Origin of the sequence: Marinobacter nauticus (assembly GCF_003634635.1) — a bacterium.
In the GTDB taxonomy this organism is placed as follows: domain Bacteria; phylum Pseudomonadota; class Gammaproteobacteria; order Pseudomonadales; family Oleiphilaceae; genus Marinobacter; species Marinobacter nauticus.
This window is the reverse complement of sequence record NZ_RBJB01000005.1, coordinates 1-115,343: the sequence shown is the minus strand read 5'-3', so window position 1 is coordinate 115,343 and position 115,343 is coordinate 1. Positions and strand designations below refer to the sequence as shown.

The following is a 115,343-nucleotide window of genomic DNA, read 5'->3' as shown; positions in this document are numbered from 1 at the left end:
CGCGACTCGCCGGATATCCTCAGAAAGCCGATGCAGTGCTTCTCGCCCTTTCTCACCACGCACGCGACCTTCCACGCCTTGCTCTTTGGCTGACCGCGCAGCAGATTGGGCTTCTTCTGCGCTTCTGGCCACGTCATTGGAAGCCGCGCTCATCTGATTCATCGCTGTTGCGACCTGGTCAGTCTGATCAGACTGGGATTCAATATTTCGCTCAACACTTGAGTTTATTGAAGAAAGCTCTTCTGAAGCCGTCGCCACCTCGTCAGACACCGCGGAGAGGCGACTGATGACCTGGTCGAACTCATTTAACATATGGTTCAGAGAGTGCCCCAGTTGGGCAAGTTCGTCTTTGCCGTCAACGTGGAGGCGCTGGGAGAGATCTGATTGTTCTGCAACGGATCGCATCAGGTTTCTCATCGCATTGATGGGACCAGTGACCGACAAGATGATCAAAATGCTTGCACCAATTGAAAGCACAGCCGCAACGACAGCGGTCGATGGATAGAGCACCTGACTCTGAGCGTAGAGTTCCCCAACCGATTGTCGTTCCTGAGCCGCAACATCGAGTTGTAGCTCGATGAGTTCGCCAATTTTCTGAGTCACAGGGTCAATAAGCTCGTAGAGGGGACCGTCAATTCGATTCAATTGGCCTTGAGCATTGGAAGGAGCGCTACGAAGGACCGCCTTTGCTTCTTGGATCCCCCGGCTCGCTCCGTCAAAAAGCGAATCCGCCTCCCTAACCAGCTCTTTTTCACGCGGAGTAAGGGACGTCTGGGTGTATCGCTCCCAATTGGTTTCGATGCTGGACTCAGCCTCTTCAATCTGACGGAGCGCCTCACGAGGTGATATCTGTCCTGCATTTGCCTTGTTGATTGCATCAACGACGAGAACAGCATAATCATCGGAGATAAGCTTGAGATCCTTGAGCGGTACAACTCGATCATTGTAGATACTTGAAACGCCACGATTAATGTCAGTAAACACCACGAGAGCGTATATGGAAAGGCCTGCGATAGCAGCCAGGGGAATGGATACCAAGAAAACCAATCGCAACTTGAGTGACAAAGTACTAAGGAGGTTCATTATTCTTTCCTATGCGCCGACCTCCCTTTCGCAATGAATTTCCAGTACTGAAATCATACACTAGCTCATTACATTCGGATTAAGTGTTTGTAATTTATTTATTTGATACCCAAGCTCACCGAAGTCGAATAGGCGAAGCTCTGCACTTTTCGACATAATACTGGCGCCACACTGGAAGATTACCAACGATACCGTGATGCGAACTGGCTAGAACCCCAGATACCGGTGCAGCAGCAGCTCCTGATATTGATCAATGTGTTTGCTGTTGATTTCAACGATCCGGCCTTTCGCACTGAGGCGATCAAAGCATTCGTCAAACTGACTGGCAAGCTCCTCACTTCGGAAAACCACTTTGTAAGGAGTAGGGTTGAAAACCGGATAGAATACAAAATCGTCCAGCTCTTTTGGCCAACTCTCCCCAAAACGACGGTCTGAACGGATCCGCCTGTCCAGAGTAGCCACCACAAGACCGTCGGCAAGAATGACATCAACGCGGCCCATTAACTGCATCCGGGCGTGGATCGTCTGGTCAGTCACCTCCAGCAACAGCTCAAACTCATCCACGCGATCAGATAGTCTGAGTATGTCGATGCCATTCTGAAACGTAACCGCCCTTAACCCTGCCAGATCATCAATTGTCGTTATGGGACCAGCCACCGACGCGTTATAGAAGGCGCCGTTGTGGTACCAGATATAAGCAGACGTGGAGAACCCCGGTATGTCCAAAGATAGCGGGACCGTCATAACGGCATCGGCGGCAGTCAGGTCGCGAAAAGTGCGGATGTGGCGACCGAAGGGCTGGTAGACAAATTCGGCTTCCCAGCCGCAGGCCTCCAGCACAGCATTCACCAATTCTACATCTCGGCCACTTTCTCCTGGCTCCGACATCCCGGGTATGTCGGGCGCCATGACGATGAGGGGAGCCAATGGAAACGTATCTGATTTCACTGCACCAGGGATCAACAGCAGGACATAAAAGAAAAAACGGTACAGAGAGTCTGGTATCAAGGGATAGGCCACCGGTAACAGTTTATGCCGCTACCAAATACAGTACCTCTTTTTGAACGATTGCTCCACAAAAAAGGATAGAATCCGGGTCAGCCATTACTCGCGGTCATCATAGGATTCGCAATCACGAATAGCTCTACGGAACTCCGGTGCCAATCGCCTCGCACCGAAGCGGTGTGACACATACAACGAAAGATCTACCCACGCCGCGGTTCGCACGTAGAATGGCTTTTCATACCCCGCCATCAAATGGTCGATAAGAACCGCCGGTAAAACCACGACATCGGCACGGCCAAGCTTCACCATATCAACGGCCTGCTTCCATTCAGCCACCATGACCGCACTGGCGTTGTCTCCCTGAAGGAACTGGTTGCCTATGAACCGACGCACAAAGGCATAACGCAGGCCGGACACCTGGCGCAAAGGCGGATATTGCTCCAAAAACAGATACACGTATTCGGTCTGGAACAGCCTGCCACCAAAATCGGCATATTGGTCGCGGTCTGCCGTCTGCACAAGAGGCAACCCAATCGCCAATTCTCCCTTCTCCAACTGAAAAAGAATTCTCGCCAGCGGCATCTCAATAAACTGGAAGTTCCCTTCCACCCGATCAAAGACGCAGCGGTAAATGTCGGCAAAGCGGCCAACCAGCGAGCCGTTCTCAACGCCAATTTCCCGCGGGATCCCCTCAAAAACACCGACGGGATAGACGGTCTTGTCAGTTACGGCACCCGATAATGAAGGTATAGTGAGAAAGTAGATTAAAACCGGCGCAAGCCAGTGCGGTATCCTGCCCATGTCAGCTGCTCCCTGCCCGTGCAACTCGAACGGTGGTTTCAGGGTAGTACAGAAATGCCCAGTCTGCTGGCAACACGCTGATGGAACCAACCTCTTCAATACCTGTGCACAGTGACTATGCCAAAACGGAATACCGGAAAATTCGAACCAATCGCTTCTTTCTTTGACACTCATTACCTTCAGCCGGGGAAGCTTCCTGGAATGGTTACCCTGGTAGCCCGGCATGGCGAGATTCTGTGGTGTCACGCCCAGGGCCTGCGGGATGTTGAGAGAAACTTACCGATGAACCGGGACACCCTGTTCCGCGTGTACTCCATGACCAAACCCGTCACCAGCATTGCCATGATGCAGCTGTACGAGCAGGGCAAGTTCCTGCTCAACGACCCGGTCCACAAATACATTCCAGGCTGGCGCAATCTACGCGTCTACAAGGGAGGCCGTTATCCGGATTTCGAGACCGAACCCGCGGCCTCGTTCATGACCATCCGGGATCTGATGGCCCACACCTCCGGGCTGACCTATGGCTTCACCGAGCGAACCGAGGTAGATGCCGCCTACCGCAAGCTGAAACTGGATGGCAGTACCATTCTGACTCTGGACAAGCTGGTCGACCGGCTGGCCGAGTTACCTCTGGAGTTCTCTCCCGGCACTGCGTGGAACTATTCTGTGTCCACCGATGTCGTGGGCTACCTGGTTGAGCTGCTCTCCGGCCAATCTCTGGACAGCTACTTTCAGGAGCACATCTTTGCCCCCCTGGGCATGACCGATACCGGATTTCATGTGCGACCAGACCAGCAGGAACGCTTTGCCGCCTGCTATCTGTACCAATCCGGTAATACCATGAAACTCCAGGATGATCCGGAGCGGTCACGCTATCTGAAGGAACCAAAGTTCCTGTCGGGTGGCGGCGGGCTGGTGTCCACCATAGATGATTATTTCCGCTTCGCCCAGGCCCTGTGCCAGGGTGGCGAATATCAGGGCCAGCGCATCATCGGCCGCAAAACCCTGGAGTTTATGCGCCTGAACCACCTACCGGGCGGCCAGGATCTCCCTGCCCTGTCTATTGGCGGCTTCACTGAAACACCTTATGCCGGCAGCGGCTTCGGATTAGGGTTCTCGGTCAAAACCGATATCGCCAAATCCGCCACGATTGGTTCGCCGGGAGAATTCGGCTGGGGCGGCCTGGCTAGCACCAGCTTCTTTATCGACCCGGTGGAAGATCTGGTGGTGATTTTCATGACCCAGCTGATGCCGTCTTCGTCCTACCCCATCCGACAGCAGCTCAGAGCTCTGGTATACGGTGTCCTGGACTGACTCCGCGTTCCACCTTATATCGGTATAACCGCTGGAACTGTGCCGAAGCCCGAATGCCTGTGGCATACTCGGCTCCTTAAACCAATAACGAACAATCCACCAGCAAGGAATGTTGTGATGAAACCAGCTACTCTCGCGTTGCACGCCGGCTTCAAGAGCGACCCGACCACCAAGGCCGCCACCACGCCCATTTACCAGACCACGTCTTACACCTTCGACGACACCCAGCATGGTGCCGATCTGTTTGACCTGAAGGTACAGGGCAACATCTATACCCGCATCATGAACCCCACCAACGCGGTTCTGGAAGAGCGTATGGCAGCGCTGGAAGGTGGTATTGGCGCACTGGCAGTAGCGTCCGGCATGGCGGCCATTACCTATGCCCTGCAAACCATCTGCAAGGTGGGCAACAACATTGTCAGCACCAGCCAGCTGTACGGCGGCACCTACAACCTGTTCGCCCACTCGCTGCCGAACCAGGGCATCGAATGCAAGATGGTGCCCCACGATGATTTTGCAGCGGTAGAGAACGCCATCGACGACCAGACCCGGGCGCTGTTCTGTGAATCTATCGGCAACCCGGCCGGTAATGTGGTGGATATCCAGAAGTGGGCCGAGATTGCCCACAAGCACGGCATTCCGCTGATTGTCGATAACACTGTCGCCACGCCGTTTCTGTGCCGCCCGTTCGAGCATGGCGCAGATATCGTGATTCACTCCCTGACCAAGTACATCGGCGGCCACGGCACCACGGTGGCGGGGATTGTGGTGGACTCCGGCAAGTTCGACTGGAAAGCCAGCGCCGACAAGTTCCCGATGATGAACCAGCCCGACCCCTCCTACCACGGCGTGGTTTACACCGAAGCCCTGGGCGAAGCCGCTTTTATCGGCCGCTGTCGGGTGGTACCGCTTCGCAACACCGGCTCCGCCCTGTCGCCGTTCAATTCGTTCCTGATCATGCAGGGGCTGGAAACGCTGGCCCTGCGCATGGAACGCCACTGCGACAACGCCCAGAAGGTTGCCCAGTTCCTACAGGATCATCCCGCCGTGGAATGGGTCAACTACGCCGGCCTCGCGAACAGCCCTTACAAGGCTACCTGCGACAAGATCTGTGACGGCAAGGCCTCCGGCATTCTCAGTTTCGGCATTAAAGGTGGCCGCGAAGCCGGCGCCAAATTCATCGATGCCCTGGATCTGATCCTGCGACTGGTGAACATTGGTGATGCCAAGTCTCTGGCTTGCCATCCGGCCACCACTACCCACCGCCAGCTCAATGCTGACGAGCTGAAAAGTGCGGGGGTCAGCGAAGACCTTGTACGGCTGTCGATCGGCATTGAAGATGCCGACGATATCATCGCCGATATCACTCAGGCCCTGGAAAAATCCCAGGCTTGATATCCCTCAACCGGGTACGACCAAAGTCGTGCCCGGTAACCCCGTGATTGCCCCTACCTGCCTTGTAACTGCCCTGCCTGCCGATTACTCTTAAAGGTTCACCACACCCTTATCCGAGAGTTCCTGGCCAATGAGCGAAAGCGCAAAGCCCCGCATTACCAGTGGTTCCAAATTCCGTAACGAACACGGCTTCTCCGCCATCAAGGACGGCGTCAAGCGTTCATCATCAAACACGGAAGGCAAATCTCTGGAGCGCAAGCCGAAATGGCTGAGGGCGCGCATGCCGGGCGGCGAGCGCTACGATGCCGTGCGCCGGAACGTGACCGAGCACCGCCTGAGCACCGTCTGCCAGGAATCACATTGCCCCAACATTGGCGAATGCTGGACCAACGGCACCGCCACCATCATGGTGATGGGCTCTGTGTGCACCCGGGCCTGCAAATTCTGCGCAGTCGACACCGGCAACCCGAAAGGCTGGCTTGACCCGGAAGAGCCTGAAAACACCGCCAAGTCTGTGGAACTGATGGGCCTGCGCTACATCGTGCTGACGTCGGTAGACCGTGACGACTTGCCCGACGGCGGCGCCGCGCACTACGCGGCCTGTGTCTCGGCCATCAAACAGCGTACCCCGGAGGTGGCGGTAGAAGCCCTGACCCCGGACTTTGATGCAGTAATGAGCGACGTGGAAAAAGTGGTGGATTCCGGACTGGACGTTTTCGCCCAGAACGTGGAAACCGTCAAGCGCCTGACCAGTCGTGTGCGAGACCCCCGTGCCGGTTACGAAAAAACCCTGAGCGTACTGGCCCACGCCAAGAAACATCGGCCAGATGTGCTCACCAAAACCAGCCTGATGCTGGGTCTGGGTGAAACCGAAGAGGAAATCCTTGAAACCATGGACGATCTGCGCGCCATTGGTGTGGATATTCTCACCCTGGGCCAGTACCTGCGCCCCACGCCGAACCACCTGCCGGTGGAGCGCTACGTCACCCCGGAAGAATTCAACCGTTACCGCGACATTGGTCTGGAAAAAGGTTTCATGGAAGTGCCGTCCGGTCCCATGGTTCGCTCCAGCTACCGGGCCGACCGGGTATTCGACAAGAACAATCTGGGCCTGAGCGTGCCGGAGGTTCCCGTGCCCGACAAGGCGATGCAGATTCCGGTCAAGGCCGTTGACTGAGAGCCGCCAATGCTGACCCTGTTGCGAAATATCCGGCTGAAGTACAAATTCTGGTTGCTGAATATTCTCGTGTTTGCGGTGCTGTGTCTGCTGGTGCTTTATGCCATGCAGGTGATCGCGGGCCAGACCGAATCCAACTTCAGCCAGGTATTTGCAGAGACCGCGCCGGGCTTTGCCCTGATCGTGGCAGTGCTTATGGCACTGGAGATGGCCGGCTCCCAGCTGCTGATTTCCTTTATCGAACGCCATGTTAACCGGCTCAAGGACACCATGGTTGCGGTGCAGACCAGCGGCGACCTGAGCCGTCGGGCCGACGTCGACTCCCGGGATGAAATTGGCGAAATGGCCGCTGCCTTCAATGCGATGCAGGATCGTACATCTGATGTCGTTCGCAGCATGAAAACGGCCACCGAGCACCTGCACCAGGAGGTCGAATCTCTCACCCAGCGGGCCGCCGCACGCAGGGACAGCCTCACGCGGCAACAGGAAGGCGCCAACCGCTCAGCCGAATCCGTTGAGGCCATGCTGCAAAGCTTTGTCGGCATTGCCGAACAGGCAGGCATTGCCAAAACCCTGTCAACAGAAGCCCGGGAAACTGCGGTAAATGGCAGCCAACGGGTCAGCCAGAGCGCCGACAGCATTCGCAGGCTGGCGAGTGTGGTTCGCCAGTCTGCTGGCAGCGTACAGTCACTGGCCGAAAACAGCCATGAGATTGGCCAGACCATTACCGAAATCAAGGGCATTGCCGAGCAAACCAACCTGCTGGCCCTCAATGCCGCCATAGAAGCCGCCCGCGCGGGCGAACAGGGCCGGGGCTTTGCGGTGGTTGCCGAAGAAGTCCGTAACCTGGCGCGCCGGGTTCAGGACTCCACTGACCAGATCCAGACCACCCTGGATCGCCTGTTGGCCTCCATGAATACCGCTGTCGAACAGATGACGGGGAGCTCAGACGACGCCGAGCGATGCGTGGAAGAATCCGAAAAGGGGCGCCAGGCCCTGGAAGCCATTAACGAGGTGGTCGGTCGTATCGACCGGACCAATCAGGAAATCGCGGATATGTCTGCCGAACAGACCGCCGATACCGATCAGGTTCTGACCAATGTTCAGGACATCCGGGAAACCACTCGGAACATGGTTGTCCAGCTCTCGGAAAGCGCAGATATGACGCAACGTCTGGAGCAACTGATCCGTTCACTGGAAGAAGCCTCGGCAAAGGTCACAGTTCGCTGAGGTTTGTGGCACACTCTGCACTCGTTTTTGACTGCAGAGTTGTAACCCATGAATCGCCTTGGCGCCTTCTACGACCGTTTTATCCTGCCCCACCCCTGGATTGTCCTGGCCCTGTTTGCCCTGCTGCTGGCAGTGACCGCGCTGCGTTTTGATCAGTTCCGGCTGGATGCCTCGGCAGAATCCCTGGTGCTGGAAAACGATCGTTCGCTGGAGCAGTACCGACAGGTAAACCAGACCTTCACCACCTCTGACGATTTCCTGGTGGTCACCTACACCCCCAACGAGCCCCTGTTTACCACCGAAGGCTTGGCGCGGTTAAGGGCTCTTCGCGACGAGCTACAAGCCCTTAAAGCCGTCGGTTCCACCAACAGCATTCTGAATGTGCCGCTGCTGCACAGCCCGGACCTTACTCTGGACACCGTCGACAGCGAGATCAAAACGCTGGATGAACACGATGTGGCTCCGGCGACCGGCCGACAGGCGTTGCTGGACAACCCTATGTACCCCAACCTGCTCATCAGCGAGGACGGCAAGACCACGGCCATCCAGGTCAACCTGCCAACCCCGGACCGCTATTTTGACTTACTCAACCAGCGCAACGAACTCCGGGAAAAGGTGAATCGGGGCGAGGCCAGCGAGGCCGAGCGGACGCAACTTGAGGAGACAAGCGACGAATTTATCCGCTACACCGAGCAACTGGGTGAAGAGCGTGATGCCACCATCAATCAGGTTCGCGCCATACTGGAGCAATACCGCGACCACGCCAGCATCCACCTGGGCGGCGTGCCCATGATTGTCGCCGACATGATACGGTTTATCGAAAACGATCTCTCCACCTTTGGCTTCGGGGTATTGGCTTTCCTGCTGCTCACCCTGGCGATTATTTTCCGGCAATGGCGTTGGGTCGTGGTGCCGCTGTTGTGCTGCGGTTTCACGGTCTGGCTGATGGTCGGATTTCTGGGCTGGGCCCAATGGCCGGTGACGGTGATTTCGTCCAACTTCATTTCGCTGTTACTGATCATGACCCTGTCGCTCACCATCCACCTGATCGTGCGCTACCGGGAATTCCAGCATGACGAGCCCGAAGCTGCACCGAATACCACCCTGCGCAACACCCTGATGACCATGATCCGACCGTGCTTCTATATGGCGATCACCACCATTGTTGCCTTCGGCTCTCTCACCTTCAGCGGCATCCGGCCAGTCATCGATTTTGGCTGGATGATGACCCTGGGGCTGACCGTGGCTTTTCTCATTACCTTCTTGATCTTCCCGGCCCTGTTGAGCCTGCTGCCACCCCCGATCGACCAGCGCGTGAGCTCAGACAAGGTGCCCTTCACCGATGCCTTCGCCCGCTTCACCGAGCGCTTCAGCGGGACGGTTCTGGTCAGTTCCGGGGTCATTGCCGTGCTCTGCGTGATTGGCCTGAACCGGCTGACGGTGGAGAACAGCTTTATCGACTACTTCAAGTCCTCCACCGAAATCCATCAGGGCATGGTTACCATAGACGACCGCCTGGGGGGCACCACGCCGCTGGATGTGGTCATCACCGACCAGCCCGCCCCGGCGAATGCCAACACAGACCCCTTCGCCAGTGACTGCGACCCGTTTGTGGAAGACTGCGGTGACGAGGAATACCGGGATACCTGGTACACCTATCAGAAAATGCGCCAGCTGGGCGAAGTGCATGATTACCTGCACAGCCTGCCGGAGACCGGCAAAGTCCTGTCCATACAGACCACGCTCGAGCTGCTGGCCCAGGTGAACGGCGGTGAGCCCCTGGACGCCCTGGAGCTGGCCTTCGTGCCCGCCGCCGTGCCGGACGACCTTCAGGACATTCTGCTGACCCCTTACATTTCTGAGGAGCAGGACAAGGCGCGATTCAGCATCCGCATACTGGAAACCATGCCGGACCTGCGTCGACAGGAGCTGCTGGATGACATTCGCCACCACCTGAGCACCGAACTCGGTTACGACCGGGATCGCATACTGCTCTCAGGCATGACAGTGATGTACAACAACATGCTCCAGAGCCTGTTCGATTCCCAGATCAAAACCATCGGCGTGGTGTTTGGCGCTATCCTGGTCATGTTTCTGATCCTGTTCCGTTCCGTGAAGCTGGCGCTGGTGGGTATGGCTCCCAACCTGATTGCCGCAGGCTCAGTACTGGGGCTGATGGGCTGGCTGGGCATTCCTCTGGATATGATGACCATTACCGTGGCGGCCATCACCGTCGGGATTGCGGTAGATGACACCATCCACTACATCCATCGCTTCAAAACCGAGTTCGCCAAAGACGGCGACTACCTGGCCACCATGCACCGTTGTCATCGCAGCATTGGCCAGGCCATGTTCTACACCTCGCTAACTATCATTGCCGGTTTCTCCATACTGGTGCTGTCGAACTTCATTCCCACCATTTACTTTGGCCTGTTCACCGGTTTTGCCATGTTCATGGCCTTGCTGGGTGCACTCACCTTGCTGCCCAGGCTGATCATTCTGGTTCGCCCGTTTAACGCCCGATAACAAAAAACCCCGCCGGGGCCAGGCTCCGGCGGGGTTTCTCTCAAATACACCGACTCAGCGAATTACTGCTGGCCCTGAGGTTGCATCATCTGACGCTGCTGTTGCATCTGCTGCTGCATCTGTTTCATGCGGCGATCCAGCTCATCACGCTGCTCCTGGGTGAACACCGCATCCACCTTCGCCTGCATCAGGGCAGAAAGCGCTGCAATTTCACCGGTCACATCACCGAGTTTGGCGGCATTGTCACGAATGGCAGACTCGTCGTAATCCGGCTTGATCTGCTCTTGCAGGTCTTCCTGCAGCGAGCGGGCATCCTGGCGCAGTTCGCCGATTTCGCCCTGCATGTCGTCGATGATGCCGCGAATCTCGGTTTGCTGTTCTTCAGACAGCCCCACCATCTGCGCGAGCTGGGCCACCTGATCCGGCTGACCACCCGGCGACTGCTGTGCGATCGCCGGCGCTGAGATAGTCAGGGCGACAAGTGCGGAACCGATGAATTTTGCGAGCTTCATACTGTTCTCCATCATTGAGGCGGCCTGTCGGGTACCACCACGGATTGGCTTTAATCGTTTGAAGTGACACCCTAAAGCATTCACCTACTTCATTTCACCCCGATATCCCTTCAATTTGTACAGGTTCTCAGTTTGATTCGCTCTGAGGGCGCTGCACTGGCGGGATTTGATGAATGTGAAAATTTAGTCATTCCCCTGCATAATGGCGCCCTCAATCAATCAGCGGAGTAAACACCATGGCCATTAACTGGTTTCCCGGGCATATGCACAAGGCCCGAAAGGAGATCAAGAAAGTCATGCCCCAGATGGACCTCATCATCGAGGTGGTGGACGCCCGGATTCCCTTCAGCAGTGAGAATCCGCTGGTGCCTTCGCTGCGTGGCGATACCCCGCTGATCAAGGTGCTCAACAAGCGCGACCTGGCCGACCCGGTCATCACCGAGCAGTGGCTGGCCTGGCTGGAGCGGGAACGGGGTGTACGTGCGGTCACGCTCACACACAATCAACGCCAGGAAGCCCTGGGCATCCTCAAGCTGGCGGAAGAGATGACGCCCGGGCATGATCGACAGAAAAGCGCCTTGAGGGTGATGATCCTGGGCATCCCGAACGTCGGCAAATCCACACTGATCAATACCCTGGCTGGCCGGCCCGCCGCCAAGACTGGCAACGAGCCGGCGGTTACCCGGGCACAACAGGCCATCAAACTGCCGGATAACGTTCTGCTCTACGATACCCCTGGCTTCCTCTGGCCCAAGCTGTCGCCGGTGCAATGCGGCTATCGCCTGGCAGTAACCGGCGCAATCCGCAGTGCCGTGCTGGATTTCGAGGATGTTGCGCTGTTCGAGGCGGATTATCTGATTGCTAACTACCCGGAACTCGTCGTCAACCGCTACGGACTGGACGAGACACCGGCGGACGGGCTGGCACTGATGGACGCCATCGCCGTAAAACGCCGCTTCCTGGGCCGCGGCGGCGTACCGGATCTGCACAAGGTTTCCGAAGTGCTGCTGAATGAATTCCGGGCCGGAACACTGGGCCGGATCTCGCTGGAAACACCGGAGATGGTGGAACAGGAGCTCATTGAAACCCGGGCCCGGGAACAGGCCGAGGCAGAAGAAAAAGCCAGGAAAGATGAGCAGCGCAAGAAGCGAAGAGGCTAGACGGAAAAGGCGAACGAGCAAAGACTAAAGTTTGGGCATAAGACTAGCCTTTTTTGCTATACTTGATTTAAATCAAGGTGACTGAAACCAGATGTTTCAGCATTGGCACCCATGGGAATCCGCCGCATGCCCAGGTATCCGGATCGCCCAGGGTGTCCGCCCCGAACGCAGGCAAAAGCCTTACCTGTTGGGGCTGAGGACGCACCGCACACGCTTCGGTGCGGTTTTGAATGGATCAACCCGGATGGTTCGTCAACTATGGCCCAGGCAATTCGACTTCACCAAGTATCCCCTCTCAAGGCCTCCTGTCACCAGTGCAGCCTGAGCAACCTGTGTCTACCTCTGGCCATTGAAGAGAACGATCTTGATCGCCTTGAGGACATTGTCCAGCAGGGGAAAATCTATAACCGCGGCGAGCATATTTTCGATCAGAGTACCCCGGTTCGCTCCTGCTTTGCGGTCAAGAGCGGCTCCATCAAAACATCCATTATTACCGAAGGCGGTGAAGAACAGGTAACCGGTTTCTTCATGCCTGGTGAACTGGTGGGGCTGGACAGCATGAGCAGCGAGAACTATGCCTGCACGGCCAAAGCGCTGGAACGTACCAGCGTATGTGAATTCCCGGTCGACAGGCTTGAGGAACTCACCGGCAAGCTGCCGGAACTGCAGCACCACATGTATCACCTGATGAGCCAGGAAATTCAGAACAGCCATCAGCTGGCGATGCTGCTCAGCAAGAATACCGCCGAAGAGCGCATTGCGGCGCTTTTGCTCTCTCTGTCCAGCCGCTTCCGCCGTCGTCGTATGTCGGCTACCAATTTCAGCCTGCCCATGGCCAGGAACGACATTGCCAACTTCCTGGGCCTGGCAGTTGAAACCGTGAGCCGGGTTTTCACCCGCTTCCAGAATCAGGGCATCATCCGCGCTCGCGGGCGGGAAGTGGAACTGCTGGATGTGGAAGCGCTGCAAATGGTAACGCGGGATTTCGCCCGTCAGGGCCAGTAAGCACCAACCAGTCACACACCCTGAGCGGGTTCAGAAATTTGCCGGAACCCGCTCAGCGCTGTTCGATTCCTTCAACATCGCCACCTCTTCAGACAACCAGGTGCGCCACGGCATCTGTTTTATGCCGAAGGTATTGCGGATCTTGGTACAGACCATAGTGGTGTTTACCGGTTCGATGTGACCCCAGTCGGGCACCTCGTCCACCACCTTGATTCCTTCAGGAATGCCAGGCATGCCGGCTATCGCCAACCCCAGTTCATACAGACTGATCTCTTCTGCCCCGGCATACTGGTAGGTACCCCAGACTTCAGCACCACAATCGATCTGGAGCGCCACTGCCACGATCACCCTCGCCAGATCCTTCACCGCCACAGGCTGCCCCTGACAGCGGCCGGGCAAAGACAGGCCACCTTGCGCCGTACTTCGCTGAACCTTGCCGATAAACCGGGCCAGGCTCCAGCCGGTACGCAGAATAATGTGCCGCGGGAGCTGCGTTCTCAGGGCCTGCTCACATTCCCATTGCCAGCGACCCAGCTCGTTAACAGGCTGCCCTGGATTCGACGCAATGTAGGCACCCTGTTTACGGCCATCAAACACATAACATGAAGAAAGCTGCAGTAAAGCCATGTTGCGCTCACGGGCATGCTCGGCCAGCGCCAACGGCAATGAAAACGCCGCTTCGTGAGTCGCCTCCCGGTTTTTCTCCGCCTTTTCCGGATCCGCGAGCCACAACGCATTGATAATCAGCGCGGTGTCTTCAGGAATCCAGTTATCCAGGGCATGCAGGTCGACATTGGCAGGATCACTGACCAGCAAGGGACTGATCCGCAGATGCGTTTCCCGCAGGCGCTCCAACAGCACCTTGCCAAGCGGGCCATAGTCGTGAACAACAAGTACATGCACGGGGAAACAACGCCTCCGGAATATCACTGATGTGACGGATGTCAGGAAACACTCGGGCCAATGGCTCGGAACACTACTTTACTGCAGTATCATGCAGCCTGAAACGTCAGCCTTACGGGGAGCCGGTGAACGCTCCCGGATCGACAAGCATACAACAACGGGAATCCCAATGCTGAAACAACAGAGCCATATAGTGGCCCCTATCCCCGATGAACTAAGAACCCGGGCTCTTTATACCGTCAGTGAGCTCAAAGACCGCGGCAAAGCCGACAAGCAGGCCATCGACCAGCTGTATGAACTCATCGTTGAACTGACCGAATCCGGGCTGGATTTCTTTTTCCTTGAGCCACTACGCCGCCTGAATGCCGGCAGCATGATGATGGGAATGGCCAAAATGGGCATCAGTAGCATGCTCAAGGGCAGCAAAATGGTGATTCACAAAGTCCTCAAGAAACTGGACGACCGAAGCCTGGCGGCGATTCTCGATTTCATCGAAGAAATCATTCATGAACCCGAGGCACCCGCGACGTAACGCCGGTGAGCAACTCATAGCCAATGGTACCGGCGTAACCGGCCACCTCGTCGACACTCACGGTTTTGCCCCAGAGTTCCACCAGGTCGCCCTCGCGGGCTTCAGGGACAGCACTCAGGTCTACCGCCAGCATGTCCATGGAGACCCGCCCCAACAAACGGATTCGCTGGCCGCGCACAGCGGCTGGCGTTCCGGTACCCGCGTGACGCGGGTAGCCATCGGCATAACCAATGGCCACCATGCCCATTCGGGTATCCTGACTGGCCGTCCAGGAAGCGCCATACCCTATCGACTCCCCGGCACGGACCACGCGTGTGGTAATCAGAGGCGCCTGCAAGGTCATCGCGGGGCAAAGCCCCAGCTCCGCACCGGTTTTACCCTCCATGGGCGACGCCCCGTAGAGCATGATCCCCGGGCGGCTCCACTCGTACAGCGGCTGATTCGGGCGAAAGTGAGCCGCGGAATTACCCACGCTACGCATCAAATCCGGCCAGGGAGCTACCGCCCGCTCAAAAATCCGGGTCTGGAGCCCGGTCATCTCGCTGTCCGGATCATCGGCACAAGCAAAATGAGTGACAAAACCAATCGCAAGATGCTTCAGACCCGTTTCCTCAAGCCCGGCCATCACCTCCGGCAGCTCTTCGGGCCGGAAGCCCAGACGGTTCATACCAGTATTGACCTTGATCCAGAATCTGGGAGAACGCCCCGCACCGAGCCACGATAACTGTTGCTGACAGTGGAGCACGGGCTCAAAACCCGACTGCTCACATTCGGCCAGGTCATCCTTTTGATGGGTGCCCTGCAGCAGCACCACGCTGTGCCGATGGCCGGCACCGCGAATCGCTATGGCTTCCTCGATACAGGCCACCGCAAACCGGCTGGTCTCCGGAGCCAGAGCATCAGCAACCGAGCCAATGCCATGGCCATAGCCATCGGCTTTGACCACCGCCATGGCGTAGGCGGTTCCAGCCAGTTCCCGGGCCCGTCGAAAATTGTGTTTCAGGGCGTCAAGATCTATGCGGGCAACGGTGGGGCGTGGCATTAATAATCCCCACCGTAATCGCTGTAATCGCCGTGCGCCAGGTCTTCGAATTTGGTGTATTTACCAATGAACGCGAGACGGATGGTACCGATCGGGCCATTCCTCTGCTTACCAATAATGATCTCGGCAATGCCCTTATCCGGCGTATCCTCGTTGTAGACCTCGTCCCGGTATACGAACATGATCACGTCGGCATCCTGCTCGATCGCACCGGATTCCCGCAGGTCCGAGTTGACCGGGCGTTTGTTGGGTCGCTGCTCCAGACTCCGGTTCAACTGGGACAGCGCCACAACCGGGCAGCCCAGTTCTTTGGCAATACCCTTGAGTGAGCGTGAGATTTCGGAAATCTCCGCAGTCCGGCCTTCGGTGTTACCCGGCACCCGCATCAACTGCAGGTAGTCGACCATGATCAGGCCAATCTTGCCGCCGTTCTCGCGGGCCACCCGACGGGCCCTGGAGCGCATTTCTGTCGGGCTCAGCCCAGGAGTGTCATCGATATAAAGCGGCTTATCCTTCAACAGACTGACGGCAGAGGTAAGCCGGGGCCAGTCATCCTCTTCCAGCTTGCCGCCCCGCACTTTGGTCTGATCAATGCGACCAAGCGACGACAGCATACGCATGGCCAGCGCATCTGCGGGCATCTCCATACTGAACACCAGTATCGGGGTGCCGGTGCTGATCAGGGCGTTCTCAACAATGTTCATGGCAAAAGTGGTCTTACCCATAGAGGGCCGCCCCGCCACAATGATCAAGTCGGCTGGCTGCATACCGGAGGTCTGGTCGTCCAGGTCCCGGAAACCAGTAGTCAAACCGGTCGTCTGCTCGCCGGATTCAAACAGCTCTTCAATCCGGCTGAGTGTGGTAGCCAGGATGGGGTTGATGGCCTTGGGACCGGAACCTTCTTTAGTACGTGCCTCGGCGATCTGGAACACACTGCGTTCTGCTTCGTCCAGGATATCGTTACTTTTTCGCCCCTGCGGGTTGAAGGCTGAATCGGAGATCTTGCCGGACACCTCCACCAGCTGCCGCAGAATGGAGCGTTCGCGAACAATGTCAGCGTAGGCCCTGATATTGGCGGCACCGGGTGTTTTCTCGGCCAGTTCCGCCAGATAAGACAGACCACCGGCATCCTCGATATCGCCGGCCCGTTCGAGAAACTCGGCCAGGGTAACCACATCCAGCGGCTCGCTCTCGCTGGCGAGGCGCTCCACGGCGCCGAAAATCAGGCGATGGTCCTGCCGGTAAAAATCAGCCGCTGAAATAATTTCGGCGATCTCGTCAAACCGACGGTTGTCCAGCATCAGGCCGCCGAGCACCGCCTGTTCAGCCTCGACCGAATGCGGCGGGACCTTGATGCGACTGGTTTCCGGATCAATAGAAGCAGGTTTCAGAGTGGGATTGGCCATAGACACCGACATCAGGGAAATGAACAAACGAGGTTACAAGAATACCAGAAAGCAACGGGCCCGAAACCGTCTCCGGCTCGGGCCCGTTTTTCAGCACGGAAACCTGTGGCTTCAGTGCTGGTTGAATCGACCTGTCACTGGGCTACCGATTACTCGGCAACAACCGCCAGCTTGATGGTCACTTCAACGTCTGTGTGCAGCTGCAGCTCGATGTCGTACTCGCCAGTCACCCGGATCGGGCCTTCCGGCAGACGAACTTCGCTCTTCTCGACTTCAGTACCACCGGTAGACACTGCGTCGGCAATGTCACGAACACCGATAGAACCGAACAGCTTACCTTCTTCACCAGCCTTGGAGGTGATGGTGAAGGAAGCGCCTTCCAGAGCTTCGGCACGGGCCTTGGCAGCAGCCAGCTTTTCAGCAGCAGCTTTTTCCAGCTCAGCGCGACGCTCTTCAAACGCCTTTACGTTTGCTTCCGTAGCAGGAACGGCCTTGCCGTACGGCAGCAGGAAATTACGACCGTAACCGGCCTTAACCTTTACCTTGTCACCCAGGGAGCCAAGGTTTGCGACTTTCTCGAGCAGAATAACTTCCATCTCGTTAACCTCTTCGTGCTTTATTCAGCCGGACCGGCGGGTATACGCCCCCGGATATCCAGCCAGCTATCCACAAAAGCCAGAACCACTAACAGCATCAACAGATTGGGACCCAGCAGAACCAGAGCAACGTAAAACATTGCCAGCCAGTTTCCGCTCCACTGCTTTCGAGCAAACACACCGTGCACCAGAGCCAACCCGGCCAGAACCAGCGGGGTGCCCGCAGCCCAGGCCAGCAGGATGGCATTCAGCCCAAGAATCGGGCCGACCACCATGGTGATGGCGCACACTACGGCTACCGCCGGCGATAACCTGAGGCCATGGAATTCCTTGCGGAATCCACCGGGGTTATACAACCCCGCCTGCCACGACCTTGCCAGCATCGTCATACCGATGGCGGTGGCAAAGTAGGTACCGGCCATGCTGGCGTTCATGGTGTCCCGGATAACCTGTTCCAGTTCACCACCCAGCGCACGGGCCATTTCAGTGTTGTACTGCTCGTAAACCTCGACACCAGCCTGAACCAGATCGTTCAGCAGCGCCGGATACATCACAGGCAACATCAGCCCGGTCAGTATCGCCAGAAAGGCACCGGACAACAGCGCTCTTTCCCAGGACAGCGTCGTCCGGATAATGGATGCCATCAGCATCACCTGCAGCAGCACCGCCAGCGCCGTGGGATCCTGGCCGTAAACGGCCCACCCGATCGCCGGAATCAAAGCCCAGAGGCCAATATTGAGCCCCTGGCGAATGCCCAGTCGAAGAACGACCAGGCCAGTTACCGCTGCGCCAATCCAGAACAGTAAGGGTACTGCGGTGGTAACCGCTGCAACCCCGCCAGCCTGCAGGGGACCGCGCATTACATACTGTGCCAGTGCACGCATGGTCCCGGGTCCTGTCCGTTAAAACTTAGTGGTCGTGACCGTCCGTATACGGCAGCAGTGCCAGGTAGCGGGCACGCTTGATAGCGGTAGCCAGCTGACGCTGATAACGTGCTTTGGTGCCGGTGATGCGGCTGGGCACGATTTTGCCGGTTTCAGTGATGTAGCCTTTCAGGGTGTCCAGATCCTTGTAATCGATCTCTTTAACACCTTCTGCCGTGAAGCGGCAGAACTTACGACGTCTGAAAAAACGAGCCATAACGTAACTCCTAACTCCGGTTAATTACTCTTCTTCGTCCTGGGATGCGCTCTGACGCTCTTCAGAGTCAGCTGAACGACGTGGACGATCGTCTCCGCCGGAACGACGGTCCTCGCGGGACTCAGCGGCTTTCATCGGAGACAGGTCGGTAACGGCCTCGTCGCGACGCAGAATCAGGTCACGGATGATGGCGTCGTTGAACCGGAAGTTGTGAGTCAGCTCGTCCATCGCGGCCTGTGAACATTCGATGTTCATCAGCACGTAGTGAGCCTTGTGGATCTTGTTGATCGGGTAAGCCAGGTGACGACGGCCCCAATCTTCCAGGCGATGTACCTTGCCGCCATCTTCAGTGATGACGCTGGTATAACGCTCGATCATCGCGGGCACCTGCTCGCTCTGATCCGGATGTACCATGAAAACGATTTCGTAGTGACGCATGAGTTCTCCCTACGGTTTAAACAGCTTCCTTCTCCCGGTGGCCATACCAGTGGTTGTGGCCGGAGCATGAAAGCAAGGAGGTGACAGCAAGTGCTGCCGGTTTCTTTTTTGCTTTATCAATAAGGCTTTACAAGAAAGGCTTGATCAAAAGCGAAGCTCATTATTGCCATGTAACAGGCAATAAAAAACCACCCCTTGAAAAAGGGGTGACGTATTCTAGGCCCGCAGGCCTGTTTGTGCAAGGTTTAACCGAGGCGCTGGCGCAGTGCCTCGTACAGACAGACACCGGTCGCCACCGACACATTCAGACTGTCGACGTGGCCGAGCATCGGAATGTTGATCAACTGGTCACAATGTTCACGGGTCAGACGGCGCATGCCTTTACCTTCGGCACCCATAACCAGAGCAACCGGCCCCTTGAAATCAGCCTGATACAAGGTGGCATCCGCCTCACCTGCCGTACCAATCAACCACACGCCCTGGTCCTTCAACTCCCTAAGGAAACGGGCGAGATTGGTCACCCGGACAAACGGTACCGTTTCTGCCGCCCCACAGGCGACCTTTCGGGCAACCGGTGTCAACGAGGCAGATTTATCCTTGGGCACAATCACGGCCTGCACTCCCGCCGCATCGGCGGTACGCATGCACGCACCCAGATTATGGGGATCCGTCACGCCATCCAGCACCAGAAGGAATGGCGGCTTGTCGCTGGCGGCCAACTGGGCAAGAAGATCATCCTCGGTCCACTCCCGGCTTTTCGCAACGGCAGCAACAACACCCTGGTGGACACCGGACACCCGCTCATCCAACTCTTTCCGGTGCACCACTTTCCAGGGCACCCCCAGACCGTCAAGGGCATCGGTAACCGACTTCACCCGCTTGTCCTGACGACCGGTCTGAATCCAGACCCTTTGCAACCGCTCCGGCTCTCTTTTCAGCACGGCATCTACGGCATGCCAGCCGAATACATATTCCTGAGACACTGACAATCAATTCCTGCGTAACGTGTTATTTGCGACTCTTGCGCTTACGGCCCGAGCCTGACGGTTTACCTTTGGCAGATTTGGACCGGGCCTCCCGGGCAGCCTCTGCGGCCAGCTTTTCCTTGGCGCTGGCCGGCTTACCGGTTTTTCGCCCTTTACCGGAGCGATCACCCTTGCCTTTGCCCCGCGGCTCGCGCTTGGACACTTCCAGCGCATCGCGGTCTGCCTTCCGGCGCCTGGGGGTACTTACCAGCTCAAGATCGATTTTGCGGTCTTCCAGATCGACACGCACCACGCGGACTCGCACTTCGTCACCCAGACGGAAGCTGACGGCCGTGCGCTCACCAATCAGACGATGCTTGACGGCATCGTGATGGAAGTAGTCACCACTGAGCGTGGACACGTGTACCAGACCTTCGATGTAGATATCGGACAACTCAACAAAGAAGCCAAACGGCACCACCGCGCCGATAATGCCATTGTACTCCTCGCCCACGTGATCGCGCAGGAACTCGCACTTGAGCCAGGCCATGACATCCCGTGTAGCATCGTCGGCCCGGCGTTCGGTCATGGAGCAATGCTCACCCAGCTGCTCCATGCGGGCGTAATCGTAGGGATACTCTGCCAATTCGGGATCGTGCACTTTCGGAGACACCAGATCTTTGGTCGCCTCGGGATTATGGATCCGGGACTTGATGGCCCGATGCACAATCAGGTCCGGGTAACGTCGAATTGGCGAGGTGAAGTGGGTATAACTGGCAAAGCCAAGACCAAAATGCCCGGCTTCTTCAGGACTGTACACCGCCTGGCTCAGAGAGCGCAGCATCACCATCTGGATGACATTGGCATCCGGGCGGTCGGCCACCTGACCCAGCAAGGCCTGGTAATCTGCCGATGATGGCTTATCGCCGCCGCCCAGCTGCAATCCCAGCTCACCCAGGAACAGGCGGAGATTGCTCAGACGCTCTTCCGAAGGCCCGTCGTGCACCCGGTAAAGCGCCGGAATCTTGTGCTTCTTGAGGAAGCGGGCCGTCGCCACGTTCGCGCACAGCATGCACTCTTCCACAATCTTGTGGGCATCGTTCCGGTGCACCGGAACAATTTCCTCAATCTTGCGCTGCGCATCGAAAACAATCTTGGTTTCCGTGGTCTCGAAATCAATGGCCCCACGCTCGGTGCGAGCCTTTCGCAACAACTTGTAGAGGTCATACAGGTTGTGCAGATGCGGCAGCAGATCCGCATAGTGGGCGCTGAGTTTGTAGCCCTGTTCTGTATCCGGATGCTCCAGCATGGCACTGACCTTGTTGTAGGTCAGCCGGGCATGGCTGCGCATTACGGCCTGATAGAAAGTGTAGCCGCTGATGTTACCGGCGGCACTGATGGTCATGTCGGCCACCATGCACAGGCGGTCGACATCCGGGTTCAGGGAACACAGGCCATTAGAGAGTTTCTCCGGCAACATGGGCACCACGTGGTCCGGAAAATACACCGAGTTACCGCGCTGAATGGCCTCTTCATCCAGTGGCGACCCCGGGCGGACGTAATGGGATACATCAGCGATGGCCACCACCAACCGGTAGCCACCACGGGGACGAGGCTCGCAGTAAATGGCATCATCGAAGTCACGAGCGCTCTCGTCGTCGATGGTCACCAGGCGCATGTTGCGGATATCCACCCGGTTTGCCTTGTCTTTCTCTGCCACTTCCGCCGGAATCGAGGCTGCTTGCTCACCTACGGCGGGCGGCCAGCTATGGGGGATTTCGTAGGAACGAATGGCAACATCTATTTCCATTCCCGGCGCCATGTGCTCGCCCAGAATCTCAATGACCTGGCCGGTAGGCTGGGTTCGAATCGTCGGCTGACGAATAATCTCCACCACCACATACTGGCCGTGAACCGCCTTACCCGCCTGCTCATCCGGAACCAGTATCTCGTGATTGATCCGGGCGTTCTCCGGCACCACAAAAGCGATGCCGCTTTCTTTAAAGAACCGACCGACAATCTGGGAAGTACGATGCTCCAGCACTTCCACAATCTTGCCTTCCCGGCGCCCACGATCATCCACCTGATCCACCCGGGCGGCCACCCGGTCACCGTGGAACACCTGGCGCATCTGCCGGGCGGTCAGAAACAGATCGGAGCCACCATCATCGGGGATCAGAAACCCGAAACCATCACGATGTCCAACCACACGCCCGGTGACCAGATCCGCTTCTTCTATCGGCAGAAACGCATCACGGCGGTTACAGATCAACTGTCCATCACGGCACATCGCAATCAGACGACGGCGCAACGCTTCAATCCCTTCCGCGGACGTCTGCCCGAGTTCCTGACACAGGGTCTCGTGCGTGGCCGGCGCGCCCCGCTCTTTCAGATGCTGGAGAATGTACTCCCGGCTCTGGATGGGGTTGTCATATTTCTGGGCCTCACGCTGGGCATGAGGGTCACTTTGTTTGTTCTTCCTGGAAACCATTCGGATCCTTTCTGTCTCACCGCAAACCGTGCGGCATCATTCGTGTTTGATGCAGTATAACGTTGGGATGGGAATGCTGCCTAACAAGGGCGCCAATATAGGCACAAATACCCTGAAATCGTCAGACTCTGCCGCCGAAACTTTTTTAAAAAAATGTTTGACAGCACCTAAACGAATCATTAAAGTACGCGCCATCGGTTGAGGGGCAACTCCTCACCACTGGCAGAAACGCTAGGTTTTCAATAAACTATACGCGAATCTGCAAATCACCTGCCGAGGTGGTGAAATTGGTAGACACGCTAGCTTCAGGTGCTAGTGGGGGCAACCCCGTGGAGGTTCAAGTCCTCTCCTCGGCACCATCCTTTTCCTCTATTGGATGGTCGAATCAATACCTTACAGACTTCAGATATACAGGTGTTTGGGTTAGAAAAGCCCGACTTTAACACACCTGATTAAACCATTTCTATTTCCCTACTCTGCCCTGATAGTTCAGCCACCTTGGGCTGCCCCGTATACGCACTTTCTATTTCTTCCTTTATTGACCTAACGACGCTGTTTGTCGCCTTCATTCAATACCCTACTCTCCTGCAGCATTGCCCGTGTGCGCCCCCGCCGCTACACTCAAAGGCATTTTGACCCGCATGGGCACCACACGCCCCATGCTCATTGCAGTAGATGGAATCCATTGAATGAGCCACAACATCACCCTTCAGCAACTTGAATCCTTTCTATGGGAAGCCGCCGACATTCTGCGCGGCAATATGGACGCATCCGAATACAAGGATTACATCTTCGGGATGATGTTTCTGAAGCGTCTGTCGGATGCCTTTGAAGAAGCACAGGAAGGCGTTGTCCGGTACTACATGGACAAAGGCAAGACCGAAGACCAAGCCCGCGAGCTGGCGGACGATGAAGACGAATACGACAAGACCTTCTACATACCAGCCATTGCGCGTTGGGGTGCTATCAAAGACCTGAAGCACGACATTGGCTCTGAACTGAACACTGCCACGGAAGCCATCGAAGAATACAACCCCGTTCTGGAAGGGGTGCTGGTTTCCATCGACTTCAACATCAAGAACAAGCTGTCTGACAAAAAGCTGCGCGACCTATTGAGCCACTTCAGCCGCTACCGTTTGCGCAACGAAGACTTCGAGCGCCCTGACCTGCTGGGTACTGCATACGAATACCTGATCAAGATGTTCGCCGACAGCGCCGGTAAGAAAGGCGGGGAATTCTACACGCCGTCTGAGGTAGTCCAGCTGCTGGTTGCCCTGCTCAAGCCCCATGCCGGTATGCGCATCTACGACCCCACTGCTGGTTCTGGCGGCATGCTGGTACAGACCCGGAACCATCTTGCAGCCAATGGTGAAAACCCGTCTAACCTGTCCCTGTTCGGTCAGGAGATGAACCTGAACACCTGGGCAATCTGCAAGATGAACATGTTTCTGCATGGGGTCTACAGTGCGGACATTCGCAAGGGGGACACCCTGCGCGATCCGCAACACACCCAGCAGGGGGAACTGATGACCTTTGACCGGGTGATTGCCAACCCGCCCTTCAGCCTGAAGAAGTGGGGGAAGGAAGAAGCGGACAGTGATTCCTATGGTCGCTTCCCCTACGGCACACCGCCCAAGGATGCCGGAGACCTGGCGTTCGTCCAGCACATGATCGCCAGCCTGAACGCCGAAGGCATGATGGGGGTGGTGATGCCCCACGGTGTGCTGTTCCGGGGTGCCAGCGAGAAAGTCATTCGTCAGGGCATCCTGAACGATGACCTGCTGGAAGCCGTGGTTGGCTTACCGGCTGCCCTGTTTTACGGCACCGGCATTCCCGCCTGCCTGTTGATCATCAACAAGAACAAACCGGCAGAGCGCAAAGGCAAGGTGCTATTCATCAACAGTGAACTCGAATACGAAGAAGGCAAGAACCAGAACAAGCTCCGCCAGCAGGACATAGAAAAAATCGTCCAGAGCTTCGACAACTACGCCGAAATCAAACGCTATTCGAAGGTGGTGACCCTCGCTGAGATCGCCGAAAACGATTACAACCTGAACATCCGCCGTTACGCCGACACCAGCCCGCCCCCGGAAATCTTCGACGTGCGCGCCATCCTGCACGGCGGCATTCCCGTTCGGGAAGTAGAAAGCGAGTACATCCGGGAAGAAATTTTGGAAGACTTCGACGTGTCCACGGTGTTTGTGAAGCGGGATTCTGACTACTACGACTTCAAGCCGGAGATCGACGCCAAAGAAGCTATCCGGGAAGCCGTTGGCGATGAAGATGCCAAAGTGATCACCCAGCTAGAGCGGTGGTGGGACAAGTACCGGGTGTCATTGCACGAGCTGGATGAGCAGTTGACTGAGGCAGAGAGCTTGATGAAGGGCTATCTGAAGGAGCTGGGGTATGAGTAATACTGTTCCTGATGACTGGTCTGTCGGCACTCTCACTGACTTCAGTGACATTAACCCCAGATTGGCACAACGATCAGAGATGAATACAGATACTCCCGTCTCATTCATCAAAATGGAAGACGTATCGAATAATGCTGTTGTGAGGAATATTCGTACTGCATCTTACGGGCAGGTTTCAAAAGGATTTACCAGCTTCCAAAATGGAGACGTCTTAGTCGCCAAGATCACTCCTTGCTTTGAAAACGGGAAAGGCGGTTTTGTCCAAGGCTTGAGGAATGGCGTGGGCTTCGGCAGCACGGAGTTCCATGTATTGCGAGCAAGAAAAAACTCTAGCGCGAAATTTCTTTACCAATTCACCAATTCCGAAGACTTTCGTCTCAAAGGTGCAGTAAATATGACCGGCTCGGCTGGTCAACGGCGAGTTCCCACGGAATACCTGAAAACGCTAGATGTAGCTTTCCCCCCTCTCTTCGAACAACAAAAAATCGCAGCCATCCTGTTCTCCGTCGATGACGTGATCGAAAAAACACGCGCACAGATCGACAAGCTGAAAGACCTGAAAACCGGCATGATGCAGGAGCTGTTGACTAAAGGGATTGGGCACACGGAGTTTAAGGATTCGCCAGTGGGGCGGATTCCCAAGCAGTGGACCGTGGTTAGGATTGGAGACCTCACTGTTGAGCACAAGCAGGGATATTACTCGAAGGAAAAATATAGCGAACGTGGCACCTATGTTGTTCGCATAACCGATATGTCTAACCCAAAAATATCATTCGCGGATATGCCAAGGATGGAAATATCTGACGCAGACAAAGAAGCGTACAAGATCAGTAAAGGAGACTTTCTTTTTGCAAGAAGCGGGGCTATCGGGCGATATGGAATATATGAATCAGGAGATGAGGCTGTTTTTGCATCTTACATAATTCGCTTCCGGTTCAGTACCGAACTTTGTACCAACCGCTTCATTGGATACTGCTACGAATCGGACATTTGCCAAGATCAGCTGTCATCGATTACTCAAGGTAGCTCGAACATCAATATCAATGCACAGAATATTAAAGATATTCTTGTTCCGCGCCCTTCAGTGCAAGAGCAAAAAGAAATAGCTACCCGAATCGAGTCAATAGACAACAATATAGAAGTACTCAATAGCAGATATCAAAAATTCAAGTGCATCAAAGCAGCCCTCATGCAAGACCTTTTAACCGGCAAAGTCAGGGTCAAAATTGATCAAAAGGAGTCAGCGGTTGCCTAACCCGGCACCTGCCCCGATATGTTTCAGGATGAAATCGAAAAAGTCGAACTGCCCGCCATTGAACAACTGACCCGCCTTGGATGGACCCACTTGCCCGGTGCAGACCTCGCACCGGTTCTGCCTGTGGATGGCTCACCTGCAGGCGAACGAGGCTACTACCGGGACGTGGTGCTGTCCAAGCGCCTGAAAGCTGCCGTGGTCCGGTTGAACCCCTGGATCAGTGACGAAAACCTAAGGAAAGTCATCCGCGAATTCACCCACCCGAATCACGCGGGTTTGATGGAGTACAACCAGTCTATCTACGACCTGCTGGTGAACTACCTGTCCGTTGAACAGGACCTGGGTGCCGGTCGCAAGGGGCAGACGGTCAAGGTCATCGACTTCGACACCCCTGAGAACAACGAATTTGTATGCACCAACCAGTTCAAGGTTGAAGGCATCAACCAGAACATCATCCCGGATGTTGTCTGCTTCGTGAACGGCTTGCCGCTGGCGGTGATTGAGTGTAAATCGCCTTATATTGCCGATGCTGTAGCCGAAGGTATCAACCAGCTGCGCCGTTACGCCAACCTGCGCAACCCGGAAGACGATGAAGGTGCCCAGAAACTGTTCTGGTACAACCAACTGATGGTGTCTACCTGTCGGGATCAGGCGAAGGTGGGCACCATCAGTTCCAGTGCGCAGCATTATGGCGACTGGAAGGATGCTTACCCGTACACCGATGCCGACATTCGGGCGATGGCTCATCAACCCGACTTTATCTCGACCGGGACTGCCTCAAGCAGCCACAAGGCAGGTGATGTGCCCTCACCGGAGTATCTGGTTGCCGCCAAGCAGGTGGCTGCCGGTGTCGATTCAGCTGCTTCCGGTAGTTCCAGCGAGGTCACACCGCAACAACGTCTGCTTGCTGGCATGTTCACCCCCGCCAGCTTTCTGGACCTGATGCAGAACTTCACCCTGTTTGAACCGGTGGATGGTCGCCTAATCAAGAAGGTAGCCCGGTATCAGCAATACCGGGCGGTGAACAAGGTCATAGAACGCCTCAAGACTGGCACCACGCGCAAAGAAAAGTCCGGGGTAGTCTGGCATACCCAAGGGTCCGGAAAGTCCCTGACAATGGTCATGCTGGCAGTAAAGATGCGCCGTGACCCGGAGCTAAAGCAGTACAAACTGGTGTTCGTCACCGACCGCACCCAGCTGGATGGTCAACTTTCCAAGACCTTCCGGGATGCCCAGAATGAAACCATCCACAACGCCAGATCGGTTGCCGACCTGAAGGACCTGTTATCAAAGGATTCTTCCGACATTGTGACCGCCATGGTGCAGAAGTTTCAGGAAGCAGAACAGGAAGGCGACTTCACCGACCTGAACCCCAGTGAAAAGATCATCGTGCTGGCGGACGAAGCCCACCGCACCCAGTTTGGCGGGCTGGCAATGACCATCAACGCCGCCCTGCCCAACGCACCCAAGATCGGCTTTACCGGTACGCCCCTGCTGAAGTCCCAGAAGATGGACAAAGCCTTTGGCGGTTACATCGACAAGTACAAGATCAACGAAGCCGTGGATGACGGTGCCACCGTGCGCATCATCTACGAAGGTCGCCAGGTCCAGAGCGATGTGGTGGGCGATTCGCTGGACGCGCTGTTTGAAGAATACTTCAAAGACAAAAGCGACGACGAAAAGCGGGAAATCAAGAAGAAGTACGGTGTGGAGCGCGCAGTAAGGGAAGCCCCTGCCCGCATTCGCTGGGTATGCATCGACCTGCTGAAGCATTACCGGGAGAAGATTCAGCCCAACGGCTTCAAAGCCATGATTGTGGTGGGCAGTCGCCATGCCGCCACGGTGTTCAAGAAGACCCTGGACGACCTGGAAGCGCCCCCTTCGGAAGTGATCATCTCCGGCACCCACAACGACCCGGCATACCTCAGCAAGTACACCGACAGCGCGCACCAGAAACAGGTGATCAGGAACTTCACCAAACCCATGGATGAAGACCCCACCAGTTTCCTGATTGTGAAGGATATGCTGCTGACTGGCTTCGATGCGCCCATTGCACAGGTGATGTATATCGACCGGAGCCTGAAGGATCATACGTTGATGCAGTCAATCGCACGGGTGAACCGGACCTATAAGGGCAAAGCCTGCGGTTACGTGGTGGATTACTACGGGCTGTCCGACTACCTGACCGATGCCCTGAAGCAGTTCAGTAGTGAGGACGTGGAAGGCACCTACCACACCCTGAAGGACGAGATACCGCGCCTGAAAGCGGCTCACACCCGTGTGGCTGCTATTTTTTCCGATGTTAAAGGCACAGGTGTAGATGATTACGTGCTGTACCTCAAGGATGAAGACACCCGCCAGCAGTTCGAACTGGCGTTCAGGAAGTTCGCCAAGCAGATGGAAGTGATTTTGCCGGACACCGCCGCCAAGCCGTTCATTCCAGACCTGAAGCTATGGGGCAAGGTTCAGAACGCCGCCCGCAACCGCTACCGTGATCCCGGGCTGAACATCAGCGATGCCGGGGCGAAAGTCCGCCAGCTGGTGGACGAACACATCATCAGCACCGGGGTAGACCCGAAGATTCCGCCCGTGGACCTGATGGCAGCAAACTTCAAGGAAACGGTGGAGCAAATCAAATCCCCCGAATCCCGCGCATCCGAAATCGAAAGCGCCATCAAGCACCACATCACGGTGAATCTGGACGAAGACCCGGAATACTACAAATCCCTGAGTCTTCGCCTGCGGGACATAATCGAAAAGACGGCGGGCAAGTGGGATCAACAACTGGACATGTTGCTTCAGATGGTCGATAGCATGGAGTCCGAGCACAAGCAGGCGGCAGATGATCTGGGGCTGAGTGAAACCGAATTCGCATTCTACAACATCCTGATGGCAGAAGTGACCAGCCATGCCGGTGAAGATGCCATCAGCGAAGCCGTACACGACGAGATCAAGGCAACCAGTCAGGACCTTGTCAGCATGTTCGACGAAGCCACCCAGATTGTGGATTTCTTCAGCAAGCCGGACGAAGTGAAGCGGATGAAGAAAGAAATCAAACGTGCCGTTCTGGACTGTTCCTTCGGTGAGAAAGCACTGGTTAACGTGGTTCAGGACCGATTCATGGAACTAGCAAAGAACAAGTTCAAATGATGGCAGCTGCACAGAAACCGGAATACCGGGACGCAAACGGCTTCATTGCCGAAGTCATCCGAACCAACCGCCGCAAGTCTGCGGATATTCGCGTGGAAGACGGTGCCGTGTCTGTGGTGGTGCCCGTAAACACCCCTGCCGAAAAGATTGACCAGCTACTGGCAGCCAAACGCCGCTGGATCAAAGAAAAGATCACCCTGCACCGGGAAATGACACCTGCCAGCAGCAAACGCTATGTGTCTGGAGAAGCCTTCAATTATCTGGGGCGTAACTACCGGCTGAAGGTAGAAACGGGAAACTTCGCACCTGTGAAGCTGCTGAATGGACGTTTGGTGGTCACCGTACCCAACGGCACCGAACAACCCCACATGATCCGCAATGCCCTTGTGCGCTGGTACAAACGGCAAGCTGAACAGAAGCTGACGGAGAAAGTGAACCGCTTCGCGCCCATGGTTGGCGTGGAGCCTGCCGGAGTTGGCATCCGCACCTTCAAATCCCGCTGGGGCAGCTGCACCGCCAAAGGAAAGCTGGAATTCAACTGGCAAATCATGATGGCACCGAACCGGATGGTGGATTACGTGGTGATTCACGAACTCTGCCACCTGATCCGCCATGACCATTCACCGGAGTTCTGGCGGGAAGTGGCGCGGGTGTTGCCGGAGTATCAGCGGTGCCGGGAGTGGTTGCGGGAATATGCACTTAAGCTGAGTATTTGAAGTATGTATCGGATTAATAAATCAGCAAACAGCATTCAACGACTTGAGCAAAAAACCTTTTCTTCGCTGGGTTTTCGTGAGCGGGACCATCTTCAAGAATGGATCGCCAAACAACCAGACGTTTTGGGAGAAGACCTGTTAATCATTCAGAAAGAGTTTTCTGGATTTGATGCCACGCACGAACGTCTAGATCTTCTTGCGCTGGATAAACAGGGCGCTTTAGTCATCATTGAAAACAAGCTGGATGACTCTGGTCGTGATGTGACATGGCAGGCGCTCAAGTATGCGTCCTATTGCTCCGGGCTATCTAAATCCAACATTGTGAAAATCTTTCAAAAGTATCTGGATATAGCTGAACCCGGAGTGAACGCTGAAGATCGAATCTGTGAATTTCTGGAGAATCAGGATTTTACAGAAGTTACCCTGAACAAAGGGGTAACCCAACGGATCATGTTAATCGCCGCGAATTTCCGCAAGGAAGTTACCAGCACAGTGCTGTGGTTGATGAATTTCAAATTAAGGCTGCAATGCTTTCGCGCCACGCCGTATGCCATGGGGGAAGAACTGTTTCTAAACGTCGAACAGATCATCCCTACTCAAGACACGGAAGAATACATGATCGGCATGGCGGAAAAGGCGCAAGACGATATTGAAGATCAGGTTGAACAGAAGCACCGGCATGTTGTTCGTCGCGAGTTCTGGGGCAGGCTGATTGATTCGATGAATGCCTCACCATCCAACCTTTATCAGAGCATTAGTCCCGGTGTTTATAGTTGGATCGGTGCGGGTTCCGGGGTGGGCGGAATTAGCTTCAACTTCGTTGCAACCAAGCAGTATGGAAGGGCTGAATTGTATATTGACCGTGGCAACAAAACCGAGAATGAACTGGTTTTCGAAGCCTTGGCGGCGCGCAAAAACGAAATCCAGACCGCATTTGGCGGGGAACTTGAGTGGGAGCGCCTAGACGAAAAACGGGCTTGTCGCATCAAGGCTGAAACCGTCGGAAATGTTTATGACCGAGAGCAGTGGGACGAAATGATTAACTTTATGGTAGACGCAATGTGCCGCTTGGAAGCGTCTTTAAAAGGTCCAGTGCGCGAAGTATGGGAGCAGGTGAAAGCCCGGTCACCAATTAACCCCGAATCCATGAACTCGATTTGATTCGCAGCCTAGTTTGGGTGGGCATTTAACGGCTGCTGTACTTCTGGGTCTGACAGCAATGTGGGAACATCCACCCTCAACTGAACAGCAATTGCCTCAACGACCCCGAGGTCACATTCCGCCCGCGACATTCAATCAAGCTGATTAACGTCCGGTGCATCCCCGCAGGACGTTCTTGACGCGTAAAGACTGAACGTTATCTTGACGCCGAGCATTTTGTGCTGCCTGAAAGGGCGACAAACCAACCATCTATCACCCTTCCCGCTAACCGTCTTACTCCGACAGCTTGTCCAACAGATAGTCCGAGAGGGTCTGGTACTCGTACTCCACTGTGGCATACGCCCGGCCCGGCCGGTCGAGAGGGCCGTCGCCGCACTCAGATGTCGCCAGGAAATCGACCAGATATGCCGTCTTGAGCAGGTTCGGACGCTGAGGATCCAGGCCATCGCCGTTCAGTGCGTCGTAAAACAGCTGCCACTGGAACGCCCCGTTCGCGGAATCCACTTCTGGCAGATTTGCGGTCGCCATATCCAGGAACGGGAACCGGAGCAAGCGGGCAACAGAGACGCCATTGCGATCATCAATATCGTATTCATAGGCGCCTGCCCCGAAAAGATCGGAAGCGGCAACGTCACTGGTAAATGAGAAGGGAAACAGCCGGGTCGCATACTGGCCGTTGCGCTCGGTATCGTTAGGCGCAACACCCTGCGGCGCGCAGGAGGCGCCGCCACCGGAAAACTGAACGCCTGCTTCCAGGCCACCGCCCTCGGTCAGCTGATACCCACTGACCAGATCCAGGGGCGGCTGTTCGCCATCCAGGACTTCCGCTGGCGAATTGGCCGACTCAACCTTCAGTTCGCGGTCAGCCCTGTTGGGCACAGACTCCACCAGGGTTCCCGCCTGATCGTCCCAAACCCAGCTGATATCACTAATGCCATCCAGCTCGGTTCCCCCTGGCGTTACCCCGAGCGTCTGCTCGTGGCATGTAGTGACCGTATCAAGACTGGCCGTGCCATTCTCCCAGGCAAACTCCAGGCGCTCGTGCACGCCCTCCTCGTCGTACCAGACGGCACTTTGAGGTGAAAGGGAGGACGATGGCAGCCACTGGGTCTTCAGATTGGTCATATAGCCATCAGCCTGAAACAACCGGGCCATCTCAGGCAGCGAAATACCCATGCAGCCCCGGCTGGACACAGCCAGCAGCCTGCCACCTTCACTGTATTCAAACGACAATTCTGCCGAGGCGCCCAGATCCGAGGTATTGGTGGGCAGCGTGTCTGATCGGGTTGGCCGTGCCGAAATCCGCTGGCTGACCAGCAGCCTGGGATTGCTGACCTCCACATCAACATCCGGCAGTATCAGCGTATCGGTATCCACATTGCCGTAGTTGCCACCGGATACTCTGGCATCGACAATCGCAATAACCTCATCAGCATTCTGAACCAGGGAATAGCCAAGCAGATATACACCGTCACGCGGTAACAGGCTGGCCTCGCTGCCGTCACTGCCGTTCCCGGCCAGGTAATCGTTGTAGCCATCAGGGATCTGGCTGGCCATGAACCGCGCCAACGCCCGGGCATAGGCGTGAGCGCGGTCGTCATTGGCAAGGATATAGTCCTTCCACAGATTGATACCGTCCAGATCAGCGAACCGATTATCCGGAATCGGGTTTTCAGTATTCCACTGTCCGGCCAGGCTCCGGAAGCGGGCCAACGTAGTCAGTGGGGTAATATTGGTGACGCCGGGGCTGGCCGACATCAAAAACGCCCGAGTGACCGGCTCATCACCGTAGCTACGCTCCTCCAGGGTCTGCCCGGGGATGGCAAGGGCATAAAGCGGATAATCCCTTGGGTCCAGGTTTGCCCCGATGGATGACGGAACATCCAGTGCGGATACATCCATGGAGAACCGCCCGCCGGGACCACTCATCACGGTTGGCTCGCCATTCTCCAGAACGTGGGTATTACCGCTGTCCAGCTCAATCTCAACAGGGCCTGCGGTGTACTGGCCATTGTCGTCAAGATCCAGCCAGACCCGGGCATCGTTGAGGTAACCGTCGATTACCCGCCCCTGGTAGGGCGCTCGCTCACTGTAGGTAACACCATCGAACTCCCGGCCATCAACCGGCAGGTCATCGGATTCATCACCACAGCCGGCGATCGCAAGTGACAGCAGAGGAACGGTAACACTGATCAGACGTTTCATCGCGGCAACCATTTATCCTTGTTAGAGGTTGTGCCGCTACTTTAGGAGATGTGCCGCCGGGAGACCTTGACAGGCTTGGCAAATTGTAAAGTTTGGTAACGAGCAGGCCCCGGAATGTGCCGGGGCCTGCAAATCGGGACAATTCGTCAGAACGACCGCGCCACGATTTCTTTCATGATTTCGTTGGTGCCGGCGTAGATCCGCTGCACGCGCGAATCGGCCCACGCCCGGGCAATCGGATACTCCCACATGTAGCCGTAGCCACCGTGCAGCTGAACGCATTCGTCCATCACCTTGCATTGAAGGTCGGTAGTGTGCTGCTTGAGCATGGCCGCCGTCGGGATATCCAGTTTCTTGTCGAGGTGCAGCTCCAGGCAACGGTCAGTGAACACACGGGCGGCCGTGATTTCGGCCTTCAGTTCAGCCAGCTTGAAGCGGGTGTTCTGGAAAGCGATGACGGGTTTACCGAAGGCTTTGCGTTCTTTCACGTAATCCAGGGTCCACTGCCAGGCCGCCTCGGCGGCGGCTACGGCGGTCAGGGCCACCTGCAGACGCTCGGCCGGCAACTCCTGCATCAACTGGAAAAAGCCCTGCCCTTCCATGCTGCCCAGCAGGTTGTCTGCCGGTACTTTCACATCCTGGAAGAACAGCTCGGAGGTGTCCTGGGCTTTCATCCCCACCTTGTTCAGGTTCTGGCCTTTTTCAAAGCCCTCCCAGGCGGTTTCGACCAGCAACAAGCTGGTACCCTTGGCACCTTCTTTGGGGTCGGTCTTGGCAACGACAATCACCAGATCCGCCAACTGGCCGTTGGTGATAAAGGTTTTCGAGCCATTCAGAATGTAGTGGTCACCCTGGCGAATCGCCGTGGTTTTTACGCCTTGCAGGTCGGAACCCGCGCCCGGTTCAGTCATGGCGATGGCAGTAATCATTTCACCTGAAGCCATTTTCGGCAGATACTTCTGTTTCTGCTCTTCTGAGCCGTAGTTCAGGATATAAGGCGCCACGATATCGGAGTGCAGCCCCCAGCCAATGCCAGACAATCCGGCCCGGGAGATCTCTTCCATAATCACTGCGGAGTAACGGAAATCGGCCCCCACACCGCCGTACTCTTCCGGCAGCATCGGGCACAGGAAGCCCAGCTCACCTGCTTTCTGCCAGAGCTCGCGGCTGACCTGACCATCTTTTTCCCATTGGTCATGATACGGAGCCGCTTCCTGCTCCAGAAACTTGCGAACGGAATCGCGGAAGCCTTCAAGATCGGCGTCGAAAAGAGTACGTGGAATCATTGCTGAACCTCGGTAAACGGGTTGGTTTATCATTGTGTTCAGCAAGTCTGTGGCGGGGCGGGGTTTCGCTCAATGGTGAAAACCATCAATCGCTTTGGCAAAAACCATCGCCCCGGAACGGATCAGTCGGCTTTCTTTTCTCCCCAGCGAGGTACCAGGGTTTGCGGAAGATCCAGATGGTCGAGAATCCGGGCCACCATAAAATCGACCAGATCATCCACCGACTGCGGGTTGTGATAGAACCCGGGGCTCGCCGGCATCATTACCGCACCCATGCGGGTGAGCTTGAGCATGTTTTCCAGGTGCACTTCGGAATACGGCGTCTCCCGTAACACCAGAATCAGCTTGCGGCGCTCTTTCAGGGCCACGTCGCCGGCGCGCTCGATCAGATTGTTGCTGGCGCCGGTCGCCAGTGCCGAGAGCGTGCCGGTGCTGCAGGGGCAAATTACCAGCGGCGCCTTCTCGCCGGAACCGGAAGCCGGTGGAGAAAACCACTCCTCCCGGCCAAAGACCTGTACCTGACCGGGCTGCGCACCGGCGAAGTCCGACAAGGCCTCTGCCATGGCAGGCGTGGAACCCGGCAGCCGAAAATCGGTTTCAGTCGCGATCACCACCTGGGCCGCCTTACTGATCATCACGTTCACACGGCAACCGTTGGCTACCAGGCACTGCAACAGACGAAGCCCATACTGGGCTCCGGACGCGCCGGTAAACGCCAGATTAACAACCGGTGATTGTTCAGCCACGACGCTTCTCCAGTTCGGCCACCAGTTTCCGATGAATGCCGCCAAAACCGCCATTACTCATGATCACGATATGACAGGTCTCTGGCAGTCCCTCCAGCGCCTTCTCAATCAGTTCCTCCACCGACGCCTCCACCCTGTGATGATCCAGCTCACCGTGTTCCGCCTGCCAGCTCCCCACCAGTTCCGGCAACCAGTCCATATCACTGAGATTACCCCAAAGCACCCGATCTGCCAGTGCGGCACTCGGGATCAGCGTCTGCTTGTGCACACCCTGCTTCATGGTATTGGAGCGGGGTTCGATAATGGCCAGGATGGGCTCATCTCCCACCCGGTTGCGCAATCCCTGCAGGGTAGACGCAATCGCGGTTGGATGATGGGCAAAGTCGTCGTATACGCGCACACCGCCGATTTCGCCCACCAGCTCCATTCTGCGCTTCACTCCAGAGAACCGGCACAACGCCGCCACCGCATGGTCAGGCGTTACGCCCACATGACGGGCAGCGGCAATCGCCGACAGGGCATTACGCACATTGTGCAAACCGGTCAGCCCCCATTTCAGCGTCGCAACCGGCTGCTCATGGTGGATGACCATGAAGCGGCTGCCATCCTCAGCCAGAAGCTCAGCCCGCCAGTCCGCCGTGCGGCTGATCTCGCTGCCGATAGCCGTATCCTGCACCGGGCTCCAGCACCCCATCTCCAGGGCATTATCCAGGTGGCTGTCCAGGGCAGGTCGAATGATCAGGCCCTGAGACGGTACGGTACGCACAAGGTGGTGGAACTGACGCTCAATGGCTTCCACGTTTTCGAAAATGTCGGCGTGGTCGAATTCCAGGTTATTCAGAATCAGGGTACTCGGGCGGTAGTGGATAAACTTGGAGCGCTTGTCAAAGAACGCGCTGTCGTACTCATCCGCCTCGATCACAAAGAAATCACTGCTGCCCAACCTGGCAGACACCGGAAAGTCCTGGGGCACACCGCCTACCAGGTAACCGGCATCAAAGCCGGCCTGGTCGAGAATCCACAGCAGCATGGCCGTTGTGGTGGTTTTGCCATGGGTACCGGCTACGGCCATCACCCACCGGTGGCGCAGGACTTCCCGGGCGAGCCATTCGGGGCCAGACATATAATCAATGCGCCGGTTGAGCACCGCTTCCACTTCCGGATTACCCCGGGACATGGCATTCCCGATCAGCACCAGATCCGGTTTCGGCTCCAGGTTCTCGGGCCGGTAACCTTCTGTCAACGCAATGCCCTGGGCCTCCAGCTGAGTACTCATGGGAGGGTAAACGCCCTGGTCTGAACCGGTCACCTTATGCCCCAGCTCCCGGGCGATCACCGCCAGACTGCCCATGAACGTGCCGCAAATGCCCAGAATATGTATATGCATTAAGGTTGTGCCTCCGGTTTGAAACCTGCCAAGCCTCTACCATACTTTCTGCGCGGTCAAGAGCCGGCATATGCTCATGAAAAACCGCGGTGTTTGGCGTATCATCTGCGCCATCGTTGAACCAGCAGGAGGCTTCAGCCCGAGATGGCTATCAAGAACGCATTTTATGCCCAGTCTGGCGGGGTCACCGCCGTTATCAATGCCAGTGCTTGCGGTGTTATCCAGACCGCACGCAAACATCCGGACCAGATCGGCAAGGTCTATGCCGGCCGCAACGGCATCATCGGTGCTTTGAAAGAAGAGCTGATTGATACCAGTCTGGAATCTGACGACGCCATCCAGGCCCTCATCCACACGCCAGGCGGGGCTTTTGGTTCCTGCCGCTACAAGCTCAAGAACATTTCCGAGAACCAGCGCGAATACGAGCGCCTGATTGAAGTGTTCCGGGCCCACGACATCGGTTACTTCTTCTACAACGGCGGCGGCGATTCCCAGGATACCGCCTATAAGGTCTCCCAACTGGCCGATCGTATGGGTTACCCGATCACCTGCATTGGCGTGCCCAAAACGGTCGACAACGACCTTCCCTTCACCGACTGCTGTCCCGGCTTTGGTTCCGTGGCCAAGTACATTGCCACATCCACCCTCGAAGCCAGCCTGGATATCAAATCCATGTGTGAAACCTCCACCAAGGTCTTCATTCTGGAAGTGATGGGTCGCCACGCCGGCTGGATTGCTGCCGCTGGCGGACTGGCCGGACAGAGCGAAGGCGAGCCGCCTCACGTCATCCTGTTCCCGGAGATTCCCTTCAACCGGGAGAAATTCCTGGAGCGAGTGGATCAGTGCGTGAGGGATTACGGTTACTGCGTGGTGGTGGCGTCTGAAGGCGCCCAATACGAAGACGGCCGCTTCGTTGCCGATGCCGGCGCCAAGGATGCCTTCGGCCACACCCAGCTTGGTGGTGTTGCCCCGGCCCTGGCCAATATGGTGAAACAGGCCCTGGGCCACAAATACCACTGGGCAGTGGCAGACTATCTGCAGCGTGCAGCCAGGCACATTGCCTCGGCCACTGATGTGGAGCAGGCTTACGCGGTTGGCAAGGCTGCGGTGGAAATGGCCCTGGCAGGCAAACAGGCTCTGATGCCCACCATCGTGCGGGATCAGGCCAAGCCTTATCGCTGGTCAATCGGCGAGGCCAACCTCAGCGAGGTCGCCAACCAGGAAAAGAAAATGCCGATCCATTACATCACAGACAACGGCTTTGGCATCACTCAGGATTGCCGGGATTACCTGCAGCCGCTGATCGCCGGCGAAAGCTTCCCGCCGTTTGACGACGGTCTGCCCAGGGTTGCCAAGCTGAAGAACCAGCTGGTGGAGAAGAAACTGAGGACCGAGTTCGAACTCTGATCCTGCCCTGCAGCCCTACAAAAAAGCCCGGCCAAAATTGCCGGGCTTTTTTTTACGCTACAAACGGCTGCGACCTAACTGGCCGTTTGCGCCTCATGGCGGCGCACATACGCTGAGAAATCGTCGAAACCACCCACATACTCGGAACCCACCAGAATCTGGGGCACCGTGTAGACTGGATGGCCGATACGGTCGGCAATGTCCTGTTTGCTCATGCCTTTTTCGATCATGTCCACCCACACGTAGGGGATGTTTCTGGATTCACACAGGTCCCTTGCCCGAACGCAAAAACCACAACTTGAACGGCCATAAATCGTGACCTGCTCCATACATACCTCCTGACTCAAAGGGTTGCGAGTGGCTGGCACTCAGCGCATTTATAATGTCGCAATAATGGCATGGCGAGCACCAATTGAAAATTGATCCTCGCCATGATCGTGATAGTAGCTGACGATACCGATATCGCCCGAGGAAGGGCCAGCCTCAGGTTTTCAGGCGGCCCAGTTCGCGATCCAGCACCTGAACCTGGCCATCGAGCGCTTCGCCACTCTGGCGGACCCGCTGCGCCAACTCCCTCAGATCGTTGGCTGCGTCGCCGATGTGGGTCAGGTTCCGGTTAATTTCCTCGCTCACCGAACTCTGCTCCTCAGCGGCGGTGGCCACCTGGGTGACATGCTCAACAATCGTGGCGATACGCTCAACCACTGTGGCCAGCGAGTGACTGGCTTCCCGGGTACCCTCTACCGCGCTGGTGGCTCGCTCCACCCCGGTTCCAATGACCGTTACCGCACCGTCCACGTCGCCTTTCAGACGCTCAATCATGCCACTGATTTCATCCGTGGATTCGCGGGTTCGGGACGCCAGCGTGCGCACTTCATCGGCTACCACCGCAAAGCCACGCCCCTGCTCTCCGGCCCGTGCAGCCTCGATAGCGGCATTCAGTGCCAGCAGATTGGTCTGCTCAGCAATGCCACGGATTACTTCCAGAATCCGGTTGATTTCCTCACTGCGCTGGGCCACGTGACCAATAGCCGAGCTGGCCTGATCCATATCGCCGGCCAGTGCATCCACGCCCCGCAACGCCGTACCCAGAGTATCCTGGGTAAATTTAATGCCATCCCGCGCAGCCCGGGCATTATCCGCTGCCTCGCCAGCAAAGCCGGCCACTTCCCCCGCCGCCGCCGACATTTCATTCATGGCGGTCACCACACTGTCGATATCCTGATGCTGGCGGGCTGTCTGTTCATCGGTATCCCGTGCAATGGCGCCCACATCCGAAGCCTGCCCCCGCACCTGGGCATTCACATCTTTGAGGTCGTTGATCATTTCCCTCAGGCGGGCCAGGAAGGCATTAAAGCCGCCAGCAAGGTCAATCAGCTCGGCATGAGTGTCAATATCCAGTTCACGGGTAAGATCGCCCTCGGCACTGGCCAGATTGCGCATGCGCTTCCGGATTTCGTCCAGCGGCCGGGTAACCGAACGCACCAGCAACACCAATACGGCAATCGCAAGCACGACCACCACAATGCCCACCACGGTTTGGCGGGTGGCCGTGCTGGTTACTTCGTCTGACAGCAACGCCGTTATTTCATTCACACTGGCCAGGGCGATATCGCGCGGCAATTCAATCAACAGCGACCATTCAGCGCCAGGTAACGCGACCTTGACGGGATACGACACGGCGAGAATCTCACCGTTGTCGAAGCTGCCTCCGTTGCGGTGCAACGCCGTAAATTCGCCAGCCAGATCCGGCAGTGCTTCCCGCAGTGGCCGGCCCAGATGCTCCTGATAATGACTCGAAGCAGCAATCAGGCCTTTCTCGCTCAGCAATGTGACCCGTGACTGGCCGCCAAAGAGTTCCTCGCTGACGCGGGCAATGGTCGACTGCAGTGTCGACAGGTTGATGTCGGAACCGACCACCCCGGCAAACTCGCCGTCACTGATCACCGGCACCACCAGGCTGGTCATCAGCTCGGAGTAGCCCTCTTCAATCTCATACTCATAGGGCTCCATCAGGCAGGGCTTCAGAGAATCGCGGGAACACAGGTACCATTCGGCTTCACGGATCCCGAACTCATTGCGGTTATCCAGGTATTTGGTGGCAGGGTCTTCGGTTCTGCTGAACAACACATTGCCGGCCGGGTCCCGATAGTAGTAGATCTCAAGGGTGCCCTCATCACTGCTGTGTTCTTCCACGCCGCCGGTAAAGTAAATGTCCTGGCCGTCGTAACCATCCGGCTCAAACTGGGCGTAAATCGAACTCAGATGCTTCTGTTCCTCGAGCACAGCCCCAATGTTTTCCTGAAGGTCGCGCCGGCTGATCCTTCCGGAACTGTCCGCTTCTATATTGCGGGTAATCAGGCTGCGAACCACTTCAGGCGTCTGGTAGGCGGTTTCGAATACCCCGGTCACCAGCTCACCGTATTTCCCTGCGGTCGCACTAAGCTGATCCATTACAATACGTTGCACCGTGCCCCGGGTTTCCCGGGTCAGCCGTTCCTCCATGGAACCGAGGGAGAGCTGGGCGGTGATAACAATACTCACACCCATGGTTAGCAGCAGTGCAATCACCAGGGCGTAGAGTTTTACGCGCAGAGAGAGTTGTTTCATGTACATCGAAACCTTTTTCTGTGAGGCTTAACCAACATCCTAGAGCATGGAGGCGTTTTTGGCCTACCTGACCCTGTTCCTGACATCTTTTGCCGCGGCAACGCTGCTGCCCGCGTATTCGGAAATACTGCTCGGCACCCTGGTCAGCCAGAATTATCCCCTGTTCTGGTTGTGGTTCTGGGCAACCATGGGAAATACTCTGGGGTCAGTGGTTAATGGGCTTATCGGCCGGCAAGTGGATCGCTTTAAGCACAAACGCTGGTTTCCCGTCAGTGAACTTCAACTACACAAGGCACGAAACCGGTTCAATCGATATGGTCAGTGGTCGCTCCTGCTGGGCTGGTTGCCCATTGGCGGCGATGCACTGACCCTGGTGGGCGGCATTATGCGAGTCCCCTGGCTGAATTTTATTGTTCTGGTGGGGATTGGTAAGGGACTGCGCTATGCCTTCGTCATCTGGGTGGTGCTGACCGCGTCTGGCTAGGCAGCACCGCTCCCATAGAGGTATTTTCTCAACAAGTTCTCGCCGTTGAACTCGGAGTGCAACACCGCAATGAAGGTGTAAACCCCGATTAGTTTTCGATTGAGGAACACGAATTCCTTGGGGGGTACACGAAAATAGCGGCTGATGGCAGACCTGGCGGCCTGCTTGGCCACTCTCGAGGGCAAATCGCTCTGTTTCCAGCGGTACTGGCCATGGCTGTTGACGGCATAATCCGGCCACTGACTGCGATCCTTCGCCAGGGGTTCCAGTACTGACATACAGACCTTGCCAAACTTGTCCAGCACCTCCGCCGGCCAGTCCCGGCTCATGAATCTGAGCTTGATTCCGCCCTCAACAACCTGCTCCAGATCTTCCTCATAGGAAGCCCTGATCATCTGGATGACCGGCTTCAGAAAGCCAGACGAGTAACTCTGCACGGCGCCAAAATCCAGCAGGACAATCCGGTCAGTTTCCGAATCACCACCCTGTTCGCCCGCAATACGAATCCGGTAGTTGCCGAAATTCGGGTCGGTCTGGATCTCACCCCATTCAAATAGTTCCCGGAAAAATAATTCCAGGGCTGCCTGGCCCAGGGCACTGCGTCGCTCCAGTGGCAATTCACGAACCGCCACTGAACTGACCGAATGGCCGTGCTCATAGGTCGAGGCAATAATATGATCCGTTGAAAATTCTGCCAGCACTCTTGGCACCACAAAGCGTGGATCATGGCTAAGCATCTGGCGGAACTTTTCGGTGGTACGGGCCTCCAGCCGGTAATCCACCTCCCGGTGCATCATTTCCCGGACTTCTTCCAGCCAGTCGTTGAATTCAGGGCCGAAGCTGACCAGCCGCGCCACTTTCAGCAGATGAGCCACAGCGTTCAGATCACTGTCGACGGCATCGGCAACACCCGGGTATTGCACTTTGAGCACAAGCTCCAACCCGTCGCTACGGCGTACCGCACGATGAACCTGGCCAAGTGAGGCAGCTCCTATAGGCTCCGGGTCAATATCGAGTTCAGAAAGCCGGCTCTCCCCCAGTTCGGCTTTGAGCACCCGCTCAATGGCCGGCCACTCCAGAGAGGTGGTCTGGTCTTCCAGAGTGTGCAGCGCCTCAGTCACTTCTTCGGGGAGAAAATGCTCGCCGTACAGCGCCATGACCTGGCCGATCTTGACCACACTGCCCTTGAGCCGGCCAAGTTCGTCCACCAGAAACCGGGCCTGACTGGAGAGCATTGCCCGATGCCGCTGCTCCCGGGTTTCCTTGTTGCTGAACCAGTTAGTCGCCATATGGGACGCCATGCGCGTGCCTGCGAACAGTCCGGCTCTGGTCAGCGACAACCTGCGCTCAAAGCTGCCGGTCTTGATACGGGAGACGGATTTTCCGGGTCGGCTGGAAGACATGAAAGACCTGTTTCTGTCAGGAAATGTGAATGCCTGCAATATATCTGACCATTATACGGATCTGGGCGCGCGACTACCTAACCCAGTCGTCGCGCCGGCACTGCCCCTGCAGCCAATGTGTATAAACTTCGACCAATTTAAAAGAGTTCGTGACATCGGTTACGTTTTGACACAGTCACAGATCACAAAGCGGTCTAGTATTGGTTGACAGGGTTTCTGTGATATTTATCAACTACAACAACACCACCCACACATGAATCAGCCCGCTTCAAGAACGCCAGACGCTGAGCTGTCGCAGTTTCGCGTTAAAGGCGAGATACCGGTACCGGCCCTGATCAACGGCCTCACCTGTGCGGCAGTGCCGTTGCTTGTGTTTTTCGCCTGGCGCTCGTCCGGCCACGGCGACCCGTTAACTTCACGGCTGCTGCTGGCCTTCGCCGCCCTTCTGGCCATTAATGCGATCGTCTTTCTGAGCCTGGGCCACAAAACCCTCCAGCGCCGGGCATTCATTACCCTGATTATCGCTCTGTTTACCTACCTGGCCATTCAGGCGGTTGAAGACGGCTCGGCCATCATCTGGCTGTTCGCCTATCCCCCCATAATCTTCTACATCAGTGAAGCCAGAGTCGGCATACTGGCCTGTGTGGGCGGATGGCTGGCCGTATTATTCCTGTTCAGTCCGTTGGGGGATATGGTTTTTGACTCGCCCTACAGTACCAGCTTCCGGCTTTCCATGATCATCGTGCTGGCTTTCGAAATGGCCACTTGCTACATCCTCGATCAGAGCCGGCGGCGGAGCAAGCTAGGCTTGATCCGGCTGGCCGCAGAATTCGAGTACGCCGCCAAACACGACGCACTCACCAGCCTGGCCAATCGCCGCGAAGGTTTGGAACAACTGGAAACAGAGTATCAGCGCTACCTGCGTAACGGTCGCAGCTTCTCGGTTCTGCTGATGGATATCGACCTGTTCAAGAATGTGAACGACAGCTACGGTCACCAGGCGGGCGACGACATGATCGTGTTGGTTGCCCGCACCGTGACCGGCCAGAGCCGCAAGGTGGACACCATCGCCCGCTGGGGCGGAGAAGAGTTTCTGGTACTACTCCCCGAAACCGCCCTGACCGAAGCCGCCGCCACGGCAGGGCGAATCCGTTCAGCCGTGGCGAGCCAGGGCATTGACTGCGCGGGCAAGCGAGTGACCGCCACAATCAGCATCGGCGTGGCATGTATACAGGGATCGGAGTCGATCGATCGCCTGCTGCAACGGGCCGATGAGGCGCTATATCAAGCCAAGACGCTGGGGAGAAATCGCGTGTGTCAGGCTACTGAGGCGCTTCACCAGCCCTGACGTTGCTCCACCTGACTGTGGCCCAGGCCGTCGACCAGCTCGCTCACCAGCCGGCGCTCCAGGTCATAGACCGAGGCTCCGGCCTCAAAATCACTGACTTGGCACATGGACATGCCCGCGTAGCCACAAGGGTTGATTCGGGAAAAGGGTTCCATGTCCATGTTCACATTCAGAGCCAGGCCATGGAAGGAGCAGCCCCGGCGGACCCTCAAACCCAAGGACGCAATCTTGGCGCCGTTCACATAGACACCCGGCGCATCTGACCGCGGTGCTGCTTCAATGCCGCCTTGGGCCAGGGTACGGACAATCGCCTGTTCAATAGCACTGACCAGGTTACGCACCCCGAGTTTACGCCGGGTCAGATCAATCAGCAGGTAGATCACTAGCTGCCCGGGGCCGTGGTAGGTCACCTGGCCACCTCGATCAACCTGAATCACCGGAATGTCTCCTGGCAGAAGGATATGCTCGGCTTTGCCCGCCTGCCCCTGGGTAAACACCCGGGGATGCTCCAGGCACCAGAGCTCATCCACGGTGGCCTCGTCCCGGTTGGCGGTGAACGATTTCATCGCTTCCCAGGTTTCCATGTAGGGCTGTTGCCCCAGTGACCGCACGATGAGGTCAGCCACGCTTACAGCACCATGTGAACGCGGCCACTGGCCTTGAGCTCTTCAAACAATGCTTTGAGCTGATCTTCACCGGTCGCCACAATTTTCAGCTGAACCGAAGAAAACCGGCCCTTGCTGCTGTCGGTCACCGAGATGTCCGCTTCAGACAGTCCCGGGGCATGCTGCTCAACCACTTCCACCACAAATTCGGTGAAATCGGGCGCGGCGTTGCCAATCACCTTGATGACATAGTCACAGGGAAACTCGATTTTTGGTGCTTTCGGCTCAGTCATGCCGCACATTACTCCCGGCTAAGGCAAACAGCGCCTCAACCTCAGTTAAACAGTTGAACAAAAAACAGCTTGATGGCATCCCAGATGCGCTTGAACAAACCGCCTTCCGGCACTTCTGTGAGCGCCAGCACAGGCTCATCCACCAGGGTTTCACCGTCCAGAACCACACGAACACGGCCCAGCTCATCTCCCACCTTAATGGGCGCTTTTATCACGGAATCAAGGTCGACCACCGATTCCAGTTTCTCGCGGGAGCCACGGGGAATGGTGACATAGATATCCTCCGGCATGCCTACCGACACCTCATCCGCCTGACCGCCCCACACTCTGGACGCCATCAGCTCCTGACCGGCACGGAACAGCCGCTCGGTTTCAAAGTAGCGGAAGCCGTAGTTGAGCATTTTCTGCACTTCCTGGGCCCGGGCCTCAGAGCTGCTGGTTCCCATAACCGTAGCAATCAGCCGGGTCTCACCCCGCTTGGCCGATGCCACCAGGCAATAACCGGCCTCTTCCGTGTGCCCGGTTTTCAAACCATCAACGCTGTCATCCCGCCACAGCAAGCTGTTTCGGTTGGGTTGACGAATATTGTTGTAGGTGAAGTGCTTCTGCGCATACAGCGGGTAGTTTTCCGGGTAGTCCTGGATAATATGCCGTGCCAGGACCGCAAGATCGTAGGCGGTTGAGAAATGGTCTGCGGAGGGCAGGCCGGTGGCGTTTTCGAAGTGGGTATCTTTCATGCCCAGCAGTTGCGCCTGCTGGTTCATGATGTCCACGAAAGCCCCTTCACTGCCGGCCACAAACTCGGCCAACGCCACAGACGCATCGTTGCCAGACTGGATAATCACACCCTTGAGCAGATCCTCAACGGACACCAAGGTGCCCTCCTGCACGAAGGTTCGGGACCCCTCTGTGCGCCAGGCCTTGACACTGATAGGTACCATATCCGACATGGAGATACGGCCTTCATCCAGCTCGCGCTCGACAATATAGGCCGTCATCATTTTGGTCAGACTCGCCGGTGGCAAACGCTCATTGCTATTGTGCTCCATGATCACACGACCACTGAGCGGATCCATCAACACCCAGGAGCTACCGGCAATCTGCGGCGGAGACGGGATCAGTACCGCCTGCGCCGAGGCCTGCCCGCTCATCAGCAACAGGGAAAAAACCAGAAACAGTGTTCGAGTTACAGTCTTGAAAGCCATGGATAGTTTCATTCGTCGTCAGATGCTTGTCTTATGTTGGTTCTGAACTCAGTCGGTTCAGTGCGAATCGGTCAGTACAATGGACTGCCGGAACCCTCTGGATTCCAGAAGGTTCTGAGCGTAGCGCGCGTCGCCCTCGCTCTTGAATGGCCCCACCTGAACCCGATGGAACCGGCCATTATCAGTGGTGATCTCCCGGACTCTCACAGGATTATCCAGCACTCCCAGCAGACGCTCACGCATGGCCTCAGCCGGATCCCGCTGACTGAATGCGCCGAGCTGGACAAACAGCCCCTCACCGGCGGCCAGCTCTGTTGTTCCGGAAGCCTGTGAGGCAACCACTGGAGCCTGGCCAGCGGCATCAAACGGCTTGCCAGCCAGAAACATGGCGCCGTCCGGACGCACCGTAATAGCGGCCACTTCAACCCTGGCGGTACCACGGGATTGATAGTCGAGCTTCTTGGCCGCGGCATAGGACAGATCGATCAGCCGATCCCCGTGGAAGGGGCCGCGATCGTTCACACGGACAATCACCGAGCGGCCGTTGTCGAGATTGGTCACTCGCGCGTAACCCGGAATCCGAAGGGATTTGTGTGCCGCCGACATGGCATACATGTCGAACACTTCACCGTTGGAGGTCTTGTGGCCGTGAAATTTCTCGCCATACCAGCTCGCGGTGCCGCGCTGCACGTAGCCGTCGTTACTGTCCATCACATGATAGCGCTTGCCCCAGACCGTATAGGGCGACTTGTTGCCAGCCGTTCGCGGCTGCTCATAACGGGGTGTGGCATCGGCCAGGCCACTGGCGTCAAAGCTGCCCGAAGGAGCCCGATCCTGCTTAATGGTGTAGCGTGACGAGTGGTCAACTTCAGGACTGCTGGCACAGCCGGCCAGCAAGGCAGCTAAAGCCAGTGCGGGAATCCGTTTGTCAGAGACCTTGACCATGTCTGTTCACTACCCCAAAACCTGTGTATTGATACCGCCATTACTGACCAGCAACATTGTAACGGGTTCCCTTGTGTATACACCATTACCGGGCAGCCATCATTACTGGTTCAGGCGGTGATCATCCGGCGATGGGTGTGAATCGACATCAGCACGCCGAACGCCGCCATCAAAGTGACACTTGAGGTGCCGCCATAGCTGATCAACGGCAAAGGCACACCGACCACTGGCAACAGGCCGCTCACCATTCCGATGTTGACGAAGATATAGATAAAGAACGTCATCGTCAGCGCTCCGGCCACCAACCGGCTGAAGGAGTCCTGGGCGGTAACCGAGATATAGAGACAACGCAGAATAATCAGGAAGTACACCGTCAACAGCAGCAACATACCGATAAAACCGAACTCCTCTGCCAGCACCGCGACAATAAAGTCGGTGTGGCTTTCCGGCAAAAACTCCAGGTGTGACTGGGTACCCTGCAACCAGCCCTTGCCCTCCATACCGCCGGAACCGATCGCGGTTTTCGACTGGATAATGTTCCAGCCGGCTCCGAGCGGATCACTCTGAGGGTCCAACAGCGTCAATACCCGCTGCTTCTGATATTCCCGCACGACGAAGAACCACATCAGCGGGGCAGAAACCGAGACCATGGCGAGGAACGCGGCAATCAACTTCCAGCTGATACCGGCAAAAAACACCACGAAAATGCCGGCCATGCCGACCAGCAGGGAGGTACCGAGATCCGGTTGCTGGATGATCAGGAACATCGGCAGCAGAACGATCACCAACCCCGTCATCACCCTCGGGAAGGTCGGTGGCAGGTAATAGCGAGACAGATACCAGGCTGCCATCATCGGCACCACCAGCTTCATGAACTCGGAAGGCTGAAACCGGGGCAGGCCAGGCAACGCCAGCCAGCGTTGCGCCCCTTTGGCACCGACACCCACCAACAACACGGCGACCAGCCCGATCAGCCCCAAGCCGTAGAGCCAGGGCGCCCATCGGCGAAAGACCGCCGGATCCAACTGAGCGAATACGAACATCACCACAAAGGCAACGCCCAGGCGAATACCCTGTGCCTTGACCACATCAATATTCCGGTCAGCACCACTGTAAAGCACAAAAAGGCCGCCACCGACGAGCAACAACAGAAGCCCCAGGAGAATCGGGTCCAGATGCAACGCTGACCAGATACTGCGGTTGCGCCCCAGATCGCTGCCAGTCTGACTGCTCCACAATTTGCTGCCGGCCATCAGTTGTCTCCCCCGGCCGCGCTGGAATCGCTGATCACAGGTTCTGCCTGCTCCGCCGGAAACTCCTCCAGCCAGGCATCAAACAAGGCGCGGGCAACCGGAGCCGCGGCGCCGCTGCCACTGCCACCATTTTCAACGATAACCGCCACTGCGATCTTGGGGTCATCCGCTGGCGCAAACCCGACAAACAGCGCGTGGTCCCGAAGCCGTTCCCTTATCTGCTCTTCGTCGTACTCCTCATCCTGACCAAGACTGAATACCTGGGCCGTGCCGGTTTTACCGGCCATTCGGTAGCTTGCGCCTCGACCAGCGCTTCGACCCGTCCCCCGGGCACCATGCATCACTTCTTCCATGGTATCGACGACATATTCCCAATCGTCAGGATCCTTCAGTTCAAGCTGTTCATGCGTCTGCTCCGGCAGGAACTCCTCCACTGGACTGTCGCCGTGAACATCCTTAAGCAACCTGGGCTCAACCCAGGCTCCGCGATTGGCAATCAATGCTGTAGCCGTTGCCAGTTGCATGGGCGTTGCCAGCAAAAAACCCTGCCCAATGCTCATGTTGACTGAGTCTCCGGGATACCAGGGTTCATTTCTCACGGCCCTTTTCCAGTCTGCGGTCGGCAACAACCCGGTCAAAGCACCGGACACATCCAGGGTGGCATCCTCACCAAAGCCGAACCGGGCCAGATAGGAAGACATGACATCCACCCCCATATCAACGCCCACTGCGTAAAAGTAAACATCATTGGATCTCGCCATGGAGTACTTCAGATCCACCCAGCCATCGCCAGAGCGATTCCAGTTCCGAAAACGCCTCCCGCCCTCACGTAGCTGGAAGTATCCCGGGTCCCAGATTCTACGGTCTTTATCCGTTGCGCCGCTGTCCAGCGCTGCAACAGCCATCATGGGCTTGATGGTCGACGCAGGGGGGTACTGGCCCCGGAGCGCCCTGTTAAACAATGGCTTATCGATACTCTGACTCAATTCGCGATAATCATTGACGCTGATACCGGTCACAAACTTATTGGCATCGAAACCGGGCACACTGGCAAGCGCCAGGATCCCGCCGGTCTTGGGCTCGATAGCAATGATCGCACCTCGCCTGCCCTCCATCAGCTCATGCGCCCGACGCTGGAGCCGCAAATCAAGATGGAGCTGGAGGTCTTCGCCCGGAACAGGATTTACTCGCTCAAGCACCCGCAAGATCCGGCCACGGGCGTTGGTTTCTACATGCTGGTAGCCCACCTGACCGTGAAGCGCCTCCTCGTAGAAACGCTCAATGCCGGATTTGCCGATGTAGTTGGTCCCCGCGTAATTGACCGGATCGATACGCTGGAGTTCGTCGCGATTGATACGGCCGACAAACCCCAGGGCATGGGCGGTCAGCTCGCTATGGGGATAGTAGCGAACCAGTTCGGCCTCAACTTCCACCCCGGGAAACTGATGCCGGTGCACTGCCATGCGGGCAATTTCGGCTTCGTCGAGATCGTAACTCAGGGGGATCGCCTGGAACGGACGCCGCGGCTCCCGCAGTCGGCGCTGAAATCGTTCCAGATCTTCATCGGCAATACTCAGAATGTCGCTCAGGCGCGCCAGGGTTGCGTCCATATCGCCAACGCGCTCCGGCACCACCGTCAGGCTGAATACCGGGCGATTCTCCGCCAGCAGAACGTTATTCCGGTCGTACACCAGGCCTCGGGGTGGCGGTACCGACTGTACCTGAACCCGGTTTTTGTCAGACAGTGTGGTGTAGATCTCGTGCTCAACGATCTGCAACTGGTACATCCGCGCCAGCAACCCGGTCATCAGCACCAGGACGAACACCAGCATCACCATGGCCCGGCGCTGGAACAGCCGGCGCTCCGCTGCGGTATTTTTCAGTTCGCCCCAGACCATGTCTGTTCCTAGGCCCGGTGGTAAGGGTGGTTACGGGTGATGCTCCAGGCCCGGTAGAGTTGCTCGGCCAAGAGGATTCTCACCAGAGGGTGGGGCAAGGTAAGAGGCGACAGTGACCATTGCTGGTCCGCTCGCTGTCGACAGGCATCCGCCAGGCCGTCGGGGCCGCCGACCAGAAAAGCGACATCCCGGCCGTCCTGTTGCCAGTTTTCCAGCTGTGAGGCGAGTTTTTCCGTTGACCAGGGGCGCCCACCCACCTCCAGAGCCACCACGCGGTCACGGGCGCCTGCTGCAGACAGGATAGCGTCGCTTTCCCGCTGCATCAGCCGGGAGATGTCGGGATTTTTGCCCCGGTGGGCCATGGGGATTTCAGTCAGTTCAAGGGGCAACTCGGGCGGCATCCGGCGAGCGTAGTCGTTGTACCCCGCAGTGACCCAGTCGGGCATTTTCTGCCCCACACAGATCAGACGCAGGCGCATGACTACTCGCTGCCCGCAGCACCGAGATCCGGAGCATCACGCCAGAAGCGCTCCAGATCGTAGAACTCCCGGGTAGCAGGCATCATCACGTGAACAACCACGTCACCCAGATCAACCAGGATCCAGTCACTGCCGCCTTCACCTTCAACATTGGATGCACGTACACCCTGCTCTTTGGCCTCGATCACCACCGAATCCGCGAGGGATTTTACATGTCGGTTGGAGGTACCGGATGCCAGAACCATAAAATCGGTCACGCTGGTGCGGTCGCGAACATCAATCACACTGATGTCCTGAGCCTTGATATTTTCCAGTGCGTTAACGACCAGATCTTTCAGTTGTTCAGCCTGCATAATTACCCTGTAGTACGGGTACTGGCCGGTATGGCCACCCGATCAATGATATTCAGACGCGATTGTAGCATCAAAGACGCCTGTGAATAACTCCTATTGGCTTTCAACGGGCCGGGCACCGTAGAGCCCCCAGGCACGGATACTCTGGCATACGTCATCCGGGGTGAGGTAGCGTGGCGACCGACCCGCCGCGATACGCCGTCGAATACCCGTGGCGGAAATGTCCAGCAACGGCGGCGCCAGCTCCAGTACCAGGCCCGCCGGCCGCGAATGCAGCTCCGACGCTGAACCCACACAGCGCTCTGCTACCAGCTGCGCTGCCTCGCTGCCCACCGGCAGTTCCGAGCCGGGGCGGCGCACCACCACGATATGGGCAAGCCCGGGGATCTCCTGCCACTCGCGCCAGCGGTCAAACGATGAGAAAGCGTCGGTACCGACCACCATCACCAGAGGACAATCCGGCCCCAGCTCGGCCCGAAGCTGGCGCAATGTATCGGCGGTGTATGAGGCTCCGCCCCGGTGCACCTCCTGCTCGTCCAGCGCCAGCGCGGGTTCGCCGGCGATGGCCTGCCGGATCATCTCCAGACGCTGCGCTGAACTGGCTCCGGTGCTACCCCGATGCGGAGGGATATGGCTGGGCACCAGATGTACCCGGCTCACCTCCAGCGCCTCGGACACTTCCAGTGCCAGCCGGAGGTGACCGTGGTGAATCGGGTCAAAGGTACCGCCGTAGATCACATGCATGGTGTCAGGTCCGGATATGGCCGTCACCGAACACCACGTACTTCTGTGAGGTAAGCCCTTCCAGACCGACCGGCCCACGGGCATGGATCTTATCGGTGGAAATACCAATCTCAGCGCCCAGGCCATACTCGAAGCCATCAGCAAAACGGGTTGAGGCATTGACCATGACAGAGCTGGAATCCACCTCCGTCAGGAACCGACGGGCACGGGTGTAGTTTTCGGTGATAATGCTGTCGGTGTGCTGGGAGCTGTAGCGATTGATATGCTCAATGGCACCATCCAGTCCGTCAACCACCTTCACCGCCAGAATGGGGGCAAGGTATTCCGCGTGCCAGTCTTCCTCAGTGGCTTCGACAATATCTCCGAGAATGGCACAGGTGCGCCGGCACCCCCGCAACTCCACGGTTTTGCTTCGGAACTGTTCCGCCAGCAGCGGCAACAAGTCCTCCGCCACCTCGTCATCAACCAGCAGGGTTTCCATGGTATTGCAGGTCCCGTAACGCTGGGTTTTGGCATTAACCGCTACCTTCAGCGCCTTCTCCGGGTCGGCATGGCTGTCGATGTAAACATGACACACACCATCCAGATGCTTGATTACCGGCACGCGGGCGTCCCGACTGATACGCTCGATCAGGCCCTTACCGCCGCGAGGAACAATCACATCCACGAACTGAGGCATGGTAATCAGCTCACCCACAGCGGCCCTGTCGGTAGTGCTGACCACCTGGACTGCAGTTTCCGGCAACCCCGCCTCGCTCAGACCCTGTTTGAGACAACGGGCAATGGCCTGGTTGGAGTGGATCGCCTCGGAGCCGCCACGCAGAATGGTCGCGTTGCCGGATTTCAGGCACAGACTGGCAGCCTCGACCGTGACATTGGGCCGCGACTCGTAAATGATACCGATTACCCCCAGCGGCACCCGCATCTTGCCTACCTGAATACCCGACGGGCGATAGGTCATATCGGTAATCACACCCACCGGGTCCGGGAGCGCAGCCACCTGGCGCAAACCCTCAATCATGGCATCGATGCGCTGAGAGGTAAGCTCCAGGCGATCCAGCATGGCACTGTCGAGTCCGTTTTCCCGGCCACGCTCCAGATCCTTGCTGTTAGCCGTGGCAAGCTCGGATCTGGCGGCGTCCAGGGCGGCGGCGGTGGCCAGAAGTGCCTGATTCCGCACGGCAGTGGAGGACCGAGCGACTTCCCGGGAAGCGGCCCTGGCCTGCTGGCCGAGCTCCGTCATGTAGGCTGCTACATCCATTGATTTACCCTTAATTCTGCAAGCTGATTCCAAAACGGGAGGGTTACTTTACCTTTCCCGTTTCAAGTCCGCACCCCAAACGACTATTATAGCGCTGCACAGGTTCAAATGGATGCGCCAGCAAAGGACAGACTCAATGCCCCAAACCGCCGAAAAATTTCTTCCCGGCAAGTTTTCCCGCAGCGGGTTTATTGCCTTTGGCCTGACCACCGGGTTCTGTCTGTTCATGGGGGAACTGCTGGCGGCAGTGGCAGCGGCAGCTGCAGCTGGTCTTTGCCTGGCGGGCACCCATCAGGGCAAAGCACATCAAAACGCCCCCTGGCCACAATTACGGGCATTCTTTCTGACAGCCCTCGTTCTGGCTCTCGCATCGGCCATCTGGCTGGGCCCCTGGCCACTCAGCCACTGGCTCTATGCCCTGCCGCTGGTACTGTTCGCCATGGCGCCGGTCTACCTGGCAGCCATTGTTACTGTCATCTTCATTTTCTTGGTGCTAGCCGGAACCCAGTGGGCGATAGCCCTCCCGGACCGGCACCAGATGATGACGGCACTGGTACTGACCACGCTCCTCGGGGCCATTCTGGTGTTCATGCGCGAGTACAAATCCCGGCAGCTTGCGCCCCTGCGCCGTACCGATGAGCTTACCCAGGCAGCCAGCCGGGAATACCTGTCAGCTGACCTGCACAAGGAAATACAGCGCAGCGAGCGGGAAGGCACCAACATGTCGGTGATGATGATCGGGCTGGATACTCACCTGAGCGACGTCGATCCGGACGAAGACATTCGCGCGATTCTGCCACGCATCGGCCGCTACCTGCACTCTCAGCTTCGGGATTTCGATACCTATTACCGGGTGGCCGACCTTCAGTTTCTGGTGATTCTCCCCGGCGCCAATACTGCCGAGGCAGCCCGCACTGCAGAACAGGTTCGCCGCGGCCTGTGCACGCTGATGGATTCGCACGGCCTTAAGCTTACGGTCAGTACCGGCGTGGCCGGGCTCAATATCGGCGACGATGCCGACAGCCTGCAACAGAGCGTTGCCAACGCCCTGCGGCGCGCCCAACAGCAGGGCGGTAACCGGACCCAGACCTACAGCAACCCGGTACCCCCAGAGGCCAGCGGACTAACTGAACCTTCCGGCAGGGAGGCAACGCAATGACCGAGACCCGACTCCGAACCTGGACCCACGCCTTTGGCTACGGCCTGGCGGCGCTGTTCACCGCCGCGCTGGCACTGCAGAACCTGCGTTACGGCTTTTACCAGCTGTTCTATCTGGCCCTGGCCATGACCGCCTTACTGGTTGCCGGCCTGGTCTATACCTGGCTATGCCGTCGCCAGCAGCTCTCCGCGCCCGGCCACCTGGTCATTCTCGCCGGCCTTAACAGTGGTCTGGTTGCAGCGGTACTGACAATGGATGCCCCGGGCATCAGCCACTGGGCCATGCCTTTGCTTTCGCTGAACCTGCTGATTTTGCCCCTGCGGCATGGACTAATGCTCTCAGCGATGCTGCTGGTGCCGGTGCTGGCTGTCACCTGGCTGTCGACATCCATAGACACTGCCCTGATGACGACAGCCGGCTTTATAGCACTGCTGGCAGTGACCGCCCTGTATATCTGGCACTACGACCATATGGCGCAATCGGCCCAGGATCTTGCCATTACCGACCCCGCCACCGGAGCCCATAACGCCCGTTTTCTGGATGAGACACTGCAGAAGGAAATCAGTCGTGCCATTGCCACCGGCCACCCATTGTCGGTCGTCAGTCTGAACATCGACCATGCCGACGAAATTCGCGACCTGCACGGCAAGGCCGGCCTGCAAACGCTGCTGCGCGACGTCACAGGTACCCTGTTTGAAATCATCCGGGCCGGGGATTCGCTCTACAGCATCAACGGCTCGGAGTTTTTCCTGATCCTGCCGTTTACGCCGGAGGAAGGGGTCCGGGTCATCGCAGAGCGCATTCGCAGAACCCTCAGCGAACATGACTGGGCCCAGGTTGGCAAGATCTCGGTCAGCCTCGGCTGCACCACCCGGGGCAACGGCGACACCAGCACCCATTCATTGCGTGACCGCGCCGTCACCGCCATGCTCGAAGCGCGGAAGCGGGGAGCGGCTTCTGCCTGGTTCAGCCCGGGAGAGCCCGTCAAGGCATGACCGCGACCTGGCTCACCGACGTTACTTCCTGGGTCGCCGCCAATCCGGGCTGGCTGATTGCCGCCCTGTTCCTGACCGCGCTGATAGAATCGCTGGCGGTGGCCGGCATCATCGTGCCCGGAGTGGCTTTACTGTTCGCATTTGCCGCGCTCGCTGGCAAGAGCGGCCTGCCCCTGTCCGACGCCCTGCTGTGGGCCGGCCTTGGCGCCGTGGCGGGGGATGCGATCAGCTTCGCCATCGGCCGCCTGTTCAAGGGGCGTCTGAATACCGTCTGGCCATTCAGTCGATACCCGGGGCTCATTGCCCGCGGAGAGAGCTTTTTTCGCGCCCACGGAGGAAAAAGCGTGGTCATTGGCCGTTTCGTTGGGCCGATACGCCCGGTCATTCCACTGATTGCCGGTGCGCTGACCATGTCGTGGCAGCGCTTTCTCACCTTCAATCTGCTATCAGCCACGGGCTGGGCCCTGGTGTATATCCTGCCGGGATTTTTCGTAGGCTCGGCTATGGGCAGCGAGATCAAACCCCCACCCCATTTCTATCTGGTACTTGCGATCAGTGGTGCGGCGCTGGTGGTTGTCTATCTGATTGTTTTGCGGATTCGGCTCGGCGTTGGTGAAGGGAGCTGGCTCTATCAATGGCTGGAATCCCGGATGAGTCAATACGACGCAACACACCGGTTCTGGCGTCTGTACAGCAGCGAGCGGCCGGCTCAGCAGGGGGAATTTCCTCTGCCCTCACTGCTAATGACAGCCACCTCGCTAGCATTGTTTCTTGGGCTGGCACAGTTGGTCGGAGTCAGTGATGAGCTGGCCTTTATGAACCAGCAAGTGCTGCAATGGTTCGGCGCTCTGCGCCAACCCCTGCTGGATCTTCCGATGGTAGCGTTCACCTTGCTGGGAGATCCCCCGGTCCTGTTCGCTGCCGCCGTGTTTGCCGTTCTGTTGCTGGCGTTCCGGGGCTACTACGCAGCCGCCATTCATATTGCCACTGCAGCAGCCATCACCGGGATCAGCGTTTGGCTGCTGAAAGCAGGTATCGGCATCAGCCGGCCAGATCAGGTGCTCTCGGCACCAAGCTCCGGCGCTTACCCCAGTGGGCATACGGCCGGTATGACCGTGCTGGTTACCCTGGCAGCCAGCTTCGTCGCGGGCGAAAACCGCAAACACCAGCGCTGGCAACATTACCTGTTTCTGTCACTACCCTTGCTGCCGGTAGCCCTGAGCCGACTGTATCTCGGCGTGCACTGGTTCACGGATGTGCTTGGAGGCCTGTTTCTGGGGCTCGCGATCACCGGTGCGACACGGGCCAGTTACAGCCGATATGACAGGGTGGCGCTGAGCCCGGACAGCTTGACCTGGGCCGCCGGAATCGGCTGGCTGGCTTTCGTGGCCATGTACATGATGGGTAACTGGGAAACTGCCGTGGTGAGTTACGCACCCCAGCTATAACCGTCAGCCGCCCTGTTCCAGCGCTTCCAGCAACTGTTGCAGTCGGTCAAGCCGTTCAAGCGGATCCTGTAATTCCGCCAGCCGCTGTTTTTCCTGCTTATCCAGCGGCAGCAATTCGGTCAGCCTCCAGCCAATATGGCGGGCATCGTCATAATCCACATCCATTTCCAGATCCTTGACCACCGGATGCCGGAACAGTGCCCGCAAAACCGAGGGCAACTCATGGTAGCGTTCCGGCACGTCACTCTCGGCCTCGGCAATCAGGCACTCCACATCGCCAACATTGAGACCATCCTCCTGCTGCCAGCTACGGATGACGGAAACCTTGTAATCGCCCTCAACGGTGATACCCAGCAAACCGTTATCCAGTTGCTGGAAGTCAATGATCCGGACGTAGGTGCCGATGTCGTAGAACGAGGCCCGGGCTTCGGTCTCGGCCCCTTCCCGCAACAAAACCACCACAAAGCCGCGATCCTCCTTCAGGCAGCGGGTGAGCATGTCGATATAACGGGGTTCAAACAGCTGCAGGGGGATTCGCCCCCCGGGCAGGATGATTGAATTCAATGGAAACAGCGGTACGTTCATAAGTTTTTCAGTCACTACCGGCCAGGCTCCTGCTGCGGCTTGGTCTATCGAATCGAAAGAAGCTTCTGCACTTCATCCACCCGTTCCCGGGCCTCACTCAGCAGTTGCAGACTTCTGGAAGCATTCAGTTCCAGCTCGCCCAGCCGGCGCCATGCCGGCACCTGATCAAAGGCTGGAAGCCCCTCATTCTGGCTGGAGCCAATCATCGAATGCAGTTGGGCAACAATCACCACATCAACCAGTTGGGGCGCAGTTTCCCGGCACTCATGATGCCAGTCTTCCGCATGGCGCACCGCCTCCACGAAGGCTTTCGGGAACGCCCAGTTCTCAAGTACCGCGCACCCGACATCGGCGCGGAGTTCGTCGATGGCATGGTGCAGGTTTCTGTCATCGGCGAACAGATTGACGTGGTGCTCGGCCTGCACCAGCACAGGAACCACCCCGATATCATGCAGTAACCCCGCCAGTAAGGCTTCCTCAGGATCAATGCGTGTGGCGTGGTCCGCCAGCACCCAGCACAGCGCTGCCACCTCCCGGGAATGGCGCCATAGCTGCTCCATTTCTTTCTGCAATGCCGCCCGACGGGTCTTGAACACCTCGCGCATGGCGAACACCGTCACTAATTGCCGGGTGGTACGCATGCCCAGCCGAACCACAGCCTCACGCACATTGCGGACATCGCTGAAACCGCGATAGAGCGGACTGTTGCAGGAACGTACCAGCTTGGCCGCCATGGCCGGGTCTGCCGACACCGCGGAAGCGACCTCGGTGGCCGACGAGTCATCCCTATCCACCACCCGCCGGACTTTCCAGGCCACATCCGGCACACTCGGCAACTGGACTTGATTGGACCGCAGCTCAGAGTAGAACTCCATCAACAGATGGTGCTCTTCGCTCTGGTCTTCGTCGTGATCCGACGAGTCCATTTCCACCTGGGAAATGGGCGCCGCCCGCAGCATCTGGTTCAGCACTTCCTGCTCGATCACCAGAAACTCGCAGGGTTTGACCGCAGTAACGTCATACATCCGGGGCTGCAGGCGGGCTACTGGATTGAGGGCTTTGTCGGTCTCAGCCTCAATGGTCGACTTACGACCATCAACCGATTGCAGCTCCACGGCGCCGGAAATCAGAAAATAATCCAGCCCATCCCGAACGCCCCGTTCCATGACCCTCTGCCCTGGTCCATGGGTTCTGCGCTCAGCCCGGCTGGCCAACAGCACAAGCTGATCGTCAGTCAGACGGCCCAAAGGCTGAAAACTTTTAAGACGACGTAACGGCAGGCTTTCCTGGCCGCCCATAGGCAGACTCCCCTGAACTGCTGGATAAAAAACGGGCATCACATGTTACGTATTGTAATCACCACTCGGGAAAACAGCCATGCGAGCGGCGTCGAATCTGTTATCCTCTGGTCTTTAACTTTATCCGATAACCTAGGGAGAGAACCGCCTACCATGCCCCAGTATCGTTCCCACACCTCTACTGCCGGCCGCAATATGGCCGGTGCCCGCGCCCTCTGGCGTGCCACCGGCATGAAAAACGAGGACTTCGGCAAACCCATCATCGCCGTTGCCAACTCCTTCACCCAGTTTGTGCCCGGGCACGTTCACCTGAAAGACCTGGGCCAGCTGGTTTGCCGCGAGATCGAAGCGGCCGGCGGTGTTGCCAAAGAGTTCAACACCATTGCTGTGGATGATGGTATCGCCATGGGGCACGATGGCATGCTTTACTCCCTGCCGTCGCGGGAAATCATCGCCGACTCGGTGGAATACATGGTCAACGCCCACTGCGCCGATGCGCTGGTGTGCATCTCCAATTGCGACAAGATTACCCCGGGCATGCTAATGGCCGCCATGCGCCTGAACATTCCCACCATTTTTGTTTCCGGCGGCCCGATGGAAGCCGGAAAAACAAAGCTTTCTGAACACAAGCTCGACCTGGTGGATGCCATGGTCATCGCCGCCGATCCAACGGCGACCGATGAGATGGTCGAGGAATACGAACGCAGCGCCTGCCCCACGTGCGGTTCCTGCTCCGGCATGTTCACCGCCAATTCCATGAACTGTCTGACCGAAGCCATCGGCCTGGCCCTGCCCGGTAATGGCTCCATGCTGGCCACCCATGCCGACCGGGAACAGCTGTTCCTGAAAGCCGGTCGCCAGATTGTGGAGAATGCCAAACGCTATTACGAGCAGAATGATGCCAGCGTTCTGCCGCGCAGCATCGCCTCCGTGGAAGCATTCGAGAACGCCATGACCATGGACATTGCCATGGGCGGCTCCACCAACACCATCCTGCACCTGTTGGCTGCGGCCCAGGAAGGCGGTGTTGAATTCTCCATGGCCGATATCGATCGCTTGTCCCGCAAGGTTCCGCAGCTGTGTAAGGTTGCTCCCAACTCCCCCAAGTACCACATGGAAGACGTGCACCGCGCCGGCGGCATCATGGGCATTCTGGGTGAACTGGAGCGCGGCGGCCTGATCAACGTCGACCTGCCCACGACTCACAGCAAAACCATGCGTGAAGCCCTGGAAACCTGGGACATCATGCGCTCGCCAAAACCCGAAGTGATCGAATTCTACAAAGCCGGCCCCGCCGGTATTCCGACTCAGACAGCCTTCAGCCAGAGCACCCGCTGGCCAAGCCTCGATGGCGACCGTGAAGACGGCTGCATCCGCTCCGTGGAACACGCTTATTCTTCAGAAGGCGGCTTGGCAGTACTGTATGGCAATATCGCCCAGGATGGCTGCGTGGTGAAAACCGCGGGCGTTGATGAAAGCATCTACGTCTTCGAGGGCAAGGCCCGGGTCTTCGAAAGCCAGGATTCCGCCGTGGCCGGCATTCTAGGTGACGAGGTCAAGGCCGGTGATGTGGTGATCATTCGGTACGAAGGGCCCAAAGGCGGTCCAGGAATGCAGGAAATGCTCTACCCGACCAGCTACCTGAAATCCAAGGGGCTGGGCAAGGACTGTGCACTGCTGACCGATGGCCGGTTCTCCGGCGGAACTTCAGGGCTCTCCATCGGCCATGCTTCGCCGGAAGCTGCTGCCGGTGGCGCGATTGGTCTGATTGAGGATGGCGATACCATTCTGATCGACATCCCAAACCGATCTATCAATGTTCAGGTCAGTAAGGAAGAACTGGCACAGCGACGGGAAGCACGCGACGCCAGGGGCTGGAAACCGGAGTTACCGAGGGACCGGAAGGTATCCGCCGCCCTCAAAGCCTACGCACTGCTGGCCACCAGTGCCGATAAAGGTGCGGTTCGGGATTTGAGCAAGCTGGACTGAATCTGGACCACAAAAAAGCCCGCAAAGTGTTTGCCTTGCGGGCTTTTTTTATCCGGGGACTGGCGTTTACCAGAGCGACCAGCCACCATCTTCGTCTTCTTCAATGGTGTCTTCGGCAGAAGACTCGGTCTCAGCTGGAGCCGGTTCTGCCGGTGCCGCCTGCGCAGTTGCCGCCGGCGCAGACTGGCCTGCATCAGCGGCCGCCTGCTGCACGGTGATCAGCCCCAGAGCCCGCTCGGTTTCCTCGTTCAGAATACCGGTTGCCTCAAGGCCGTTGTCTTTCTGGAAGCGGGCCAGTTCCGCCCGGGTCTTGTCATCCATGCTCGGGCTGACATTGTTGATGTCGTAACCGGCGCCATAAAGCGCGTGCTTGAGCGCGACCACTTCATTGGCCTGGGCAACGGGTGCCAGACCCAGCAGGGCGACCGTTCCGACCGCCAGCGCCGTCCTGCCGATGTGACGGGTGACTGTTTTCATGGTTCTCACCTGATCTACTCCTGGATATCTCTGTGACATCTGCTGTTCTGTTTTTATAGTGTGGCGCCTTCCTCTACGTATCAGCGCTTCCTAGACCATAACATAATTTAATCTTCGCGGGCCGGACCATTCTCGGGATTTGCCGGATCGGCATAGTGATACTGGCCAAATTCACGGATAAAAATGCCCCAGAACGCCATGAAAAGCGCCGCCACCAGCGGACCCATGACAAAACCATTGATGCCGAACATAACAATGCCGCCCAGGGTGGACAAAAGCACGAGATAGTCCGGCATTTTGGTGTCCCGCCCTACCAGCACAGGCCGGAGCAGGTTATCCGCCAGACCAATCACCACCACCCCATAGGCGGTCAGAATGATGGCCGGCACAATGTCCCCCACGGCAGCCAGATAAATGGCCGCCGGCACCCAGACAATCGCAGCCCCGACGGCTGGTAGCAATGAGACGATGGCCATCACCACCCCCCACAGCAAGGCTCCGGTAATGCCCAGTATCCAGAAAATCATGCCACCGAGCGCTCCCTGAATGATGGCGATCAGCAGGTTACCCTTGACCGTGGCACGGGTGACTTCCGCGAATTTGGCAAACAACAGACGCTCACGCTCATCACCCAGCGGCAAGGCGCGAATCATCAGCTCTATCAGTTTCTGGCCATCGCGGATCAGGAAAAAGGCCAGGTAAACCATCAGAGCCAGCCCCAGAAAGAACTGAAAGGTGTTCTGCCCTATGCCCAGGGCCTGCTTGGCCAGAAACTGACTCCCCCCCAGAAAGGCATTAACGGCGCGGTCCCTCAGATCCGCAAAGTTGATGTCAAACTGGGCCAGAAAGGCCTGGATGGCAGGAAACGACTGGTTAACCTGATCAATGTATTCCCCCGGCCGAATCTCTCCGGCCTGGATCTTCTGGTAGATCCCCATACCTTCCGCGATCAGCGCCGCGCCCAGTACCAGCACCGGAATCACCACGATCACCATACACACGAACAGTGTAATCAGGGCGTTTAGTGTCGGCCGGTCGCCAAGTCTGCGTACCAGCAACTGCTGCACCGGATGGAAAATCAGCGCAATGGCCACCGCCCAGAAGATCGGGCCAAAGAACGGCTTCATCAACAGAATGAACGCAAGCGACACACCGAGCAGCATCGCCAGAAAAGTCCGTGTTTCAAGTTTTGCGTACATAGTTAAACAATTCCTGTCCAGAACATGCCCATCGGGGCTGATAGGGAAAGCAGACTACCACGATAGCGTGGCCAGTGTAGTGGGGTTCGCGTTATAGTGGTTGGTTATCAATCAGCCAACAATACAGGTTATGTGGTTGGAAGCAGACAACTTTACCGTGGAGAGCGCGCTGGAGGCCGCACTGGAACTGCAGAAAGTGCTGGCAGCCCGAACCCATCGTCGCAAGGTGATGGGCCAGGAGGTACTCGTGCCCGGCCAGTTGGGCGAGGCCCTGCACCTGCCCAGAACCATCAGCCGCCTGAGTGGCAAGCAGCAACGATTGCGGGATCGCGGCCTGGAGGATTTCCAGGAGCTCTGGCCCACGCTGTCTGAATACACTCGCCAACGGGTTCTGGACGGACTTGGCTGGTACGACCCCAAGCAACTCGATTGGGAGGACAAGCGCTCCAACCGCCGGCCATTGGTCGATCCTGACGCCTGATACGTACAACTGCGGAAGCCGAAGTGCAGGGCCCAGGCCCGGACTGACTTTGAAATGTCACACTTCGCCCTTACTGTGATCTGATCAGGAGGATAACTATGACAGACAACAACCATTACACTGCCATCCTGGCCCAGGGGAGCGCCGTGCCCACCCTGTTGTGCGGGCATTGCCATTCCATTCTCTCCCGCGCCAGAATTTTCCGTAACCAGGGCGACGCCCATCAGGCCATTGAGTGCAACACCATCGGCCTGTGCTCCGCGGACGATTGCGGCGCGGTGAACTGCTGCGACGAGGCTCTGACCCAGGTGGAAAACCCAGAACGCCTGTTTGACATCGCATCCTGATTCAAACTGGCAACGCTCTGTTACGCAACTCAAACACACAAAATTCCCATCTGATTTATCCTGACCTTCGACGATTGTCGTACCGATAATCACGCAACCACTCAGTCAGGACAGTCGATGGCATGCGTACTCTGAGAACCGACGAAGCCCGCTTCGCAGGCCTCCCGGATTACCCCTTTTCAGCACACTATCTGGATGTTGAGCCAGGTCTTCGGATGCACTATGTAGACGAAGGGCCCGCCCACGCAGACCCAGTGGTGATGCTTCACGGGGAGCCATCCTGGTCCTATCTCTACCGGCACATGATTCCGCTTGTCGCCGAAGCGGGCCATCGGGTGCTGGCGCCCGATCTGATTGGCTTTGGCAAGTCAGACAAACCCGCCGATGTCAGCGACTACAGTTATGACAGCCACATGCGCTGGCTGACCCACTGGCTTGAAACACTGGACCTGACCAACGTCACGCTGGTGTGTCAGAACTGGGGCTCACTGCTGGGATTAAGGCTGGCGGCAGAGCATCATCGTCGGTTCAGCCGGATCATTGTCGGCAACGGCATGCTGCCAACGGGGGACACCCGGGTACCGGCCGTCTTCAGACTCTGGAAGGCGTTTGCCAGCCATAGCCCCTGGTTTCCGATAGGCCGGATCGTCCAGCTTGGTACCGAACGGTCACTCAGCCCGGCCGAAATAGCCGCCTACGAGGCGCCCTTCCCGACACCGGATTACAAAGCCGGTGCCCGGGCGTTCCCGGCACTGGTGCCAACCTCACCCAACGACCCGGCCAGCGCCGCCAACCGGGAAGCCTGGCGCGTGCTGGAAAAATGGCGCAAACCCTTTATCACCTGCTTCAGCAGCGGCGACCCGATTACCCGGGGTGGCGACCGTTATATGCAGCGGCGAATCCCCGGAGCCTTCGGCCAGCCCCATATCACCCTCAACGGCGGACACTTCCTGCAGGAAGATTCTCCCCGACAGTTTGCCCGGGTCATTCTGGACGCGCTGAAAGCCGAGATGGCGGCCTGATAACCAGACCCGCCTCACTCAGCCGAATACCGTAACCGTCTGCCGGCTCAGGGCCACCAGTTCACCGGCCGGAGTCCAGATACCGGCATGAGTGTGACCATATCCGGCGCCAGCCTGGTCGATGGTTGCCCGGTACAGCAGCCAGTCATCCGGCTTCATGGCAGGCCTGGGATGGACAATCTCCAGCGCCCAGCTCAGGGAACTGGCTGGCGCCGGGCCCTTGAGATGCGGCAACAGCGCCGGTGGCCAGGCATCTACCAGAGCAACAATGTGGGCGTCGGTCATAGTCTCCGGGGCTTCCCGGAACTTCATCCAGCCCCCCATTTCGCGCCCGCCCTTACCGGAGAATGGCATATGGCCAAACGCCCAGCGCATTTCGATATGCCGGGTGAACTCCGGCGTCACCTTCGGGATATACGGAAGTGACTGACATTGCTCTGCCGGCACCGCTTCCGGTGCCGATGTCGGCCCGACCCGGACAGCAGACTCACGGTCGCCCCCGAAACTGGCCAGACAGACAAGGCGGGGCTCGCCATTCTGAAGGATCCGTCCCTGGACCTGGGATACTGCCTTGCCTTCACGCAGGACTTCGGCCTCAACACGGGCCGGCACATCCGCCTCTACGGGGCCGACAAAAGACACCTGAAGGGCCCGCATGGCGCGATCATCCGCCACTTTTGATGCCATCACCTCAAACACCAGGGCCGCGACCAGGCCGCCGAACGTGGCACGTCCCTGGCCCCAGTCTGACGGTATCACCACTTCGTCGTTATTCCGGACATCACCGAGAAGGTCATCGAACGTCATTTGCTTCAGATCCTGTTCATTAGCCTGCAAACCGGTAAGACTGCACCACTTGTCGAAGCCTGACAATAGGCCGGCCCCGGCAACTACCTATCGATTGCCTGGCAATAGTCGTATAAAAACCACCCCAAACAGACTATAATGCGCCAAAATCATGCATTGCCTTTGCAGTGCGATACCCTCCGAATACCGAGTACATTCATGTCAGAATTGTCTTTTGCCGAACTGGGGCTGGATCCAGCAGTACTGGAAGCCGTCTCCGCCGTTGGCTATGAAACCCCGTCGCCCATCCAGGCGCAATCCATCCCTGCTCTGCTGGCCGGCAACCACCTGTTGGGCGTCGCCCAGACAGGCACCGGCAAGACCGCAGCCTTCGCCCTGCCGTTACTGAGTCGGATTGATGCTAACGTGGCCGAGCCACAGATTCTGGTGCTGGCCCCTACCCGGGAGCTGGCTATTCAGGTCGCGGAAGCGTTCACCACCTACGCCAGCAAGTTCCGCAATTTTCATGTTCTGCCAATTTACGGTGGCCAGGATTTCTCACCGCAGATTCGCGGCCTCAAGCGTGGCGCCCAGGTTATTGTGGGCACACCTGGCCGCATGCTCGACCATCTGCGCAAGGGCACCCTGAAGCTGGACGGCCTGAAGGCCCTGGTACTGGACGAAGCCGACGAAATGCTGCGCATGGGCTTCATTGATGACGTGGAAGCCATCCTGGCGAAGACGCCGGACACCTGCCAGCGCGCGCTCTTCTCGGCCACCATGCCGCCACAGATCAAGAAAGTGGCCCAGACTTACCTGAAAAACGCTACCGAAGTAAGAATCGAGAGCGAAACCCGCACGGTTGAACGCATCGCTCAGTTTGTGCTGCCGGTCTACGCCGAGCGCAAGCTGGATGCGCTGACCCGCATTCTGGAAGTGGAGCCTTTTGACGCCTCGATCATTTTCGTGCGCACCAAGGCCGAAACCACCATGCTGGCAGAAAAACTGTCCGCACGCGGCCACGCTGTGGCGCCCCTGAGCGGCGACCTGAACCAACGCCAACGCGAACAGACCGTTGAAGACCTCAAGCGTGGCAATAAAGACATCATCATTGCCACCGACGTCGCCGCCCGTGGTCTGGACGTGCCCCGGATTACTCACGTTATCAACTACGACGTGCCCTACGACACCGAGGCGTACATCCACCGGGTTGGCCGTACTGGCCGTGCCGGCCGTACCGGCAAGGCTATCCTGCTGGTGACTCCGCGTGAGCGCAGCTGGCTGCGCACTCTGGAGCGGGCCACCAACTCCCCGATGGAACCTTACCAGTTGCCGTCACCTGCCGCCCTGCAGAAAATGCGGGTAGAGCAGTTTGAGGCGCAACTGCTGGGCTTCACCGACGATCCTCGCGCTGCCAAGGCCATCGCCCTGCTGGATGAGATCGCCGAGCGTAACGACATGGACATGGCCGCCATCGCCGGCGCCATGGCCTGCCTGCTGGAAGCTTCCCAGCCAGACTCTCTGCCGCTGGAACAGCCGGAAGCACTGCCGGAGATTTCCGCCGCGCCCCGCCGGGACCGTAAAGGCCCGCCACCAGGCAAAGGCGGTTTCCGCAAAGGCGGCCCTGGCAAGAAGTTCAGCAAGGATGGCAAACCCGGCTTCCGCAAGAGCGGGCCGAAAGGTGGCAAGCCCGCCGGCAAGGGCGGCAAACCTGCAGGAAAAGGCCCCAAGCGCGCGCCGCGCTGAGGCCTGATTGGCTAGCCGGTCACTCTGACCGGCTACGCTGGTATACGACAAAGCTGTAGTCGTAAGGATTGTTGTCAGACGCAGAAAAATCTTCGCGCCCGATCTCTTCCCACTCGTCCCAGTTCACTTCCGGAAAGAAGGCATCTCCGTCCACCTCGGCGTGCACCTGGGTGATGTATATCCGGTCAACCATTGGCAGCGCTTCGGCATAGATCTGACCTCCGCCAATAATCATCACTTCATCACCACCTTCCAAGTCCGCCTGGGCTTCGGCTTTCACCAACGCTTCGTTCAGCGACGCTGCGGCAACGGTTCCGGCTGGCGCCTGCCATTCCGGATTTCTGGAAATCACCACGTTCATCCGCCCGGGCAAAGGCCGGCCGATGGAGTCCCAGGTCTTTCTACCCATGATAATGGGCTTGCCCATGGTGGCCTGCTTGAAGTAGCGCAGATCACCGGGCAGATACCAGGGCAGCTTGTTATTCCGGCCGATCACCCGGTTTCGGGCCATAGCTACGATGAGGGCCTTGCGCATAACGGGTTCCTTGCTCAAATTGCTATAGGGGCTTTGATCACGGGGGACGGGTCGTAACCTTCGAACTCGAAATCTTCCAGCTCGTAGCCAAAGATGGATTCCGGTTTACGTTTGATGACCAGCTTCGGCAACGCACGGGGCTCACGCCGGAGCTGTTCGAATACGATGTCGTCCGTCAGGTGATTCCGGTAAAGATGACAATCACCAAATGTGTGCACAAACTCCCCCACATCCAGATCACACTGCTGCGCAATCATATGGGTCAGCAAGGCATAGGACGCAATATTGAAGGGCACCCCCAGGAACAGGTCGGCGCTGCGCTGATAGAGCTGGCAAGACAACTTGCCGTCGGCGACATAGAACTGAAACAGACAGTGGCAAGGCGCTAGGGCCATGCGCCCCTCCCGCACGTTATCCTGCGGACTGATGGACTCGTCCGGCAGCTCGGCCGGATTCCAGGCGGAGACGATCAGGCGCCGGGAGTTGGGCTTGGTGCGAATCTGCTCGATCACCTCGCTGATCTGGTCAATCACGCGGCCGTCGTGGCATTGCCAGCTGCGCCACTGCTTGCCGTAGATCGGACCGAGATCGCCGTTTTCCAGTGCCCACTCATTCCAGATGCTGACTTTGCGTTCTGTCAGCCAGGTGTTGTCGGTGGAACCCTTGAGGAACCACAAGAGTTCATAAATGATGCTGCGCAGGTGGACCTTCTTGGTCGTCACCAGCGGGAAACCGTCCTGCAGATTGAAACGCATCTGGCGGCCGAACACCGAGCGGGTGCCCACGCCGGTGCGATCACCTTTGTCGAATCCGTTATCGACAACATCCTGCATCAGATCGAGATAGGCTTTCATTGGACGTTTCTCCGATAAGCAAGGAACATCAGGGCGGCGCCGGCGGCAATCATCGGTGCAGAGAGCACCTGCCCCATCGTCAGCCAGTCAAAGGCCAGGTAACCCAACTGTGGATCTGGCTGGCGAACGAACTCCACCAGGAAACGGAAGATGCCATAGCACACCAGAAACAGGCCGGACACTGCCATTTTCGGGCGGGGCCTTGAGGAGAACCACCAGAGAATCACGAACAGGAGTACGCCTTCCAGCGCGAACTGATATAACTGCGACGGGTGCCTGGCAAGGCTGTCTGGCGCCTGCGGAAAGACCATGCCCCAGGCTACGTCTGTCGGTTTTCCCCAGAGTTCGCCGTTTATGAAATTTCCGATTCGCCCGGCACCCAGCCCAACCGGGACCAAGGGCGCGACAAAATCGGCAATTTTCCAGAACCCGGCTCCGGTTTTTCGGCCATACCACCACATGGCCAGCATTACCCCCAGCAACCCGCCATGGAAAGACATACCGCCTTCCCAGACCCGGAGCAACCAGAGCGGGTCCGCTATAAAGGCATCGAAGTTGTAAAACACTACATAGCCAAAGCGGCCACCGAGGATCACACCCAGGGCCATATAGAAGAGCAGATCACCCACCTGCTCTTCCTGCAGTGGCGACCAGGGCTTGCGGGACCGAAGACGGCCCAGCCACCAGCCGGCGGCAAACCCGACCAGATAGGTCAGGCCATACCAGTGAATTTTCAACGGCCCAAGGGCGATCGCCACCGGGTCAAACTGTGGATGTTGCAGCATGAATGCTCTCTCAGCTCAGAAGAAACCGTAAACCAACCAGAACCAGCATAATGGCAAAGATGCGCTTGAGCAGACGCCCATCCAGACGATGGGCCAGCCCGGCGCCGATTCGTGCAAAGAACACACTGGTGGCAACCACACCCACCAACGCCGGCAGGTAGATAAAACCAAGACTCAGCTCGGGCAGATCGGGATCCTGCCAGCCGGTCCAGACATTGGCCAGGGCGCCCGCAATTGCAATCGGGAAGCCGCAAGCAGCCGAAGTCGCCACCGCCTGCTGCATTTTGACGTTGCACCAGCTCAAATAGGGTACGGTCAGAGTGCCACCACCAATACCGAAGATGGCCGATGCCCAGCCAATGATACCGCCGGCTGCCCCGAGCCCTGTGGTGCCCGGAACATCCCGCCCCGGCTTCGGATTGACCTCAAGAATCATCTTCAGTGCCACCAGAATGACGAACACCCCGATAATGGTTTCCAGCACCGGGCCACTCAGCATCGCAGCTGTCCAGGCACCAAGCACAGCACCAACCACAATACCAAAAGTCATGGGGCGAAACAGATCCCAGCGTACTGCGCCATGCTGGTGGTGGGTACGTATGGAACTGATGGAGGTAAAGACAATGGTGGCCAGAGACGTCCCCACAGCATGATGGGCTGCAATCTCCGGGCTGATCCCCTGCAGCCCGAAACTGAAGATCAGTACCGGCACAATCACCAGACCGCCACCAATGCCAAACAGACCGGCCATGGTGCCTGCCAATGCGCCCAATAAAAGATACAGTACGATGATGCCTATCATGCTCATGGTTACAGACCACCCCGGCTCAGATCAGGCTGGTATGATACGCAGGAATGCCAGCAACTTCAGCCCACGCATCCAAGGAATTCCGTTCACCCATGTGCCTAATTGCTTTTGCCATCGGCCAGAACCCCCGCTTTCCCCTGGTCGTTGCTGCCAACCGGGATGAATTCTTCCGCCGTCCCACGGCCGCCATGGACTGGTGGCAGGCCGACAGCGGTCAGCATCTGCTGGCCGGGAGAGACCTGGCTTCTGGCGGCACCTGGCTGGCCATCAGCGCGAACGGTCAGGTTGCCGCTGTCACCAATGTGCGGGAGGGTAGCCCGGAAACCGGTCGCTCCAGCCGCGGCGAGCTGCCCGTTCGTGCCCTGGCTGAACCCGCCAGCGTATTGGGCGCTGCTCTGAACAGCGAACCCGATCGGTACGCCGGATTCAACCTGGTGTCTCTGACAGAACGCGGCGGCTGGTATTACAGCAACCGCGACGCGCACCCCGGGCGCCAACTCTTCCGAGGCAGCTTTGGTCTTAGCAATCATCTTTTACAGACACCCTGGCCGAAACTGCTGCGCCTGAGAAAGGCCTTTGCCACCGCGGTTGAAGCTGCGAGCCACCGTACCGAGGACTTGCACAACCAACTCCTGCCTTTGCTTCAGGACACCAGCCCGGCGCCCGACGCCACGCTTCCCGATACTGGCGTAGGCATTGAGACCGAACGATTTCTATCGTCACCGTTCATTGTCGGCAGTGACTACGGCACACGGGCCACTACCATCGTTACACTGGACGCACAGGGCGAAGTCAGGGTGACAGAACAATCCTGGGGACCCAATGCCCAGGCCCTGGAAAAACGGCAATTCAGCTGGCAGCGATAGCAAACCGACTCTGTTATAATCCGCGCAATTTCCGAAACACCCGACCGGAGGTCGCCCCATGGCCGGCGAGAACACCAGCAGCGCTTCCATAGCCGACTTTGAGAAATCCCTGAACGAACTGGAACAATTGGTTCGTGACCTGGAACAGGGCGAACTGTCCCTGGAACAATCACTGGCGGCTTTCGAGCGCGGCGTCAAGCTGACACGGGAATGCCAGAGTGCCCTGAAATCCGCCGAACAGCGGGTCGAGCAGCTGGTACAGAACAGTGACGGCACACTGGAAACCCGGCCTTTCTCAGCAGACGACGAGCAGTGATGGACCATCGCATCCGCCAGGCGGAGGCCTATCTGGACCAGTGCCGCCAACAGGTTGATCGGGAGCTGGACCGCTGCCTTGCCCGCCACGCCACCTCAGAACGGCTCCAGGAAACCATGCGTTACAGCGTTCTGGGCGGCGGCAAACGAGTGCGTCCGGCCCTGTGCATGGCTGCCGCCCGAGCCATGGGCAGCGACGAAAACACGGCCCTGGCGCCAGCCTGCGCTCTGGAACTGATTCACGCCTATTCCCTGGTCCACGATGACTTGCCGGCCATGGACGATGACGATCTCCGCAGGGGCCGACCGACCGCTCACATTGCCTTTGACGAGGCTTCGGCCATTCTGGCCGGGGACGCGTTGCAAACACTGGCATTTGCGTTGCTGTCCGATGCGCCGGCGTTGTCAGATCGACAACGCGTGACCATGATCTCGGAGCTGGCCCGGGCCAGCGGTCATCAAGGCATGGTTGGCGGTCAGGCCATTGATCTGGAATCCGTTGGGCGACAGCTGAGCGTGGCGCAACTGGAAGCCATGCACCGGCACAAAACCGGCGCCCTGATCGAAGCCAGTGTTCGCCTGGGCGCACTAACCTCTGAAACCGTGACCGAGTGCCAGTTGAGCAACCTGACGGATTACGCCAGCGCACTGGGGCTCGCGTTTCAGGTGCAGGACGATCTTCTGGATATTGAGGGCGACACCGAGATCATCGGAAAACGCCAGGGCTCTGATGCCGCCAGGGCAAAACCCACGTATCCGGCATTACTGGGTATCGAGGGAGCTCGCCAGCACCTGGCCCGACTGCTTGATGAAGCTCTGAGCGCACTGGAGAGCTTCGACTCGGAAGCCGACACCCTGAGGGCCATGGCTGACTACGTGGTGGCACGCAGCCACTGAACCATTTCAAGGCCAAGCATCACCATTTTGTAACAACTGGCCCGGGATGTATGAAACCGGGCCGCCTGTTCCCTTATAATGCCAGCCATAGAACCCACATTCCGATAAAGACCCGAGCTGATGCAGGACACATACATTTTCAGGGAAATCCCGTCGCAGCGACCCAATACGCCGTTGCTCGACCGGATAGACGTGCCATCCCAGCTGCGTGAACTGCCAGCGGAGGACTTGCCCCGGCTGGCCAGGGAATTGCGAGCGTTCTTGCTGTGGTCAGTGGGCCAGACCGGTGGTCATTTCGGCGCTGGCCTTGGCGTGCTCGAACTGACGGTGGCCCTGCACTACGTTTTCAATACCCCCGAAGACCGGCTGGTATGGGACGTCGGCCACCAGGCCTATCCCCACAAGATTCTGACCGGTCGCAAGGAACAAATGGGCAGCATTCGCCGTAAAGGCGGCCTGGCCGGCTTCCCGAAACGGGCAGAGAGCGAGTACGACACCTTCGGCGTAGGTCATTCCAGCACATCCATCAGCGCGGCACTGGGCATGGCAATCGCCGCCCGGATGCAGAACACCGGCCGCAAGAGCATTGCCGTTATCGGGGATGGCGCCATGACCGCGGGTATGGCCTTTGAAGCCCTGAATCATGCCGGACACCTTCATGCCGACATGCTGGTGGTGCTGAACGACAACGACATGTCGATTTCACGCAACGTCGGCGGGCTTTCCAACTATTTCGCCAAGCTGCTCTCCAGCCGTACCTACAATCAGGTGCGCGACAGCAGCAAGAAGGTGCTCAAAGGCACTCCTCACCTGATGGCCCTGGCAAAGAAAACCGAAGAACATTTCAAGGGTATGATTGCGCCCGGCACGCTGTTTGAGGAGCTGGGGTTCAACTATATTGGCCCCATCGACGGCCACGACCTGCCCTTGCTGGTGGAAACCCTGGAGAACATCCGTGAGCTGGAAGGCCCGCAGTTCCTGCACGTGGTCACAACCAAAGGCAAAGGTTTTGCCCCTGCCGAAGCGGACCCGATTGGCTACCATGCCATCAACAAGATTGAACCGGTGCCCGCCAGCAAGCCGGAACCGGTGAAGCCGAAACCGGCCAGCCCGAAATACGCCAACGTCTTCGGGCAGTGGCTATGCGATGCCGCCGAACAGGACAGCCGGGTAGCCGGAATTACCCCCGCCATGTGCGAGGGTTCAGACCTGCTGGCCTTTTCAGAGCGTTTCCCGGATCGCTATTTTGATGTCGCCATTGCCGAGCAGCATGCCGTCACCCTGGCGGCAGGTCTGGCTTGCGATGGTGCCAAGCCGGTCGTGGCCATTTACTCAACATTTTTGCAGCGGGCCTATGACCAGTTGGTACACGATGTCGCCATCCAGAACCTGGACGTCCTGTTTGCCATTGATCGTGCGGGCCTGGTCGGCGAAGACGGCCCCACCCACGCTGGCGCCTTCGACATCAGCTATCTACGCTGCATTCCCAACATGCTGGTGATGACGCCGTCGGACGAAAACGAAACCCGACAGCTACTGCACACCGGCCTTGAATACAGCGGCCCGGCTGCCGTTCGCTACCCCCGGGGCACCGGACCTGGGGCCGAAATCCAGCAGCAACTCACGCCACTGCCCATCGGCAAGGGCCGGCGCGTACGCGACGGGAGCGGTATTGCCATCCTTAATTTCGGCACTCTGTTGGCGCCGGGACTGGAGGCAGCAGAAGCCTTGGGCGCCACGGTCGCCGACATGCGCTTCGTCAAGCCTCTGGATGAGGCCCTGGTACTGGAACTGGCGGAAACCCACGACCTGCTGGTCACCCTGGAAGAAAATGTTATTGCCGGTGGCGCCGGCAGCGCGGTGACGGAATTCCTGAATGCCCGCCAGGTTTCCATGCCGGTATTACAACTGGGACTGCCGGATGCGTTCGTTGAACACGGTCAGCATAAGGAATTACTGCGGGACTGTGGGCTGGATGCCGAAGGCATTCTTCGCAGCATTGCCACGCGAATGGAGCAGCTCGGATACCCGACAGTGGTGGCGGCTAAATAACTCGGGAACGAAGGCGGATCACAACTGATCCGCCAGAGGTCGATCAGACCGGGTCGTCATCCTGGTGGGTTTCCAGCCAGTGGCCCAGTTTGCTCTGCTTGGTATTCAGGTAGTGCTCGTTGTGCGGATTGCGGCCCACATGCAGAGGCACGCGCTCGGCAATGTTGATGCCGTAGGATTCCAGCGCCTTCACCTTGCGCGGATTGTTGGTCATCAATCGCAGGCTTTTGATGCCCAGGTGCTCAAGCATGTCCTTGCACATGCTGTAATCCCGGAGATCTGCGCCAAAGCCCAGACGCTCATTCGCTTCCACGGTGTCGGCGCCCTGGTCCTGCAGACGGTAGGCCCGGATCTTGTTCAGCAATCCGATACCGCGGCCTTCCTGACGCAAGTACATCAGAATACCCCGACCCTCCCGGGCGATACTGCGTAACGCTTCTTCCAGCTGATAACCACAGTCACAACGCATGCTGTACAGGGCATCACCCGTCAGACACTCTGAGTGGGTTCGTGCCAGCAGTGGTTCTGCGCTATCAATGTCCCCCAACGTCAGCGCCACATGCTCCTTCCCGGTGTCCGGCTCCTCAAAGCCGTGCATATCAAACACACCAAAGGGGGTGGGCAAACGGCAGGTTTCAATGTAACGAACAGCCACTGTGTTTCCTCGTGGTTCGGACAAATTGGGCGGGCATTCTATCATGCGGCTGCTTGCCTGGCGTAGTGTCGACACAGTTCCCCTCCGGATTATGCAGTACCCGAAAGGTTACGGTCGCCGCCAGGCTTCAGATCATTGCTCCCGGGCCTGCCAGTGGCCGGAGCGGCCGCCTTTCTTTTCAAGCAGACGCAGATTATCGATCACCATACCTTTGTCGACCGCCTTACACATATCGTAAATGGTCAGGGCGGCCACACTCGCGGCCGTCAGCGCTTCCATTTCAACACCGGTCTGACCGGCCAGTTTGCACCGGGTCTCGATCGCCACGGAGGCGCCATCATTGCCAGCCCTCAGTTCGACTTTCACGGAGGTCAGGTTAAGCGCATGGCACAGGGGAATCAGGTCGTGGGTTCGTTTCGCAGCCATGATGCCTGCTATTCTGGCCGTCGCCAGCACATCCCCCTTGGGGTGCTCACCTTCCAGGATCATTCTCAGGGTTTCCGGAGCCATCCGGACACAGGCTTCGGCTCTGGCCTCACGTTCCGTCACCGCTTTGTCGGTGACATCCACCATTCGGGCTTCACCCTTGTCATCCAGATGGGTCAGTTTTGTCACAGAAAACTCCGATTGATCTGTTGAAGAGGTTACTTTGGCATGGCCCGGGCCTGGTTGAAATCCGTAATCGCCCCGGGCCACAGATGCCTACCACCAGAAACCGATACCAGCCACGCCCTGGCCACCAAGCGCGCGGGCCCGGGACTGGTGCTCAGGTCCGAGACCTCCGATACCGTAAACCGGCACATTTGCCGTTGCGGCCAACGCCTGAAAAGCAGCCCACCCGATTCCGGGCTGCCCCGGATGGCTGGGCGTCTCCAGTACATTTCCCAGGACCACGTAATCCGCCCCCAGGCGCTCTGCATGGCGCAATTGCTCAGCACTATGGCAGGACACACCCAACCAGTAATCGTCGCTGAAAGGGCGTTCTGAATACTGCTGCGCCTCGCGCCAGGGCAGGTGAACGCCCTGGACATCTGGAACGGCCCGACACAGGTCTGCTGCCCCATGCAGAATCAACCCGACGCCCCTTTCCCGGCACCCGCCCAGAGCCGCTTCGGCCAGCTCAAGGTACGCAGCCCCTGAGAGGGTCGGAGCGCGAAGCACCACCAGTGAATCCGGCTGCCCCCGGTCGAGAGCGGCACCGAGTCTGGCCAGGCCTGCCGGCGCATCCTCAATTGTTCCGGTAACCGCCAGCCGATGGGGCAATCGCAGCGCCCTGATGATGGGCCGGTTAGCGGCAGGAAACTCTTCGTCCTTGAGCGCCTCAGGAGCCAGCCAGCTGACCGGCTGACCTTCTTTACCCTCTGGCTCGCCCTGAGCCGAGTGGCTTGACCAGACATCAAGAAACACACACTTGTCGCCGTAGTCGTGACGTATGCCAATCACCGGCTCCAGGCTGTCCTCAGTCAGAACCAGCCCGGTCTCTTCGGCGATTTCCCGACACAGTGCCTGCTGGACGGTTTCTCCGGGCTCGACCTTACCACCCGGAAACTCCAGCAAACCGCCCTGATGGGCTGTGTCCGGGCGCCTTGCAATCAGGACACGACCATCGCGAACGATCACGCCCACCGCTACATGAACAGTCTTACGGTTAGCGGAAAGACCCTCGACAGACTCAGGTACGGTATTCGGCATTGATGGTCACGTAATCATGGGAAAAATCACAGGTCCAGACCGTTTCCCGGACATTGCCCCGTTTCAGATCAATCGCAATAGTGATCTCTTCCTGATCCATCACCGCCTGACCCCGAGCCTCGGAGTAGTCGTCGGCACGGCCACCGTTGCGCACCAGGCAGACATCGCCCAGGTAGATTTCAAGGGCATTGAGGTCCAGATTCTCCACACCGGCACGACCAACGGCCGCCAGGATACGCCCCCAGTTCGGGTCTGACGCAAACAGGGCGGTTTTCACCAGCGGGGAGTGCGCCACGGTATAGGCTACATCAAGCGCTTCTTGCTGGCTGGCTGCGCCGCTGACATCAATGGTGACGAATTTGGTAGCCCCCTCGCCATCCCGGACAATGGCGTGGGCCAGCTCCAGGTACACGTCCTGCAAGGCCGCCCGCAGTTCCGGCAGCAGCGGGCTGTCGGCGGTAATCTCAGGCCCGCCATACTGGCCACTGGCCATCAGCATGCAGGCATCGTTGGTGGAGGTGTCGCCGTCAATGGTAATGCGGTTGAACGACTTCTCGCCGAGCTCAGAAGCCAGCGTTTGCAGTACCTCCGGCGCAAGACGGGCATCGGTAGCGATGAAGCCGAGCATGGTGGCCATGTTGGGGCGAATCATGCCCGCGCCCTTGCTGATTCCGGAAATGGTCACCCGATGGCCATCCAGATCCAGCTGCCGCGACGCGCCTTTAGGGCGGGTATCGGTGGTCATGATGCCGGATGCCGCCTCTGCCCAGCGGTCTTCCCGGGTGTCGGCCAGAGCCTCCGGCAGCGCACTGACGATCTTGGCGACCGGCAATGGCTCGCCAATCACCCCGGTAGAGAACGGCAATACCTGGCTGGCAGAAATGCCCGCCTCTTTCGCCAGCGCCTCGCAGCAGGCCGCGGCGTCCGTCAGGCCCCGTTCGCCGGTACCGGCGTTGGCATTGCCGGTATTGATCAACAGATAGCGCGGAGCATCCTGGGACAGGTGGCGGCGACTGAGGACCACTGGAGCCGCACAGAACTGGTTGCGGGTAAAAATACCCGCTACCCGGGTTTCCGGCGCCAGTTCAAACACCACGATGTCTTTTCTGCCGGGCTTTTTGATCCCCGCACTGGCTATGCCCAGCTTGATTCCCGCCACCGGGAAGAAATCGGGTAAGGTTCCTGGACCTACCGCCATGCCTGTCTCCTTGAATTTTCCTGATCTTCAAACGACAGAACCCGCAAGCGCCAGCGCACTGGCGAATTGCGGGTTCTGGTTTCCGGCTACTCAGTGGCTGATCAGCTCACCTTTCCGCAGCATTGCTTGTACTTTTTGCCAGACCCGCAGGGGCAAGGCTCGTTACGACCGACCTTGCGCTCCTGGCGGACAAAGGTCTCCGGGGTTGCCTGCTGGGCCTGCTGGCCATCGTCACCCTCACCTTCTGCCTGGGCAGCACTGGCCTGCTCGTGGCGGAGTTTGGCGCGCGCCATTTCCCGCTCCAGCTCTTCCTTGCGTCGACGTTCGATTTCCGCCATTTCCTCCTGGCTCTGAACCCGCACATGGCACAAAACCCGGGTAACGTCACGCTTCATGGTATCGAGCATGGTTTCGAACAGGTTAAACGCCTCGCGCTTGTATTCCTGCTTCGGGTTCTTCTGAGCGTAGCCACGCAGATGGATACCCCGGCGCAGGTGATCCATGTTGGACAAATGCTCCTTCCACAGGGTATCCAGCACCTGCAGGAACACCTGCTTCTCAAACTTGCGCATGGCTTCGGAACCGGCCACTTCTTCCTTGGCCTTGTACTCAGCCACAATGGCATCGAGAATCTTCTGGCGAAGATTGTCTTCATACAGTTTATTGTCGTCCTTCAGCCACTGCTGGATGGGCAGCTCAATCGCCATCTCGGACTGCAACTGAGCCTCCAGCCCCTGCACATCCCACTGTTCGGGCATGCTTTGCGGCGGAATAAAGTCACTGACCACCGAATCCACGACGTCTTCGCGAATCGTATCGATCATCTCGGAAATGTCGTTGGACGCCATCACCTCGTTGCGCTGCTCGTAGATGACCGTACGCTGATCGTTGGCGACATCGTCGTATTCAAGCAGCGTTTTACGCATATCGAAGTTGCGGCCTTCGACCTTGCGCTGCGACTTTTCAATGGCATTGGTGACCATCCGGTGCTCGATGGCTTCACCTTTCTTCATGCCCATGGCCTGCATCAGATTCTTCACGCGCTCCGGCGCAAAGATCCGCATCAGGTTGTCCTCCAGCGAGAGGAAGAATCGGGAAGAGCCCGGATCCCCTTGACGACCGGCACGACCACGGAGCTGGTTATCAATCCGGCGGGACTCGTGGCGCTCGGTACCGATGATGTGCAGGCCACCGGCGTCCAGTACCTGGTTGTGGCGCTCAGTCCACTCCGCCTTCATGCGAGCCACTTCTTCTTCCGAGGGATTATCCAGGGCCGCAACTTCGTACTCCCAGTTGCCACCGAGGACAATATCGGTACCCCGACCCGCCATATTGGTAGCAATGGTAACGGCACCCGGCCGCCCTGCCTGGGCAATAATCAAGGCTTCCGATTCGTGCTGTTTGGCGTTCAGGATCTTATGGTCAATGCGTGCCTTCTTCAGCAGCATGGACAGAAGTTCGGAGGCTTCGATGGACGCGGTGCCCACCAGAATGGGCCGGCCTTCTGCGGTCACATCCTTGATTTCATCGATGATAGCGTGGAATTTCTCTTCCTGGGTCAGGTACACCAGGTCGTTGTAATCAATCCGCTGAATAGGCTTGTTCGGCGGAATAACCACCACGTCCAGGCCGTAGATCTGGCGGAATTCGAATGCTTCGGTATCGGCGGTACCGGTCATACCGGCCAGCTTGTCATAGAGACGGAAATAGTTCTGGAAGGTCGTCGACGCCAGCGTCTGGCTTTCGGCCTGAATCTTGAGCCCTTCTTTTGCTTCAATCGCCTGATGCAGACCTTCGCTCCACCGGCGTCCGGGCATGGTCCGGCCAGTGTGTTCATCTACGATCACCACCTGACCGCCCTGGACAATGTAATCCACGTCTTTCTGGAACAGGTGATGGGCTCGGAGCGCCGAGTGCACATGGTGCAGCAAGCTCAGGTTGGCGGCCGAATACAGGCTTTCACCCTCCTTCAGCAGGCCCTGACCAAGCAGCAGATCTTCAACCTTCTCATGACCGGATTCGGTCAGTTCAACCTGACGGGATTTCTCATCAATGGTGAAGTCACCGGAGGATTCACCTTCCTCGCTCACCTCGCCTTTCTCAAGACTCGGCACCAGAGCATTGACGGCCTGATACAGTTTGGAAGAATCCTCAGCGGCACCGGAAATAATGAGCGGGGTACGGGCCTCGTCGATCAGGATGGAATCGACTTCATCGACAATGGCAAAGTTAAGACCGCGCTGAACCTTGTCCTCAATGCTGAAGGCCATGTTGTCGCGCAGATAGTCGAAACCGAACTCGTTATTGGTGCCATAGGTGATATCGGCCTGATAGGCTGCACGCTTTTCTTCCGGCGGCTGGCCCGACGCCACCACTCCCACCTGCATGCCGAGGAAACGGTAAAGTTTGCCCATCCATTCGGCGTCACGGCGAGCCAGGTAATCGTTCACGGTTACCACGTGCACGCCTTTACCGGGAAGCGCATTCAGGTAGACCGCGGCGGTAGCCACCAGAGTTTTCCCTTCACCGGTCTTCATTTCGGCGATTCGACCTTCATGCAGGGTCATGCCCCCGATGAGCTGGACATCGTAGTGGCGCATGCCCATCACCCGGCGGCTGGCCTCCCGCACTGTGGCAAACACTTCAGGCAGCAGGCTGTCCAGCGCTTCACCTTCATCAAGTCTGCGCCGGAACTCAGCGGTCTTGCCTTGCAACTCGGTGTCAGACAATGCGCCAAACTGTTCCTCAAGTTCATTGATGCGCGTGACAACTTTGCGCATCCTCTTGATTTCTCTGGCGTTCTTACTGCCGAACATCTTGGTTGCAAGCTTTGTGAACATAGACCACTGCTTCTTCAGTTAAACGGAGGAAGCCGGCATTCTAACCTTATTTGGCGACAGGACAAAAGGCGGGGTTCACGGGAATGGAATCAGCGGCTTGCGCGCTGGATGTATTTCACGGGATTTTCGGATTTACCATTGCGGATAACTTCAAAATGCACGTGGGGGCCGGTGGACCGGCCGGTGCTGCCCATCAGTGCAACAACCTGGCTTTTCTGCACCACATCCCCAACCTTAACCTTGATGCTCTTGGCATGGGCATAACGGGTAACCAGGCCGTCGCCATGGTCGATTTCAACCAGATTTCCGTAGCCATAGCGCTCGTCCGCCCAGGTTACAACACCAGCCGCCACGGCAATAATATCGCTGCCTTCCTTGCCTGCCAGATCAACACCGGCATGCCAGGTACGTTTTCCGGTAAAAGGATCCGAGCGGTATCCGTATTTGGACGAGAGCCAGCCCCAGGTGATCGGCCGCCCCTGCACATAGAGCTCATCTTCCAGCTTTTTGCGGGAAGCGACTTTATCGAGCAGGCGCAGTTGCTTTTCGCGATCGTTGATCTGCTGTTCCAGCTGATTGATCATGTCCGTCAGCTCGGGAGCCGTGTAGGAATCCCCGGGTAGCGCATCTTCTTCTGGACCACCAACCGCTGCCGGCTTGTCAAAATTGAATTCATCGCTGGCGACCATGCCGGTTTCCACGAATCGCTGGCCGAGCGCATCCAGGCGTAGCAGACGACCCTGAATCTGGCCCAGCCGAAGGGTCAGCGCATCAATCTGCTGCTGCACGTTCTCACGAACCCGGGCGACTTCGTCCTTCTGATCTTGCAGCCTTTCTTTCCAGCCGGCCACAAGCTCAGACTCGGTGGGTTGCCGGGCTTCAAACTGACTGATCGCCATCTGGTAGCCAGCCCATCCGGCTGCCGCCAGCGTTGCCAACACCAGAAAGACCAGGCCACACAACAGCGGCCCATTCAGCGGTATTGCCCTGGACTGACCGTGACGTTTGCCTACGAAAATTACGTTCATATCGTCTTTCGGTTTCATTGTTGAGCCGCAACCGTATCCCTGTAGTGCTGCGACCCGGAAATATTCCGAGCGGGTCTGCTATCCTTGGCAACAACTACGTACTGAATAATCGCAGCGCCCGGTAGACTCTCTCACTCGTGACAATGTAAAACGAGAGTAACAATGGCGCTACGCACAAAGCGTGCCGAAGTGTAACCAATCGTAAACAGGCTCGTCGAGAAAAAAGCGACCATGACGGAAAAAAATGATCAAAAAATGATCTTCGGCAAAGGATCGGCTGGCAACAATACGCTGAAAGAGCTGATGTCCAAAGCCGAACTGCACCTGCAGGCCGAACAACTGGTACTCGCGGCCATTCCCGCAGAACTGTCCGAGGGTACCCGATTTGTCAGCTGCCGGGAGGGGGAACTGGTGCTGTCCACTGATAACGCGAGCAAAGCCACGCGACTGCGCTTCCGCCAGCACGAGATCATGTCGGCACTGAGGGAGAATGAACTGTTCCGCTACGTCTGGAAGGTCAGAATCAAGGTCAGCCCACCCAGATTCGCCAGCCGACGCAAACCGGTAAAAGAGCCGCTCAGCAAAGAAAATGCCCGGCTCCTCCAGGAGGAAGCCGGGCACACGAAGGATAAAGCTCTACGCGAGGTTCTCGAAAAACTCGCCAGCCACGTCCGGGATTAAGGCTTCCCGCCTTAACCCGCCGCCAGCACAGGTTTCATGTAAGAGATAGGCGCAGTGGCTTCATCATCGAAGGTCACTACTTCCCATGCATCTTCTTCTGCCCTGAGCTTGCGCAGCAGCTTGTTGTTCAGGTCGTGACCTGATTTGATACCACGGAACTCACCAATCAGGCTGTTGCCCAACAGATAGAGATCGCCGATGGCATCCAGTACCTTGTGCTTGACGAACTCGTCATCGTAGCGGAGACCGTCCTCATTGAGGATCTTGTAGTCGTCCACCACAATCGCATTATCCACGCTGCCACCCAGTGCCAGGTTCATCGCTCGCAGCTTTTCGATATCACGCATGAACCCGAAGGTTCTGGCGCGGGACACTTCCTTCACAAAGGAGGTGCTGGAAAAGTCCACGGTCGCTGTCTGGGCACGGCCCTTGAAGACCGGGTGATCAAAATCAATCCCGAAGCTCACCTTGAAGCCTTCGAACGGCAGGAAGGTGGCTTTTTTGTCGCCCTCTTCCACAGTGACTTCGCGCTTGATGCGGATAAAACGCTTGGCCGCTTCCTGCTCGGAGATACCGGCAGACTGAAGCAGGAACACGAACGGCCCGGCAGAGCCATCCATGATCGGCACTTCTGCAGCGCTGAGCTCGACAAAACAGTTGTCGATGCCGAGACCAGCCATGGCGGAGAGCAGATGCTCTACCGTCGCCACACGGACACCGTCTTTTACCAGCGTCGTGGACAGCATGGTCTCACCCACATTCTCCGCACAGGCACGGATTTCGACCATCGGGTCGAGGTCCGTGCGGCGGAAGATGATCCCCGTGTCGACGGGTGCTGGCTTCAGGGTCAGGTATACCTTTTCCCCGGAATGCAGGCCAACACCGGTCGCGCGGATGGTGTTTTTGAGTGTCCGTTGTCTGATCATCGGTTCATTATTCCGTCACAAAAAGTCGATATTCTGAGCAAAAAACTGCCCGGAGAATATCAGAATTCAAGACTGAGTACCATTTAACCAACATGACTTTACTTAACTTTTGCAATAGTCATGAGCTATGGCATATCAGTTCAACTTAGGCGGAAGCTTGTGCTTTCTGATTGACAGTAAAGCCAGCTCTGCCACGGTTGAAACAGATTATCAATCAGCCTGCCGGCGAAGGAATGCGGGAATATCGAGATAGTCCACACCCTGCTCTTCGCTTTCTTTGCTCTGATCCAGCGCCACATTACCCTGGGCAACCGCACGACGACGCAACACGGCCGGGCGATCCAGCTGGTTGTAATCGGTCTTGCCATCGAGGGTACGGGTGTTGTCCACCACCTTGGTCGGCTTCTCGCGCTCGCCACCCAGGCCAGTCGCCACAACAGTAACCTTGAGCTCGTCGGTCATTTCCGGATCGATCACAGTGCCGACCACCACAGTGGCTGAATCGGACGCGAATTCGCGCACAATGTCGCCCACTTCGGAGAACTCGCCCAGGTTCAGGTCCATACCAGCGGTGATATTGACCAGAATACCCTTGGCACCCTGCAGGTTGATATCTTCGAGCAGCGGGCTGCGAACCGCGGCTTCTGCAGCTTCACGGGCACGATTCTCGCCGGTGGCGCGACCGGTACCCATCATCGCCATGCCCATCTCGGACATAACCGTTTTCACGTCGGCAAAGTCGACGTTGATCATACCGTTGCGGGTAATCAGGTCAGCAATGCCCTGAACCGCACCCAGCAACACATCATTGGCGGAGGCAAAGGCATCCAGCAGGCTGGTTTTCTTGCCCATGACTGCCAACAGCTTTTCATTGGGAATGGTAATCAGGGAGTCAACGCTCTCTTCCAGTTCCTTCAGACCGGCTTCAGCCACGCTCATGCGCTTGCCGCCTTCAAACTGGAACGGCTTGGTAACCACCGCAACCGTCAGGATACCCAGCTCACGGGCAACTTCAGCAACCACGGGGGCTGCTCCGGTACCGGTACCGCCACCCATGCCGGCGGTGATGAACACCATATCGGAGCCGCTCAGAGCTTCGGCAATACGGTCACGGTCTTCCAGTGCAGACTGGCGACCGACTTCCGGATTGGCACCCGCACCCAGGCCTTTGGTGATGTTGCCACCCAGCTGAATAATCTGACGTGCGTCCAGGTCCTTCAGGGCCTGGGCATCTGTGTTGGCGCAGATAAATTCAACGCCTTCCACGTCGCTGTTGAGCATGTGACGAACGGCGTTGCCACCGCCACCGCCAACACCGACGACCTTGATAACTGCGTTCTGCTGAACATTATCAACGAGTTCAAACATTTCCCCTACTCCTTCGTGCTGTGTCCGACCTTTCCAGGCCGGTTGCTTCAATCGTTGTGTTTTTTTCGAGAGACCTTCGTGTACTGCAACCGGAACACCGTCAGAAATGACCGGTGAACCAGGCTTTCATGCGCTCAACCAGCGAGGGAGCCTCCTCCCCCTTGAGCACCGGCGCCCGGCCAAGATCCATTTGCCGGAAGCCATGGATCAACAATCCGACGCCAGTGGCGTATATCGGGTTGTTGACCACTTCCGTCATACCGGAAACCGCCTGCGGACAGGCCAGTCTTACCGGCATGTGGAAGATTTCTTCAGCCAGCTCCACCACCCCTTCCATGGTGGACGAGCCGCCTGTAATCACGATGCCTGCCGGGATCAGATCCTCGAACCCGGACCGGCGTAACTCAGACTGCACCAGCGTGAACAGCTCCTCATAGCGGGGCTCAACGACCTCCGCCAGAGCCTGACGCGAAAGATCCCGCGGAGCCCGGTCTCCCACGCTGGGAACCTTGATGGTTTCTTCCGCACCCGCCAGTTGGGTCAGGGCGCAGGCGTACTTGATCTTGATTTCCTCGGCATTCTGGGTGGGCGTGCGCAACGCCATGGCAATGTCGTTGGTCACCTGGTCACCGGCGATCGGGATGACGGCGGTATGGCGAATTGCCCCGCCCGTGAACACGGCAATGTCGGTTGTACCACCACCGATATCCACCACACAGACGCCCAATTCCTTTTCATCCTCGGTCAGGATGGCGTGGCTGGAAGCCAGTTGTTCCAGAATGATGTCGTCCACTTCCAGCCCGCAGCGTTTGACACACTTCTCGATGTTCTGGGCCGCATTCACGGCACAGGTCACCAGGTGAACTTTGGCCTCCAGCCGCACACCGGACATCCCCATCGGTTCCTTGATGCCCTCCTGGTTATCGATGACGAATTCCTGAGGCAGGATGTGCAGGATTTTCTGGTCCGCCGGAATCGCCACCGCCTGGGCAGCGTCAATCACCCGGTCAATATCCGCCTGGGTGACTTCCCGGTCCCGGATCGCCACGATGCCGTGGGAATTCAGGCTCTTGATGTGGCTGCCAGCAATACCGGCGTACACCGAATGAATGCGACACCCCGCCATCAGTTCAGCCTCTTCGACTGCGCGCTGAATGGCCTGTACCGTGGTTTCAATGTTCACCACTACACCGCGTTTGAGCCCCCGGGACGGGTGTGAACCGATACCGACTACTTCGATGGTTCCATCCATCTTGCGCTTGCCGACTATCGCCACCACCTTGGAGGTTCCAATATCCAGGCCGACAATCATGTTTTCCGTTTCAACCGATGACATGTGTTTCACCAAACCCCAGGTTCGTAGTAATCGTTATCAGGATTTCGGAGCAGCCTGAGCCACGTCCGTCTTCCACTGCACCGCTACCCCGTTCGAGTAGCGGACATCTATCCGGCTGACCTCATCAACCCGCGAGGCCAGACGGTTCTCATAAATGGTGATAAAGCGTTCAAACCGTTGTTCTACCTGATCTCGCCCCAGCACCACTTCGATGCCATTGCTGAGAGTCAGGGTCCAGGCGCCACGTTGCTCCAGCGCCAGTCCGGCAAAACCCAGGCCATATCCCACCAACTGCTCGCTCATGGTTCGGGCCATACCGATCACGTCCCTGACCCGCTCATCCGGCCCAGCCAGACGAGGCAGCTTTCCGGCCACCCCCGGATTCGGCGGCGAGAACAGTTCGCCTGAACGGCTCACCAGTCGACCATCGGTCCAGTAGGCCAATGGCTTCTTTTCCCGAATATCGATTTCAAGACGGCCTGGCCAGACTCGCTTTATCGCTGCCGACGCCACCCAGGGGCGCCGTTCCAGTTCAGCCTTGATGTCAGCCAGATCGGTGGCGAAATAGCTTTTGCCAATCCAGGCGCCGGCCGCTCGCTCAATAGCCGTCTGGCTGTCGCCAACAAATTCGCCCCGCACATCCACCGCCAGGATCTGCTGATCCATGGCGGTCAGCATCCGGTCCGTTGCCCAGGGCACCATGGCGGCCAGAAGTACCACCGTTGCGCCCAGGCCGACCTGCAACCAGGGTACGGCCGACAGCACAGCTTTCAACACACCAAACCGGTCCCGCTCAGGCCCGACAGAGGTTGCCCCCCGGCGGCGTGGCGGTTCGGGCGGTACCGCCCGGCTCCGGATCAGCAACGTCTCAAGCATCGATGCCCTCCGCCAGCGTATCCCTGAGAATTCGCACCACCAGTTCTTCAAAACTGATGCCGGCCGCCTTTGCAGCCATCGGCACCAGGCTGTGGTCCGTCATACCGGGAACCGTGTTCACCTCAAGCAACCAGAACTCACCGGTCCGGTCCTGCATGATGTCGACCCGTCCCCAGGTGCGACAGCCCAGCACCCGGAAGGCATCCAGGGCCAGATGCTGCAATCTCAATTCGTCATCCGGCGCCAGACCACAGGGAATACGGTACCGGGTATCGTCCGCCAGGTACTTGGCGTCATAGTCGTAAAAGGCGTGATCGGTGCTCAGGCCAATCGCCGGTAACGCTTTGTCCTGTAGCAGGCTGACGGTAAACTCCGGCCCTTCGATCCACTGCTCTACCAGCACCAGATCATCCAGCCGGGCTGCCGCCTCATAGGCTTCAGCCAGCTCTGCCGCGCTGCTCACTTTACGGATACCGATACTCGAACCTTCGTGGGCCGGTTTCACACTCAGGGGCGCCCCCAGTGCCGTCACAACGTCCTCGGCCTCGCTCACGGAGGTCATGGCACGAAATGCCGGCGTAGGCAGCCCACAACCTTCGAACACATACTTGGTGCGCAATTTGTCCATGGCCAGTGCCGATGCCAGCACTTCACTGCCGGTATAGGGAATGCCTGCCTGCCCAAGGATCGCCTGAAGGGTCCCGTCTTCGCCACCACGGCCATGAAGGGCAATGAACACGCGATCGAAATCGGGTTCGTCCACGGTCCGCAGCAGACAGCCCCGAATGTCCCGGCCAACCGCATCAATACCCGCCGATTGCAGCGCTGCCAGCACGGCTTTGCCACTTTTCAGGGATACTTCCCGCTCGGCGGAATCGCCCCCCATGAACACAGCCACGCGCCCCAGTGCCCGAACCAGTTCGGGGGGTGCCTGATACGGCTGAATGTCGTTGTGGGTCAGATCACTCACTTGCCTTGACTCCTGCTGCTGCCAGCCTTGCTGCTACGCCACCGATATCGCCGGCCCCCTGGGTGATCAACAGATCACCATCCTGCAGGACATTGGCCAGCAGACTCTCGATTTCACGGTTATCTTCAACGAACACGGGTTCTACCTTGCCCCGCTGCCGGATGCTCCGGCACAAAGCCCGCCCGTCTGCTCCCGGAATAGCCGGCTCACCGGCGGAATACACATCCATCAGCAACAGCCCATCCACTTCGGACAATACCCGCACGAAATCCTCATATAGATCCCGGGTCCGGGTGTATCGGTGTGGCTGATACAGCATCACGATCCGGCGCTGGGGCCAGGCTTCGCGGGCAGCCCGGATAACGGCCTCCACCTCGGTGGGGTGGTGGCCGTAGTCGTCCACCAGCGTCGCTGCTGCTTTCGGTGTCTGATACTCGCCATACACCTGGAACCGACGGCCAACACCGGCAAATCCAGCCAGCCCGCGGCAGATGGCCTGGTCGTCCACCCCCTCGTCGGTCGCCACGGCAATCGTTGCCAGGGCGTTAAGAACGTTGTGACGACCCGGCATTTTCAGCTCCACCTGGAGATCCGGCCGACCACCAGGGCGACGAACCAGAAACCGGGTCTTCAGACCATCAGAGGTAATGTTCTCCGCCCGGTAATCAGCATCAGGATTGTCGATGCCATAAGTGATAATGGCCCGGGAAATGCGTGGAATGATCTCCTGAACGTAGTCGTCGTCCACGCACATAACCGCAACACCGTAAAACGGCAGGTTGTGCAGGAAGTCCACGAAGGTCTGCTTGAGCTTTTCGACATCCCCACCGTAGGTGTCCATGTGGTCAGCTTCAATGTTGGTGACCACAGAAATAACCGGTGTCAGATGCAGGAACGACGCATCGCTTTCGTCGGCTTCTGCCACCAGGTAACGGGAACCACCCAACTGGGCATTGGTTCCGGCGCTGTTGAGTTTGCCACCGATCACAAAGGTGGGGTCCAGTCCGGCCTCTCCCAACACGGAGGCAATCAGGCTGGTGGTTGTGGTTTTGCCGTGGGTACCAGCCACAGCGATACCATGGCGATAGCGCATGATCTCCGCCAGCATCTCGGCCCGGGGTACAATCGGTACCCGCCGTTCACGGGCAGAGACCACTTCCGGGTTGTCGCCGGCAACGGCCGAAGACACTACCACCACGTCGGCCTGATCGGTGTTTTCGGCGCGATGACCGATGTACACATCGACATGCATTGCCCGCAGGCGCGCAGTAACAGCACTGTCCCGGATATCAGAGCCAGATACGTCATAGCCCTGGTTCTTCAGGACTTCGGCGATACCGCTCATCCCGGCACCACCGATCCCGACAAAATGGATGCGGCGGATCCGGCGCATTTCCGGCACCTGATAGACCAGTGGCGGATTGGTTGCATCAGCCATTGGCGGCCTCCAGACAGTAATTCACGACTCTCTCCGTTGCATCAGGGCGGGCCAGCGAGCGGGCGGCCTTCGCCATAGTCAGAATTCGTTTTCGATCTGTTGCCAGATCTTTCAGGGTTTCCGCCAGCACCTCCGGGTTCAGCTTTGGCTGCGGAACCAGAATGGCCGCCCCGGCTTTCACCATGTGCTGGCCGTTCCGGGTCTGGTGGTCATCGACCGCGTGGGGGAATGGCACCAGCACCGCGCCAATTCCCGCCGCACAGAGCTCAGACACCGTCAGCGCTCCGGCACGGCAGATCACCAGATCAGCCCAGCCATAGGCCTCCGCCATATCGCGGATAAAGGGCTCAATGCTGGCACTGACTCCGGCTTCGTCGTAGGCCGCCCGGGCCGCCTCGAGATTCTTCTCACCGCATTGATGCCGAACATCCGGGCGATCAGCCTCCGGCATCAGCGCCAGGGCCCGGGGCAGCTGCTGATTGAACACCTGTGCTCCCAGGCTGCCACCAATAACCAACACCCGGAGCCTGCCACTTCGGCCCGCCAATCGTTGTTCGGGGGCGTCCATCGACGCCACTTCGCCCCGCACCGGATTGCCAGTACAGCGGGTAACCGTCTGGTCACCAAAACTGTCAGGAAACGCCTCAAGCACCGTTTCGGAAAAACGTGTGAGCCAACGGTTAGTCATTCCAGCGATGGCGTTCTGTTCATGAATCACCAGCGGCTTACGCATCAGCCAGGCGGCAATACCACCCGGCCCGGTGACAAAACCGCCCATACCTACCACGCAGTCGGGGCGGATCCGGCGCAAATGGGTGTAGGCTTCGCCCAGGGCGCGCATCAACCGGAACGGTGCCAGCAGCAGCGCCAGCTTGCCTTTACCGCGCAGGCCGGAAATGTGAATGAGCGACAGCGGAATATCGGTGTCTCCAATCAGACGTTCTTCCATGCCGCCGCTGGCCCCGAGCCAGTGCACCTCGTGCCCCCGTTGCTGCAACGCGCGGGCTGTGGCCAACGCAGGAAACACATGGCCGCCGGTGCCGCCAGCCATCATCAGGAAGCGACGGCGAGGTGAATCAGTCATACACTGCTCCTCCTTTGCGTCCGCTGCTCTTTGTTTCCGATGCCACCCTGGCCCGATCCTGCCGCTCCAGCTCTACCCGGGCGATAACCGCGATACCAATGCAGGTAACCATCAGGCTGGAGCCGCCATAACTGACCAGCGGCAAGGTCAAGCCTTTGGTTGGCAGGAGCCCAGTACTCACCGCCATGTTGATGCCCGCCTGCAATCCGATCAGCAGCGTGATGCCGTAGCTGAAACAGGCGCCGAACGCCATGCCGGCTTTCTCCGCACGCCGGGCAATCACCAGGCCACTGACCACCAGCGCCGCAAACAGGCCGAGCACCACCAGCGCTCCAAGCAAACCGAATTCCTCGGCAATAATCGCGTAGATAAAGTCCGTATGGGCCTCAGGCAGGAAGAACAGTTTCTGTACCGAGTTGCCCAGACCAACACCCACCCACTCGCCTCGACCAAAGGCAATCAGTGACTGGGTGAGCTGATAACCGCTGTCGAACTGGTCTTTCCAGGGGTCGAGATAGCTGACCACCCGCTTCAGTCGATACGGTTGGGTGACCACCAGAACCGTACCCAGGGCCGCCAGTACGCCAATCAATGGCATAAAACGGCTTAGCCTTACGCCGCTGAGAAAAATCATGCCCGCTGCCGCCGTCACCAGAACAACCGTTGCGCCGAAGTCGGGCTGGATGACCAGTAACACCGACGCCACCCCCAGAACCCCGAGAGGTTTCAGAAAACCTGGCCAGGTATGGAGCAGCTCCTCCCGCCGACGAACCACGTAACCCGCCAGGTAGGCGATGAGGCAGAGTTTGGCGACTTCAGACACCTGCACATTGAACAGCCCCATGGGAATCCATCGGGTAGAACCATTGACGGTGCGGCCGAGAGGAGTAAGCACCAACACCAACACCAGAAGTCCAATGCCCAGCAACAACCAGCCACTGCGTTCCCACCAGGATACCGGCACATTGACAGCGACAAGGGCGGTGGCGCAGCCAAACCCGGCGAACAGAATCTGGCGAATAACGTAGTGGTAACTGTTGCCCAACGTGGCGGCCGCCATGTCCATCGACGCAGACGAAATCATCACCACACCAGTCACCAGCAAGGCCACGGAGGTAATAATCAGCACCGGCAGCGGCTGCAACTCACCCGCCATACCCTGATAATGAGGAACGCTGACGCCTGCCTGCATCACAGCCCCTCCACCAAAGCGCGGAACTGTTCGCCGCGATCGTTGTAATCCCGGAACATGTCAAAGCTGGCACAGGCTGGAGACAACAGCACCCGATCGCCCGGCTCCGCCGCCTGGCGGGCAAGGCTGACCGCCTCTTGCAGTGACGTTGCGCGATACTGCGGCACTGACACGCCTACCGCCTCGGATATCTTGCCGGCATCGCGTCCAATCAGCACCAAGGCACGACAGCATGCGGCCACCGGCTCTGCGAGCGGCTGAAAATCCGCGCCTTTGCCATCTCCGCCTGCGATCAGGATCACCTTGCCTGAATCCGGCACCAGGCTTTCAATGGCGGCTACCGTGGCACCAACATTGGTACCTTTGGAATCATTGATGTAATCCACGCCATTCAGGTTGCGGACGAATTCACAGCGATGGGGCAGCCCCCGGAAGCTGCGGGCCACCTCCAGCATCGGCTCCATGGCCAGGCCAGCCGCATGCCCCAGCGCCAGGGCGGCCATCACGTTGCTGATGTTATGCCTGCCCATCAACTGGAGTTCACTGGCCAGCAAAAGGTTATCCAGGCCCCAGGTAATCCAGGTGCCCTGGTCATCATCCCGGGTGCTGAAGGTCTCCGGATTCACCCGGTTAAAGCCAAAACACAGAAACCTCAGGGTATCCCGAGCCATGGGCGTGCTCAGGGCATCGTCGAGGTTCACGATGGCATTTTTGCAGCCACGGTAGATCCGTTGCTTGGCCTGGAAATACGCCATCTTGTCCGGGTACCGGTCCATGTGATCATCGCTGACATTCAACACAGTGGCCGCCAGCGCCCCGAGTTCTTCAGTGGTCTCCAGCTGAAAACTCGACAGCTCCAGTACATAGAGATCCGCACCCTGGTCCAGCAAATCCAGCGCGGGCGTACCGATATTGCCGCCCACCTGCACATTGCGGCCCGCAGCTCGTGCCATTTCCCCGACCAGGGTTGTTACCGTGGTTTTGCCGTTAGAGCCGGTGATGGCAATGATCGGCGCGTCGGCCGCATCGGCGAATAAATCGATGTCGCCGCGAATCCGGGCGCCCCTGGCCGCCGCACCGGCAATCGCCGGCTCTGCAATACTGATTCCCGGGCTGACTACCAGCTCATTGAAACCGGCAAACAGGTCCTCACCAAACTCGCCCAGGTAAACCGGGACGTCTGGCCAACCGGCCTTCAGCTCATCCAGGCCTGGTGGCTGAAGGCGACTATCAGCCACAGCAATCTCACGCCCCTGCCCGGACAGGTAACGCACGCAGGAAAGCCCGGTCTTACCGAGCCCTACGATTAACGCGCGACGATCCGAAACAATGACACTCATAGCCGTAGCAATTTCCTATCGGATTTTCAGACTGGCCAGGCCAATCAGAACGAGAACAACAGTGATAACCCAGAACCGGACAATGACTCGTGGCTCGGGCCAGCCTTTCAATTCAAAATGATGGTGCAGCGGCGCCATCCGGAAGATCCGCCGACCCGTGAGCCGGAATGAGGCCACCTGCAGAATCACAGAAATGGTTTCCATCACGAACACGCCGCCCATGATGAACAACACAATTTCCTGCCGTACGATGACGGCCACTGTGCCCAGGGCGGCTCCCAGGGCAAGGGCACCGACATCGCCCATGAATACCTGAGCCGGGTAAGTGTTGAACCACAGGAACCCGAGACCTGCACCCACCAAGGCTCCGCAGAAAATGATCAGCTCACCGGTTCCGGGCAGATGTGGAATCAGCAGGTAATTTGCGAACTGGGCATGGCCCGAGAGGTAAGCAAAGATGGCCAGAGCTCCCGCCACCATGACGGTTGGCATGATGGCCAGACCATCCAGACCGTCTGTCAGGTTTACCGCGTTACTGCTGCCGACAATCACGAAGTAGGTCAGCAGAATGAACAGCACCGGTCCCAGGGTCAGCGAGACATTTTTCAGGAACGGCAAATAAAGCGAGGTTTCCTGGGCCATTGAAGCAGTTACATAAAGCACGATCGCGGCCGTGGCCCCGATCACCGACTGCCAGAAGTATTTCCAGCGTGCCGGCAGGCCCCGGGGGTTGCGCTCCACAACCTTGCGGTAGTCATCCACCCAGCCAATGGCACCGAACAGCAGGGTAACCAGCAACACCACCCAGACATAACGATTGGTCAGATCCGCCCACAGCAAGGTGGAAATGGCGATGGCCACCAGAATCAGGGCGCCGCCCATCGTCGGAGTACCAGCCTTGCTCAGGTGAGTCTGGGGGCCGTCATCACGCACGGCCTGGCCGATCTGGTACTGACTCAGCTTGCGAATCATCACCGGACCGATCACCAGCGAGATCAGCAGCGCCGTAAGAATGCCCAGAATCGCCCGCAGTGTCAGATACTGAAACACCGTCAGCGACGAAAAGTATTGCGATAGTATCTCTGTCAGCCAGAGCAGCATGGGTTCTTCACCTTTTTCTGAATTCCCTCCACCACGCGATCCATGGCGGAACTACGAGAACCTTTCACCAGGACCGTCATAGCACCATTCCGGTCCGCCACAATGGCGCTCACCGCCTGCTCATGACTCGGGAAAAACTCTGTCTCGTCACCAAATCCGGTGCCGTAGCCGTTACCCCCGGCTCCCACCACCATAAGCTTCTCGATTCCTCGGGCACGGGCATGTTCACCCACCTGCCGGTGCAACTCGTGCGCCTCATCGCCCAGCTCTGCCATGGCGCCGAGTACCGCCACCCGGGGCGCCGGGCACGACGCCAGCACATCCAGCGCCGCCTTCATGGATGCCGGATTGGCATTGTAACTGTCGTCAATCAGGGTCAGATCCGGGGCCGGCTTGAGCACCTGGAGACGCCCCTTCACCGCTTGCACCTGCATGAGCCCGGACTGAACCTGCTGATCCGTCGCTCCCAGTTCCCTGCAGGCCGCGAGAGCCAGCAGAGCATTGGTGATGTTGTGTTCACCGGGCAACCCCAGCACCAGATGACAGCGCCAGCTGTCTGGCCCCAGCACCAGGAATTCAAACCCCTGGTCAGTGGCCATGATCGCCTCCGCGCGGTAATCCGCGGCCGGGTGACCCATCCGGGAAACACCCAGCACCCGCCGTTGGCCCGCACGGGCATGCCACTGATCGAAGGCGGGATCGTCCCGGTTCAGCACGACGGCTCCATCTGCCGGCACGCCATCAATAATCTCGCCTTTGGCCAGAACAATATTCTGGTAACTGCCAAAACCCTCCAGGTGCGCCTGACCTGCATTGGTCAGAATCGCAACCTGCGGCCGGGTAATTGACACCGTGTGGGCAATTTCGCCAAGACCACTGGCCCCCAGCTCGATGGCACCGAACTGGTGATCCGGCGTCAGCCGAAACAGGGTCAGCGGAACACCAATGTGATTATTGAGATTACCTTCAGTCACCAAGGTCGGCCCCATGCCGGCGAGAATGGCCCCGGTCATTTCACGAACCGTGGTTTTGCCACTGCTGCCGGTAATCGCCACCAGCCGGGCCGCGCTTTCGCTGCGATTGCCGCTGGCCAGATCGGCCAATGCCTGAACCGTATCGCTAACGACCAGTTGCGGAATGGCAACATCGGTGATCTCGGTGTCCACTACTGCGGCGACTGCGCCCTGTTTCAGGGCCTGGCCAAGGAATTCATGACCATCAAACCGCTCACCGCGCAGAGCAACAAACAGCTGCCCATCTCCAACCGATCGGGTATCGGTGGAGACGCCATCAAACCAGAGTTCACCCGCATCAGTGCGCGCTCCTGCCAGGGTTGCCTGAAGCCACTCGCGAGCTTCCGCCAGCGAAAAGGCGCGCATCATGCCACACCTCCATTCAGGTTCAATAGATGGCGTACCTGCTCGGCGTCGCTGAACGGCAACTTCTGGCCCCGGATCTCCTGATAGGCTTCATGACCTTTACCTGCAATCAGCACCAGATCATCCTCATTGGCCATACCCAATGCCTCGGCAATTGCCTGAGCGCGGTCGTGAATCACCTGCCAGCGACCAGCCTGAGTGAAACCAGCAGAAATGTCGCTGACAATCCGTTCAGGCTGCTCGGTACGCGGGTTGTCGTCGGTTACGATGACGTAATCCGCCCGCTTTTCCGCTTCTTTCGCCATTTCAGGCCGCTTGCCGGGGTCCCGGTCGCCACCGCAACCGAACACACAGATCAGCCTGCCCCGGGTGTGGGGCCGCAATGCTTCAAGGGCATTGGCCAGGGCATCAGGCGTGTGGGCGTAGTCCACCACCACATGTTTGCCGGTTGGGCCGGTGAATCGTTCAAGGCGCCCAGGGGGCGGTGACAGCTCCCTGACAACGGACACCGCCCGCTCAACCGGTACGCCAAGCGTCAGTACGGTAGCCAGGGCTGCCAGAACATTGCTGGCATTGAAACTCCCTAACAGGGGGACAGTAAGATCAAACTCGCCCCATTGCCCATCGACCCTGGCACGGAACCCTGAGGCCGTGGGCGTAAATTCCTTCAACCAGAGTTCCGTCTGGGCTTCATGCAGACTGTAACGAACGCGGTCACACTGGCCCTCAAGCTGACCGTAAAGCTGCCGGCCAAACGGATCGTCAAAATTGATCACTGAGAAGTGCAGTTCTTCCCGCAGGAACAGCCTGGCCTTGGCCTCACCATAGGCTTCCATGGAACCGTGGTAATCCAGGTGATCACGCGTGAGGTTGGTGAACACCGCACCGGTCATAGTCAGGTTATCAACCCGCCCCTGATCCAGAGCGTGCGACGACACTTCCATTACTGCAGCCCGACCACCCTCATTGCGTATGCGGTTCAATACCCGGTTCACCTGGACCACATCCGGCGTGGTATGCGTGGCCGACTCGATACTGCCCGGCATGCCATAACCCAGGGTACCCAGCAGCCCGCAGGGCGTGCCGGTTTCCCGTAACAACTGGGAGATGTATTGGGTCACCGACGTCTTGCCATTGGTGCCGGTAACCCCGATCACTCTCAGATGGCGCGAGGGATGCTCGAAGAAGCGATCAGCAATTCGGCCCAGACGGGCACGCAGACCAACCACGGGCACAATCAACGCGCCGTGGCGCTCATGGCACTGCCGCTCCTGCTCGGACTCAAGCAGAATAGCCGTGGCACCGGCGCTGATGGCCTGATCCATATAGTGCTCTGCGGGCGTTCGTGCTCCGGCCAGAGCAATAAAGGCGTCACCAGGCAGCACTTTCCGGCTATCCGTCTTCAGGCCGTGGATAGTGACATCGAAGACCGATGGCACCTCAATAATGCCCTGAAGCAAGGTGCTGATGGATGTGATGCACATGGCTTACCCTCTCCCCCCGGAAGTTACTTGCGAAACGCGTGTTTCACTGACTTCCAGTTCAGGCTTCACATTCAGCAGTCGCAGCGCGTCACCCATCACCCGGGCGAATACCGGCGCGGCAACTTCTCCACCGTAATATTCTCCGGCCTGCGGCGCATCCACGGCCACAACGGTTACAATTCTGGGGTCATCAATCGGTGCCATACCGGCAAAGATGGCCTTATATTGACTGTCTTCGTACCCGTTCGCTCCCACCAGGTGAACGGTCCCGGTTTTGCCTCCGGCCGCATACAGCCCGGGCTGGGCGCGCTTGCCAGTACCACGGGCAACCGCCTGTTTGAGCATGTCCCGAACGGCCCTTGTCACCTGCTCAGACAGTACACGTTGCCCCTGCGGCCTCTGCTCCTGCCTCATCAGGCTGAGGGGGTAACGAATTCCACCATTGGCAATAACCATATACGCCTGTGCCAGTTGCAAGGCGTTAACGCTCATGCCGTAGCCATAAGACAAGGTGGACTCTTCTACCGGCCGCCATTTCGGGGGGGCCGGCAAAACACCAACGGCTTCCCCAGGGAAGCCGATACCAGTTGCCTGGCCGAGGCCCAGGCGGGCATAGAGGTTTCTCAGAGTATCGCCACCCAGATCCGTTGCGATGTTGCTCACCCCGACGTTGCTGGACTTGACAATAATCTCCGTCAGATCCAGCACCCCGTAATTGCGATGATCCCGAATGGTGAAGCGACCAAACCTCCGAAAGCCCGGGGAAGTATCAATGGTGCTGTTAACCGTGTAATCCCCGGACTCCAGAGCAGCCGCTATCGTCAGCGGCTTCATGGTTGAGCCGGGCTCGAACAGATCTGTAATGGCCTTGTTGCGCAGGTTTTCCGCGGCAAGCTGTGACCGGTCATTCGGGTTGTAGGAACCTTGATTGACCATGGCCAGCACCTCACCGGTGTCGACATCCAGCATCACCAGCGTGCCACCGCGAGCCTTGTGAGCACCGACCACCGCCTTGAGCTCCCGATAGGCCAGATACTGCAGCCGGAGATCAATACTCAGCTCCAGGTCTTTCCCGGGCCGGGCATCGCGGATAAGCATCAGATCTTTGATCACACGCCCACGGTTATCCTTGAGCACCCGCTTCTGGCCCGGCTCACCGGTCAACCATTTGTTATAGGCTAACTCGATACCTTCCTGGCCATGCTCGTCGATATCAGTAAACCCGACCACATGAGCGGTGACTTCTCCCGCGGGGTAATAACGACGATATTCCTGCCGGGCATAGATGCCACCGACACCCAGAGCCAGCGCTTCACGCGCCATTGAGGGCTGCACTTTGCGGCGCAGGTAGATAAATTCGCGGCCAGCATACTGGCGCAATCGCTCCCGCAGCGCGCCCTCAGACAACCCAAGAATTCGGGCAAGAGCCGCCAGTTGCGGATCTTCGGGATCGGTTTCGGAAGGATTTGCCCACACGGTCTGAACTGGCGTACTGACGGCCAAAGGCTCGCCATGACGATCCGTCACCACGCCTCGATGGGCATCGATAGATTCAACGCGGATGGTTCTGACATCTCCCTGCTTGCGCAGGAAGTCATTATCCACCACATGAAGATCCACCAACCGCCATCCAATGCCGGCCACAACCAGCAGGAAAACGCCCAGCACAGAGCCGAAGCGCCAGGCTTTCAAGCCTGCCACCAGCCTCTGCTTCCAGCTGTTTGCGTGCGTTCCCTGACCGGACACTTCAGTTACCCCGGATGGTTATTGTTGGTTTTAGTTCGCTGCCAGCGGTGACATCAAAGGCACGAGTACAATGTCCTGCCGCCCGGGCACCACCATGTTGAAGCGCTCAGCAGCGAGTTTCTCGACCCGCCCGTGAGCGCTCAAAGCACTCTGTTCCAGCAGCAACTGACTCCACTCACGCTGATAGGCATCGCGCTGCTCCTGCAGACCCGACAACGTATTGAACAGCTCGCGGTTCTCATGGGCACTGACCACTACCCCGATGGACGACAGCGTCAGTACCGCCACCAACACCAGCGTCACCAGAACCCGGCTTTCCCGTGTTGCATCAAACACCTGACGGGACAAACGAACGGCTGTCGCAACACCCTCGCGAACCCGCTGTTTGTTTATCCTGTTGGTTTTTACTGGTTGCTCAATCGCTACCGCGCCCATGGCGTCGCGCTCCCCTGCGTTTTCGATTAATTCGCTTTACGTTCAAGCACTCGCATGACCGCGCTGCGAGCCCTGACGTTTTCAGTAATTTCCTGCTCATTGGCCTTGCTGGCTTTGCCAATCAGCTGGAACCCGGATTCTTCCTGCTCCGCCGTGACCGGTATCCCCTTCGGCAGCTTTGGCCCCCGCGCCAGATCACGCATAAAGCGCTTGACCAGACGATCCTCAAGAGAGTGAAAGCTGATCACCACCAGGCGCCCACCGGGAGCCAGGCGATCAACTGCCGCGGCCAGACCGGCTTCCAGGTCCTCGAGCTCCCGGTTGATAAAAATCCGGATAGCCTGAAAAGCCCTGGTGGCGGGGTGCTTGTGCTTCTCTTTCTTCGGCACGGCCTCCGCAACCAACTCCGCCAGCTGCCGCGTGGTTTCAATCGGCTGCTCCTGACGCCGCTCCACGACAAGACGAGCGATACGGCGAGAAAACCGCTCCTCGCCGTATCGCCAGATCACATCTGCGATTTCCCGCTCATCAGCCTCGGCCAGCCACTGGGCAGCACTCGGCTCCTGCTGCGGGTTCATTCGCATATCCAATGGACCGTCCCGCATGAACGAAAAACCGCGGGAAGCATCATCCAGTTGTGGCGACGACACCCCCAGATCCATTAACACGCCATCAACCTGTGACCAACCCTGCCGTTCAAGCGCAAGATCCAGTTCGGCAAACGAGCCGTGGTACCACTGAAACCGGGAATCCCCAGATGCCAGCTCTCCGGCGACGGCAATAGCCTCCGGATCCTTATCAATGCCCAGGAGCTGACCATCCTGACCGAGCTTGCCGAGAATCAGACGACTATGACCGCCCCGGCCAAACGTGGCGTCGACATAACGGCCATTTTCATCTGTAACCAGATAGTCGACCGCTGCATCCAGCAGTACCGAGCGATGCTGATAGCCTTCATTGGCCTGATCGTCCCGGCGTGCGGTCATAGCGACAGCGCCTCCATTTCCGGCGGCATTTCCTCGTCGGCTGCGGAGGCATCAAGGTAAGCATTCCAGCTTTCCTCACTCCACAGCTCATACTTCTTGCCAAGCCCGACCAACATCAGCCGTTTTTCAAGATTGGCGTGATTTCTGAGGGTCTGCGGTACCAGAATCCGGCCGGACGCATCCAGCTCCATGAGGGCAGCATTACCCAGAATGAGGCGCTGCAGGCGCTTGGCCGCCTTGTTCATGTTGGGCAGCGCCTCGATTTTCGGGCGCAGCACTTCCCATTCCGGCTCGGGGTAGAGCAACAAGCACTTCTCCTCATCGGCGTTGGCTGTCAATACAATACGGCCACCGCAAAGCTGCGCGAGCTCTTCACGCACCTTTGTCGGGATCGCCAGGCGACCCTTCGCGTCCATATTGATGGCATGACTGCCAAGAAAATTGCTCATTAACGTCTAGTCCGAGGTTTTCATTTCCACAAAATTCCACCAAAAACCACTTTTTCCCACTCCCGCACACTATAGAAACACGCAAATAACAATGCAAGCGCCGCGACAGGCACCACACACAGGAAAGTTCCTTTAACGACAAGAGGTTACAAAGCAGAAACGGAACGAAGCGTTAAAAAGACGTAAAGAAAAGGATAAAAAACAAATACCTGCAGACACCTTTAGATAGCCAACTTCAGGTTTAAGATTTTTTGGCTATAAAAGGTAACTTGTGAGAAGGATGCAGATCACATCCGAATAATCAGGAAAAGAGGCGAGCTCGCCGATAAGCCGGGTTCTGTCTTGGACAGTCATTCATCTAGGGTCTGCGTCACCACAGACCTCAAGCAACCTACCCGAATCCAGCGCGGGCCACGCCATTGGATTCCTATTTGGTCTTGCTCCAGGTGGGGTTTACCATCGCCGTGGACTGTTACCAGCCACGCGGTGCGCTCTTACCGCACCATTTCAACCTTACCGGCGCCCGAAAGCGCTTAGGCGGTATACTTTCTGTTGCACTTTCCGTCGGCTCACGCCGCCCAGGCGTTACCTGGCACCTTGCCCTGCGGAGCCCGGACTTTCCTCCCCCGGATCAACCGGCGGCGACTGTCTGGCGAGCTCGGCGCTGACAATACCCGCGTGCGCGCAGGCATGCAAGGCTTAATCACCCTTTAACTGCAGCGCTCGCTGATACAGTTCATTTTTTCCGATGCCGCTGACTTCCGCGACGATTTTCGCAGCCTTTTTGACCGGCATCTCTGCAACAAGCAGCTTTAACAGCTTATCGGCATCCAGATCGAGCGACGAACCGGTCACGACATCGCTACCCCGGACCATCACCACGAATTCGCCCCGACTGCCATGCGGGTCGGCCTCCAACTCCGCCAATACCTCTTTAACCGTCCCACTGTAGAAAGTTTCAAAGGTTTTGGTCAGCTCCCGACCGAGCACACACTCCCGGCCCTCGCCAAACTCATCAACCAGATCCTGCATCAGGTCCAGAATTCGATGGGGGGATTCGTAGAACACCAGAGTGGCAGTCTGTTCACGCAATTCCACGAGCGCTGAACGTCTACCCGCCCGTTTAGCCGGCAAAAAACCTGCGAAAAGAAAACGATCCGTCGGTAAACCTGCCGCCGACAATGCCGCAACCAGTGCACATGGACCGGGGATAGGGGAAACCGGAAAGCCCGCCTTTCTGGCTTCACGTACCAGGATGTACCCGGGATCGGAGATCAATGGGGTACCGGCATCGGAAATCAGTGCCACTTGCTGCCCTTCAGCAAGGGCAGAGAGGATTCTGCCGACGCGATCCCTCTCATTATGATCGTGTAGCGCCAGCAAAGGCTTGCTCAGGCCCAGGTGCTGTAACAGGCGTGAGCTGTGACGGGTGTCCTCAGCGGCGACCAGATCCGCCGCAGCGAGCACCTGCCGGACACGATCAGAAAGATCGGCCAGATTACCGATGGGCGTGGCAACAATTGAAAGCCGACCACCGACAACGCTTGCTACAGAACTGGACATAATAAACTCCACTGAAGTGAACCGCGGCGCCGCTATTTCCGGCCCATGACTGTCCCGTCATGTGAAATGCGCCGGGAGCTGGTAAACTTGCCAGCTAAAACGCGGCACCACAAGCCCAACGATTCAGAGAGTACCGAGCCCGCCATGACAAATCGCTTCCGCCACAGCCCAATTCTGGCCCTGATCACCCTCGTTCTGTTCTATCTGGGCGGCTGCGCCACCGTCAATCTCGATGAACATATGGCACAAAGCCCGGAGCAGGCACTGTCACTGGCCAGCGATGAACGTGATCCGGTGGTTGGCCAACGCTATCTATTGAGGGTGGCCAGCCGATTCCAGGATCAAGGCCGCCACGAAGATGCCCGAGTCATTCTGCAGGCCCCCGCTCTGGAAAATGCTCCGGAGGACATCGCCAGACAACGCTTACTCTTGTCCATGGCCAGTGCCAGCGAGTTACAGGACGGCCAATGGGCTGAGCAACTTGTCACAGATAGCACACCAGAAAGCTTTCTTGCCTACCCCGCGGAGTTAATGTCCCGGGCTGCCATGCTCCAGGCCCGGACCTATGAGCTGGCCGGACAACCTTTGGACGGGGCACTGACGTTGATCCTGCTCAGCCAGACCGACTCCAGCACTTCCCCGCAGGAGGTGCACAATCGCATTTGGCAATTGCTCAAGCCCATCAATCGCTCAACCCTGCAATCCGCCTCCGACAACGCCCTCGGATTCGAGGTTCAAGGCTGGCTTGAGCTCGCTCTGCGCCTACGCACCAAAGGGGCCAGCCTGGATGATCAGGGGCGTCTGATCCGGCAATGGCAGAATAACTGGCCGGGACACCCCGCAGCACAGGTACTCCCCATGGATCTCGCCCTGCTGGCTGAACTGGCAGCAAGCCGGCCGGAGAAACTGGCATTGGCGGTTCCACTTCAAGGTGCCCTCGCCAGTGCCGGCAAAGCGATTCGCGACGGTTTCCTGGCCGCCTATTATAAGGATGAAACCACTGACCGCAGCAAAACCGATATTCGGGTCATCGACACCTCCACCGGCTCTTTTTCCGAGCTCTACGAGGAACTCTCCAATAACGACATTGATTTGATTGTTGGCCCACTGGACAAGGAAGCACTGTCCCAGCTCGCTAACATGAACACGCTGCCGATTCCGGCACTGGGCCTGAACTACCTTGGCCCGGATGCCCGTATCCCGGACGGCCTTTATCAGTTCGGGCTATCTGCCGAAGACGAGGCGCGACAGATCGCCGACAGACTCGATGCCGAGAACATCGAACAGGTTCTCGTACTGATTCCCCACGGCGAATGGGGAGACCGGGTTGAAGCCGCCCTGCGGGCGAGGATGGACCAGCTCGGGTTGCGAGCGCTCGACATCGAACGCTTTTTCCCGGAAGACAACCTTCGCTCGGTGACAGCTGACCTGCTGGGCATTACTGCATCCCGCCAGCGGGCCATTCAGGTGGAGCGAACAATTGGCCTGAATGTGGAATTTGAACCCCGCCGCCGTCAGGATGCCGAAGGCATCGTGCTGGTTGCCGCACCCACAGTTGCCCGCCAGTTCAAGCCGCTGTTCGCCTTCTACTATGGCGGTGATCTGCCAGTATACTCACCTTCCATCGTGTACGAGGGTACGCCGAATCCGGGCCGGGACCGGGATATTGACCGGGTCTTCTTTACGGACATCCCCTGGGTATTGGCCGAGACGAATACCCTGCGGGAAGAATCGCGCCAGTATCTGAGTGGCACCACCGGGCAACTGGGGCGCCTTTTCGCCATGGGCGCCGACGCCTGGCAACTGAGCAAGCGCCTGCCGCTTCTACGCCAGGTTGAAGATGCCGCCATTGAAGGACAAACCGGCATTCTGACCATGGATCCTGACGGCAGCATTCATCGCGAACAACGCTGGGCACAATTCCAGGGGGGAACACCCAAACTGCTTTCTCCGACCGTTCCCCGGGAAGGTGAACCCACCCCGACTGCAAACAACTGATAACAGATGGCCAGGGAAGGCTCCAGAAAACTCGGACAGCATTACGAAGGTGTCGCCGCGCGGTATCTGGAAAGCAGAGGCATCCGGATTATTGAGCGGAACGTGCACAATCGTGGCGGCGAGATCGATCTTATTGGAGTGGATGCCGAAGCACTGGTGTTCTTTGAAGTTCGCTTCCGCGCTGATGGTGCGCTGGTGGATCCGATAAGCTCGGTGTCCGCGGTGAAGCAGCAGCGCCTGGTGCGTGCAGCCTCATTCTACCTGCACCGCCACGGGCTCTGGGACCGGGTCAGCCGGATCGATGTTATCGGCATCACACCAGGCCACTCCAGCAAGTACCGTATACAATGGATCAAAAACGCAATTCAGGCAGACTGACCAGAAACCATGACCGACACCGAACAGAGAATCAACCAGTGGTTCGCCAGCCATATGGAGCACACAGCGCAGGCGGCAAGCACCGCTGGCCCCGCCATTGAGCAGGTAGCGCAGGCATTTGTTGACGCCCTGCTCCAGGATGGCAAGATCATTACCTGCGCCAATGGCAACGCCAACGTACTGGCCCAGTATTTCTGCACGGCATTATTGTCCCGCTTTGACCAGGATCGCCCCGCACTACCGGCAATCAACCTAGGGGCAGACGCCACCACTTATTCCGCTATCTGCCGTGACAATCGATTTAACGACACCTTCTCTCGTCAGGTCAGAGCCATTGGCAAACCCGGCGACCTTCTGTTTGTGATCGTGGATGACGGCCACAAGGCAAACTTGATCCAGGCCATCCAGGCTGCCCACGACCGGGAAATGAGGATTGTGGTGCTGAGCGCCAGGGAAAAATCCGACATCACTTCCCTGATGCACCCTGAAGACCATGAAATCGCACTAAACGATTTGCCGCCAAGCGAGGCCACGCCCTTGCTGCTGGTCATCATCAACGCTTTCTGCGACCTGATTGACCACAAGCTTTTCGGAGGCTAATAAAAAAGCCGGCATCGCCGGCTTTTTTATTACTTGACCACTTTCAGGGTTGGCCTGCCATTCGGGCGGTCTTCCGCTCGCCGTGACGACTTGGGCTCACCTCCACCCTCCGGATCGGGAGAGCCAGGCTCACTGCCAAACACCATGCCCTCGCCGTTCTCTTTGGCATAGATGGCCATAACCGCTTGCAACGGTATGAAAACCTGCATCGGCACACCACCGAAACGAGCACTGAATTCCAGCGCACCATTGCCAATCACCAGTCCGCGCACGGCGCCGGGGCTGATATTGAGCACAATCTGGCCGTTGGCAACGTGCTCAGTAGGCACCTGAACACCCTGAATGCCGGCATCCACCACGATATACGGGGTACAGTCGTTATCGAGGATCCATTCGTTCAACGCACGGACCAGATAGGGACGACTGGATGTCATGGCGATAGTCATGTCAGACACTGCTTAACTCCTGCCCTGAAATACGGGCGCTGACAATCAGCTGCGAATATCTTCTTCCAGATCCGAAAGGCTTGCCTTGAAGCCTTCTCTGGCAAAGATGCTCTCCATGTACTTCTGCAAAGGCTTGGCCTGCTTTTCATTCAGCTCAATACCCAGAGCCGGCAAACGCCACAGGATCGGCGCAATACAACAGTCCACGATGGTGAACTCTTCCGACAGGAAGAACGGCATTTCGGCAAACAAAGGTGCCGTGGCCAGAAGGCTTTCCTTGAGTTCCTTGCGAGCGGCATCGCTGGCCTTGGCCCCCGGCTGCGCCAGGATCTGATCAACCAGTCCGCACCAGTCTTTCTGGATGCGGTGAATCATCAGGCGGCTGTTAGCCCGGGCAACGGGGTAAACCGGCAGCAGCGGCGGATGAGGAAAACGCTCATCCAGATACTCCATCATGATGTTGGGCTCGTACAGAACCAGGTCCCGATCTACCAGGGTTGGCAGGGCGTTGTACGGATTCATATCCGCCAGTTCCGCCGGCGGGTTGTCCGGATCCACATCCACGATATCAACAGTGACACCTTTCTCAGCCAGGACAATACGCACCCGGTGACTGTAGTGGCTTGCGGGATCCGAGAAAAAAGTCATTGATGACCGCTTGGTCACAACGCCCATATAGCTACCTCACGATTCTAAAAATCGAAACAATGCAAAACGCAAAAATCCAGCGAGCCTTAAAGACTCGCTGGAATCAAGGACACGGGATTATACCCTAAATCTTAGTGTACGTCTTTCCAGTACTCGCGGTTGAGCAGGTACGCGAAGACAAAGAAGATCGCCACAAAGATCAGAACGAAGATACCGAGACGCTCGCGCTCCACCTTGACCGGGTCGCCCATGTAGGACATGAAGTTGGTCAGATCCCACATGGCCTGATCAAACTCCGCACCGGACATCGAGCCTTCCGTTGCGTAATCCGGGCAAGCGTCTGCGTTATTGACGTTACCGCTCAACGGCTCGACAGACGCCCCGACACCAATGTTCGGCTTCACGGCGCACAGGCCCTGCATCTCGACCAGAATGTGAGGCATACCAACGTTATCGAACACCACGTTGTTTACGCCCAGCGGCCGGGAATCGTCCTTGTAGAAGCCCCGAAGGTATGAATAAACCCAGGACTCGCCACGCAGACGGGTTTCAAGCGTAAGATCGGGTGGCGGCGCACCGAACCAGCCGGCGGCCATATCCTTGCTCATGGAGTTCTTCATGAGTTCACCGATCTTGGCACCGGTAAAGATCAGGTTTTCCTCGTAAAGCTCGACAGGGATCTCCAGATCATCCGCAACACGCTTGTAGCGGGCGTACTCCATGGAGTGACATCCCATGCAGTAGTTGGTGAACAAGGCAGCACCGCGCTGCAGAGACGCCTTGTCCGTATGATCCGGCTCCATATGATCAAGAGGAACCGCGGCACCAGCCGCCAGGCCAAGCGCTGGCAGGAGTGCGATGAAAAGACCAACAATCAGCTTTTTCATTATCCTGTCACCCTCTCTGGAACTGGCTTGGTGTTCTCCATGCGCGTGTAGAACGGCATCAGAATGAAGTAGAGGAAGTACAACACTGTCAGAATCTGAGCGACAGTCGTGCGACCTTCTGTTGCGGGAACCAGTCCAAGGTAGCCAAGGATTACGAAGCTCACCGCAAAGATTGCCAGGGCAATCTTGCTCAACCAGCCCTTGTAGCGGATTGAGCGGACAGGACTTCTGTCAAGCCAAGGCAACACGAACAGAATCGCAATCGCACCACCCATGACCACAACACCCCAGAACTTAGCCGGCAGCCCCATAAAGTCTACCGTCACCGCCCGCAACATCGCGTAAAACGGCGTGAAGTACCAGACAGGCGCGATGTGATCCGGTGTCTTCAGGGCGTTGGCCGGTTCAAAGTTCGGTTTTTCCAGGAACAGACCGCCCATCTCCGGGAAGAAGAAGACAACGATGAAGAAGATGAAGAAGAACACACCCACGCCCAGCAGGTCGTGAACGGTGTAATACGGGTGGAACGGAATACCGTCTTTCGGAATACCGTTTTCATCCTTGTTCTTCTTGATTTCGATGCCGTCGGGGTTGTTAGAACCCACTTCGTGCAGCGCCAGGATGTGAAGAACAACCAGACCCAGCAGAACGATTGGCAGAGCAACCACGTGCAGGGCAAAGAAACGGTTCAGGGTGATACCGGAGATCAGATAGTCACCACGAATCCACAGAGACAGATCTTCACCGATGACCGGAATCGCACCAAACAGGTTAACGATTACCTGGGCACCCCAGTATGACATCTGGCCCCAGGGCAGCAGGTAGCCCATGAAGGCTTCTGCCATCAGCACCAGGTAGATCAGCATACCGAAAATCCAGATCAATTCCCGCGGCTTCTGGTAGGAACCGTACATGAGACCACGGAACATGTGCAGATACACCACCACGAAGAACGCAGATGCGCCGGTCGAGTGCAGGTATCGCAGCAGCCAACCCCACTCCACATCACGCATGATGTATTCCACCGAGGCAAACGCCCCCTCGGCAGACGGGTTATAGCTCATAGTCAGCCAGATACCGGTCACTAGCTGGTTGACCAGCACCAGCATTGCCAGTGAACCGAAGAAATACCAGACGTTAAAGTTCTTCGGCGCGTAATACTTGGCCAGGTGCTTGTTCCAGGCCTCAACGATTGGCAGACGCTCGTCTACCCAGTTAATCAGCTTTTGCATCACGCGGCCTCCGGATCAAGACCAATGGTCATGGTCACATCATCGTCAAACCGGTACGGCGGAACCTCAAGGTTCAGCGGCGCGGGTTGAGCCTCATAAACCCGACCGGCCATGTCATAGCGGGAACCGTGACACGGGCAGAACAACCCACCAAGCCAGTTTTCACCCAGATCAGCCGGCGCAACCTCTGGCCGGTAGGAGGGCACGCAGCCCAGATGGGTACAGAGCCCCACATAGACACCGAACTCTGGCTTGATCGCGCGCAAGGGACCCTGGATATACGAAGGCTGCTGAGGCGCCTCCGACATCGGGTCCTTCACTGCGTCATTGAGCTTCTCGATATTCGCCAGCATTTCTTCCGTTCTGCGGATAATCCAAACAGGCTTACCTCGCCACTCAACGGTGATCTGCTGACCCGGTTCGATTTTGCTGATATTGACGGTTACCGGTGCACCGGCCGCTTCCGCTTTCGCACTGGGGTTCCAGGACGCTACGAAAGGAACGGCTGCACCGACGACGCCGACACCACCTACCACGGACGTAGCACCGATCAGAAACCGGCGCCGGCCTTGGCTCACGTCGCCATTACTCATTATGGTTTTCTCCCATCAGGCGAGGCACAGACGCGGAAAAACCGGCACTGCGCTTCGAAAAGGACTTCACAACCCAAAAATATAAGCGCTGAAATGGTAATGAAATTACCCCCCGCTTACAAGCCGGAAAGGTCGGCAGGCGAGCCTATCCCTGCGCCAGATCAAAAATATTTCCGGAGTACAGATATAAAAAAACCCGGCCACAAGACCGGGTTTTTCCAAATCGACTGAACGTCGATTAACGCTTGGAGTACTGCGGACGCTTACGCGCTTTGCGCAGACCCACTTTCTTACGCTCAACCTTACGGGCATCACGGGTTACGTAACCCGCTTTGCGCAGTGCCGGACGCAGAGTTTCGTCGTAGTCCATCAGAGCGCGAGTCAGACCGTGGCGAATGGCGCCAGCCTGGCCACTGATGCCGCCACCCTTTACGGTAATGGCGATATCGAAACGATCTTCGGATTCGGCAACCACCAGCGGCTGACGAACAATCATGCGCAGGGTTTCACGACCGAAGAAATCTTCGATAGTGCGACCGTTGATGGAGATGTTACCGCTACCCGGCTTGATAAAGACGCGAGCCGTGGATGATTTGCGGCGACCAGTACCGTAATTTTGTGCTACAGACATATTCGCCTTCCGTTAGATGTCGAGTTCTTTGGGCTGCTGGGCGGCATGAGCATGCTCAGCGCCTGCGTACACTTTCAGCTTCTTGAACATGGCGCGGCCAAGCGGGCCCTTCGGAAGCATGCCTTTTACGGCCTTCTGAATGACTTGCTCGGGAGCCTTGTCAACCAGCTTCTCGAAATTGATGGATTTGATTCCACCCGGAAAGCCGGTATGGCTGTAATACATTTTAGCCGATGCCTTTTTGCCGGTAACCTTCACCTGGCTGGCATTGATAACAATGATGTAGTCGCCAGTGTCCACGTGAGGGGTATACTCAGGCTTATGCTTGCCCCGCAGACGAAGGGCGATTTCGGTTGACAGACGACCCAGCGTCTTGCCGGCTGCGTCTACAACGTACCAGTCACGTTTTACTGTTTCTGGTTTCGCACTCAGAGTCTTCATTGATTCCGCCTTGAACGCTATATAAGAAACGTTAAAAACCACCACCGGTACATGCAAGGCATCCGGAGGAGGTTCATACCTGTATGTTGCGCTGCCATCATTCGGGGCTGAGATAATGACATCGCCTTGAAAAGCCAGGGCGCGAAGTATACTCGAACCCCTATCGAATGCCAACCCCGACCTATGCTGTTTCGTTAATCCCCTATGGTCCCGGCACCAGAGTTAGCGGATCTTTTCGGTAGAGCTTCGCGGTATTGGCCAACAGTATTTCAGCCAGCGACTCCCGGGGCTCACTCCGCAGATCTGCCAGGGCTTCAAAAATCTCCGGCAAGTGGATGGGCGAATTCTGCCCTTTCGCCACTCCGGCCGGCGCCATATCCGGCGCATCGGTTTCCAGAACCAGCGCATCCGCCGGTAACCGGGCAATGGTATCCCGGGTTTTCCGGGCCCGATCGTGGGTAATCACGCCACCCACGCCAATGTAACAACCCAGATCAACCAGCTTTTGCGCCTGCTGATAACTACCCGAGAAGCCGTGAACCAATGCCCGCCCCTTCCATCCGGCGCGTTTCAGACTACTGTGCACCAGATCATGGCTCTTGACGGAGTGAATCACCAGCGCCAGACCGAGCCGCTGGGCAATATCAATCTGGGCCTTGAACCAGGGTTCCTGCTCAGACAGATCGCCTTTGAGGGCGTCCAGACCACACTCTCCAAGGCCAACACAGGCTTGGGGCGCGGAAGACAGCAACCTTTCAAGCTCGGCCAGATCGTCAGCGCCGTGCTCCTGAATAAACCAGGGGTGAATACCCAGACAGTACCAGAGACCCTTCTCTGCATCTGCCATGCTCGCCACACGCTGCCAGTCCTGCCGCCGGACCCCCGGAATCACGACCGCGCAAACTCCAAGGCTGGCCGCCTGCGCCAACACCGTCTCCCGATGCCCGTCAAAAAACGGGAAATCAAAATGGCAATGGGCGTCTACCAACTGCATGGCGGCCTCCTCCCGGAAGCGAATCAGTGCTCCCGGGTCTTGTGGAACTGGATATCCGGATAACGCTCCTGAGCAAGATTCAGGTTCACCATGGTCGGCGCGATGTACGCAAGGCGATCTGCGCCATCCAGTGCGACGTTGTCCTGATTCTTACGCTGGAATTCGTCCAGTTTACGCTCATCGGAACAGGTTACCCAACGGGCAGTTGCCACGTTGATGGGCTCGTAAACCGCTTCCACCTTGTATTCACTTTTCAGGCGGGCGACAACTACATCAAACTGCAGCACACCCACCGCCCCGACGATCAGATCGTTGTTCTTCAGCGGACGGAAGACCTGAACTGCACCCTCCTCGGAAAGCTGGATCAGGCCCTTCTGTAATTGCTTGGCTTTCAGCGGATCTTTCAATCGAATGCGCCGGAACAGCTCAGGGGCGAAGTTCGGGATACCGGTAAACTTCATGTCCTCGCCCGCCGTAAAGGTATCACCCAACTGAATGGTGCCGTGGTTATGCAGGCCAATGATGTCACCGGCAAAAGCTTCTTCCGCATGCTCACGGTCACCAGCCATGAACGTGAGCGCATCGGAGAACCGAACATCTTTACCGATACGGACGTGCCGGGCCTTCATGCCTTGATTGTAACTACCTGACACGATCCTCAGGAAAGCGATACGGTCCCGGTGCTGTGGATCCATGTTTGCCTGAATCTTGAAGACAAAGCCGGAAAAGCCATCCTCGGTCGGGGTCACCTGGCGCACATCCGTGGCCCGGGGCTGAGGGGCCGGCGCCCAATCCACCAGACCATCAAGCATGTGATCAACACCGAAGTTGCCAAGCGCTGTTCCGAAAAACACCGGGGTCAGCTCACCAGCCAGGAAAGCCTCCTGGTCAAATTCATGGGAAGCCCCTTTGACCAGCTCAATCTCATCACGAAGGTCGGAAGCGTAATTGCCGATGGCCTCATCCAGCTCCGGGTTGTCCAGACCTTTGACAACACGTTTTTCCTGAATGGTATGCCCCTGGCCTGACTGATAAAGAATCACTTCGTCCCGCAGCAGGTGGTAAACCCCCTTGAACCCCTTGCCCATACCAATGGGCCAGGTAATCGGCGCACAGGCAATCTTCAGTACGTCTTCCACTTCGTCCATCAACTCGATGGGGTCCCTGGTATCCCGGTCCAGCTTGTTCATGAAGGTAAGGATCGGGGTGTCACGCAGGCGGGTCACCTCCATCAGCTTGATGGTGCGCTCCTCAACCCCTTTGGCACTGTCAATCACCATCAGACAGGAGTCGACGGCGGTCAGTGTCCGGTAGGTATCCTCGGAGAAATCTTCGTGACCCGGTGTATCCAGCAGGTTGACCAGCTTTCCACCATAGGGAAACTGCATCACCGACGTGGTGACGGAAATACCCCGTTCTTTTTCCATCTCCATCCAGTCAGACTTGGCGTGCTGTCCGGATTTTTTGCCCTTGACGGTTCCCGCCTTCTGCAGGGCCTGGCCGAACAACAGCACCTTCTCTGTGATGGTGGTCTTACCGGCATCCGGGTGCGAGATGATCGCAAAGGTGCGGCGCTTGGCCACTTCCTGGGAAAGGTTAGGCATAAACTCTGGTGACCTGAATCGAGATGGATGAAAGCCGAGCATTATACGGCCTATACCGTCCTCAGGTGAACCGCAGCGCCATGACCAGCGCATCTTCCCGTGCAGCGCCATCGGGATAATAGCCGGCCCTTCTGCCGATTTCAGAGAAACCCTCACTCAGATAGAGCTGGGTGGCGGCATCATTGCTAACCCGCACTTCCAGAATCAGTTGTTCCATGCCATCCGACACCGCGACAGCGATCAGATGCCGTAGCAACCAGCGCCCGACACCCTGACCACGCACACGGGGACTGACGCAGATATTCAGCAGGTGGGCTTCGTCGACCATATAGGTCACCACCGCATAGCCAATCAGCTCATCGCTACGCTCAGCGGCCCAGAGCCTGTAATTCGGCTTAAAACAGTCAAGAAAAGTCGATTTCGGCCACGGATGGGAGTGTCCTTGACACTCCAGCTCCATGACCGCCGTCAGGTCTGCCTCGACCAGAGGGCGTACCCGGACATCCTGGTTGTGCACGTCGAGAAAAGGCTGTGATGCTTTCATCGGCCAGGTACGAGAACCCGAATCGATTGCCAGAGCAGTCGCTTCTGGGAGGGGTCTGATGCCAGTGATGCGAGGGTGCTGGAAAACGCAATCTCCGGCACCCGCCCCAGGCCACGCTCGATCAACCGTGCCTGAGTTTCGTCGCCAAGCCCCAGCGTTATTAGCGTTTCTGTCGGGGCGTCGCCAGCAAAAGCAGAGGCTATGACTGAGACAAGATCGCTTTCACTGTTGAGCGTCACTTTCAGGTTATTGAACAAGGGCCAGCGCACTACTCTGCATTGAGACACCCCGGTCTCTCCAATGCTTCGCAATATGTTACGAGCCAGATTTTCCTGCAAGGCAAAACTGGCGTCCTCGGCAATATGGCACAAGAGCATGAACCGGGAGCCTTTCCAGGCAGTCAGACACACCCGGTGCACTGGCTCCCGCTGCTGCACTTCTACTGGCTCCGAGGCCGGCATGGAAGCCTCTGGCTCCATGTCTGGAGTTTCAGACCGAGGCTCGGTGGCCGGTGGAGCTTTCACTGGGTCCGAGGCCTGTTGCCCAGCGCTGTCCGCCTTCTGCACGGATTCAGGCTTGTTACCCATCAGGCTCTGGAGCTGAGCAATGCGCTGCCGCCCCTGGTCCCCTGACAGCGGCTCAGATTTGCGCCCAATCTGAGGCACCTCCGACGCGGGCTGGAATTGCGGCTCGTCCTCCACTCCGAAATCAAAGTCGGGGCTTGGCGCCGCACCAGGCAAACTCTCGCGGGCATACCACATCCGAATGCCTGCCGCCGCCAGATAGAACTGCCGCTCCGCCTCATTCCCTATCACGAATCCCTCCATGGCAATCCTTCGGGCGCTTTAAACATCAGCCACCTGGGGATGTTGGCGAATACCGCCACTGGAAATCAGGTTCAGAGCTTCAATGTAGGCCTTCGCCGACGCAATAATGATGTCGGTATCCGATCCAACGCCGTTCACAATACGGCCGCCCCGCTCAAGACGAACGGTGACTTCCCCCTGAGCATCAGTGCCGCTGGTAATATTGTTGACCGAATACAGTTGCAGGTTACACCCGGAATCCACCAGAGATTCAATGGCCTTGAAAGTTGCGTCTACAGGACCGCTGCCCTCAGCCTCTACCGTGTGTTCCTTACCGTCCACGGTCATGGTCAGATGCGCCTTGGGCACAACGCCGGTTTCAGAACAGACCTGCATGCAGACCAGACCGAAGCGGCCTTCTTCTTCCTTTTGCTTGGTATCGCTGGCAATCGCCTGCAGATCTTCATCAAAGATCTCATGCTTGAGGTCGGCCAGTGCCTTGAAGCGGGTGAAGGCCTCATTCAACTCCCCTTCGGTTTCAAACTGGATACCAAGCTCCAGTAGTCTCGTACGGAAGGCATTGCGGCCGGAATGCTTACCTAAAACCAGGCTATTGGTATGCCAGCCTACGTCCTGTGCCCGCATGATTTCGTAGGTTTCGCGATGTTTGAGCACGCCATCCTGATGGATGCCGGACTCATGGGCAAAAGCATTGGCACCGACGATCGCCTTGTTGGGTTGAACAGGAAACCCGGTAATGGTGGACACCAGACGTGATGCCGGGACGATATGCTGGGTGTCTATGCGGGTATCAATATTGAAGAGATCCTGGCGGGTACGAACCGCCATGACTATTTCTTCCAGCGCTGCGTTACCTGCCCGTTCGCCCAGACCATTGATAGTACATTCGACCTGACGGGCACCGTGGGTAACCGCAGCCAGCGAGTTGGCTACCGCAAGGCCCAGGTCGTTATGGCAATGGACTGAAAAAACAGCCTTGTCGGCATTCGGGATACGGTTCAGTAACTGACGGATGGTCTCACCAAACTGTTCAGGAATGGCATAGCCCACGGTATCAGGGATGTTGATGGTACGGGCGCCGGCATCGATAGCGGCTTCAATGATGCGACAAAGAAAATCCAGCTCTGACCGCCCGGCGTCTTCACAGGAGAACTCGACGTCATCAACGTGGCTACGCGCCCGCTTGACAGCGCGCACGGCTTGCTCGACCACCTCATCTGGCTCCATCTGAAGTTTATGCTTCATATGGATGGGCGAGGTGGCAATAAAGGTATGGATACGGGAGCGCTCGGCAGGGCGGATCGCTTCAGCGGCCCTGTCGATATCCTTGTCCAACGCACGAGCCAGACTGCAGACAGTGGATTCTTTGATGTTCTCGGCAATAGCCTTGACTGCATCAAAATCGCCCTGGCTGGCAATGGCAAACCCCGCCTCGATAACGTCTACGCGAAGCTTCTCGAGCGCCTTGGCAATGCGGAGTTTTTCCGCCTTGTTCATGGTGGCGCCCGGACTTTGCTCGCCATCACGCAGAGTGGTATCAAAAATGACCAGGTGTTCACTAGCGGCCATTGCTGGGCTCCCATCAGAAACGTTGCTTTGATTTTCGGTGAAGTATATCACTTCTCCGGAGCCAGAAATAAAAAACCCCCGACAGCTTCGCTGTCGGGGGTTTTTAGGCATTAGGCGCCTGACGATGACCTACTCTCACATGGGCAACGCCACACTACCATCGGCGCAGGTCTGTTTCACTTCTGAGTTCGGGATGGGATCAGGTGGTTCC

Annotated in this window: 105 protein-coding genes, 1 tRNA gene, 1 rRNA gene, 1 other RNA gene and 1 pseudogene (1 of these 109 running past the window's edge); 33 read left to right on the top strand and 76 right to left on the bottom strand. The window is 57.8% G+C overall.

Going from position 1 to position 115,343, the window contains the following annotated elements; translation table 11 throughout:
* From C7436_RS15510 to C7436_RS15500, 3 genes are all read right to left on the bottom strand, one after another.
* Positions 1–1,083, bottom strand: the 5' portion of a protein-coding gene (locus C7436_RS15510; protein WP_121208387.1) for a methyl-accepting chemotaxis protein. Its footprint begins 558 nt before the window's first position; 1,083 of the gene's 1,641 nt are visible here — the first part of the coding sequence; its start codon is at positions 1,081–1,083; its stop codon lies off the left edge, out of view.
* 207 nt (positions 1,084–1,290) lie between these two features.
* Positions 1,291–1,932 carry a type 2 periplasmic-binding domain-containing protein gene (locus C7436_RS15505; protein ID WP_228198160.1) on the bottom strand — a complete coding sequence of 214 codons (642 nt, stop codon included), beginning with the start codon at positions 1,930–1,932 and terminating at the stop codon, positions 1,291–1,293.
* Positions 1,933–2,187: 255 nt separating this feature from the next.
* The gene (locus C7436_RS15500; RefSeq protein ID WP_121208487.1) at positions 2,188–2,889 is read right to left on the bottom strand and encodes a type 2 periplasmic-binding domain-containing protein; all 702 of its coding nucleotides are present in this window, start codon (positions 2,887–2,889) and stop codon (positions 2,188–2,190) included.
* Positions 2,890–3,006: 117 nt separating this feature from the next.
* On the opposite strand from C7436_RS15500, the gene C7436_RS15495 reads away from it, so the two are divergent.
* From C7436_RS15495 to C7436_RS15475, 5 genes are all read left to right on the top strand, one after another.
* The gene (locus C7436_RS15495) at positions 3,007–4,203 is read left to right on the top strand and encodes a serine hydrolase domain-containing protein (RefSeq protein ID WP_158595269.1); all 1,197 of its coding nucleotides are present in this window, start codon (positions 3,007–3,009) and stop codon (positions 4,201–4,203) included.
* Positions 4,204–4,320: 117 nt separating this feature from the next.
* A complete protein-coding gene (locus C7436_RS15490; RefSeq protein WP_023008874.1) occupies positions 4,321–5,598 on the top strand; it encodes an O-acetylhomoserine aminocarboxypropyltransferase/cysteine synthase family protein in 1,278 nt (425 codons plus the stop codon).
* Between the two features lie 130 nt (positions 5,599–5,728).
* On the top strand, positions 5,729–6,775 hold the full coding sequence (gene lipA / locus C7436_RS15485; RefSeq protein WP_011785836.1) for a lipoyl synthase: 1,047 nt from the start codon (positions 5,729–5,731) through the stop codon (positions 6,773–6,775).
* A 9-nt stretch (positions 6,776–6,784) separates the two neighbouring features.
* On the top strand, positions 6,785–8,005 hold the full coding sequence (locus C7436_RS15480; RefSeq protein WP_121208385.1) for a methyl-accepting chemotaxis protein: 1,221 nt from the start codon (positions 6,785–6,787) through the stop codon (positions 8,003–8,005).
* 48 nt (positions 8,006–8,053) lie between these two features.
* The gene (locus C7436_RS15475; protein ID WP_121208384.1) at positions 8,054–10,531 is read left to right on the top strand and encodes an efflux RND transporter permease subunit; all 2,478 of its coding nucleotides are present in this window, start codon (positions 8,054–8,056) and stop codon (positions 10,529–10,531) included.
* 62 nt (positions 10,532–10,593) lie between these two features.
* On the opposite strand, the gene C7436_RS15470 is transcribed toward C7436_RS15475, so the two are convergent.
* Positions 10,594–11,043 carry a Spy/CpxP family protein refolding chaperone gene (locus C7436_RS15470; RefSeq protein WP_014420689.1) on the bottom strand — a complete coding sequence of 150 codons (450 nt, stop codon included), beginning with the start codon at positions 11,041–11,043 and terminating at the stop codon, positions 10,594–10,596.
* A 236-nt stretch (positions 11,044–11,279) separates the two neighbouring features.
* On the opposite strand from C7436_RS15470, the gene ylqF reads away from it, so the two are divergent.
* Positions 11,280–12,203: a ribosome biogenesis GTPase YlqF gene (gene ylqF, locus C7436_RS15465; RefSeq protein WP_121208383.1), complete on the top strand. Its 924-nt coding sequence runs from the start codon at positions 11,280–11,282 to the stop codon at positions 12,201–12,203.
* A 258-nt stretch (positions 12,204–12,461) separates the two neighbouring features.
* Entirely contained in the window at positions 12,462–13,208 is a 747-nt protein-coding gene (gene fnr, locus C7436_RS15460) for a fumarate/nitrate reduction transcriptional regulator Fnr (RefSeq protein ID WP_011785841.1), read from the top strand.
* A gap of 30 nt (positions 13,209–13,238) precedes the next feature.
* Here fnr and C7436_RS15455 read toward each other — a convergent pair whose 3' ends face one another.
* A complete protein-coding gene (locus tag C7436_RS15455; RefSeq protein WP_121208382.1) occupies positions 13,239–14,111 on the bottom strand; it encodes an SDR family oxidoreductase in 873 nt (290 codons plus the stop codon).
* A 169-nt stretch (positions 14,112–14,280) separates the two neighbouring features.
* Between C7436_RS15455 and C7436_RS15450 the strand changes: the two genes are divergently transcribed.
* Positions 14,281–14,643: a hypothetical protein gene (locus tag C7436_RS15450; RefSeq protein ID WP_011785843.1), complete on the top strand. Its 363-nt coding sequence runs from the start codon at positions 14,281–14,283 to the stop codon at positions 14,641–14,643.
* On the opposite strand, the gene alr is transcribed toward C7436_RS15450, so the two are convergent.
* The 8 genes from alr to rnr form a co-directional block, all read right to left on the bottom strand.
* Positions 14,612–15,685 (bottom strand): alanine racemase, encoded by a 1,074-nt coding sequence (alr, locus tag C7436_RS15445; RefSeq protein ID WP_023008880.1) that lies wholly within the window; start codon positions 15,683–15,685, stop codon positions 14,612–14,614. The two genes, C7436_RS15450 and alr, sit on opposite strands and share 32 nt — an antisense overlap.
* Positions 15,685–17,091 (bottom strand): replicative DNA helicase, encoded by a 1,407-nt coding sequence (gene dnaB, locus C7436_RS15440; RefSeq protein WP_014420683.1) that lies wholly within the window; start codon positions 17,089–17,091, stop codon positions 15,685–15,687. The genes alr and dnaB overlap by 1 nt, the downstream gene beginning before the upstream one ends.
* A gap of 149 nt (positions 17,092–17,240) precedes the next feature.
* Positions 17,241–17,687: a 50S ribosomal protein L9 gene (gene rplI, locus C7436_RS15435; RefSeq protein ID WP_121208381.1), complete on the bottom strand. Its 447-nt coding sequence runs from the start codon at positions 17,685–17,687 to the stop codon at positions 17,241–17,243.
* A 20-nt stretch (positions 17,688–17,707) separates the two neighbouring features.
* On the bottom strand, positions 17,708–18,571 hold the full coding sequence (locus tag C7436_RS15430; protein WP_014420682.1) for a hypothetical protein: 864 nt from the start codon (positions 18,569–18,571) through the stop codon (positions 17,708–17,710).
* Between the two features lie 25 nt (positions 18,572–18,596).
* Positions 18,597–18,827 (bottom strand): 30S ribosomal protein S18, encoded by a 231-nt coding sequence (rpsR, locus tag C7436_RS15425; RefSeq protein WP_011785848.1) that lies wholly within the window; start codon positions 18,825–18,827, stop codon positions 18,597–18,599.
* 24 nt (positions 18,828–18,851) lie between these two features.
* A complete protein-coding gene (gene rpsF, locus C7436_RS15420) occupies positions 18,852–19,265 on the bottom strand; it encodes a 30S ribosomal protein S6 (protein WP_011785849.1) in 414 nt (137 codons plus the stop codon).
* A gap of 245 nt (positions 19,266–19,510) precedes the next feature.
* Positions 19,511–20,248, bottom strand: a complete 738-nt coding sequence (rlmB, locus tag C7436_RS15415; protein ID WP_121208380.1) for a 23S rRNA (guanosine(2251)-2'-O)-methyltransferase RlmB — start codon at positions 20,246–20,248, stop codon at positions 19,511–19,513.
* Positions 20,249–20,273: 25 nt separating this feature from the next.
* A complete protein-coding gene (rnr, locus tag C7436_RS15410; RefSeq protein WP_121208379.1) occupies positions 20,274–22,721 on the bottom strand; it encodes a ribonuclease R in 2,448 nt (815 codons plus the stop codon).
* Between the two features lie 272 nt (positions 22,722–22,993).
* On the opposite strand from rnr, the gene C7436_RS15405 reads away from it, so the two are divergent.
* The 6 genes from C7436_RS15405 to C7436_RS15380 all read left to right on the top strand — a co-directional run bounded on the left by C7436_RS15405 (position 22,994) and on the right by C7436_RS15380 (position 31,417).
* Positions 22,994–23,080 (top strand) — tRNA-Leu (locus C7436_RS15405).
* Between the two features lie 330 nt (positions 23,081–23,410).
* On the top strand, positions 23,411–25,135 hold the full coding sequence (locus tag C7436_RS15400) for a type I restriction-modification system subunit M (RefSeq protein ID WP_121208378.1): 1,725 nt from the start codon (positions 23,411–23,413) through the stop codon (positions 25,133–25,135).
* A complete protein-coding gene (locus tag C7436_RS15395; protein ID WP_121208377.1) occupies positions 25,128–26,390 on the top strand; it encodes a restriction endonuclease subunit S in 1,263 nt (420 codons plus the stop codon). The genes C7436_RS15400 and C7436_RS15395 overlap by 8 nt, the downstream gene beginning before the upstream one ends.
* Before the next feature lie 18 nt (positions 26,391–26,408).
* Positions 26,409–29,540, top strand: coding sequence for a type I restriction endonuclease subunit R (locus tag C7436_RS15390; protein ID WP_121208376.1), 3,132 nt, complete (start codon positions 26,409–26,411; stop codon positions 29,538–29,540).
* A complete protein-coding gene (locus tag C7436_RS15385) occupies positions 29,537–30,256 on the top strand; it encodes a M48 family metallopeptidase (protein ID WP_121208375.1) in 720 nt (239 codons plus the stop codon). Before C7436_RS15390 ends, C7436_RS15385 begins: the two co-directional genes overlap by 4 nt.
* A 3-nt stretch (positions 30,257–30,259) precedes the next feature.
* Positions 30,260–31,417, top strand: a complete 1,158-nt coding sequence (locus C7436_RS15380) for a DUF4268 domain-containing protein (protein ID WP_121208374.1) — start codon at positions 30,260–30,262, stop codon at positions 31,415–31,417.
* Between the two features lie 273 nt (positions 31,418–31,690).
* Here the strand turns inward: C7436_RS15380 and C7436_RS15375 are convergent, their stop codons facing one another.
* From C7436_RS15375 to mpl, 4 genes are all read right to left on the bottom strand, one after another.
* Positions 31,691–33,622, bottom strand: a complete 1,932-nt coding sequence (locus C7436_RS15375) for a hypothetical protein (protein ID WP_121208486.1) — start codon at positions 33,620–33,622, stop codon at positions 31,691–31,693.
* A gap of 146 nt (positions 33,623–33,768) precedes the next feature.
* Positions 33,769–34,908, bottom strand: coding sequence for an acyl-CoA dehydrogenase family protein (locus tag C7436_RS15370; protein WP_011785859.1), 1,140 nt, complete (start codon positions 34,906–34,908; stop codon positions 33,769–33,771).
* Between the two features lie 122 nt (positions 34,909–35,030).
* On the bottom strand, positions 35,031–35,654 hold the full coding sequence (locus tag C7436_RS15365; protein WP_011785860.1) for a flavin prenyltransferase UbiX: 624 nt from the start codon (positions 35,652–35,654) through the stop codon (positions 35,031–35,033).
* Positions 35,647–37,041: a UDP-N-acetylmuramate:L-alanyl-gamma-D-glutamyl-meso-diaminopimelate ligase gene (gene mpl, locus C7436_RS15360; RefSeq protein WP_121208373.1), complete on the bottom strand. Its 1,395-nt coding sequence runs from the start codon at positions 37,039–37,041 to the stop codon at positions 35,647–35,649. The genes C7436_RS15365 and mpl overlap by 8 nt, the downstream gene beginning before the upstream one ends.
* 144 nt (positions 37,042–37,185) lie before the next feature.
* Between mpl and C7436_RS15355 the strand changes: the two genes are divergently transcribed.
* Positions 37,186–38,448, top strand: coding sequence for a 6-phosphofructokinase (locus C7436_RS15355; RefSeq protein ID WP_011785862.1), 1,263 nt, complete (start codon positions 37,186–37,188; stop codon positions 38,446–38,448).
* Positions 38,449–38,522: 74 nt separating this feature from the next.
* Here C7436_RS15355 and C7436_RS15350 read toward each other — a convergent pair whose 3' ends face one another.
* Together C7436_RS15350 and C7436_RS15345 are read right to left on the bottom strand one after the other, a co-directional pair.
* Positions 38,523–38,777 (bottom strand): GrxA family glutaredoxin, encoded by a 255-nt coding sequence (locus C7436_RS15350; protein WP_011785863.1) that lies wholly within the window; start codon positions 38,775–38,777, stop codon positions 38,523–38,525.
* Positions 38,778–38,931: 154 nt separating this feature from the next.
* Positions 38,932–41,058, bottom strand: a complete 2,127-nt coding sequence (locus tag C7436_RS15345) for a methyl-accepting chemotaxis protein (RefSeq protein ID WP_121208485.1) — start codon at positions 41,056–41,058, stop codon at positions 38,932–38,934.
* A gap of 58 nt (positions 41,059–41,116) precedes the next feature.
* Between C7436_RS15345 and C7436_RS15340 the strand changes: the two genes are divergently transcribed.
* The gene (locus tag C7436_RS15340; RefSeq protein WP_014420673.1) at positions 41,117–41,542 is read left to right on the top strand and encodes a YqaA family protein; all 426 of its coding nucleotides are present in this window, start codon (positions 41,117–41,119) and stop codon (positions 41,540–41,542) included.
* On the opposite strand, the gene C7436_RS15335 is transcribed toward C7436_RS15340, so the two are convergent.
* Positions 41,539–42,945, bottom strand: a complete 1,407-nt coding sequence (locus C7436_RS15335) for an ABC1 kinase family protein (RefSeq protein WP_121208372.1) — start codon at positions 42,943–42,945, stop codon at positions 41,539–41,541. The two genes, C7436_RS15340 and C7436_RS15335, sit on opposite strands and share 4 nt — an antisense overlap.
* A gap of 253 nt (positions 42,946–43,198) precedes the next feature.
* Between C7436_RS15335 and C7436_RS15330 the strand changes: the two genes are divergently transcribed.
* Complete coding sequence (locus C7436_RS15330; RefSeq protein WP_121208371.1) at positions 43,199–44,293, top strand: GGDEF domain-containing protein; 1,095 nt, start codon at positions 43,199–43,201, stop codon at positions 44,291–44,293.
* Here C7436_RS15330 and lipB read toward each other — a convergent pair.
* The 10 genes from lipB to C7436_RS15280 all read right to left on the bottom strand — a co-directional run bounded on the left by lipB (position 44,281) and on the right by C7436_RS15280 (position 53,329).
* Positions 44,281–44,919, bottom strand: a complete 639-nt coding sequence (lipB, locus tag C7436_RS15325; RefSeq protein ID WP_121208370.1) for a lipoyl(octanoyl) transferase LipB — start codon at positions 44,917–44,919, stop codon at positions 44,281–44,283. The two genes, C7436_RS15330 and lipB, sit on opposite strands and share 13 nt — an antisense overlap.
* Positions 44,920–44,921: 2 nt before the next feature.
* Positions 44,922–45,200, bottom strand: coding sequence for an HP0495 family protein (locus tag C7436_RS15320; protein ID WP_370257471.1), 279 nt, complete (start codon positions 45,198–45,200; stop codon positions 44,922–44,924).
* Positions 45,201–45,232: 32 nt separating this feature from the next.
* Positions 45,233–46,396 (bottom strand): D-alanyl-D-alanine carboxypeptidase family protein, encoded by a 1,164-nt coding sequence (locus tag C7436_RS15315; RefSeq protein WP_370257472.1) that lies wholly within the window; start codon positions 46,394–46,396, stop codon positions 45,233–45,235.
* A gap of 57 nt (positions 46,397–46,453) precedes the next feature.
* Positions 46,454–47,341, bottom strand: coding sequence for a septal ring lytic transglycosylase RlpA family protein (locus C7436_RS15310; protein ID WP_121208368.1), 888 nt, complete (start codon positions 47,339–47,341; stop codon positions 46,454–46,456).
* Positions 47,342–47,451: 110 nt separating this feature from the next.
* Entirely contained in the window at positions 47,452–48,594 is a 1,143-nt protein-coding gene (rodA, locus tag C7436_RS15305; RefSeq protein ID WP_121208367.1) for a rod shape-determining protein RodA, read from the bottom strand.
* A complete protein-coding gene (gene mrdA, locus C7436_RS15300; RefSeq protein WP_023008895.1) occupies positions 48,594–50,492 on the bottom strand; it encodes a penicillin-binding protein 2 in 1,899 nt (632 codons plus the stop codon). Before mrdA ends, rodA begins: the two co-directional genes overlap by 1 nt.
* Before the next feature lie 8 nt (positions 50,493–50,500).
* Positions 50,501–50,971 (bottom strand): 23S rRNA (pseudouridine(1915)-N(3))-methyltransferase RlmH, encoded by a 471-nt coding sequence (rlmH, locus tag C7436_RS15295; RefSeq protein WP_014420663.1) that lies wholly within the window; start codon positions 50,969–50,971, stop codon positions 50,501–50,503.
* Positions 50,972–50,973: 2 nt separating this feature from the next.
* Positions 50,974–51,324 (bottom strand): ribosome silencing factor, encoded by a 351-nt coding sequence (gene rsfS / locus C7436_RS15290; protein ID WP_011785874.1) that lies wholly within the window; start codon positions 51,322–51,324, stop codon positions 50,974–50,976.
* Between the two features lie 93 nt (positions 51,325–51,417).
* A complete protein-coding gene (nadD, locus tag C7436_RS15285) occupies positions 51,418–52,068 on the bottom strand; it encodes a nicotinate-nucleotide adenylyltransferase (RefSeq protein WP_121208366.1) in 651 nt (216 codons plus the stop codon).
* 4 nt (positions 52,069–52,072) lie between these two features.
* Positions 52,073–53,329, bottom strand: a complete 1,257-nt coding sequence (locus C7436_RS15280) for a glutamate-5-semialdehyde dehydrogenase (protein WP_011785876.1) — start codon at positions 53,327–53,329, stop codon at positions 52,073–52,075.
* A gap of 136 nt (positions 53,330–53,465) precedes the next feature.
* On the opposite strand from C7436_RS15280, the gene C7436_RS15275 reads away from it, so the two are divergent.
* From C7436_RS15275 to C7436_RS15265, 3 genes are read left to right on the top strand one after another with little or no spacing between them, the layout of a single operon-like run.
* A complete protein-coding gene (locus C7436_RS15275; RefSeq protein ID WP_041656405.1) occupies positions 53,466–54,488 on the top strand; it encodes a GGDEF domain-containing protein in 1,023 nt (340 codons plus the stop codon).
* A complete protein-coding gene (locus C7436_RS15270; protein WP_121208365.1) occupies positions 54,485–55,483 on the top strand; it encodes a GGDEF domain-containing protein in 999 nt (332 codons plus the stop codon). The genes C7436_RS15275 and C7436_RS15270 overlap by 4 nt, the downstream gene beginning before the upstream one ends.
* The gene (locus C7436_RS15265; protein ID WP_121208364.1) at positions 55,480–56,931 is read left to right on the top strand and encodes a bifunctional DedA family/phosphatase PAP2 family protein; all 1,452 of its coding nucleotides are present in this window, start codon (positions 55,480–55,482) and stop codon (positions 56,929–56,931) included. The genes C7436_RS15270 and C7436_RS15265 overlap by 4 nt, the downstream gene beginning before the upstream one ends.
* A 3-nt stretch (positions 56,932–56,934) precedes the next feature.
* Here the strand turns inward: C7436_RS15265 and C7436_RS15260 are convergent, their stop codons facing one another.
* Together C7436_RS15260 and C7436_RS15255 are read right to left on the bottom strand one after the other, a co-directional pair.
* Positions 56,935–57,516, bottom strand: coding sequence for an LON peptidase substrate-binding domain-containing protein (locus tag C7436_RS15260; RefSeq protein WP_011785880.1), 582 nt, complete (start codon positions 57,514–57,516; stop codon positions 56,935–56,937).
* Between the two features lie 44 nt (positions 57,517–57,560).
* A complete protein-coding gene (locus tag C7436_RS15255; RefSeq protein WP_121208363.1) occupies positions 57,561–58,814 on the bottom strand; it encodes an HDOD domain-containing protein in 1,254 nt (417 codons plus the stop codon).
* 153 nt (positions 58,815–58,967) lie between these two features.
* Here C7436_RS15255 and ilvD point away from each other — a divergent pair, with 153 nt between their 5' ends.
* Positions 58,968–60,803 carry a dihydroxy-acid dehydratase gene (ilvD, locus tag C7436_RS15250; RefSeq protein ID WP_121208362.1) on the top strand — a complete coding sequence of 612 codons (1,836 nt, stop codon included), beginning with the start codon at positions 58,968–58,970 and terminating at the stop codon, positions 60,801–60,803.
* A gap of 66 nt (positions 60,804–60,869) precedes the next feature.
* Here ilvD and C7436_RS15245 read toward each other — a convergent pair whose 3' ends face one another.
* Together C7436_RS15245 and C7436_RS15240 are read right to left on the bottom strand one after the other, a co-directional pair.
* On the bottom strand, positions 60,870–61,280 hold the full coding sequence (locus tag C7436_RS15245) for a peptidoglycan-binding domain-containing protein (protein ID WP_121208361.1): 411 nt from the start codon (positions 61,278–61,280) through the stop codon (positions 60,870–60,872).
* Between the two features lie 107 nt (positions 61,281–61,387).
* Positions 61,388–62,479 carry an AI-2E family transporter gene (locus C7436_RS15240; RefSeq protein ID WP_011785884.1) on the bottom strand — a complete coding sequence of 364 codons (1,092 nt, stop codon included), beginning with the start codon at positions 62,477–62,479 and terminating at the stop codon, positions 61,388–61,390.
* A gap of 130 nt (positions 62,480–62,609) precedes the next feature.
* Here C7436_RS15240 and C7436_RS15235 point away from each other — a divergent pair, with 130 nt between their 5' ends.
* From C7436_RS15235 to C7436_RS15225, 3 genes are all read left to right on the top strand, one after another.
* Complete coding sequence (locus tag C7436_RS15235) at positions 62,610–62,960, top strand: hypothetical protein (protein ID WP_014420653.1); 351 nt, start codon at positions 62,610–62,612, stop codon at positions 62,958–62,960.
* 98 nt (positions 62,961–63,058) lie between these two features.
* A complete protein-coding gene (locus tag C7436_RS15230) occupies positions 63,059–63,307 on the top strand; it encodes a hypothetical protein (RefSeq protein WP_121208360.1) in 249 nt (82 codons plus the stop codon).
* A 122-nt stretch (positions 63,308–63,429) separates the two neighbouring features.
* The gene (locus C7436_RS15225; RefSeq protein WP_121208359.1) at positions 63,430–64,329 is read left to right on the top strand and encodes a haloalkane dehalogenase; all 900 of its coding nucleotides are present in this window, start codon (positions 63,430–63,432) and stop codon (positions 64,327–64,329) included.
* Positions 64,330–64,347: 18 nt separating this feature from the next.
* On the opposite strand, the gene C7436_RS15220 is transcribed toward C7436_RS15225, so the two are convergent.
* Entirely contained in the window at positions 64,348–65,136 is a 789-nt protein-coding gene (locus C7436_RS15220) for an acyl-CoA thioesterase (protein ID WP_121208358.1), read from the bottom strand.
* A gap of 198 nt (positions 65,137–65,334) precedes the next feature.
* Here C7436_RS15220 and C7436_RS15215 point away from each other — a divergent pair, with 198 nt between their 5' ends.
* Positions 65,335–66,861: a DEAD/DEAH box helicase gene (locus C7436_RS15215; RefSeq protein WP_121208357.1), complete on the top strand. Its 1,527-nt coding sequence runs from the start codon at positions 65,335–65,337 to the stop codon at positions 66,859–66,861.
* Between the two features lie 19 nt (positions 66,862–66,880).
* Here C7436_RS15215 and C7436_RS15210 read toward each other — a convergent pair whose 3' ends face one another.
* The 4 genes from C7436_RS15210 to C7436_RS15195 are packed head-to-tail and all read right to left on the bottom strand — an operon-like array spanning position 66,881 to position 69,843.
* Positions 66,881–67,396: a dihydrofolate reductase gene (locus C7436_RS15210; RefSeq protein WP_121208356.1), complete on the bottom strand. Its 516-nt coding sequence runs from the start codon at positions 67,394–67,396 to the stop codon at positions 66,881–66,883.
* A gap of 14 nt (positions 67,397–67,410) precedes the next feature.
* On the bottom strand, positions 67,411–68,250 hold the full coding sequence (locus tag C7436_RS15205; RefSeq protein WP_022991978.1) for a thymidylate synthase: 840 nt from the start codon (positions 68,248–68,250) through the stop codon (positions 67,411–67,413).
* Entirely contained in the window at positions 68,247–69,035 is a 789-nt protein-coding gene (gene lgt, locus C7436_RS15200; RefSeq protein WP_011785892.1) for a prolipoprotein diacylglyceryl transferase, read from the bottom strand. The genes C7436_RS15205 and lgt overlap by 4 nt, the downstream gene beginning before the upstream one ends.
* A gap of 10 nt (positions 69,036–69,045) precedes the next feature.
* The gene (locus tag C7436_RS15195; protein WP_121208355.1) at positions 69,046–69,843 is read right to left on the bottom strand and encodes a sulfite exporter TauE/SafE family protein; all 798 of its coding nucleotides are present in this window, start codon (positions 69,841–69,843) and stop codon (positions 69,046–69,048) included.
* Positions 69,844–69,935: 92 nt separating this feature from the next.
* Between C7436_RS15195 and C7436_RS15190 the strand changes: the two genes are divergently transcribed.
* The 4 genes from C7436_RS15190 to dxs all read left to right on the top strand — a co-directional run bounded on the left by C7436_RS15190 (position 69,936) and on the right by dxs (position 73,973).
* Entirely contained in the window at positions 69,936–70,709 is a 774-nt protein-coding gene (locus C7436_RS15190; protein ID WP_121208354.1) for an NRDE family protein, read from the top strand.
* A gap of 58 nt (positions 70,710–70,767) precedes the next feature.
* Positions 70,768–71,025: an exodeoxyribonuclease VII small subunit gene (locus C7436_RS15185; protein WP_011785895.1), complete on the top strand. Its 258-nt coding sequence runs from the start codon at positions 70,768–70,770 to the stop codon at positions 71,023–71,025.
* Positions 71,025–71,921: a (2E,6E)-farnesyl diphosphate synthase gene (ispA, locus tag C7436_RS15180; RefSeq protein ID WP_121208353.1), complete on the top strand. Its 897-nt coding sequence runs from the start codon at positions 71,025–71,027 to the stop codon at positions 71,919–71,921. Before C7436_RS15185 ends, ispA begins: the two co-directional genes overlap by 1 nt.
* A gap of 120 nt (positions 71,922–72,041) precedes the next feature.
* Complete coding sequence (dxs, locus tag C7436_RS15175) at positions 72,042–73,973, top strand: 1-deoxy-D-xylulose-5-phosphate synthase (protein WP_036149266.1); 1,932 nt, start codon at positions 72,042–72,044, stop codon at positions 73,971–73,973.
* 43 nt (positions 73,974–74,016) lie between these two features.
* Here dxs and ribA read toward each other — a convergent pair whose 3' ends face one another.
* From ribA to C7436_RS15145, 6 genes are all read right to left on the bottom strand, one after another.
* Positions 74,017–74,628 (bottom strand): GTP cyclohydrolase II, encoded by a 612-nt coding sequence (gene ribA, locus C7436_RS15170; RefSeq protein ID WP_014420644.1) that lies wholly within the window; start codon positions 74,626–74,628, stop codon positions 74,017–74,019.
* Between the two features lie 132 nt (positions 74,629–74,760).
* Positions 74,761–75,243, bottom strand: a complete 483-nt coding sequence (gene moaC / locus C7436_RS15165; protein WP_031210140.1) for a cyclic pyranopterin monophosphate synthase MoaC — start codon at positions 75,241–75,243, stop codon at positions 74,761–74,763.
* Between the two features lie 87 nt (positions 75,244–75,330).
* Positions 75,331–76,320, bottom strand: a complete 990-nt coding sequence (locus C7436_RS15160) for a Nudix family hydrolase (protein ID WP_121208352.1) — start codon at positions 76,318–76,320, stop codon at positions 75,331–75,333.
* Complete coding sequence (argJ, locus tag C7436_RS15155) at positions 76,301–77,518, bottom strand: bifunctional glutamate N-acetyltransferase/amino-acid acetyltransferase ArgJ (RefSeq protein ID WP_011785901.1); 1,218 nt, start codon at positions 77,516–77,518, stop codon at positions 76,301–76,303. Before argJ ends, C7436_RS15160 begins: the two co-directional genes overlap by 20 nt.
* Before the next feature lie 101 nt (positions 77,519–77,619).
* Positions 77,620–80,358 (bottom strand): preprotein translocase subunit SecA, encoded by a 2,739-nt coding sequence (secA, locus tag C7436_RS15150; protein WP_121208351.1) that lies wholly within the window; start codon positions 80,356–80,358, stop codon positions 77,620–77,622.
* 89 nt (positions 80,359–80,447) lie between these two features.
* Positions 80,448–81,386, bottom strand: a complete 939-nt coding sequence (locus C7436_RS15145; protein ID WP_370257491.1) for a M23 family metallopeptidase — start codon at positions 81,384–81,386, stop codon at positions 80,448–80,450.
* A 231-nt stretch (positions 81,387–81,617) separates the two neighbouring features.
* Here C7436_RS15145 and C7436_RS15140 point away from each other — a divergent pair, with 231 nt between their 5' ends.
* Entirely contained in the window at positions 81,618–82,067 is a 450-nt protein-coding gene (locus C7436_RS15140) for a DUF721 domain-containing protein (RefSeq protein WP_011785904.1), read from the top strand.
* Between the two features lie 11 nt (positions 82,068–82,078).
* On the opposite strand, the gene lpxC is transcribed toward C7436_RS15140, so the two are convergent.
* From lpxC to rsmI, 18 genes and pseudogenes are all read right to left on the bottom strand, one after another.
* Positions 82,079–82,993 (bottom strand): UDP-3-O-acyl-N-acetylglucosamine deacetylase, encoded by a 915-nt coding sequence (gene lpxC, locus C7436_RS15135; protein ID WP_011785905.1) that lies wholly within the window; start codon positions 82,991–82,993, stop codon positions 82,079–82,081.
* Positions 82,994–83,371: 378 nt separating this feature from the next.
* Positions 83,372–84,361 (bottom strand): annotated as a pseudogene (ftsZ, locus tag C7436_RS15130) (cell division protein FtsZ); the annotation flags it as partial.
* Positions 84,362–84,461: 100 nt separating this feature from the next.
* Positions 84,462–85,697, bottom strand: coding sequence for a cell division protein FtsA (gene ftsA / locus C7436_RS15120; protein WP_011785907.1), 1,236 nt, complete (start codon positions 85,695–85,697; stop codon positions 84,462–84,464).
* Between the two features lie 36 nt (positions 85,698–85,733).
* A complete protein-coding gene (locus C7436_RS15115) occupies positions 85,734–86,573 on the bottom strand; it encodes a cell division protein FtsQ/DivIB (protein ID WP_121208349.1) in 840 nt (279 codons plus the stop codon).
* Positions 86,566–87,543: a D-alanine--D-alanine ligase gene (locus tag C7436_RS15110; RefSeq protein ID WP_121208348.1), complete on the bottom strand. Its 978-nt coding sequence runs from the start codon at positions 87,541–87,543 to the stop codon at positions 86,566–86,568. Before C7436_RS15110 ends, C7436_RS15115 begins: the two co-directional genes overlap by 8 nt.
* Positions 87,536–88,981: a UDP-N-acetylmuramate--L-alanine ligase gene (gene murC / locus C7436_RS15105; protein ID WP_121208347.1), complete on the bottom strand. Its 1,446-nt coding sequence runs from the start codon at positions 88,979–88,981 to the stop codon at positions 87,536–87,538. Before murC ends, C7436_RS15110 begins: the two co-directional genes overlap by 8 nt.
* Positions 88,974–90,065 carry an undecaprenyldiphospho-muramoylpentapeptide beta-N-acetylglucosaminyltransferase gene (gene murG, locus C7436_RS15100; RefSeq protein ID WP_014420636.1) on the bottom strand — a complete coding sequence of 364 codons (1,092 nt, stop codon included), beginning with the start codon at positions 90,063–90,065 and terminating at the stop codon, positions 88,974–88,976. The genes murC and murG overlap by 8 nt, the downstream gene beginning before the upstream one ends.
* On the bottom strand, positions 90,058–91,257 hold the full coding sequence (gene ftsW / locus C7436_RS15095; RefSeq protein ID WP_121208346.1) for a putative lipid II flippase FtsW: 1,200 nt from the start codon (positions 91,255–91,257) through the stop codon (positions 90,058–90,060). The genes murG and ftsW overlap by 8 nt, the downstream gene beginning before the upstream one ends.
* Positions 91,257–92,597 carry a UDP-N-acetylmuramoyl-L-alanine--D-glutamate ligase gene (murD, locus tag C7436_RS15090; protein ID WP_121208345.1) on the bottom strand — a complete coding sequence of 447 codons (1,341 nt, stop codon included), beginning with the start codon at positions 92,595–92,597 and terminating at the stop codon, positions 91,257–91,259. Before murD ends, ftsW begins: the two co-directional genes overlap by 1 nt.
* A gap of 15 nt (positions 92,598–92,612) precedes the next feature.
* Positions 92,613–93,698 carry a phospho-N-acetylmuramoyl-pentapeptide-transferase gene (mraY, locus tag C7436_RS15085; RefSeq protein WP_121208344.1) on the bottom strand — a complete coding sequence of 362 codons (1,086 nt, stop codon included), beginning with the start codon at positions 93,696–93,698 and terminating at the stop codon, positions 92,613–92,615.
* A complete protein-coding gene (locus C7436_RS15080; RefSeq protein WP_121208343.1) occupies positions 93,683–95,080 on the bottom strand; it encodes a UDP-N-acetylmuramoyl-tripeptide--D-alanyl-D-alanine ligase in 1,398 nt (465 codons plus the stop codon). Before C7436_RS15080 ends, mraY begins: the two co-directional genes overlap by 16 nt.
* Positions 95,077–96,561, bottom strand: a complete 1,485-nt coding sequence (locus tag C7436_RS15075; RefSeq protein WP_121208342.1) for a UDP-N-acetylmuramoyl-L-alanyl-D-glutamate--2,6-diaminopimelate ligase — start codon at positions 96,559–96,561, stop codon at positions 95,077–95,079. Before C7436_RS15075 ends, C7436_RS15080 begins: the two co-directional genes overlap by 4 nt.
* Positions 96,562–96,564: 3 nt before the next feature.
* Positions 96,565–98,307, bottom strand: a complete 1,743-nt coding sequence (locus tag C7436_RS15070; protein WP_121208341.1) for a peptidoglycan D,D-transpeptidase FtsI family protein — start codon at positions 98,305–98,307, stop codon at positions 96,565–96,567.
* Positions 98,308–98,337: 30 nt separating this feature from the next.
* The gene (gene ftsL / locus C7436_RS15065) at positions 98,338–98,742 is read right to left on the bottom strand and encodes a cell division protein FtsL (RefSeq protein ID WP_014420629.1); all 405 of its coding nucleotides are present in this window, start codon (positions 98,740–98,742) and stop codon (positions 98,338–98,340) included.
* Positions 98,743–98,768: 26 nt separating this feature from the next.
* Positions 98,769–99,728: a 16S rRNA (cytosine(1402)-N(4))-methyltransferase RsmH gene (gene rsmH / locus C7436_RS15060; protein WP_121208340.1), complete on the bottom strand. Its 960-nt coding sequence runs from the start codon at positions 99,726–99,728 to the stop codon at positions 98,769–98,771.
* Positions 99,725–100,177, bottom strand: coding sequence for a division/cell wall cluster transcriptional repressor MraZ (gene mraZ, locus C7436_RS15055; protein WP_011785920.1), 453 nt, complete (start codon positions 100,175–100,177; stop codon positions 99,725–99,727). The genes rsmH and mraZ overlap by 4 nt, the downstream gene beginning before the upstream one ends.
* Before the next feature lie 310 nt (positions 100,178–100,487).
* Positions 100,488–100,838, bottom strand: an RNA gene (gene rnpB, locus C7436_RS15050) — RNase P RNA component class A.
* Positions 100,839–100,876: 38 nt separating this feature from the next.
* The gene (gene rsmI / locus C7436_RS15045) at positions 100,877–101,740 is read right to left on the bottom strand and encodes a 16S rRNA (cytidine(1402)-2'-O)-methyltransferase (RefSeq protein WP_121208339.1); all 864 of its coding nucleotides are present in this window, start codon (positions 101,738–101,740) and stop codon (positions 100,877–100,879) included.
* Positions 101,741–101,884: 144 nt separating this feature from the next.
* On the opposite strand from rsmI, the gene C7436_RS15040 reads away from it, so the two are divergent.
* The 3 genes from C7436_RS15040 to C7436_RS15030 are packed head-to-tail and all read left to right on the top strand — an operon-like array spanning position 101,885 to position 104,716.
* Positions 101,885–103,738 carry a penicillin-binding protein activator gene (locus C7436_RS15040; protein WP_121208484.1) on the top strand — a complete coding sequence of 618 codons (1,854 nt, stop codon included), beginning with the start codon at positions 101,885–101,887 and terminating at the stop codon, positions 103,736–103,738.
* Positions 103,739–103,744: 6 nt separating this feature from the next.
* Positions 103,745–104,116 carry a YraN family protein gene (locus tag C7436_RS15035; protein ID WP_121208338.1) on the top strand — a complete coding sequence of 124 codons (372 nt, stop codon included), beginning with the start codon at positions 103,745–103,747 and terminating at the stop codon, positions 104,114–104,116.
* 9 nt (positions 104,117–104,125) lie between these two features.
* A complete protein-coding gene (locus tag C7436_RS15030) occupies positions 104,126–104,716 on the top strand; it encodes a D-sedoheptulose-7-phosphate isomerase (RefSeq protein WP_011785924.1) in 591 nt (196 codons plus the stop codon).
* A gap of 29 nt (positions 104,717–104,745) precedes the next feature.
* On the opposite strand, the gene C7436_RS15025 is transcribed toward C7436_RS15030, so the two are convergent.
* The 13 genes from C7436_RS15025 to rrf form a co-directional block, all read right to left on the bottom strand.
* Complete coding sequence (locus C7436_RS15025) at positions 104,746–105,150, bottom strand: ClpXP protease specificity-enhancing factor (RefSeq protein WP_206769525.1); 405 nt, start codon at positions 105,148–105,150, stop codon at positions 104,746–104,748.
* A gap of 57 nt (positions 105,151–105,207) precedes the next feature.
* The gene (locus tag C7436_RS15020; RefSeq protein ID WP_011785926.1) at positions 105,208–105,837 is read right to left on the bottom strand and encodes a glutathione S-transferase N-terminal domain-containing protein; all 630 of its coding nucleotides are present in this window, start codon (positions 105,835–105,837) and stop codon (positions 105,208–105,210) included.
* A gap of 104 nt (positions 105,838–105,941) precedes the next feature.
* Complete coding sequence (locus C7436_RS15015) at positions 105,942–106,697, bottom strand: cytochrome c1 (RefSeq protein WP_022991993.1); 756 nt, start codon at positions 106,695–106,697, stop codon at positions 105,942–105,944.
* Complete coding sequence (locus C7436_RS15010; RefSeq protein WP_121208337.1) at positions 106,697–107,929, bottom strand: cytochrome b; 1,233 nt, start codon at positions 107,927–107,929, stop codon at positions 106,697–106,699. Before C7436_RS15010 ends, C7436_RS15015 begins: the two co-directional genes overlap by 1 nt.
* A complete protein-coding gene (gene petA, locus C7436_RS15005; protein ID WP_014420621.1) occupies positions 107,929–108,522 on the bottom strand; it encodes a ubiquinol-cytochrome c reductase iron-sulfur subunit in 594 nt (197 codons plus the stop codon). The genes C7436_RS15010 and petA overlap by 1 nt, the downstream gene beginning before the upstream one ends.
* 238 nt (positions 108,523–108,760) lie before the next feature.
* Positions 108,761–109,153 (bottom strand): 30S ribosomal protein S9, encoded by a 393-nt coding sequence (gene rpsI, locus C7436_RS15000; RefSeq protein ID WP_011785930.1) that lies wholly within the window; start codon positions 109,151–109,153, stop codon positions 108,761–108,763.
* Positions 109,154–109,165: 12 nt separating this feature from the next.
* The gene (gene rplM / locus C7436_RS14995) at positions 109,166–109,594 is read right to left on the bottom strand and encodes a 50S ribosomal protein L13 (protein ID WP_011785931.1); all 429 of its coding nucleotides are present in this window, start codon (positions 109,592–109,594) and stop codon (positions 109,166–109,168) included.
* Between the two features lie 202 nt (positions 109,595–109,796).
* The gene (locus C7436_RS14990) at positions 109,797–110,588 is read right to left on the bottom strand and encodes a TatD family hydrolase (protein WP_121208336.1); all 792 of its coding nucleotides are present in this window, start codon (positions 110,586–110,588) and stop codon (positions 109,797–109,799) included.
* 23 nt (positions 110,589–110,611) lie between these two features.
* Positions 110,612–112,192, bottom strand: coding sequence for a peptide chain release factor 3 (gene prfC / locus C7436_RS14985; RefSeq protein WP_022991995.1), 1,581 nt, complete (start codon positions 112,190–112,192; stop codon positions 110,612–110,614).
* A 61-nt stretch (positions 112,193–112,253) separates the two neighbouring features.
* Complete coding sequence (rimI, locus tag C7436_RS14980) at positions 112,254–112,736, bottom strand: ribosomal protein S18-alanine N-acetyltransferase (protein WP_121208335.1); 483 nt, start codon at positions 112,734–112,736, stop codon at positions 112,254–112,256.
* Entirely contained in the window at positions 112,733–113,551 is an 819-nt protein-coding gene (locus C7436_RS14975) for a hypothetical protein (RefSeq protein WP_228198158.1), read from the bottom strand. The genes rimI and C7436_RS14975 overlap by 4 nt, the downstream gene beginning before the upstream one ends.
* Before the next feature lie 30 nt (positions 113,552–113,581).
* The gene (locus tag C7436_RS14970; RefSeq protein ID WP_011785936.1) at positions 113,582–115,132 is read right to left on the bottom strand and encodes a 2-isopropylmalate synthase; all 1,551 of its coding nucleotides are present in this window, start codon (positions 115,130–115,132) and stop codon (positions 113,582–113,584) included.
* Between the two features lie 116 nt (positions 115,133–115,248).
* Positions 115,249–115,343 (bottom strand): 5S ribosomal RNA (rrf, locus tag C7436_RS14965); the annotation flags it as partial.

Excerpts from the sequence above, each read along its gene's own strand:
- C7436_RS15500 (WP_121208487.1), bottom strand. The coding sequence starts at position 2,889 with ATGGGCAGGATACCGCACTGGCTTGCGCCGGTTTTAATCTACTTTCTC.
- C7436_RS15495 (WP_158595269.1), top strand. The coding sequence starts at position 3,007 with ATGCCAAAACGGAATACCGGAAAATTCGAACCAATCGCTTCTTTCTTT.
- C7436_RS15490 (WP_023008874.1), top strand. The coding sequence starts at position 4,321 with ATGAAACCAGCTACTCTCGCGTTGCACGCCGGCTTCAAGAGCGACCCG.
- lipA (WP_011785836.1), top strand. The coding sequence starts at position 5,729 with ATGAGCGAAAGCGCAAAGCCCCGCATTACCAGTGGTTCCAAATTCCGT.
- C7436_RS15480 (WP_121208385.1), top strand. The coding sequence starts at position 6,785 with ATGCTGACCCTGTTGCGAAATATCCGGCTGAAGTACAAATTCTGGTTG.
- C7436_RS15475 (WP_121208384.1), top strand. The coding sequence starts at position 8,054 with ATGAATCGCCTTGGCGCCTTCTACGACCGTTTTATCCTGCCCCACCCC.
- C7436_RS15470 (WP_014420689.1), bottom strand. The coding sequence starts at position 11,043 with ATGAAGCTCGCAAAATTCATCGGTTCCGCACTTGTCGCCCTGACTATC.
- ylqF (WP_121208383.1), top strand. The coding sequence starts at position 11,280 with ATGGCCATTAACTGGTTTCCCGGGCATATGCACAAGGCCCGAAAGGAG.
- fnr (WP_011785841.1), top strand. The coding sequence starts at position 12,462 with ATGGCCCAGGCAATTCGACTTCACCAAGTATCCCCTCTCAAGGCCTCC.
- C7436_RS15450 (WP_011785843.1), top strand. The coding sequence starts at position 14,281 with ATGCTGAAACAACAGAGCCATATAGTGGCCCCTATCCCCGATGAACTA.
- alr (WP_023008880.1), bottom strand. The coding sequence starts at position 15,685 with ATGCCACGCCCCACCGTTGCCCGCATAGATCTTGACGCCCTGAAACAC.
- dnaB (WP_014420683.1), bottom strand. The coding sequence starts at position 17,091 with ATGGCCAATCCCACTCTGAAACCTGCTTCTATTGATCCGGAAACCAGT.
- rplI (WP_121208381.1), bottom strand. The coding sequence starts at position 17,687 with ATGGAAGTTATTCTGCTCGAGAAAGTCGCAAACCTTGGCTCCCTGGGT.
- C7436_RS15430 (WP_014420682.1), bottom strand. The coding sequence starts at position 18,571 with ATGCGTGCACTGGCACAGTATGTAATGCGCGGTCCCCTGCAGGCTGGC.
- rpsR (WP_011785848.1), bottom strand. The coding sequence starts at position 18,827 with ATGGCTCGTTTTTTCAGACGTCGTAAGTTCTGCCGCTTCACGGCAGAA.
- rpsF (WP_011785849.1), bottom strand. The coding sequence starts at position 19,265 with ATGCGTCACTACGAAATCGTTTTCATGGTACATCCGGATCAGAGCGAG.
- rnr (WP_121208379.1), bottom strand. The coding sequence starts at position 22,721 with ATGGTTTCCAGGAAGAACAAACAAAGTGACCCTCATGCCCAGCGTGAG.
- C7436_RS15400 (WP_121208378.1), top strand. The coding sequence starts at position 23,411 with ATGAGCCACAACATCACCCTTCAGCAACTTGAATCCTTTCTATGGGAA.
- C7436_RS15395 (WP_121208377.1), top strand. The coding sequence starts at position 25,128 with ATGAGTAATACTGTTCCTGATGACTGGTCTGTCGGCACTCTCACTGAC.
- C7436_RS15390 (WP_121208376.1), top strand. The coding sequence starts at position 26,409 with ATGTTTCAGGATGAAATCGAAAAAGTCGAACTGCCCGCCATTGAACAA.
- C7436_RS15385 (WP_121208375.1), top strand. The coding sequence starts at position 29,537 with ATGATGGCAGCTGCACAGAAACCGGAATACCGGGACGCAAACGGCTTC.
- C7436_RS15380 (WP_121208374.1), top strand. The coding sequence starts at position 30,260 with ATGTATCGGATTAATAAATCAGCAAACAGCATTCAACGACTTGAGCAA.
- C7436_RS15375 (WP_121208486.1), bottom strand. The coding sequence starts at position 33,622 with ATGAAACGTCTGATCAGTGTTACCGTTCCTCTGCTGTCACTTGCGATC.
- C7436_RS15370 (WP_011785859.1), bottom strand. The coding sequence starts at position 34,908 with ATGATTCCACGTACTCTTTTCGACGCCGATCTTGAAGGCTTCCGCGAT.
- mpl (WP_121208373.1), bottom strand. The coding sequence starts at position 37,041 with ATGCATATACATATTCTGGGCATTTGCGGCACGTTCATGGGCAGTCTG.
- C7436_RS15355 (WP_011785862.1), top strand. The coding sequence starts at position 37,186 with ATGGCTATCAAGAACGCATTTTATGCCCAGTCTGGCGGGGTCACCGCC.
- C7436_RS15350 (WP_011785863.1), bottom strand. The coding sequence starts at position 38,777 with ATGGAGCAGGTCACGATTTATGGCCGTTCAAGTTGTGGTTTTTGCGTT.
- C7436_RS15345 (WP_121208485.1), bottom strand. The coding sequence starts at position 41,058 with ATGAAACAACTCTCTCTGCGCGTAAAACTCTACGCCCTGGTGATTGCA.
- C7436_RS15335 (WP_121208372.1), bottom strand. The coding sequence starts at position 42,945 with ATGTCTTCCAGCCGACCCGGAAAATCCGTCTCCCGTATCAAGACCGGC.
- C7436_RS15330 (WP_121208371.1), top strand. The coding sequence starts at position 43,199 with ATGAATCAGCCCGCTTCAAGAACGCCAGACGCTGAGCTGTCGCAGTTT.
- C7436_RS15320 (WP_370257471.1), bottom strand. The coding sequence starts at position 45,200 with ATGTGCGGCATGACTGAGCCGAAAGCACCAAAAATCGAGTTTCCCTGT.
- C7436_RS15315 (WP_370257472.1), bottom strand. The coding sequence starts at position 46,396 with ATGGCTTTCAAGACTGTAACTCGAACACTGTTTCTGGTTTTTTCCCTG.
- C7436_RS15310 (WP_121208368.1), bottom strand. The coding sequence starts at position 47,341 with ATGGTCAAGGTCTCTGACAAACGGATTCCCGCACTGGCTTTAGCTGCC.
- rodA (WP_121208367.1), bottom strand. The coding sequence starts at position 48,594 with ATGGCCGGCAGCAAATTGTGGAGCAGTCAGACTGGCAGCGATCTGGGG.
- mrdA (WP_023008895.1), bottom strand. The coding sequence starts at position 50,492 with ATGGTCTGGGGCGAACTGAAAAATACCGCAGCGGAGCGCCGGCTGTTC.
- rlmH (WP_014420663.1), bottom strand. The coding sequence starts at position 50,971 with ATGCGCCTGCGTCTGATCTGTGTGGGGCAGAAAATGCCCGACTGGGTC.
- rsfS (WP_011785874.1), bottom strand. The coding sequence starts at position 51,324 with ATGCAGGCTGAACAACTGAAAGATCTGGTCGTTAACGCACTGGAAAAT.
- nadD (WP_121208366.1), bottom strand. The coding sequence starts at position 52,068 with ATGCATGTGATCTACGGCGGTACCTTTGACCCGATTCACCACGGTCAC.
- C7436_RS15280 (WP_011785876.1), bottom strand. The coding sequence starts at position 53,329 with ATGGATGTAGCAGCCTACATGACGGAGCTCGGCCAGCAGGCCAGGGCC.
- C7436_RS15275 (WP_041656405.1), top strand. The coding sequence starts at position 53,466 with ATGCCCCAAACCGCCGAAAAATTTCTTCCCGGCAAGTTTTCCCGCAGC.
- C7436_RS15270 (WP_121208365.1), top strand. The coding sequence starts at position 54,485 with ATGACCGAGACCCGACTCCGAACCTGGACCCACGCCTTTGGCTACGGC.
- C7436_RS15265 (WP_121208364.1), top strand. The coding sequence starts at position 55,480 with ATGACCGCGACCTGGCTCACCGACGTTACTTCCTGGGTCGCCGCCAAT.
- C7436_RS15260 (WP_011785880.1), bottom strand. The coding sequence starts at position 57,516 with ATGAACGTACCGCTGTTTCCATTGAATTCAATCATCCTGCCCGGGGGG.
- C7436_RS15255 (WP_121208363.1), bottom strand. The coding sequence starts at position 58,814 with ATGGGCGGCCAGGAAAGCCTGCCGTTACGTCGTCTTAAAAGTTTTCAG.
- ilvD (WP_121208362.1), top strand. The coding sequence starts at position 58,968 with ATGCCCCAGTATCGTTCCCACACCTCTACTGCCGGCCGCAATATGGCC.
- C7436_RS15245 (WP_121208361.1), bottom strand. The coding sequence starts at position 61,280 with ATGAAAACAGTCACCCGTCACATCGGCAGGACGGCGCTGGCGGTCGGA.
- C7436_RS15240 (WP_011785884.1), bottom strand. The coding sequence starts at position 62,479 with ATGTACGCAAAACTTGAAACACGGACTTTTCTGGCGATGCTGCTCGGT.
- C7436_RS15235 (WP_014420653.1), top strand. The coding sequence starts at position 62,610 with ATGTGGTTGGAAGCAGACAACTTTACCGTGGAGAGCGCGCTGGAGGCC.
- C7436_RS15230 (WP_121208360.1), top strand. The coding sequence starts at position 63,059 with ATGACAGACAACAACCATTACACTGCCATCCTGGCCCAGGGGAGCGCC.
- C7436_RS15225 (WP_121208359.1), top strand. The coding sequence starts at position 63,430 with ATGCGTACTCTGAGAACCGACGAAGCCCGCTTCGCAGGCCTCCCGGAT.
- C7436_RS15220 (WP_121208358.1), bottom strand. The coding sequence starts at position 65,136 with ATGACGTTCGATGACCTTCTCGGTGATGTCCGGAATAACGACGAAGTG.
- C7436_RS15215 (WP_121208357.1), top strand. The coding sequence starts at position 65,335 with ATGTCAGAATTGTCTTTTGCCGAACTGGGGCTGGATCCAGCAGTACTG.
- C7436_RS15210 (WP_121208356.1), bottom strand. The coding sequence starts at position 67,396 with ATGCGCAAGGCCCTCATCGTAGCTATGGCCCGAAACCGGGTGATCGGC.
- C7436_RS15205 (WP_022991978.1), bottom strand. The coding sequence starts at position 68,250 with ATGAAAGCCTATCTCGATCTGATGCAGGATGTTGTCGATAACGGATTC.
- lgt (WP_011785892.1), bottom strand. The coding sequence starts at position 69,035 with ATGCTGCAACATCCACAGTTTGACCCGGTGGCGATCGCCCTTGGGCCG.
- C7436_RS15195 (WP_121208355.1), bottom strand. The coding sequence starts at position 69,843 with ATGAGCATGATAGGCATCATCGTACTGTATCTTTTATTGGGCGCATTG.
- C7436_RS15190 (WP_121208354.1), top strand. The coding sequence starts at position 69,936 with ATGTGCCTAATTGCTTTTGCCATCGGCCAGAACCCCCGCTTTCCCCTG.
- C7436_RS15185 (WP_011785895.1), top strand. The coding sequence starts at position 70,768 with ATGGCCGGCGAGAACACCAGCAGCGCTTCCATAGCCGACTTTGAGAAA.
- ispA (WP_121208353.1), top strand. The coding sequence starts at position 71,025 with ATGGACCATCGCATCCGCCAGGCGGAGGCCTATCTGGACCAGTGCCGC.
- dxs (WP_036149266.1), top strand. The coding sequence starts at position 72,042 with ATGCAGGACACATACATTTTCAGGGAAATCCCGTCGCAGCGACCCAAT.
- C7436_RS15160 (WP_121208352.1), bottom strand. The coding sequence starts at position 76,320 with ATGCCGAATACCGTACCTGAGTCTGTCGAGGGTCTTTCCGCTAACCGT.
- argJ (WP_011785901.1), bottom strand. The coding sequence starts at position 77,518 with ATGGCGGTAGGTCCAGGAACCTTACCCGATTTCTTCCCGGTGGCGGGA.
- secA (WP_121208351.1), bottom strand. The coding sequence starts at position 80,358 with ATGTTCACAAAGCTTGCAACCAAGATGTTCGGCAGTAAGAACGCCAGA.
- C7436_RS15145 (WP_370257491.1), bottom strand. The coding sequence starts at position 81,386 with ATGAACGTAATTTTCGTAGGCAAACGTCACGGTCAGTCCAGGGCAATA.
- C7436_RS15140 (WP_011785904.1), top strand. The coding sequence starts at position 81,618 with ATGACGGAAAAAAATGATCAAAAAATGATCTTCGGCAAAGGATCGGCT.
- lpxC (WP_011785905.1), bottom strand. The coding sequence starts at position 82,993 with ATGATCAGACAACGGACACTCAAAAACACCATCCGCGCGACCGGTGTT.
- ftsA (WP_011785907.1), bottom strand. The coding sequence starts at position 85,697 with ATGTCATCGGTTGAAACGGAAAACATGATTGTCGGCCTGGATATTGGA.
- C7436_RS15115 (WP_121208349.1), bottom strand. The coding sequence starts at position 86,573 with ATGCTTGAGACGTTGCTGATCCGGAGCCGGGCGGTACCGCCCGAACCG.
- murC (WP_121208347.1), bottom strand. The coding sequence starts at position 88,981 with ATGGCTGATGCAACCAATCCGCCACTGGTCTATCAGGTGCCGGAAATG.
- murG (WP_014420636.1), bottom strand. The coding sequence starts at position 90,065 with ATGACTGATTCACCTCGCCGTCGCTTCCTGATGATGGCTGGCGGCACC.
- ftsW (WP_121208346.1), bottom strand. The coding sequence starts at position 91,257 with ATGCAGGCAGGCGTCAGCGTTCCTCATTATCAGGGTATGGCGGGTGAG.
- murD (WP_121208345.1), bottom strand. The coding sequence starts at position 92,597 with ATGAGTGTCATTGTTTCGGATCGTCGCGCGTTAATCGTAGGGCTCGGT.
- mraY (WP_121208344.1), bottom strand. The coding sequence starts at position 93,698 with ATGCTGCTCTGGCTGACAGAGATACTATCGCAATACTTTTCGTCGCTG.
- C7436_RS15080 (WP_121208343.1), bottom strand. The coding sequence starts at position 95,080 with ATGATGCGCGCCTTTTCGCTGGCGGAAGCTCGCGAGTGGCTTCAGGCA.
- C7436_RS15075 (WP_121208342.1), bottom strand. The coding sequence starts at position 96,561 with ATGTGCATCACATCCATCAGCACCTTGCTTCAGGGCATTATTGAGGTG.
- ftsL (WP_014420629.1), bottom strand. The coding sequence starts at position 98,742 with ATGGGCGCGGTAGCGATTGAGCAACCAGTAAAAACCAACAGGATAAAC.
- rsmH (WP_121208340.1), bottom strand. The coding sequence starts at position 99,728 with ATGACCGCACGCCGGGACGATCAGGCCAATGAAGGCTATCAGCATCGC.
- mraZ (WP_011785920.1), bottom strand. The coding sequence starts at position 100,177 with ATGAGCAATTTTCTTGGCAGTCATGCCATCAATATGGACGCGAAGGGT.
- rsmI (WP_121208339.1), bottom strand. The coding sequence starts at position 101,740 with ATGTCCAGTTCTGTAGCAAGCGTTGTCGGTGGTCGGCTTTCAATTGTT.
- C7436_RS15040 (WP_121208484.1), top strand. The coding sequence starts at position 101,885 with ATGACAAATCGCTTCCGCCACAGCCCAATTCTGGCCCTGATCACCCTC.
- C7436_RS15035 (WP_121208338.1), top strand. The coding sequence starts at position 103,745 with ATGGCCAGGGAAGGCTCCAGAAAACTCGGACAGCATTACGAAGGTGTC.
- C7436_RS15030 (WP_011785924.1), top strand. The coding sequence starts at position 104,126 with ATGACCGACACCGAACAGAGAATCAACCAGTGGTTCGCCAGCCATATG.
- C7436_RS15025 (WP_206769525.1), bottom strand. The coding sequence starts at position 105,150 with ATGACATCCAGTCGTCCCTATCTGGTCCGTGCGTTGAACGAATGGATC.
- C7436_RS15020 (WP_011785926.1), bottom strand. The coding sequence starts at position 105,837 with ATGGGCGTTGTGACCAAGCGGTCATCAATGACTTTTTTCTCGGATCCC.
- C7436_RS15015 (WP_022991993.1), bottom strand. The coding sequence starts at position 106,697 with ATGAAAAAGCTGATTGTTGGTCTTTTCATCGCACTCCTGCCAGCGCTT.
- C7436_RS15010 (WP_121208337.1), bottom strand. The coding sequence starts at position 107,929 with ATGCAAAAGCTGATTAACTGGGTAGACGAGCGTCTGCCAATCGTTGAG.
- petA (WP_014420621.1), bottom strand. The coding sequence starts at position 108,522 with ATGAGTAATGGCGACGTGAGCCAAGGCCGGCGCCGGTTTCTGATCGGT.
- rpsI (WP_011785930.1), bottom strand. The coding sequence starts at position 109,153 with ATGTCTGTAGCACAAAATTACGGTACTGGTCGCCGCAAATCATCCACG.
- rplM (WP_011785931.1), bottom strand. The coding sequence starts at position 109,594 with ATGAAGACTCTGAGTGCGAAACCAGAAACAGTAAAACGTGACTGGTAC.
- C7436_RS14990 (WP_121208336.1), bottom strand. The coding sequence starts at position 110,588 with ATGCAGTTGGTAGACGCCCATTGCCATTTTGATTTCCCGTTTTTTGAC.
- prfC (WP_022991995.1), bottom strand. The coding sequence starts at position 112,192 with ATGCCTAACCTTTCCCAGGAAGTGGCCAAGCGCCGCACCTTTGCGATC.
- rimI (WP_121208335.1), bottom strand. The coding sequence starts at position 112,736 with ATGAAAGCATCACAGCCTTTTCTCGACGTGCACAACCAGGATGTCCGG.
- C7436_RS14970 (WP_011785936.1), bottom strand. The coding sequence starts at position 115,132 with ATGGCCGCTAGTGAACACCTGGTCATTTTTGATACCACTCTGCGTGAT.